The 115,343-nt window shown below is 54.4% G+C and carries 88 protein-coding genes and 2 pseudogenes (2 of these 90 cut by a window edge); 48 read left to right on the forward strand and 42 right to left on the reverse strand.

From position 1 onward, the window contains the following. Positions 1-818 carry the 3' portion of an IS1595 family transposase gene (locus tag NH461_RS24505; RefSeq protein ID WP_261603567.1) on the forward strand. It extends 127 nt beyond the left edge of the window, so 818 of the gene's 945 nt are visible here — the last part of the coding sequence; the start codon falls outside the window, past its left edge; it ends in the stop codon at positions 816-818. A gap of 336 nt (positions 819-1,154) precedes the next feature. Here NH461_RS24505 and NH461_RS24510 read toward each other — a convergent pair whose 3' ends face one another. Beyond that, a complete protein-coding gene (locus tag NH461_RS24510; RefSeq protein ID WP_261603568.1) occupies positions 1,155-1,961 on the reverse strand; it encodes a substrate-binding periplasmic protein in 807 nt (268 codons plus the stop codon). 250 nt (positions 1,962-2,211) lie between these two features. Between NH461_RS24510 and NH461_RS24515 the strand changes: the two genes are divergently transcribed. The 6 genes from NH461_RS24515 to NH461_RS24540 all read left to right on the forward strand — a co-directional run bounded on the left by NH461_RS24515 (position 2,212) and on the right by NH461_RS24540 (position 12,688). Further along, complete coding sequence (locus NH461_RS24515; protein ID WP_261603569.1) at positions 2,212-3,879, forward strand: DUF1566 domain-containing protein; 1,668 nt, start codon at positions 2,212-2,214, stop codon at positions 3,877-3,879. Further along, positions 3,876-6,494 (forward strand): cytochrome c peroxidase, encoded by a 2,619-nt coding sequence (locus NH461_RS24520; RefSeq protein ID WP_261603570.1) that lies wholly within the window; start codon positions 3,876-3,878, stop codon positions 6,492-6,494. The genes NH461_RS24515 and NH461_RS24520 overlap by 4 nt, the downstream gene beginning before the upstream one ends. A 296-nt stretch (positions 6,495-6,790) precedes the next feature. Then, positions 6,791-8,380 (forward strand): BCCT family transporter, encoded by a 1,590-nt coding sequence (locus tag NH461_RS24525; RefSeq protein ID WP_261603571.1) that lies wholly within the window; start codon positions 6,791-6,793, stop codon positions 8,378-8,380. A 12-nt stretch (positions 8,381-8,392) separates the two neighbouring features. Continuing rightward, positions 8,393-9,409 (forward strand): aldo/keto reductase, encoded by a 1,017-nt coding sequence (locus NH461_RS24530; RefSeq protein WP_261603572.1) that lies wholly within the window; start codon positions 8,393-8,395, stop codon positions 9,407-9,409. 375 nt (positions 9,410-9,784) lie between these two features. Continuing rightward, the gene (gene dddP / locus NH461_RS24535) at positions 9,785-11,122 is read left to right on the forward strand and encodes a dimethylsulfonioproprionate lyase DddP (protein ID WP_261603573.1); all 1,338 of its coding nucleotides are present in this window, start codon (positions 9,785-9,787) and stop codon (positions 11,120-11,122) included. A gap of 12 nt (positions 11,123-11,134) precedes the next feature. After that, a complete protein-coding gene (locus tag NH461_RS24540; protein ID WP_261603574.1) occupies positions 11,135-12,688 on the forward strand; it encodes a BCCT family transporter in 1,554 nt (517 codons plus the stop codon). 52 nt (positions 12,689-12,740) lie between these two features. Here NH461_RS24540 and NH461_RS24545 read toward each other — a convergent pair whose 3' ends face one another. Continuing rightward, a complete protein-coding gene (locus NH461_RS24545; RefSeq protein WP_261603575.1) occupies positions 12,741-13,619 on the reverse strand; it encodes a LysR family transcriptional regulator in 879 nt (292 codons plus the stop codon). 238 nt (positions 13,620-13,857) lie between these two features. Between NH461_RS24545 and NH461_RS24550 the strand changes: the two genes are divergently transcribed. Beyond that, entirely contained in the window at positions 13,858-15,363 is a 1,506-nt protein-coding gene (locus tag NH461_RS24550; RefSeq protein ID WP_261603576.1) for an aldehyde dehydrogenase family protein, read from the forward strand. A gap of 78 nt (positions 15,364-15,441) precedes the next feature. Next, entirely contained in the window at positions 15,442-16,788 is a 1,347-nt protein-coding gene (locus NH461_RS24555) for a lyase family protein (protein WP_261603577.1), read from the forward strand. A gap of 240 nt (positions 16,789-17,028) precedes the next feature. On the opposite strand, the gene NH461_RS24560 is transcribed toward NH461_RS24555, so the two are convergent. Genes NH461_RS24560 through NH461_RS24575 form a run of 4 tightly spaced genes read right to left on the reverse strand, consistent with a single transcriptional unit; the run spans position 17,029 to position 23,397 of the window. Beyond that, positions 17,029-18,009: a helix-turn-helix transcriptional regulator gene (locus tag NH461_RS24560; RefSeq protein ID WP_261603578.1), complete on the reverse strand. Its 981-nt coding sequence runs from the start codon at positions 18,007-18,009 to the stop codon at positions 17,029-17,031. Next, positions 18,009-21,233: an efflux RND transporter permease subunit gene (locus NH461_RS24565; protein WP_261603579.1), complete on the reverse strand. Its 3,225-nt coding sequence runs from the start codon at positions 21,231-21,233 to the stop codon at positions 18,009-18,011. The genes NH461_RS24560 and NH461_RS24565 overlap by 1 nt, the downstream gene beginning before the upstream one ends. Next, on the reverse strand, positions 21,230-22,531 hold the full coding sequence (locus NH461_RS24570; RefSeq protein ID WP_261603580.1) for an efflux RND transporter periplasmic adaptor subunit: 1,302 nt from the start codon (positions 22,529-22,531) through the stop codon (positions 21,230-21,232). The genes NH461_RS24565 and NH461_RS24570 overlap by 4 nt, the downstream gene beginning before the upstream one ends. Beyond that, positions 22,528-23,397 carry an ABC transporter six-transmembrane domain-containing protein gene (locus NH461_RS24575; protein WP_261603581.1) on the reverse strand — a complete coding sequence of 290 codons (870 nt, stop codon included), beginning with the start codon at positions 23,395-23,397 and terminating at the stop codon, positions 22,528-22,530. Before NH461_RS24575 ends, NH461_RS24570 begins: the two co-directional genes overlap by 4 nt. A 262-nt stretch (positions 23,398-23,659) precedes the next feature. Here NH461_RS24575 and NH461_RS24580 point away from each other — a divergent pair, with 262 nt between their 5' ends. Both NH461_RS24580 and NH461_RS24585 read left to right on the forward strand, forming a co-directional pair. Then, positions 23,660-24,616 (forward strand): DUF2860 domain-containing protein, encoded by a 957-nt coding sequence (locus NH461_RS24580; protein ID WP_261603582.1) that lies wholly within the window; start codon positions 23,660-23,662, stop codon positions 24,614-24,616. Positions 24,617-24,690: 74 nt separating this feature from the next. Then, positions 24,691-25,746, forward strand: coding sequence for an alpha/beta hydrolase family protein (locus tag NH461_RS24585; RefSeq protein WP_261603583.1), 1,056 nt, complete (start codon positions 24,691-24,693; stop codon positions 25,744-25,746). A 62-nt stretch (positions 25,747-25,808) separates the two neighbouring features. Here the strand turns inward: NH461_RS24585 and NH461_RS24590 are convergent, their stop codons facing one another. After that, complete coding sequence (locus tag NH461_RS24590; RefSeq protein WP_261603584.1) at positions 25,809-26,441, reverse strand: TetR/AcrR family transcriptional regulator; 633 nt, start codon at positions 26,439-26,441, stop codon at positions 25,809-25,811. Between the two features lie 124 nt (positions 26,442-26,565). On the opposite strand from NH461_RS24590, the gene NH461_RS24595 reads away from it, so the two are divergent. The 3 genes and pseudogenes from NH461_RS24595 to NH461_RS24605 all read left to right on the forward strand — a co-directional run bounded on the left by NH461_RS24595 (position 26,566) and on the right by NH461_RS24605 (position 29,638). Next, a complete protein-coding gene (locus tag NH461_RS24595; RefSeq protein ID WP_261603585.1) occupies positions 26,566-28,110 on the forward strand; it encodes an MFS transporter in 1,545 nt (514 codons plus the stop codon). Between the two features lie 79 nt (positions 28,111-28,189). Continuing rightward, a pseudogene (locus NH461_RS24600) lies at positions 28,190-28,375 on the forward strand (IS256 family transposase); the annotation flags it as partial. Positions 28,376-28,429: 54 nt separating this feature from the next. Beyond that, a complete protein-coding gene (locus NH461_RS24605) occupies positions 28,430-29,638 on the forward strand; it encodes an IS256 family transposase (RefSeq protein ID WP_261600374.1) in 1,209 nt (402 codons plus the stop codon). A gap of 153 nt (positions 29,639-29,791) precedes the next feature. On the opposite strand, the gene NH461_RS24610 is transcribed toward NH461_RS24605, so the two are convergent. Genes NH461_RS24610 through NH461_RS24620 form a run of 3 tightly spaced genes read right to left on the reverse strand, consistent with a single transcriptional unit; the run spans position 29,792 to position 32,285 of the window. Further along, the gene (locus tag NH461_RS24610; protein WP_261603586.1) at positions 29,792-30,508 is read right to left on the reverse strand and encodes an RNA ligase family protein; all 717 of its coding nucleotides are present in this window, start codon (positions 30,506-30,508) and stop codon (positions 29,792-29,794) included. Continuing rightward, on the reverse strand, positions 30,469-31,011 hold the full coding sequence (locus NH461_RS24615) for a hypothetical protein (RefSeq protein ID WP_261603587.1): 543 nt from the start codon (positions 31,009-31,011) through the stop codon (positions 30,469-30,471). The genes NH461_RS24610 and NH461_RS24615 overlap by 40 nt, the downstream gene beginning before the upstream one ends. Further along, positions 31,008-32,285 (reverse strand): DUF3696 domain-containing protein, encoded by a 1,278-nt coding sequence (locus NH461_RS24620; RefSeq protein WP_261603588.1) that lies wholly within the window; start codon positions 32,283-32,285, stop codon positions 31,008-31,010. The genes NH461_RS24615 and NH461_RS24620 overlap by 4 nt, the downstream gene beginning before the upstream one ends. 437 nt (positions 32,286-32,722) lie before the next feature. On the opposite strand from NH461_RS24620, the gene NH461_RS24625 reads away from it, so the two are divergent. Then, positions 32,723-33,667 carry an IS1595 family transposase gene (locus NH461_RS24625; protein WP_261603567.1) on the forward strand — a complete coding sequence of 315 codons (945 nt, stop codon included), beginning with the start codon at positions 32,723-32,725 and terminating at the stop codon, positions 33,665-33,667. A gap of 101 nt (positions 33,668-33,768) precedes the next feature. Here the strand turns inward: NH461_RS24625 and NH461_RS24630 are convergent, their stop codons facing one another. From NH461_RS24630 to NH461_RS24640, 3 genes are all read right to left on the reverse strand, one after another. Next, positions 33,769-34,092, reverse strand: coding sequence for a hypothetical protein (locus NH461_RS24630; RefSeq protein ID WP_261603589.1), 324 nt, complete (start codon positions 34,090-34,092; stop codon positions 33,769-33,771). A 235-nt stretch (positions 34,093-34,327) separates the two neighbouring features. Then, positions 34,328-35,371: a ribosome small subunit-dependent GTPase A gene (rsgA, locus tag NH461_RS24635; RefSeq protein WP_261603590.1), complete on the reverse strand. Its 1,044-nt coding sequence runs from the start codon at positions 35,369-35,371 to the stop codon at positions 34,328-34,330. A gap of 581 nt (positions 35,372-35,952) precedes the next feature. Next, complete coding sequence (locus NH461_RS24640) at positions 35,953-36,936, reverse strand: DUF2860 domain-containing protein (RefSeq protein WP_261603591.1); 984 nt, start codon at positions 36,934-36,936, stop codon at positions 35,953-35,955. Between the two features lie 354 nt (positions 36,937-37,290). Here NH461_RS24640 and NH461_RS24645 point away from each other — a divergent pair, with 354 nt between their 5' ends. Next, the gene (locus NH461_RS24645) at positions 37,291-38,760 is read left to right on the forward strand and encodes a BCCT family transporter (RefSeq protein WP_261603592.1); all 1,470 of its coding nucleotides are present in this window, start codon (positions 37,291-37,293) and stop codon (positions 38,758-38,760) included. Between the two features lie 161 nt (positions 38,761-38,921). Here the strand turns inward: NH461_RS24645 and NH461_RS24650 are convergent, their stop codons facing one another. Further along, positions 38,922-39,653, reverse strand: a complete 732-nt coding sequence (locus NH461_RS24650) for a glutamine amidotransferase-related protein (RefSeq protein ID WP_261603593.1) — start codon at positions 39,651-39,653, stop codon at positions 38,922-38,924. Positions 39,654-39,755: 102 nt separating this feature from the next. On the opposite strand from NH461_RS24650, the gene NH461_RS24655 reads away from it, so the two are divergent. Beyond that, positions 39,756-40,649: an AraC family transcriptional regulator gene (locus NH461_RS24655; protein WP_261603594.1), complete on the forward strand. Its 894-nt coding sequence runs from the start codon at positions 39,756-39,758 to the stop codon at positions 40,647-40,649. A gap of 118 nt (positions 40,650-40,767) precedes the next feature. Here NH461_RS24655 and katG read toward each other — a convergent pair whose 3' ends face one another. Both katG and NH461_RS24665 read right to left on the reverse strand, forming a co-directional pair. Beyond that, positions 40,768-42,960: a catalase/peroxidase HPI gene (gene katG, locus NH461_RS24660; protein ID WP_261603595.1), complete on the reverse strand. Its 2,193-nt coding sequence runs from the start codon at positions 42,958-42,960 to the stop codon at positions 40,768-40,770. A gap of 149 nt (positions 42,961-43,109) precedes the next feature. Continuing rightward, a complete protein-coding gene (locus NH461_RS24665) occupies positions 43,110-44,870 on the reverse strand; it encodes an ABC transporter substrate-binding protein (protein WP_261603596.1) in 1,761 nt (586 codons plus the stop codon). Between the two features lie 61 nt (positions 44,871-44,931). On the opposite strand from NH461_RS24665, the gene NH461_RS24670 reads away from it, so the two are divergent. Further along, on the forward strand, positions 44,932-46,143 hold the full coding sequence (locus NH461_RS24670; RefSeq protein WP_261603597.1) for an MFS transporter: 1,212 nt from the start codon (positions 44,932-44,934) through the stop codon (positions 46,141-46,143). A 76-nt stretch (positions 46,144-46,219) separates the two neighbouring features. On the opposite strand, the gene NH461_RS24675 is transcribed toward NH461_RS24670, so the two are convergent. After that, the gene (locus NH461_RS24675) at positions 46,220-47,611 is read right to left on the reverse strand and encodes a PLP-dependent aminotransferase family protein (protein WP_261603598.1); all 1,392 of its coding nucleotides are present in this window, start codon (positions 47,609-47,611) and stop codon (positions 46,220-46,222) included. A gap of 102 nt (positions 47,612-47,713) precedes the next feature. Between NH461_RS24675 and NH461_RS24680 the strand changes: the two genes are divergently transcribed. The 4 genes from NH461_RS24680 (at position 47,714) to NH461_RS24695 (ending at position 53,388) form a co-directional block, all read left to right on the forward strand. Further along, positions 47,714-48,625, forward strand: coding sequence for an EamA family transporter (locus NH461_RS24680; RefSeq protein WP_315903254.1), 912 nt, complete (start codon positions 47,714-47,716; stop codon positions 48,623-48,625). 117 nt (positions 48,626-48,742) lie between these two features. Further along, a complete protein-coding gene (locus NH461_RS24685; protein WP_261603599.1) occupies positions 48,743-49,681 on the forward strand; it encodes a DMT family transporter in 939 nt (312 codons plus the stop codon). Between the two features lie 373 nt (positions 49,682-50,054). Continuing rightward, the gene (locus NH461_RS24690) at positions 50,055-51,707 is read left to right on the forward strand and encodes an ATP-binding cassette domain-containing protein (RefSeq protein WP_261603600.1); all 1,653 of its coding nucleotides are present in this window, start codon (positions 50,055-50,057) and stop codon (positions 51,705-51,707) included. Next, positions 51,700-53,388 carry an ABC transporter ATP-binding protein gene (locus NH461_RS24695; RefSeq protein ID WP_261603601.1) on the forward strand — a complete coding sequence of 563 codons (1,689 nt, stop codon included), beginning with the start codon at positions 51,700-51,702 and terminating at the stop codon, positions 53,386-53,388. Before NH461_RS24690 ends, NH461_RS24695 begins: the two co-directional genes overlap by 8 nt. A 48-nt stretch (positions 53,389-53,436) precedes the next feature. On the opposite strand, the gene NH461_RS24700 is transcribed toward NH461_RS24695, so the two are convergent. The 15 genes and pseudogenes from NH461_RS24700 to NH461_RS24770 form a co-directional block, all read right to left on the reverse strand. Next, positions 53,437-54,774 carry an IS4 family transposase gene (locus NH461_RS24700; protein WP_261603602.1) on the reverse strand — a complete coding sequence of 446 codons (1,338 nt, stop codon included), beginning with the start codon at positions 54,772-54,774 and terminating at the stop codon, positions 53,437-53,439. Between the two features lie 109 nt (positions 54,775-54,883). Beyond that, positions 54,884-56,020: pseudogene (locus NH461_RS24705) on the reverse strand (ISL3 family transposase); the annotation flags it as partial. A 12-nt stretch (positions 56,021-56,032) separates the two neighbouring features. Then, positions 56,033-57,183, reverse strand: a protein-coding gene (locus NH461_RS24710; protein WP_261603603.1) for an IS3 family transposase whose coding sequence is annotated in 2 segments (ribosomal slippage) — positions 56,033-56,946 and positions 56,946-57,183 — 1,152 coding nt in all. Because the reading frame shifts where the segments join, the coding sequence is not laid out codon by codon here. A gap of 198 nt (positions 57,184-57,381) precedes the next feature. After that, entirely contained in the window at positions 57,382-58,623 is a 1,242-nt protein-coding gene (locus NH461_RS24715) for an MFS transporter (RefSeq protein WP_261603604.1), read from the reverse strand. 4 nt (positions 58,624-58,627) lie between these two features. Next, positions 58,628-60,595, reverse strand: coding sequence for a TonB-dependent receptor (locus NH461_RS24720; protein WP_261603605.1), 1,968 nt, complete (start codon positions 60,593-60,595; stop codon positions 58,628-58,630). 258 nt (positions 60,596-60,853) lie between these two features. Next, positions 60,854-61,822 carry a helix-turn-helix transcriptional regulator gene (locus tag NH461_RS24725; RefSeq protein WP_261603606.1) on the reverse strand — a complete coding sequence of 323 codons (969 nt, stop codon included), beginning with the start codon at positions 61,820-61,822 and terminating at the stop codon, positions 60,854-60,856. Between the two features lie 142 nt (positions 61,823-61,964). Continuing rightward, entirely contained in the window at positions 61,965-62,951 is a 987-nt protein-coding gene (locus tag NH461_RS24730; protein ID WP_261603607.1) for a helix-turn-helix transcriptional regulator, read from the reverse strand. A 418-nt stretch (positions 62,952-63,369) separates the two neighbouring features. Next, positions 63,370-64,017, reverse strand: coding sequence for a DsbA family oxidoreductase (locus NH461_RS24735; RefSeq protein WP_261603608.1), 648 nt, complete (start codon positions 64,015-64,017; stop codon positions 63,370-63,372). A 201-nt stretch (positions 64,018-64,218) separates the two neighbouring features. Then, positions 64,219-65,199, reverse strand: a complete 981-nt coding sequence (locus NH461_RS24740; RefSeq protein ID WP_261603609.1) for a nucleoside hydrolase — start codon at positions 65,197-65,199, stop codon at positions 64,219-64,221. Positions 65,200-65,482: 283 nt separating this feature from the next. Beyond that, on the reverse strand, positions 65,483-66,910 hold the full coding sequence (locus NH461_RS24745) for an aspartate kinase (RefSeq protein ID WP_261604629.1): 1,428 nt from the start codon (positions 66,908-66,910) through the stop codon (positions 65,483-65,485). 48 nt (positions 66,911-66,958) lie between these two features. Continuing rightward, positions 66,959-67,348, reverse strand: a complete 390-nt coding sequence (locus NH461_RS24750; RefSeq protein ID WP_261603610.1) for an ectoine synthase — start codon at positions 67,346-67,348, stop codon at positions 66,959-66,961. 15 nt (positions 67,349-67,363) lie between these two features. Beyond that, positions 67,364-68,629: a diaminobutyrate--2-oxoglutarate transaminase gene (gene ectB / locus NH461_RS24755; protein ID WP_261603611.1), complete on the reverse strand. Its 1,266-nt coding sequence runs from the start codon at positions 68,627-68,629 to the stop codon at positions 67,364-67,366. A gap of 19 nt (positions 68,630-68,648) precedes the next feature. Then, positions 68,649-69,197, reverse strand: coding sequence for a diaminobutyrate acetyltransferase (gene ectA, locus NH461_RS24760; protein WP_261603612.1), 549 nt, complete (start codon positions 69,195-69,197; stop codon positions 68,649-68,651). Between the two features lie 169 nt (positions 69,198-69,366). Beyond that, the gene (locus tag NH461_RS24765) at positions 69,367-69,984 is read right to left on the reverse strand and encodes a DUF502 domain-containing protein (protein ID WP_261603613.1); all 618 of its coding nucleotides are present in this window, start codon (positions 69,982-69,984) and stop codon (positions 69,367-69,369) included. 120 nt (positions 69,985-70,104) lie between these two features. Next, positions 70,105-70,869 carry a siderophore-interacting protein gene (locus NH461_RS24770; protein ID WP_261603614.1) on the reverse strand — a complete coding sequence of 255 codons (765 nt, stop codon included), beginning with the start codon at positions 70,867-70,869 and terminating at the stop codon, positions 70,105-70,107. 97 nt (positions 70,870-70,966) lie between these two features. Here NH461_RS24770 and NH461_RS24775 point away from each other — a divergent pair, with 97 nt between their 5' ends. Next, positions 70,967-71,419, forward strand: a complete 453-nt coding sequence (locus NH461_RS24775) for a MarR family winged helix-turn-helix transcriptional regulator (protein WP_261603615.1) — start codon at positions 70,967-70,969, stop codon at positions 71,417-71,419. Between the two features lie 96 nt (positions 71,420-71,515). Here the strand turns inward: NH461_RS24775 and NH461_RS24780 are convergent, their stop codons facing one another. Then, positions 71,516-73,522, reverse strand: a complete 2,007-nt coding sequence (locus NH461_RS24780; RefSeq protein ID WP_261603616.1) for a YncE family protein — start codon at positions 73,520-73,522, stop codon at positions 71,516-71,518. A 179-nt stretch (positions 73,523-73,701) separates the two neighbouring features. Between NH461_RS24780 and NH461_RS24785 the strand changes: the two genes are divergently transcribed. The 18 genes from NH461_RS24785 (at position 73,702) to dsbD (ending at position 94,116) form a co-directional block, all read left to right on the forward strand. Continuing rightward, positions 73,702-78,621: a DUF1566 domain-containing protein gene (locus tag NH461_RS24785; RefSeq protein ID WP_261603617.1), complete on the forward strand. Its 4,920-nt coding sequence runs from the start codon at positions 73,702-73,704 to the stop codon at positions 78,619-78,621. 93 nt (positions 78,622-78,714) lie between these two features. Continuing rightward, entirely contained in the window at positions 78,715-78,891 is a 177-nt protein-coding gene (locus tag NH461_RS24790; protein WP_261603618.1) for a Flp family type IVb pilin, read from the forward strand. A gap of 43 nt (positions 78,892-78,934) precedes the next feature. Further along, positions 78,935-79,804: a Flp pilus assembly protein CpaB gene (cpaB, locus tag NH461_RS24795; RefSeq protein ID WP_261603619.1), complete on the forward strand. Its 870-nt coding sequence runs from the start codon at positions 78,935-78,937 to the stop codon at positions 79,802-79,804. Positions 79,805-79,859: 55 nt separating this feature from the next. Beyond that, positions 79,860-81,224 carry a type II and III secretion system protein family protein gene (locus NH461_RS24800; RefSeq protein WP_261604630.1) on the forward strand — a complete coding sequence of 455 codons (1,365 nt, stop codon included), beginning with the start codon at positions 79,860-79,862 and terminating at the stop codon, positions 81,222-81,224. Positions 81,225-81,231: 7 nt separating this feature from the next. Next, a complete protein-coding gene (locus tag NH461_RS24805; protein WP_261603620.1) occupies positions 81,232-81,858 on the forward strand; it encodes a CpaD family pilus assembly protein in 627 nt (208 codons plus the stop codon). After that, positions 81,855-82,685 carry a CpaE family protein gene (locus NH461_RS24810; protein WP_261603621.1) on the forward strand — a complete coding sequence of 277 codons (831 nt, stop codon included), beginning with the start codon at positions 81,855-81,857 and terminating at the stop codon, positions 82,683-82,685. The genes NH461_RS24805 and NH461_RS24810 overlap by 4 nt, the downstream gene beginning before the upstream one ends. Beyond that, entirely contained in the window at positions 82,685-84,034 is a 1,350-nt protein-coding gene (locus NH461_RS24815; RefSeq protein ID WP_261603622.1) for a CpaF family protein, read from the forward strand. The genes NH461_RS24810 and NH461_RS24815 overlap by 1 nt, the downstream gene beginning before the upstream one ends. Positions 84,035-84,036: 2 nt before the next feature. Further along, positions 84,037-84,981 carry a type II secretion system F family protein gene (locus tag NH461_RS24820; protein ID WP_261603623.1) on the forward strand — a complete coding sequence of 315 codons (945 nt, stop codon included), beginning with the start codon at positions 84,037-84,039 and terminating at the stop codon, positions 84,979-84,981. Next, positions 84,981-85,859, forward strand: a complete 879-nt coding sequence (locus tag NH461_RS24825) for a type II secretion system F family protein (protein ID WP_261603624.1) — start codon at positions 84,981-84,983, stop codon at positions 85,857-85,859. Before NH461_RS24820 ends, NH461_RS24825 begins: the two co-directional genes overlap by 1 nt. Continuing rightward, on the forward strand, positions 85,856-86,665 hold the full coding sequence (locus NH461_RS24830; RefSeq protein ID WP_261603625.1) for a tetratricopeptide repeat protein: 810 nt from the start codon (positions 85,856-85,858) through the stop codon (positions 86,663-86,665). Before NH461_RS24825 ends, NH461_RS24830 begins: the two co-directional genes overlap by 4 nt. Further along, on the forward strand, positions 86,662-87,108 hold the full coding sequence (locus tag NH461_RS24835; RefSeq protein WP_261603626.1) for a TadE/TadG family type IV pilus assembly protein: 447 nt from the start codon (positions 86,662-86,664) through the stop codon (positions 87,106-87,108). Before NH461_RS24830 ends, NH461_RS24835 begins: the two co-directional genes overlap by 4 nt. Next, entirely contained in the window at positions 87,105-87,725 is a 621-nt protein-coding gene (gene tadF / locus NH461_RS24840; RefSeq protein WP_261603627.1) for a tight adherence pilus pseudopilin TadF, read from the forward strand. The genes NH461_RS24835 and tadF overlap by 4 nt, the downstream gene beginning before the upstream one ends. Beyond that, positions 87,715-88,929, forward strand: coding sequence for a hypothetical protein (locus NH461_RS24845; RefSeq protein WP_261603628.1), 1,215 nt, complete (start codon positions 87,715-87,717; stop codon positions 88,927-88,929). The genes tadF and NH461_RS24845 overlap by 11 nt, the downstream gene beginning before the upstream one ends. 106 nt (positions 88,930-89,035) lie before the next feature. After that, positions 89,036-89,500, forward strand: a complete 465-nt coding sequence (locus tag NH461_RS24850) for a TlpA family protein disulfide reductase (RefSeq protein ID WP_261603629.1) — start codon at positions 89,036-89,038, stop codon at positions 89,498-89,500. Then, on the forward strand, positions 89,497-90,105 hold the full coding sequence (locus NH461_RS24855) for a DUF4266 domain-containing protein (RefSeq protein WP_261603630.1): 609 nt from the start codon (positions 89,497-89,499) through the stop codon (positions 90,103-90,105). Before NH461_RS24850 ends, NH461_RS24855 begins: the two co-directional genes overlap by 4 nt. A 21-nt stretch (positions 90,106-90,126) precedes the next feature. After that, positions 90,127-91,353, forward strand: coding sequence for a DUF3570 domain-containing protein (locus NH461_RS24860; protein ID WP_261603631.1), 1,227 nt, complete (start codon positions 90,127-90,129; stop codon positions 91,351-91,353). Further along, positions 91,343-92,224: an FAD:protein FMN transferase gene (locus NH461_RS24865; RefSeq protein WP_261603632.1), complete on the forward strand. Its 882-nt coding sequence runs from the start codon at positions 91,343-91,345 to the stop codon at positions 92,222-92,224. The genes NH461_RS24860 and NH461_RS24865 overlap by 11 nt, the downstream gene beginning before the upstream one ends. A gap of 14 nt (positions 92,225-92,238) precedes the next feature. Continuing rightward, the gene (gene dsbD, locus NH461_RS24870; protein WP_261603633.1) at positions 92,239-94,116 is read left to right on the forward strand and encodes a protein-disulfide reductase DsbD; all 1,878 of its coding nucleotides are present in this window, start codon (positions 92,239-92,241) and stop codon (positions 94,114-94,116) included. Between the two features lie 94 nt (positions 94,117-94,210). On the opposite strand, the gene NH461_RS24875 is transcribed toward dsbD, so the two are convergent. Next, positions 94,211-95,584 carry an alanine/glycine:cation symporter family protein gene (locus NH461_RS24875; RefSeq protein ID WP_261603634.1) on the reverse strand — a complete coding sequence of 458 codons (1,374 nt, stop codon included), beginning with the start codon at positions 95,582-95,584 and terminating at the stop codon, positions 94,211-94,213. 642 nt (positions 95,585-96,226) lie between these two features. Here NH461_RS24875 and NH461_RS24880 point away from each other — a divergent pair. Both NH461_RS24880 and cqsA read left to right on the forward strand, forming a co-directional pair. Next, positions 96,227-96,358, forward strand: coding sequence for a hypothetical protein (locus NH461_RS24880; RefSeq protein WP_261603635.1), 132 nt, complete (start codon positions 96,227-96,229; stop codon positions 96,356-96,358). 212 nt (positions 96,359-96,570) lie between these two features. Beyond that, on the forward strand, positions 96,571-97,740 hold the full coding sequence (gene cqsA / locus NH461_RS24885) for an alpha-hydroxyketone-type quorum-sensing autoinducer synthase (RefSeq protein ID WP_261604631.1): 1,170 nt from the start codon (positions 96,571-96,573) through the stop codon (positions 97,738-97,740). Between the two features lie 112 nt (positions 97,741-97,852). Here the strand turns inward: cqsA and NH461_RS24890 are convergent, their stop codons facing one another. The 3 genes from NH461_RS24890 to NH461_RS24900 form a co-directional block, all read right to left on the reverse strand. After that, positions 97,853-99,883: a hybrid sensor histidine kinase/response regulator gene (locus tag NH461_RS24890; protein WP_261603636.1), complete on the reverse strand. Its 2,031-nt coding sequence runs from the start codon at positions 99,881-99,883 to the stop codon at positions 97,853-97,855. Positions 99,884-100,052: 169 nt separating this feature from the next. Further along, on the reverse strand, positions 100,053-101,390 hold the full coding sequence (gene nhaA, locus NH461_RS24895) for a Na+/H+ antiporter NhaA (RefSeq protein WP_261603637.1): 1,338 nt from the start codon (positions 101,388-101,390) through the stop codon (positions 100,053-100,055). 97 nt (positions 101,391-101,487) lie between these two features. Further along, positions 101,488-102,702 (reverse strand): MFS transporter, encoded by a 1,215-nt coding sequence (locus NH461_RS24900; protein ID WP_261603638.1) that lies wholly within the window; start codon positions 102,700-102,702, stop codon positions 101,488-101,490. A 123-nt stretch (positions 102,703-102,825) separates the two neighbouring features. Between NH461_RS24900 and soxR the strand changes: the two genes are divergently transcribed. Together soxR and NH461_RS24910 are read left to right on the forward strand one after the other, a co-directional pair. Beyond that, the gene (gene soxR / locus NH461_RS24905; RefSeq protein WP_315903256.1) at positions 102,826-103,278 is read left to right on the forward strand and encodes a redox-sensitive transcriptional activator SoxR; all 453 of its coding nucleotides are present in this window, start codon (positions 102,826-102,828) and stop codon (positions 103,276-103,278) included. 104 nt (positions 103,279-103,382) lie between these two features. Beyond that, entirely contained in the window at positions 103,383-105,068 is a 1,686-nt protein-coding gene (locus NH461_RS24910; RefSeq protein WP_261603640.1) for an alkaline phosphatase D family protein, read from the forward strand. A gap of 83 nt (positions 105,069-105,151) precedes the next feature. Here the strand turns inward: NH461_RS24910 and NH461_RS24915 are convergent, their stop codons facing one another. From NH461_RS24915 to dsrO, 5 genes are all read right to left on the reverse strand, one after another. Next, positions 105,152-106,216 carry a c-type cytochrome gene (locus NH461_RS24915; protein ID WP_261603641.1) on the reverse strand — a complete coding sequence of 355 codons (1,065 nt, stop codon included), beginning with the start codon at positions 106,214-106,216 and terminating at the stop codon, positions 105,152-105,154. Between the two features lie 9 nt (positions 106,217-106,225). Then, a complete protein-coding gene (locus NH461_RS24920; RefSeq protein ID WP_261603642.1) occupies positions 106,226-106,837 on the reverse strand; it encodes a c-type cytochrome in 612 nt (203 codons plus the stop codon). A 224-nt stretch (positions 106,838-107,061) separates the two neighbouring features. Then, positions 107,062-110,154 carry a tetrathionate reductase subunit A gene (locus tag NH461_RS24925; RefSeq protein ID WP_261603643.1) on the reverse strand — a complete coding sequence of 1,031 codons (3,093 nt, stop codon included), beginning with the start codon at positions 110,152-110,154 and terminating at the stop codon, positions 107,062-107,064. Between the two features lie 12 nt (positions 110,155-110,166). Further along, a complete protein-coding gene (gene nrfD, locus NH461_RS24930; protein ID WP_261603644.1) occupies positions 110,167-111,306 on the reverse strand; it encodes an NrfD/PsrC family molybdoenzyme membrane anchor subunit in 1,140 nt (379 codons plus the stop codon). Beyond that, positions 111,303-112,073: a sulfate reduction electron transfer complex DsrMKJOP subunit DsrO gene (gene dsrO / locus NH461_RS24935; protein WP_261603645.1), complete on the reverse strand. Its 771-nt coding sequence runs from the start codon at positions 112,071-112,073 to the stop codon at positions 111,303-111,305. The genes nrfD and dsrO overlap by 4 nt, the downstream gene beginning before the upstream one ends. Positions 112,074-112,352: 279 nt before the next feature. On the opposite strand from dsrO, the gene NH461_RS24940 reads away from it, so the two are divergent. From NH461_RS24940 to NH461_RS24950, 3 genes are all read left to right on the forward strand, one after another. Then, on the forward strand, positions 112,353-114,287 hold the full coding sequence (locus NH461_RS24940; protein ID WP_410000124.1) for a PhnD/SsuA/transferrin family substrate-binding protein: 1,935 nt from the start codon (positions 112,353-112,355) through the stop codon (positions 114,285-114,287). Position 114,288: 1 nt separating this feature from the next. Next, on the forward strand, positions 114,289-114,948 hold the full coding sequence (locus NH461_RS24945; protein ID WP_261603646.1) for a response regulator transcription factor: 660 nt from the start codon (positions 114,289-114,291) through the stop codon (positions 114,946-114,948). 387 nt (positions 114,949-115,335) lie between these two features. Then, a protein-coding gene (locus NH461_RS24950) for a metallophosphoesterase (RefSeq protein ID WP_261603647.1) crosses the window boundary here: on the forward strand, positions 115,336-115,343 show its beginning. It continues 2,425 nt past the right edge of the window; 8 of the gene's 2,433 nt are visible here — the first part of the coding sequence; its start codon is at positions 115,336-115,338; the stop codon falls past the right edge of the window.

Consider the following 115,343-nt stretch of genomic DNA (forward strand, 5'->3'; position numbering starts at 1 on the left):
CTAACTGCCGCCATGATAAATATTGTCAGTTGAAATCACGCGCCTTATTTCAGTGTAATCAGTGCCATCATCAAGCTTCGTTGATATCAGGGACGCTATTTGCCCACTCTAAACTGTCTTTAACGGTCTGGTTTCTGGCCATTTACCTGATAACACAAGAAAAGAACGGTATCTCTGCTCTTGAGTTGTCCAGACAACTCGGTGTTTCATACAACACGGCATGGCGAGTAAAACAGAAACTCATGCAGGCCATGAAAGAGCGAGATGATGAAACGCCTTTAGATGGTTACGTCCAAATTGACGATGCCTACTGGGGCGGTGTGAAGCGTGGTGTCCGTGGCCGTGGCGCTAAAGGGAAGCGTCCATTTGTTGCAGCCGTATCCATGAACGAAGAGGGTCACCCAATACGAATGCGCTTTACCGCTGTTGATGGGTTTAAGAAAGCAGAGCTGACGCGTTGGGCTAAGGCTCATTTAAGGCCGAAATCGCTGGTCATTTCTGATGGGTTGGCTTGTTTCCGTGGTATCGAAGATGCAAAAATCTTTCACCATGCCATTGTAACTGGCGGTGGTGCGGATTGCGTAGAATTGCCCTATTTCAAGTGGGTTAACACCATGATAAGTAATGTGAAAAATGCAATGCATGGCACTTATCACTCAATCAAAAACAAACATTTACCGCGCTATCTTGCCGAGTTTTGCTTCAAGTTTAATCGACGGTTTGATTTAGAAAAGATGCTTGAGCAGTTAGTTTATTCCAGTATTCAAACAGCGCCGATGCCTCAGCGTCTTCTTAAGCTAGCTGAGGTTCGATGGTAATCAAGAATTTTTATGACAGTCATCCGGTGGAACAGTGCTTTGATTATTTTTTTCCAAGTAATCGCGTCTATTTTTGATTGGCGTCAATCATCAGTGAGGTCAATAAAAAAACCAATAAATAAAAAGTGATGGTGCTCACGAACGGCTCGAAAAATAATGATGGAATAAAATGAAACTTCTGAAGTTAATCAAATGAACACGACCGTCATTTGAATAGACGGTGCACAATGGATTGATGTTGAAAATAGATGCCCGTGAAAAAATATGCGCTCGTTGAATCATAAAAAGGGGCAATGCGGAGCACACACCGCCGGGATGGCGGTGTGTGCTGGCGGATTACTGATCATCACATACCGTTCGTGCCAAAGTGACGTGATGTTGTTCCAGAAGCTTCGCATATGTCCCGCTTTGGCACATGTCACTGAGCTTCGCATTAAAGGCTTTCATCACGGCTTCATCTTTGAAACCGGCCCTGAAGTGGGTCACGGCCGGGAACAGGTTGTGATAGGTCACCTCATTCAGCGGATGTCCGAGTGCTTTGGTGAAGTAGGCAAAGATATTTCGGTCGATCACCGCCACCTGTCCGTTCTCTTTCCAGAATTGGCTAACCTGATCGGCCTGGTTGGAAAATTCACGGTAATTGGAACGGTATTCAGAAACTGGGGAGAACAGAGATTCGAATGCACCGCCCAGCTCCGTATAAGCGTTTTGCCAGGTCAGAACCGGATGTTTTTTCAGATCGTCGATGGTGTGAATCGTCAGCTGATCGGCCTTCTTACTGATGGCAAAATTGGCGAATGTGATGAGGTTGTCGGAGTAAAATACGCCACTGTCATCTGCCATCACGCCAATCGCAGCATCAACGCCTTGTTGCTGCACGGCGCTTTGCAAATCACGGTATGACACTTGGACGAACTGGATGTCATAGTCTGCCAGCGCCTGTTTGACGACATCGACTTCTAATCCGTTGTTGGCATTGTCCATCACATAGGGCGGCATATCGTTGGCAATGGCAATTTTGAGTGTGTCTTGCGCAGCTTGGGAATCCGGGACAGAGAGTGCCGAGACGATCACCATCGCGCAGCATAAGCGTGCGCTAGCCGGGAAAAACGGTTTCAGCGACGTTGCAGTTTGGGTGCTCATGTTTGAATGACCTCTAAACGGACAAGGTACGATTAAGTGTAATGGTTCTTGGTCATCTGTCCGGTGAAATGTGCGCCCTGGCAGGCAGGCGCATTTGTGGTGCATGAGTGGCGCATTGGCCGCGGCATCCGGGGCTCGACCCATATACCGGCTAGTCAGATTGTATTGTTAATACGAATTGTTTTCACTTGCAATTGATTATGCGCGATCGTAATATCTGCGCCCACTCATAATCACATGCAATATAATAATGAATTACAATCAGTTATCAGTATTTTTCACTGTCGCTTTTTTGGCCGGCTGCAATAGCCACGCCACCAGTGAAAGCACCGGGACGCCAATATCAAAGCCAGGTCAAACGCAAGGTGAGTCTTCTGCCCAGACAGCTCGCACACTTGCGCTGACACACCAACAGATCAAACATCTTGATGTCTCCACGCTTACTTTCGAAGCGCCGGGTGTTTCCGTTCAAACCGCGGATCAAGTCAGCCAGATCAAAACCAACTTTGGCCGGGCCTCGGTCGATCCGGCGACGGGCCTGTTTGTGTTTCAGCCCTACGCAGCACAAGTCGCGCTCAAGCAAGCGGATACCCATCCGGCTTCCCTTCAGGCTTCCGCCCAGCAATATCATTTTGAAATCCGTTATCAAGTGAATGGCGTGGCGTACCAGGTGTCCGGATACGCGCTGCCTCAGCATCAGCAAGCCGATCAGACGTTCGTGCCGCGTTATCTTAAGGTCGATACCGAAGGACAGGTGCTGAGCCCGGACGAGCAGGTGATGACCCTGGCCAAAACGGATTGGTCGTGTGTGCAGGACGCGCAAACCGGCCTGACCTGGCAAACATTGCAGGCCAGTGGCGAGTTTGCGTTTGATTCCAGCTTTTACTGGGGCGATCGCAGCCAGCACCATCGGGATTTTGCCCAAGCGTCGTGTGGCCTGACCGGCACATGCAATACCGACAGTCTGGTCGCTGCGGCAAATCAGCAGCAGCTGTGCGGTCAATCGGACTGGCGACTGCCAACCCGAAATGAGTGGAAAACCATCCTGTCCCAGCAGTTCACTGATGAAGCACAGCGACTGTCGCCGATCGACAGTTTCTATTTTCCTTTTGTGGATGCCAATTATGATGAAGCGTATTGGACCGGCACCTTTGCCCAATATGCGAACGGCCATGATGCCGATGCGACACCGGGCGACTGGCAAGGCTCGAATGCGACGGTGGGCGATGCCCATGTGATGTGGATGGGCAGCGATTTTGCGGATGACCGGATGCCGCCGCGCTCAACCAATGAGCCGCGTCTGGCCATGCTGGTCAGTGGCGCGGTGATTGCTGACGATGCCCAGAACAGCATTGATGAAGTCACGGCTACCCTGAAGCCGGAAATTAACGCTGCTGGTGATGAAGATACCAAGTGGCAAAACCGCTTCGTCAAAAACGGCGTATCCGGTCAGCCGCTGGTGGATCAGTCGGCTCAAACGTGGGCGTGTACCACAGATACCTACTTTGCATCGGAAGTGCCAAATACCCAGATCCTCTGGCAGCGGGTGGACAAAGATCTGCCGGGGATGACGTTTGAGCAGGCCCGCAGCTATGTTGACACCATCAATGCCGCGACTCTGTGTGGCCGCAATGACTGGCGCCTGCCGACGGAAACTGAACTTAAATCGCTTCTGGTGGATAGTTTTGCATTTGACATGGAAGGGATGTCTTACCGTGCAGGTTACGTGAACACAATCTTTAACGACACCGTGGTTGAAGCGGACAGTTATTACTGGACGCAAACCGCAGACGAATACGATCCGGAAACCAAGCATATGGCCGTGGCGTTTCAGTCGGAATGGGCAGAAAGCAGTGGTGAAATGAACAGCTCGCTGTATCGGGTGCGCCTGATCTCAACCTCGGTGAAGCAGCAATGAATGGCTCGAACCTGAAATTCAGTGCGGTCGCGCTGGGTGTATCCCTGATGCTCAGTGCCTGTAACGGCTCTGAGAGCCAGCCGTCGCCGGCGGTTGGCAGTGAAACGAGTGGGACGCCGCCGACGACAGAAGGCACCCAAACGGTCGCCTTAACGCCGAAAGCGCAGGTGACGCAAGGAGCGCAGTTCTCTTATCAGTATGCGCTGAAGCCGGGTCAATCCCTGCGGTTGATTGAGCCGCCTAAGCTGGGCGAGGTGACTCTCGCGGGCGATACGCTCACCTATCAGGCGCCTTCAACCGCCAGCGGGGCAGATGCCTTCCGGCTTGAGTTGGTGGATGCTGATCGGGTCACGGAAATCCGTTGGTTGATGCGGGTGGATCAGAATCCGCCGCGCTTTACTCAAATCGATCTGCAGGACCCGGCAGCCGCGCCGCACTGGCAGTGCGTCTCGGACGCGGAGACGCATCAGGGGATCACCTGGGCAGTACCGACAGCGCCGTCGCAGGAAACCTACGCCTGGCAGGATTGGGTAGCGACGCTGCCGAATTTAGCCGCGCAGTGCTTTCTGAGTGACAGTGGTTTTTTGGGTGACAGCGCGTGTAATACCGCGGCGTTGATCGACTATGCCAACGCGCAGCAGTGGTGCGGCAAGGACGACTGGCGGCTACCGTTCGGCTATGAAATGAAAAACCTGGTGAGCGAGCAGGACTATGCGCTGGATCGCAACCAGGCCGCGATTGATCCGTATTTCTTCCCGCAGGTTGGCTTTGAATCGTACTGGCTGGCAGAAGATGCCAGTGAGCAGCAAGTCGATAACCTGGCGTATCGCCAAAGTTTCGGGGCGAACCGACACGCGGTGGCGGCCCAGAATAAGCGCAAACCGGCCTCGGTGATGCTGGTCAGCGGCGAGTACCGTGATCCGACGCTGCCGAGTCAGCAAGTTGAGCCGCAGCCGGAAGCGGAGAGCTTTATCCGCCTCAATGCACACGGGCAGCCGTTGGCACGGGAGGCGCAGCAGGACAACTACGCGCAGACGCCGTGGCGCTGTCTGGACGATATGCGCGGACTGGTGCGGGATAACCTGTTTCTGCGCGACGGCCGTTTCTCATATGTTTACTGGCTGACGCCGAACCCTGACGACGTGACGCACACTGCCAACACCTTCGTCGCGGATACTGACGTTGCTCAGTGTGATCAGGACACCTGTACCCTGGACGGGTTGTTACAGCAACTCAATGATGCCAACACCTGCGGCCGTACCGACTGGCGGGTGCCGACCGCGGAAGAGCTGGCGATGTTGCTGCATCAGGAGGTTGCCGGTGGTGATTACTCGCTGCTTTATCAGGCGTCTCTGAATCACCCTAAGGCCGGGAATTACTGGGTCCGGACATCATCCGGGTTCGGGACGCTGGCATTGCCGTCCGTTTCCGGCTTGACGCCGGCTCCGGCTCAACCGGGCCAGCAGGCGCGGGTGCTGCTGATGGCGACGGAGTTTGAGCCACGGGCCACCGAAGATCCGCGCTCGCTCAACAATCATGGTCAGCCGAACATGACCCGGCTGCGTCAGGACTATGCGACGTCCCCGGCGAACTGGCCAGCGCCGTTTGTTGATGATATCGCACAGCATCAAACCATGGGGTTGATGCCCAAACCTGAGTTTCCGCATACCAACCCGTATCAGGCCGACAAGGTCGAGCTGGGTCGGCAACTGTTCTTCGACACGTTTTTGTCACGGGCCGGAGATGTGTCCTGCGCCAGCTGTCATGATCCGCAAAAAGGCTGGACCGATCAGCGCGAAGTTTCTATCGGTCATGATCTCCAGCGGGGCAAACGGAATGCGCCGACCATCGTCAACAGCGCCTTTTTGCCGGTCCTGTTCTGGGATGGCCGTGCGCTGGATCTGGAGCAGCAAGCGCTGATGCCGATCCAGGATCCGCTGGAAATGGCTGAGTCGCTGCCGCATTTGGTCGAGCGGTTGAATGCGCACCCGACGTATCCGGCATCATTTGAAGCGGTGTTTCGTCAGGGGCCGATCACGGCCGAGCAGCTCGGCATGGCCCTGGCGACCTTCCAGCGCACCATTGTGAGTCAGGAAAGCCGGTTTGACCGATTCCTGGCCCAGGCCCCGACGGGAGAAACCAGCGCGCTGACCGATCAGGAATTGTGGGGGCTGGATGTTTACCGCCGCAACGGGCGCTGCGTGAACTGTCACATGGGACCGGAGCTGACCAACCATGCCTTTGAAAATGTCGGCCTGACGTATTATCAGGCGTTCTTTGAAGATCTCGGCCAGTTCAACGTTGATGGCAACAGTGACAGTGTCGGGAAGTTCAAAACGCCGTCACTACGTGATGTGATGAATACCGGGCCGTGGTTCCATAACGGGTTGGTGCATACCATGGACGGGGTGATCTCCATGTACTCGGAAGGCATGGCCAGTAATGCACCGTTTGGCTGGAGCAAGTACGATCCGAACTATCCGAAGCTGTCTGAGAAAATCCGGCCGCTCAATCTGACCCAGCAGGAAGCGCAGGCCCTGAAAGCCTTCATGCAGGCAATCACCGCCGACAGTCCGCAGCACTCTGCCACGGCCGAGCAGCTCGGACAGCACTAAAGCGCTACGCATTCCATGACGGAATCACCCAAGCCAAAAGCAGCTCAACAGGAGCTGCTTTTTTTCGTTTTGGCTCCGGTATGAGGGAGTGTGGCTTCCGGCACAATTGCGCAGCCAACTTTGCCGGCATGCCCGGTAGGATTTCGGACTTTTTACTTATCTTTCAATGCACTATTTTCTGTTCGACCGCTTATTGTCGCTTTAGTCATTATGCCATGAGTTAAACTCATTCGCTTCAGGATCGAAATGTTACAAAAATGTTCCCCATGGTGAACAACAGGTAACAAGGAATGTCTATGAAGAATCTCAGAACACTGACGTTTTACCCTGCATTTGTCTGCATGCTGATTACGGTGTATTTCACGGTGCAGGATAAAGCGTTTTTTATTGAAACAACATCGGCGATCAATAACCTGATCATCGACGATCTGTCGTGGCTTTTTTCGCTCTCGGCGGTATTGGCGGTGATGCTGGTGGTGTATGTGTTTTTTGCACCGATCAGCCGGGTCAAAATCGGCGGTGAAGAAGCCACGCCAATCCTCTCGCCGTTTAAGTGGTTTGCTGTGTCGCTGACCACCGTCATTGCGATGGGGATCCTGTTCTGGTCGGTGGCTGAGCCGATTGTGCACTACTACAATCCGCCGGAGTTTTTAAATATCGAACCCCACTCTGCGGCCGCAGTGCGGTTCTCCATGTCGACCATTTTCGTACACTGGACGATCACCCCTTACTGTATCTATACCGTTTCCAGTCTGGTGTTTGCGTTGGCGCTGTACAACCTCAAGATGAAGTTTTCCATCGGCTCTATGCTGCGCCCGTTTGTCGGCAAACTGATCGACGGACCGGTCGGTGATGCCATTGACGGCCTGGCACTGTTCGCCGTGGTGATGGGGATGTCTGCGACGCTCACATCCGGGATCCTGGTGATCGGCGACGGTCTGACCGGTACCCTGGGGCTGGCCACGTCTCCGGTGATGTACGGGATGATCGCGCTGGTGATCATCGGTACGGCGCTGTTCTCAGCCTCGACCGGCCTGCATCGCGGGATCCAGATCCTCTCGCGCATTAATACCTGGTTTTACTTTGGGGCGATTGCATTCATCTTCCTGCTCGGCCCGACCAGCTACATTCTGTCACTGGGCGTGGAAACCTTCGGGATTTACCTGTCAGAGTTCTTCCAGCGCAACATGGTGACCGGGGCTTCCGGTCACTCCCAATGGCCGGGCTGGTGGACGGTAGCGTTCTTTGCTAGCTGGTTTGCCTGGGCACCGCTGACCTCATTGTTCCTGGGCAAAATTGCCCGCGGCTACACGGTGCGTCAGTTCATCATCGTCAATGTCATCCTGCCGTGTCTGTTCGGGTTCTTCTGGTTCAGTACCTTCAGCGGCACCTCGATTTACCTCGATGATTTATTGGGTGGCGAGCTGTACCGCGCGTACCAGGAAACCGGATTTGCTTCCGTCATTTACGTGCTGTTTGACCAGTTCCCGCTGTCCTCGGTTGTCAGCACCCTGTTTGTCCTGGTCTGTTTCATTACCTTCATTACGGCGGCGGACTCCAACACCGATGCCATTGGCGGCCTGTGCACGGAAGGCACCGATGCCGAGCACCTGACATCGCCGCTGTGGATCAAAGCGTTCTGGGGCCTGTCGATTGCGTTCGTTGCCTGGATCAGTGCCAGTTACATCGGCGTCGATGCCGTGAAAATGCTGTTCAACCTGGCCGGCCTGCCCGGGATGCTGATTGTGATTGGCGCCGGACTGTCACTCATCAAATTGATTTCTATGGTTAAGGTTGTCGACGGGAAAGCGATCCTCGAGCCCGCAACAGAGCCCGACACGGCGACCAACGTCACGCGAAACATCGCTTCATTATTTGGTAAATAACAAGGATTTCACATGGAATACGTACAACTTGGACAATCAGGGCTTCGCGTCTCCCGCCTGTGCCTGGGCACCATGAACATGGGATCGAAAGCGTGGAAACCTTGGATCTTCGATGAAAAAGAAAGTGAGCCGATTATCCGTCATGCGCTGGATCACGGGGTGAACTTCATCGACCTGGCGGATTTCTACTCCACAGGGGCGGGGGAAGAGGTGGTGTGTAATGTGCTGAACCGGATTGGCCAGCGTGACCGCATGATCATTACCACCAAAGTCGGTTATGCTATGAATGATGATGTGAATGGCTACGGTCACTCACGTAAGCACATCATGGACTCGATTGACGCGTCGCTCAAGCGGATGAACATGGATTATGTCGATATCTACATGCTGCACTACTTTGATACATCGACGCCGATTGAAGAGACCATGGGCGCACTGAACGATATTGTTCGCAGCGGAAAAGCGCGCTATATCGGGGTATCAACCATGTACACCTGGCAGCTGGCGAAAATCCTCCAGGTGTGTGAGCGCAATGGCTGGGCGAAGCCGATTAACATGCAGTTGCAGCTCAACTGTGCTTACCGGGAAGAAGAGCGGGAAATGATCCCATTCTGTATGGATCAGGGAATCGGGGTGTCCGTGTTTAGCCCGTTGGCGCGCGGTATTCTGACCAATGATTTGCAATCGACCCGCAATCAGACCGACTTCTTTACCACTGAAATGTACAACGACAAAGTCTCGTTTGAGATTGCCCAGTCAGTGGCCCGAGTGGCAGAGCACCGGGGCTGCACGCCGGCGCAGATTGCGCAGGCCTGGGTGCTGTCCAAACCTCAGGTCTCTTCCATGCTGGTGGGGGCGGATACCCAAGCCCAGTTCGACAGTGCGCTGGCCGCGCTGGAAACCAGACTGACTGAGGAAGAGCTGTATGAGCTGGATCGCAACTACACTCCGTGTGATCTGATTAATGATTACACGGCCGGGAAACGGATCCCACGCGACCCGCGTCCGGCAAAAGGTCTGTTTGCTTAAGCCCCGCTTGGATAGTGATTACAGAGTTACCCTCTCTTTTGCCCCGGTTTCGCCGGGGCTTTTTTCGTTTCAGGATCCGCTCTGCGAGCCCGTTTCATCCACCGCCCTGGTGAGCTGCCGATAATTTACGAAATTGTTGGTTTTTTGTTTTGATTTGGCTTGTTAAAACGCTCAGCCCGAAAGTGACGGCCATCACCTTTTGTTCAAGTTTCCTGTCAGTACCTCCCCATATTGCCTGCGTTTTTACGTGAGTTCATGCGAACGATGACTTTAGCTGATTAGCCCATGAGAATTTATGAGTGTCTGGTTTGTTACATATCAATAACAATTGATGTCACTAACAAACAGCAAACATAACAAGGACAAGTGATGACAATGTTAGAGACAAAATTCAGCAGTTCGAACCGTAAAATTGACCCGTCCAGACGACGCGCGACGCAGTTTAAGCCGGACGGTTCAGCCAATGATAATGACCGCGTCGAAATTGGTCCGACGGATTTGGCTTTTGCCGAATGGGAGGCGTTAGGCCTGACCCCGCCGAACCTGGCGACCATGCGTGAATACCGTCTCGGACGCATTGTTCAGCAACTGCAGCAAAGGGATTTAGCCGGTATTTTGCTGTTTGATCCGCTCAATATTCGCTATGCGACCGACTCCACTAACATGCAGCTGTGGATCACCCATAACCATGCACGTGCCTGCTTTGTTTCTGCCAGTGGCTATATCGTGCTGTGGGATTTCCATAACTGTGAGCACCTGTCCGCGCACCTGCCGCTGGTGAAAGAAATTCGCGGTGGGGCTTCGTTCTTTTATTTTGAAACGGGTGATCGCACCCATGAGCATGCCGCGCACTTTGCCAAAGAAATTCAATCTCTGGTGAAAACCCATGGCGGCGACAACCAACGCATTGCGGTCGATAAAATCGAAATTGCCGGTCTGCGTGAACTGGACAAGCTGGGACTGTCCATTTTCGACGGTCAGGAAGTAATGGAGCTTGCCCGGGCGGTGAAGAATGAAGATGAGATTAACGCCATGCGTTGCTCCATTGCTTCAACCGAAATTGCGATGCGAGAAATGCAGAAAGCCACGGTGCCGGGTGTGACCGAGAATGACATCTGGTCAGTTTTGCACGCCGAGAACATCAAGCGGGGCGGGGAATGGATTGAATGCCGGATCCTGTCATCCGGTCCGAGAACCAACCCGTGGTTCCAGGAATGCGGCCCACGGGTGGTGAAAGCAGGGGAGCTGCTGGCGTTTGATACCGATCTGATCGGGCCTTATGGCTTCTGCGCTGATATCTCCCGCACCTGGCTGATTGGGAATGTGGAAGCAACACAAGAGCAGCGGCACCTGTACCGCACTGCTTACGAGCATATCCAGCACAACATGGAGATCCTCAAACCTGGTATGACGTTCAGTGAAGTCACTGAATCGGGCTTACTGCTGCCGCCGGAATTCCGCGCGCAGCGGTATGGCGTGATGATGCACGGGGTCGGCTTGTGCGACGAATACCCGTCGATCCGTTACCCCGAAGATCTGGCTGAGCACGGCTACAGCGGTGTCCTGGAGCCGGGGATGGCGTTGTGCGTCGAAGCTTATGTGGGTGAAGTCGGGGGGCTGGAAGGGGTCAAGCTGGAAGATCAGGTGATTATTACCGAAGACGGCTTCGAAAACCTGACCAACTATCCGTTTGAAGCTGAGCTGCTGAAATAAGGGGAAGGGAAGATGAAAGTTTCACCATGGAAGTTGCATCATAAGTCGCTGGTTTGTCTGGGGTCGCTAAGTGTGCTGGCGGTCTTTTTTGTGGCGGTCATTATTGCCCCGCAAGCCAGTACCCAATTGTTTAACGAAATTAAAGACACCATCAGTGTTCATTTTTCCTGGTTCTATATGGGCAGTGTGGCGCTGTTTATGGCGATTCTGGCCTACTGCGCGTTCAGTTCTGCCGGGAACATCAAGCTTGGCCAGCCCGGCGATCGGCCGGAGTTTAGTTATTTTTCCTGGGGGGCGATGCTGTTCAGCACCGGGATGGGGATTGGGTTGGTGTTCTTCGGCGTCGCTGAGCCGGTGATGCATTATATGAGCCCGCCTGTCGTGGATGCACAGTCTGACGTCGCGGTCCGCGATGCCATCAATATTACCTTTTTCCACTGGGGCGTGAATGCCTGGGCAATCTATACCATTGTAGCTTTGGTGATCTCATATTCGGCCTATCGCAAAGGGCTGCCGATTGAAATGAGAAGCGCGTTGTATCCGGTTCTTGGAAATAAGATTCACGGGCCGATTGGTCAATTTGTCGATATCTTTGCGGTGCTGGCAACTGTGGTGGGCATTGTGACCCCGCTTGGGTTCGGGGTGCAGCAGATCAACGCCGGGCTGGAATATGTCTTTGGCTTTGAGCAGAGCATCGACCATCAGATCTTACTGATTGCGATCATCGGGTTTGTCACCTGCATCTCTTTGATCCTGGGCCTCAAGCGCGGCATCAAACTGCTGTCAGTGGTCAATATTGCCGTGGCGGTTGCCTTGATGCTGTACGTGTTCCTGGTTTCTGAGAGCACCTATATTCTGAACTCAACCATAGAGAATGTCGGGAACTACCTGACCAGCTTTATTCCGCTCACCTTTGAAACTTACAGTTACAGCAACCCGGACTGGTTTTATGGCTGGACGTTATTCTACTGGGCTTGGTGGATTGCCTTTGCGGCCCCGACCGGTTTGTTCATTGCCCGTATTTCCAAAGGCCGTACAATTCGCGAGTTTGTGGTCGGTGTGCTGGTGATCCCGGTCGGCTTTTCTATCGCCTGGATCACGGTGTTTGGCAACAGTGCGATTGATCTGATCCATAACCAGGGCGTTACCGAGCTGGGAACGGCAGTGATGGAGAACTCCTCGACAGCTTTGTTTAAGTTCTTTGAGGTGCTGTCTGAGTGGAATATTGCCAGCTACCTGGCCCTGTTCAGTATCTTTGTCTTTTTCATTACCACCTCGGATTCCGGCACCCTGGTGATTAACACGCTGACTTCTGAGCAGCAGGAAAATGCGCCGATTTACCAGCGTGTGTTTTGGGTTGTGGCTATTTCGGTGATCACCATCATGCTGCTCCAGTCCGGTGGGATGGGGGCCATTCAGTCGGTGCTGGTGATTCTGGGATGCCCGTTCGCGGTGATTGTTACTGTGATGTGTATCGGTTTTATGAAAGATATCTTCCGGCAAGCCAAAGCGTCAGAGGCGCTGAAGTTGAGCCACGAACGGTACGCTTCAGATAAAATTTCCTAACTCCCGTGACGGTTGACGTCACTCCGATCGGCCCGGTTGGGCCGATCTTCTTTCAAAACAAATCCAGTGCCCGGTCTTTGAGCCACTCGCAGAAGTTATCGACTTTGCCGATCCCCAGTTTGGCGGGAGACACTTTCAGGGTGTAGCCGTAGCGGCTGCGCGCCTGCAGCGGACTGAACTGGATCAACGCCCCGCTTTTCAGTGAAAAATCAACCATATTCTGATCGACAATCGCATAGCCACTGCCGGCAATAGCCGCGTTGATCACCTGCTCCTGGGTACTCATGGTGATCCCGGGCGGGTGCCCGGCGGGCAGGGGAATATCGGCTGCCGCCAGCCAGTCGGCCCAACTGGGCAGGTGATCGCCTTTATGGCGGATATGCAGCATCCGGTGCGCATTCTGCTCCAGCTTCATGCAATCAGACAGCAGGTCCTGATTACACACCGCAATATACTTTTCGACGAACAGGATGCGATCTTTTTCGAGATGGCGGTTAATTTCCTCGAAACAGATCTCCAGATCAAAACTGACCCCTTCTTCTTTATCGGTATACAGGTGCAACTCGTACTGGGGAAAGAGCTGGGCAAAACTGCCGATCCGCGGGCTGAGCCAGCGCGAGCAGAAGGTCGGCGGGGCCAGAATCGTCAGTCGCTGGCGCAAGTTCGGATCGCGAATGGACGCGATCTCTTTCTCGATTTCAGAAAAGGACCCCTGAATGACCTGGAGCAGTTCGAGTCCGGCGGCAGTCAGTCCCAGTTTGCCGGGCGTGCGGGTAAACAGGCTGACGCCCAGGTACTCTTCCAGCTGGCGGATCTGTCGGCTGACGGCACCTTGGGTGACATTCAGGTTTCTGGCGGCCAGGGTAAAGTTCAGGCACTCGCCTGCGGCTTCAAAGACTTTCAGTGAATTGAGCGGGGGAAGTGTTCTCACGCGAATTATCCTTCATCACAAAATGAGTACGTACAGGGTCGGCCATCGCTGTGCAGTGGGAGACACGCCTTTGAGAAGTTCAAAGAGATCAGTGTGTTAAACATAGCCCCTTTGAAGGTGCCGGGGGCATGATTATATGTCATTCCGGTATGACTTAGACTCGTTTGTTGCGGATATGTGAACTCACTATATTGAACCTGTTTATTACACAGGCAATGCCGGATGAGGAGAAAGCAAGATGGAACAGACCCTGGCACAGGCAAAACAATGGGCGCAGGAATGGCTCGGAAAAGAAAAGCAGCAATATGTCGGTGGCCAATGGGTGTCCGGCAGCGCTGAGCTGGCGTGGGAGATCATTGACCCGAGTAACCAGCAAACCTTGTGTTCAATTGCGCTGGCTTCGGAGCAACTGGTCGAAGAAACCGCGCAGATCGCTAACGCATGTCATCAATCCGGTGTCTGGCAGGAAACCAGCCGTACAGCGCGGGCACAGATCTTACGCCAGATTGCCCAGCTCATTCGCGACCATACCGAGCAGCTGGCGGTGCTGGAGACACTGGCCAACGGCAAGCTCATTGGGGAGTCACTGGTTGATGATATCCCGACCTGCGCCGATATTTTCGATTACTACGCTGGTTGGACCGACAAATACTACGGGGAAACGTCGCCGGTCGATAAAGACTACCTCAACTTTACCAGCCAGGAGCCGGTGGGGGCCTGTGCGCTGATCGCGCCATGGAACTTCCCGCTGTACCAGGCGGCATTGAAACTAGCCCCGGCGCTGGCGATGGGCAATACCGTGATCCTCAAGCCGTCGGAGTTCACCCCGCTGACTGCCATTTATCTGTTTGAACTGATCGACGCGCATCTGGAGCTGCCGGCCGGGGTGCTGAACCTGTTGGTGGCCGATGGCAAGGCCTCGAACCATCTGACCCTGAGCGAGCATATCCACAAAGTTTCGTTCACCGGCAGTACCCCGGTGGGCCGCAAAATCATCCAGAACAGCGGGGCGTCGAACCTTAAGGCCACCACGCTGGAGCTGGGCGGCAAGTCGCCGTGTATCTTCTTTGCCGATACGCCGGATCTGGACAAAGCCGTTGATCGCGCGTTTACCGTGATGTTCTCGCACAAAGGCGAAAAATGCTCGGAGCCGACCCGCTTCCTGATCCAGGAATCAATCTACGATCAGGTGGTTGAGAAGCTCATTGCCAAAGCGGAAGCCGTTCAGTGCGGTAACCCGTTTGATCCGGCGAGCCAGCAAGGGCCGCAGTGTAACCAGGCTCAGTTCGACAAAATCATGCAGTACATCGAGATTGGCAAGCAGGAAGCCGAGCTGGTTGCCGGTGGTTATCGCGATACCACGGGCGATAACGCTGAGGGGTTCTATATCCGTCCGACGATATTCTCGCGGGTTTCGCCGACTGCGCGGATTGCCCAGGAAGAGATTTTCGGCCCGGTGCTGTGCTGTATTGCCTTTGAATCTGAGCAGGAAGCGATCGAGATTGCCAACGCGACCCCTTACGGTCTGGCAGCCGGTGTCTACACCGCGGATGTCAAACGGGCCCACCGCATGGCCAATAAGATTGATGCCGGGATGTTCTTTATCAATCGCTATGGCTGTTACGGCCTGAGCAGCCCGTTCGGCGGCTTCCGCCAGAGCGGCTGGGGCAAGGAAATGGCGATTCATTCCCTGTCGTCTTACACCAAAACCAAATGTATCTGGGTGTATCACGGCGACGATTGATCCGCCGGTCTGAAACCGTCACCAAAAAACCAAAGGCGCGGCAAATCCCTGTCGCGCCTGACTGTTAGGGGGAAAGAGATGACATTTCGAACGGAAACGGACGGGATCGGCCCGATCCCGGTGCCGGAAAATGCGCTTTACGGCGCCCAGACCCAGCGCGCCCTGAACTTGTACCCGGTCGCGGGGCAGAAGACCCTGGGTGATTATCCGGCGCTCGTTAAAGGGCTGCTGGCGGTCAAAGCGACCGCGGCCCGGGTGAACCGGAATCATGGTGAGCTGGATGCGGTGTTGGGGATGAACATTGAGATTGTGTGCCAGTCCCTGATGGAGGATTTTTCCCCCGCGCTTTTCCCGGTCCATGCCTTTCACGGCGGTGGCGGGATTTCCACCAACATGAACCTCAATGAAGTGGTTGCCAATCTGGTCAACAGCAAGTTCTACAACCAGCCGCCGGGCAGCTATACACCGGCGCACCCCAATGATCACATCAATCTCAACCACTCGACCAGCGATGCCCTGCAAACCGCCTGTCATCTTGCCGCGCGCGCCGAAGGTCTGGCACTGATTGAAGCGATGCACCGGCTTGAACATGCCCTGAAGTGCCTGCAACGGCAGCACCGGGGGCAGCAAAAGATTGCCCGGACCTGCCTGCAGGACGCGGTGGCGATTGATTTTGCCGATTTTTGGGGCGGGATGCTGGCCTCTGTCGAATCGTATCGCGACAAACTGGCCCGGGCCTGCGATGGGTTGCTGGCAGTGAATCTCGGCGCCAACATCATCGGCCGGGCTGGGGATTGCTCCCCGGCGTTTGCGGCCGAGTGTATCGAGGCGCTGAACCAGACCACCAGCGGGCATTACACCCGGCACTGTAATTTCTATCAGTGCAGCCAGTCGCTTGATGCGCAGGTGGCCTTAGCGGCAGAAGTGGAAAACCTGGCGGGCTTTTTGATCAAAATGGCCAAGGATATCCGCTTGATGGCGTCCGGGCCGGAAACCGGTCTGGCCGAAATTGTACTACCGGCTGTGCAGCCGGGCTCCAGTGCGATGCCCGGCAAAGTGAATCCGACCATTCCGGAGTTCATGGTCCAGTGCGCGATGCAGGCGATTGGGCATTGTACGACGGTGAAGCTGAGTCATGGCCACGGTGAGTTGGACTACACACCCTGGGGCATGTTGGTGATCACCAACCTGCTTGATGCTGTTGATCACCTGACCAAAGGTGTGGCGGTGTTTGCCGATCAGTGTGTGATTGGGATCCGGCTTCATCCCGAGACCAATCAGCAGAATGTTGATTCGCTGATCCCGACCGTGATTGAACTGAAAAAGCGAATGGGTTACCAGCAAACATCGGCACTGGTGAAGCAGCTCAACGGCGACAAAGTTGCCTTGAAAGCACATCTGGCGTCGCTGATGATTTGTGAATAACCAACAAACAGCGTACCCAGTCCGCCAGGTGTATTTGCCATCCGGCGGAAGGCGGGTGGGACGTTGTCGTGTGTGTGGTTCTGGCTTGGTGCGAAGCCCCTTGTTGGTATGAAGGCATGCCTTGGTGCGAAGCCCCTTGTTGGTATGAAGGCATGCCTTGGTGCGAAGCCTCTTGTTGGTATGAAGGCATGCCTTGGTGCGAAGCCTCTTGTTGGTATGAAGCCATGCCTCGGTGAAAAGCTATGCCTTTGTGAGGATCGGAATCTGCATCGCAAACGTGGCACTGCCGGTGGCGGTGAGTTCGACCTCGCGGATCATTTCAATGTGATAGCCTTCGAGGTCGATCGGCAGGTTATGCTTCTCGGCATAATCAAACAGCCCTGCTTGCGCGGTGAGATAGCCGATATCCGAGGCGATCGAGACCTCACAGCACAAATAGTTACCCGCTTTGACCGTGCAGTTGCCCCGGGCCGCTTGGCTGACCCATTCTCCGACATGATAGGGGATGGCGTGCCAGGGTTGGTCCAGCTCGGCCACCGGGGCCAGACACACCAGCCGGGTCACCTTATGGCCCAGCTTTTCGCACATTCTCTCCCATTCAAAATCCGGGATCGGGCGGGGTTTGACATATCGCTCCGGGAAACGGATCAGCGCGCAGGGGAGGTTGTCGGCGAGCTGAAATTCAATGGCTTGCTCAGTGCTCGGATGGGCCAGCCGGGCCAGTAGCTCTGTGGTCTGAGCCGGTGTTCCGGCATGGGCGAGGTGGCGAACGACTTTCGCGGTGGTCCCCAACTGTCGGCGCAGCGCCTTGGCCAGCGCTTGGGATGACGAAAAGCCAGCTTCGAGCGCAATCTCGGTGATCGTTTTCGATGGGGCATCCAGCAACAGGGAGACTGCAACTTGCAGCCGGATCCGGCTGAGATACTGTCCCGGCGTTTCGTGAAACAGTTGGGAAAACTGGCGGTGGAAATGAAAGGGGGAGATCGCACTTTGCTCGGCCACGGCCTCCCAGGTCAGCCCTTCACTGTAATCGTGATGCATGATTTCCAGCGCCCGTGCAAACCGCTGTTGCAGGTGCTCAGGCAGTGAGCTGAGTAAAGCGACTTCCGGCACCAGGTTATACGGAGAACTGGGTTGATCCGACATCATATGCAATACAGTTGGTTGAGTTGATTTACTATGCCGGGTGTCGGACATAAACGCAACTTGGGGGCTTAGCATCAGGGCTCACTCCGTACGCTTGAATCTGGTGTTCGGGCCTGGGAAGCGGTTGGTTCAGGCGCTTCTGCTTCTGTTTCTGGTGCAGCAACTTCAGCTGCAGCGATTGGGTACGGCGTTGACTCTTGGGCTATTGGGGATGACGCCGCTTTCTGTGGCGCTTTCTGTGGCGCTTGCGACCGGCTAAAGCAGGCCAGCAATACCGGCGTGAGGATCAGGGTGATCGCCGTTGCCAGCAGTTCGCCGAACACTAACGAGACAGCAGCTGGTTTGAGGTATTGCGCTTGCTCAGCACTTTCTGACAATAACGGCAGCAGGCCGCACACTGTGGTGATGGTGGTCAGGAAAATCGCCCTGAATCGCCCGGTGCATGCCTCAGACAGTGCCGCGTGCAGCGTCATGCCGGATCGAACGTTGGCATTGAACTGTGTCAGCAGGACCAGCGAGTCATTCACCACGATCCCCGTCATGGCCATCATGCCGAGCATGGAGAGCAGGCTGATCGGCAGCCCCATCAGGCCATGCCCAAGAATTGCCCCGGCAACACCAAAAGGAATCACCGCCATGATCAACAGCGGCTGCCAGTAAGATTGCAGCGGGATCGCCAGTAAAATGTAGATCAGCAAGATTGTCAGGATGAAGGCCGACGTCAGCCCTTGCTGAATGTCGCTGATTTCTTCGAACTCACCTGCGGCGTGAATGCGAACACCGGGAAAGCGCGACTCGATGGCCTGAATCTCGGCGTCGAGTTGTTGCAAGGTCTGCTCCGGTGACTGGATGGTTCGGTCCTGCCGCCAGTACAGGTTGATCACCTGCTCCCGATTGCGCCGATACAGTACTTCCGGCTCGCGCTCGACCGTGAAGGTCGCGACATCTTCAAGTAAGACGGCCTGCCCGTTGTCCAGTATCACCGGCGTCTGGCGCAATTGTGCCAGGCTGCGTTTGCTTTCGATCGGATAGCGCAGAATGATCTGGGTCTCCCGGCCGTGATCCAGGATCCGGTGTAGCTCTCTTTGGCCAAATGCTTCGCCGGTCAGCTTGGCGATGTGATGCTGGGTTAACCCCAACTGGCGACCAAACGCATTGAGCCGGATCCGCAGTTGATCTTGTCCGCCGTTGCCATCGTCATACACATCGTCAACGCCCGCAAGTCGGGTAAGTTGCTCAGCTAATGCGGTCGCTGCTTGCTGTGCCAGCGCTCTATCTGGTGCGGAGACCGACAGCAGCGTGCCGCCAGCCGGGGCATCTGCGGCGGAGAAGCGCAGAGAATCGGCGCCTTCGATCGGACCGGTGAATGTGCACCAGTCATGGAGGAGCTGATTGCCAGGCAACTGGCGCAGCGCCTCGGCAGACAGCTCTGCGGTGACCTCAATGTCGCCATAGCCGTCGGACCAGGCCAAGAGGTTGGTGAGCGGTGGGCTCGCCAGTGAAAATTCTTGTGTCAGCTGCTGGCTGAGTTGCAGCGCCGTGCGTTCAAGTTGTGCCAGCGCCTTTTCCTGCAGCGGGATCGGCGCTCCCTGTTGCAGCGTGACTTTGGCGGTGATGTAGCGGCCGGGGATTTCCGGAAAGAGGGCACTGCGGATGGTGCCGTTGGCCCACAGGCCGTAGGCCAGCACAACGACCGCGCTGAAGCTGAGCAATGTCGCCAGCTTGTGATGCAGGGCGCGTTGCAGCAACGGACGGTAGATCGCCTGAATGAACCGCTCCAACAGCTGCTGTGCCGACTGTTGCGTCCGGGTGACGAATGACGGCAAGCGAAGCTGTACGGACGCCCCGGCCAGATGCGCCGGTAAGATCCACTTGCTTTCGATCAAGGAGAACAGCAGGGCAATGATCACGATGGCGGAAAAACTCGCGAACAGCCGGCCAAAATCGTTGTTCAGCCACAACATGGGCGAAAAGGCGACGATCGTTGTCAGTACCCCGAAGACCGTCGCGACGGAAACCGCGTGGACGCCTTGCCAGGCTGCTTCCTTCGGGGGGCGGTGCGGGTGTTGCCGGGCATGGATACTTTCGCCCACCACCACCGCATCGTCGACCAGAATGCCCAGCACCAGAATGAACCCGAACAGGGTAATGTCATTGATGCTGTAATCGAGCCCGTTCATCGCGCCGAGGGTGCCGCACAGCGCAACCGGGATCCCGAGCGCCACCCAGAAGGCCAGCTTGAGATCCAGAAACAGCCCGAGCAGGAGCAGCACGATCAACAGCCCCTGCCAGGCGTTGGTGGTCAGGCGGTCGAGTTGATCTTCGATGTAGGGCGCCATGTCGGCCATGGTGGAGAGGGTGATATCGGCCGGTAAGCGCTGGCGCTGGCGCTGGCGGGCTAAGGTGTTCTCAATGGCCTGACTGATTCGCAGTAGGTTGTCCTGCTGGCTGGTACTGATGAGCAGGGCGATCGCATTGTCGCCGTTGTTGCGGACAATTGCCCCGGTGGTTTCATAACCCCGGCGCAATGTTGCCAGTTCCCCCAACGTTAGCGTCCCCGCAGCCGTGGAGAGCACTTCAAGGCCGCTCAGGCGCGATAAATCGTCGGCGTAACCGTCTCCCCGCAGCACCAAGCGGCCGCTGCTGCGTTTTAGCTCGCCGCTGCGGGTCTCCAGCGACATCTGTTCAAGGATCCCGGCCAGGCTTTCCAGGTTGAGTCCGTAGTGACGTAGTTTGTCGATATCCGGCTCAATGATGAGTTGCGGCGCTCTCGCCCCCCAGTTCGAAACATTAGAGATGTCCGGGTGTTGTTTTAATGCCAGTTCAACCTGCCGGGCGATGGGTTGCAGCTCGCGGTCCGGACGGGCACCGGAGATCACAACGAACGCCGCAAGGTTGGTGAACGCATCACGGCGGATGATCGGTTTTTCGGCGAGTGCCGGCCAGCTCTCGATACTGTTGATCTGATCGCGGACGTCTTCGAGCAGGTGATCCAAATCGGTGGCCGCAGTCTTGCGTACCCGGATCGTCGCTAGGCCTGCCGATGACTGACTGGTGATCTGTTTGATCCCGGCCAGCCCGCTGACGGCTTCTTCTACACGTTGAGTAATGCTTTGGTCAATCTGTCGGGCGGTGCCTCCCGGATAAGCCACTTCAATCACCAGGCTGGACGGGGCCATCTGCGGAAAAGACTCGACCCTGAGCTGTCCGGCGGTCAGTAATCCGGCGGCCAGAATTGCCACCATCAGCAGGTTGGCGGCGATGGGATGATCGATAAACCAGCGGGTCAGTCCGTTCATGGTCGGCGCTCCATATCCGTATTCGCTAAATCAGTATTGTTCAAACCAGTCTCCGTCAAATCAGGACTTTCTATATCAGGACTATCTACATCAGGGGTCTTTGCATCAGGGCTTTTCAAATTAGTCCTGCCTGACAACACCGGCATTACGGCTTGTCCGGGGAGCATGCTGTCCAGCGGATAGACCACGATACGACGGGGCTCAGCAGGGCGCTGCGCGAACGCAACCCAAACGCCCTGGCTTTCTCCGTGCAACGGATTCTGAAAACCTGCCTGCAATCGCGTGACCGGCTCACGCCGTAGCTGATTGTCTGTGGTGATTGACCAGACTTCGTTATCCCGGGTCAGCGCACTGGACGGGAGCAAAAAAGCGGCGGGATGCTCGTTTAACCGGATGTCGACGTTGACCTGCTGCCGGGGCAGCAAACGCGGTTGGGCGCGGTACGGATCCGAAACAGAAAACACGACCTGGCGCTGGCGTGAGGTGGCATCGGCTTGCGGCACGAGGTAGCGAAAAGTGCCCGGCCAGCGGTATTGCTGTCGGTCCCGGACCATCACTTCAGCATCAGGCTGGTCCGGGAACTGGGCTTGGGGCAAGGTTTGAGACAAGGCTTGAGACAGGGCCTGCCACTGGCGTTCGGAAACCGGTACCTGAATATCGATGGCGTCGCTGGCGATCAGTTCAAACAGGGCCTGACCCTGTTCGACAAACTGTCCCGGACTGACGGCGCGGCTGAGGATCAGGGCATCAAAGGGCGCAATGAGTTTCGCGTCCGCAAGTTGTTGCCGGGCAAACTGATCGGTGGCCCGAGCCTGTGTGAGCGCGGCGCTGGCGGCTGCAAGCTGAGGCTCCCGCCGGGCGTAGGCGGAACTGTGTTTACCAGCCAGCATTTTTAACGCCACAGTTTGTTCATGCTGCGCTTGCTGGAGTTCTAACTCGGCGGTTTTGAGCTGGTGGGTGGCCTGCGCGAGCTGGCTTTCCAGTTGCGAGGTGTCCAGTTGCACCAGCGGTTCGCCACGGGCGACCAGCGTGCCGGGTTCGAGCTGCGGGCTGATCGAGGTTACCTTGGCGCCAAGCGGCGCTCGAACTTCGCTGAACCAGCGCGGTGTGGTGGTGCCGATCAGCGTCATCACCGGCCGGAACGCCGTGGGTGTCGCCGTGATATAGGTGACCGGTTGTGCCGTGAATCGGGGCGGCTCCGGGGGAATGTTGTCCGGTTGCACCAGCGTCACTGCGGCAATAGCGGCAAGCAAGAGCAAGGTAGCCCAGAACAGGGGCAGGCGTTTTACTCGCTTCATGATTCGACTCCTGGCAAGGGGTGGGTGGATAAACGCTGGCTGATCTCACTGAGCCGGGACAGGGTTTGCAGTGTCGTGGGCAACAGAATGGCGGCTTCCACGAATTCCAGGGAATAGGAAACAATCGCAAACAACTCCCCGGCACTCGGCCCGGCGGTGTGGGTGATTTGCCACAGGTTGGCGAGGACAAAGCCAAACAGGATCAGAAAGATCAGTCCGTAAGTCAGTGCTTCGGTATCAGAGAGATAGATCTCGCGTGTTCTGAGTTTTTGCAGGTGCGAGCGGATGCTGATGCCGGGTGCCAGGGACAGCAGTTTGACCTGACGCTCCAGCTGGTTATTGAGCATGGTGTTCAACCGCATGAAGTGGCGGTGAAAGCAGGCATAAGTCAGCAGCATGGCAAGCGCAGCGCCGCCGGCATGCAGGGCCAGCACCGGATGAAATCCGGCGAGGATCACGATGGATGCGATCAACTGGATCAACGCCGTCAGCAGCGGCGGGAGATCATGCTCCAGAAAGTCGACCAGCTCGCGGGACATCGTCAGGCGCGCATTGCGACGGGTGATCGGACAGTGCTGAAGGTCGCGGGCTACCTGCTTGCCGACGTTAACACGCATCGTCCCGTAGGCCCGGGTATCGTAAAAGCGGCGTACCACCGACACGATGACCAGCAGCAACAGGGTGATCGCCAGGACTTTGAAATCGTGCAGGTCATGGTTGAGCAAGCCGTCGATGGAAAACCCGATCAACAGCGGTAAGAGCACCATCAGGATATTTTCAACCGCCACCATGAACCAGGTGACGGCCACCACATACGGATGGGCGCGGATAATCGACCGGACGGTCATTGCAGGGTGTGTTGCCATCGGTTGTCTCCTGAATGAAATCAGGAGAAGTATGTTGGCAGCCGGGATGGAAAAACGTGTCCCAGACTGCTGAGCGTGCGCTGAACGCCTGCATGAGGGGCAATGTTTGCTTCGATAGTCAGAACAGCAAGTTGAGACACTTTTTCTTTTTGCCTCAGGGGAATAATCACTCCACCAAAACGCATGGCGACGGCATTGTGGCTCAATACCAAACAGCACAACCAGCGCATGGGTCGATAACCAGTGGAATTTGAGGTGAATTGTGAAACACACATTATCCGCAATCGCGACGGGATTGCTGGCGTTCAATATGGCTTGCGCCGCGCAGGCATCTCAGGGGCTGAGCGGGGAGATCGGGTTCTTGCTGGGAGAGAGTGAGGTCCGGAGTAATTTTAATACCGATCACGCGGTGAAAACCGGCGATTTAAACAGCGAAGGGAAGTCAGAGACGGAGGAGATCACCACAATCTTCGGCCAGCTGCGCTATGACTTTGGCGATCATCAGCTGTTTGCCGGGACCAGTGATGAAGATATTGTCCGGGGTGTGTTCGCACTGGAGTTGGGGTATCGCTACACCCTGGCACCGGAGAGTCACCTCTCCCTGGCGTTCTTGCCGTCTGTTGTTGACGGTAAAACCTGGGTCGATCCTTATCTTGTCAATGTTGCCCGGCAGGAAACGGACGTTTCCGGCAATGCGCTGCGCTTACAGTACGATGTCAGTATTTTCTCAGCGGACCTGATTGTCTATGAAAGGGAGCTGGATCGCGAGCGGTCGGGACAGCAACTGAACGTGCCACGTCAGTCGTTGGTGCGAGACGGGGACGGGGTTCTTGCCCGCTTAGCGCTGGGGCTGCCGTTGGGGAGCACTTCTTATCTCGAGCCGGCCTTGATCTATCGCGACGACAACGCGGAAGGAAAAGCGTTGGCCTATCAGCGCCTTGGGATTGAGCTGACTTATCATTTTTCTGTGGGGCCCCATCAGTTTGCACTGGACGGCCGGTATGCCCGATCAGAATATGACGCCGTCCATCCGGTGTTTGGCAAAACGCGGGATGAAGATCATCTCAGCACCGTGTTGACCTATGAATATCAGGACATTGCCGGCTGGCAAGGGGTCAGCTTACTGGCGATGGCGATGTATCAGCAAACCGATGCCAATATCGCTTTTTATGATCAGGACACCGTCAGCATGATGGTTGGGGCCACCTATACGTTTTAAGTGCGCGGCGCGTTATCAGGGCGCTCAGTGCTTTTGGCCTGTGAAGTGAGTCAGAACAATCAGGGAGAGTGAAGATGAAAACTGTGATGTTGATGTTGTGTTGGTTCGGGATGATTTTGTCGAGCGCCCATGCTGCGCCTTTTCAATTACCGCATGACGGCAAGCAGCTGTCGGGACAGTATTTACCGCCACTTGGTGATGCGGTGCCAAGTGCCGTGGTGCTGTTTGTCCATGGTGATGGCGCGATGCCTGCGGATGCCCATGGTTATTATCCGCTCATTTGGCAAACCCTGCGGCGACATGGGATCGCGGTGGTGAGTTGGGCGAAACCGGGTGTCGATGAGTCGGAAGGCAACTGGCTGGCGCAGACCATGGCTCAGCGGCAACAGGAAGTGCTGGCGGTGGCGAAGTGGGTCCAGGAGACCCATGGGATTTCGCCGCAGCGCACCGGGCTGATCGGCTTTAGTCAGGCGGGCTGGGTGGTCCCGGCGCTGGCGGCCCGTGAAGATCGGTTCGGATTCGCAATCGGGATCGGATATGCAGTGAGCTGGATCGATCAGGGTCGCTATTACACCCGGCAAAAATATACACAACAAAGACTGAGTCCGGCGCAGATCGCTGCAAAGTTACGTGAGTATGATGAGGAAATTGCATTTTTCCAAACCGAGCCGACTTACGCTGAGTATGCCGCCCTAGTTGGTGAGGCTGCAATGACGCCGGAGCGGTTCACCTTTGTGATGAAGAACTTTCTCACGGATGCGCGGCAGGATTATCCGCGCATCCGCATCCCGACGTTACTCCTGTGGGGAGAAGACGATCTGAACGTCGATGCTCGTCACGAATATCAATTCTGGCAGCGCCAGCCACATCCGAAGGTCACCACGGCATTGCTCACGCAAGCCAATCATGGCCTGTTCGATTCAGAAATGTTTCCGCGGCAAGCCTTTAGCTGGTGGGAATGGCTGAAAATGACCTGGTTGCAGGAAGAAGCACTCGCGGAAGCGTTTTTGCCCACCCTGATGGGCTGGCTTGAGGGGCAGGGGATGCTCAACGGCCCTGACACAGCAGCGAATAAAAACGGCTGGGCGGTCGGTGTATGGGTGGGGGAGCGAAACAACACCACGCTTTAGCCATCAGCCCCGCTCGTTATGAAGCGGTCATATTCTAAGCCGTTTATTCTAGGTAGCTTGTCCTAAGCGGGATTTTCCTCGACGCCGACCAAGCGTAAGCAATCGGCAATCACCCCACGGATAAAGGCCTGATGGTCCGCTTCCTGCGAGGCGATAAGGTCGTCAGTTGCGCCGTGAACGCCCGCATAAATCAATAATGCGGTAATTCGCGGTTGCGCCACAGTCCATGCGCCTGAGCGGGTCCCGTCTTCAAGCATGGCCTGGAGCTGATCGAGCATCGCGTTCTTATCCGGGTTGCTGCGGTTGTGGTGATGATGGTTGGTATACACAATGTCATGCAGGCGGTATGTCTCTGCATAGGCCTCAATCGTTTCCCGGATCCACGCCGCGAGTTTGCCAAGCCAGTCATCAGCTTCACAGTGGCTCATGCTGGTTTCAAGCCGGTTCAGAAACTGAGCGGTATAGCGCGCTCGCATCGCGGCCAGCAGCTCATTTTTGGACGCAAAGTAGTGATAGAAGGTGCCTTTGGCGACCCCTGCCAGCGCCACAATGTCATTGATCGGTGTTGAATCCACCCCTTTGGCAAGAAACAGCTGCTCAGCAGCGGACATCAACTCATCCAGACGGACTTCAGCAGGCTTGATACGCCGGGTTTTCGGGGCTTCCGGCTCCGGCCGGTTCGTTCTGTCTTCCATGGGCTTTGGCCTTGTTGTATCCGGTGATGCCTTGAATGCAATAAGTTGAATAATATTGATTGACCGACGGTCGGTCAATGATTATTGTTGATATCTATTCTCATTTGAGAGGGGGGGAGATCAAATGCAACGCTATCAACTTCATGCACTGGTCATTGCGGCCTATCTCGGCACATTCTTAGCGACGTTGGACATCAGCATTGTCAACGTTGCCTTGCCGACGTTGCAGACCGCGCTTCATGCAGAGATGGCAGGGCTCCAGTGGATTGTGAACATTTACGCGATTGCCCTGTCGGCAGTGATGCTGTCGGCCGGCCCGCTGGGAGATAAATATGGTCATAAGCGGGTATGGTTGGGGAGTGTCGCCCTGTTTGTATTTGGCTCGGTGATTTGCGCCGGTGCGGCTGAGCTGTCCACGCTGTTATGGGGCCGCGCCGTGCAGGGCATTGCGGGGGCGCTGTTGATCCCGGGGGCCATGCCGATTCTGACCCACGCCTTTCCGGATCCCCGTCAGCGAGCCCGGGTGATTGGCGGATGGTCGGCATGCAGTGCGCTGGCGCTGATTTCCGGTCCGCTGCTTGGCGGGTTGCTGCTGGAACGCAGTGGTTGGTCGAGTATCTTTCTGGTTAACGTCCCGATTGGTCTGATTGCCCTTGTGCTGGGCGCCTGGGGGATCGCGGAGCGTCAACATCCCGATCAGGCGGCCTTTGATCCTGCCGGACAGGTCTTGAGTATGATCTGGCTTGGGCTGCTCAGCTATGGCTTGATTGAAATTGGCGAGCACGGCGCATCCACAACGCAAGTGCTGATGCCGCTCCTCGGCGCTGCGGTGGCTTTTGCTGCCTTTGTCTGGGTTGAATCAAGTGTCAAACGACCACTGTTTCCGATCGATCTGTTTCGTCATCGTTCGCTGGCCGTGGCCAACCTGGCTTCCTTTGCTTTGGGCTTTTCGGCATATGCCAGTCTGTTCTTCCTGTCCCTGTATTTGCAGCAGGCGCAGGGGGACACCCCATCGATGGCCGGGTGGCATCTGATGCCACAATTTGCGGTGATGGGGATTTCATCGTTGCTGTTCGGCCGGATGGCGCATCGCTTTACGCTGAAAACACTGATGGTCGGCGGGTACGCTTTGGTTGGCATTTCCCTGTGCGCGATGGCCCTGTTTACGGCGAATACCCCTTATGTTGTGGTCGGCAGTGCCCTGGCTGTGTTGGGGCTGGGCATGGGGCTGTCTGTTCCCGCAACCGGGTTGATGGTCATGGGGCTGGCACCGGCAGAGCGCGCCGGGATTGCATCGGCCACCATGAATGCGCTGCGGCAAATTGGCATGACGCTGGGCATCGCCGTGTTAGGCAGCCTCATGAGCCTTTACGCGATCCAGCAAATGGCAGAGGCAGCCAGCTCCGGCAATTTGCAGGATGCGGTTGCGCTTGCCCGGCGCGCCATTGTCCATTCCGAACTGCCTTCCGGGAACGAAGGGCTGTTGTCTGCTTATCGCACCGCCATGGCGAGCGGGTTCGGCATCGCCATGTTCTGCGCGGGCTTACTGAGCCTGCTGGCGGCTGGCCTGTTGGTGCTGTTTACCGAGGAGCGCCAAACCGTGCCGGTTGGCACTGAGGTTGAAAGCCAAACTACAGTTCATGAGAAACAGGAACATGCCCAGAGTTAGGGGGGTTAGTATAGAAAGGTTTAAAGTTTGGCTTGAGGGGCAGGGATTGCTCAGCTCCTGTTGGCACAGCGGTGCACCTCAGTTCCGAAAATTGACTAAAACCAAGGGTGGCTTCGCCAACTTAACCAGCTTGCTGAAGCTGCTCTATGCGGGGATGTTGAAGGCCCCCGAGAAGTGGACGCATCCTGTGCAAAACTGGAACCTGACGCTATCCCAGTTGAGCATCCACTTCCCGGACAGGGTGGATCAATATGTGGATCGGTAGTGTTCAAAGTTTTGTGTCTTTTCCTACACTTACTGAAAAAGGGAGAGACACATCATGGCTGATAAATACGAAATCGATATCCAGGCCTTTGCTAAGGCACTCCAATCCGGTCAAAATCTCAATGGCAAGGATGGCCTGCTCACGCCGCTGATCAAGCAGATCACTGAAGCTGCTCTGGGGGCAGAGCTGGACGAACACCTGACTAAAGAGACCTCGACCAACCGCAGAAATGGCTCATCTAAAAAGACCGTCAAGACATCTTCTGGTGAGTTTGAGTTGGAAACACCGAGAGACCGAAACGGCTCATTCGAGCCGCAGACGGTCAGGAAATACCAGACCCGCCTGACAGACGAAATGGAAGGTAAGATCCTCTCCCTGTTCGCTCTGGGTAACAGCTATCAGAACATCCGAGAGCATCTCTTAGATCTATACGGCATGCGCATCTCAAATGGCACGATCAACGCCATCACCGACCGCCTAGTGCCTGAACTCAGAGCATGGCAGGAAAGGGATCTGGAGCCGCTTTATCCCTTCGTCTGGTTAGATGCAATTCACTATAAAATCAAGGAGAACGGTCGCTTCATCTCCAAAGCTGTATACACCATTTTGGGCCTGACCGTTGAGGGCAAGAAGGAGCTTCTGGGACTGTATCTGTCTGAAAATGAAGGTGCACATTACTGGCTCAGTGTATTGACCGACTTGCAGAACCGCGGCGTTAAAGACATTCTGATCGCCTCAGTTGATGGCCTGAAAGGCTTCCCTGAAGCAATCGAAACCATTTATCCCGAGACAGAGGTGCAGGTCTGTGTCATTCACCAGATCCGCAACTCCATGAAGTACGTCGCTAGCAAAAACCAGAAGGCCTTTATGGCCGATCTCAAGTGTGTCTACAAGGCTGCAACACAGAATGCTGCGGAGCAGGCGCTGGACGAGCTGGAAGCAAAATGGGGCAAGCAGTACCCGTTAGTCATCAAATCCTGGCGCAGCAAGTGGGACAATCTGTCGGTATACTTCAAGTATCCCGAGCAGATCCGGCGGGCCATCTACACTACCAATGCGGTTGAGGCGGTGCACCGGCAGTTCCGCAAGCTGACTAAAACCAAGGGCGGATTCGCCAACGAAACCAGCTTGCTGAAGCTGCTCTATGCGGGGATGTTGAAGGCCTCCGAAAAGTGGACGCATCCGGTTCAGAACTGGAACCTGACACTATCCCAGTTGAGCATCCACTTCCCGGACAGGGTCGATCAATATGTGGATCTGTGACTTACACTGACACAGAACTATGAACACCCTCTGTGGATCTGTGACTTACGCAGACACAGAACTATGAACACCCTCTTAGTGTCTAGTATTGATAGTGCAGATTATTTACAGAGTCAAAAGTTTTGCCATTGCCTCTCCCGATTTACTTTAAAATTAATACTGAATTTTGTTTGGGGTTAAAGGCTTTCGAGACCAGTGTTCGTCAATAGTTTGAGTAAAATCAGCCCTTACTAATTTGGCTCTTTTCTCAAGCCAGTTCCCTTTATCCTTCCTCAAATAAATACCTTCAATTTTATTAGCACCATAATATGACGGTTGGTCTAACATCAATTTCAAGCCTTTGAGACTAAATCTACCTTGATTCAACGGTGAAATAATGGGAATACCTACAGTCGCTAGAACCTCATTCCTTCTTTTAACAGAATAAAATTTGCCTGCTGAACGACTATAAAGATCAAAGCAAATAAACCAATTTGGTAGCTTTTCATAACCAATTGAGTGCTCGGCATAACACCATTCACCAAACAGTATTAGATCTTTATCAAGCACTAGTTTAAGTTGATACTCATATTGTTTTATCCATTTCCACAAATGCTTAAACTGACCACCTACATCTTTATCTATCCAAGCCCCTCGATTTTGTGCTCTTAATTCCCCACGCTGATCAATTGAGAAGCCCACATTAGCCCCATCGACCTTCTCTTCAATAACTAGCTCTGAAGATAAGAAAGATTCCACATCGAATGGTGGCAATATTTTATCATCCCTAGGTTCCCTATCACCTAACCAATCTATATGAGGAGTATGAGGAAATCTGAAAAAATCTGGCATCATTTTGCCTTCTTCTTTTCCCAGTTTTGTTTGTTCCACTCATCAATAATTTGGTGAACATGAACGTTAGCTGCAACTAACTCGGTCTCCCAATCATACCAATCGGTATCGCAAGCATTGATTATCTTGCATTCAGGATCGTCTTCATTTGCCTTAATACAAGCGGCGACCATTTTTGTATCTGCCAGGTCATGAACCACTGTTTTCAAAGGCTCATTCAAGACGGCAACTTTGTCAGTGTATGCGGGATTGGCATCCCATTCAATATCGATATAGTCAATCTGTTGTCTATCTATCTTATCGAATAGAACGCGCCTACCGTAATCTTGGGCGGTTAGCTTATTTTCGTATTCGCCTATTATTTCATAATCGAAATCCACGACCATACGATGACTGCTCATATCAAACTCTACGAGCCAATCAAGTACTTTCTTGGCCTCATCCGGGTCTTCAACTGGATGATTTTCTGAGCGGAAAGGAGATTCAGGATGCTCTCCACTTGCAACAATGAGCACGTTAGTATCAATCACCTGGCTACTCATGGGCGAGCTCTCTCTGCTTTCATTCGTTGCATTGTCTCTTGGACTTGCTTTCTCACTTCACCGGTAGCATCGCCGAAGAAATTTTTTGGCCATTCATCAATTCGCCCAAACTTATCCATCTTCAGAGTTTTCAATACAGCATCAGATTCTTCACGCTCAACAAAATACAATGCACATTGATCTGGCTTGGCTTTTTGGGTAGCAACTAAAGTCTGCATACGTCTGAATAAGTGTTCGGAATGTGTCTCAACGATAAATTGAACATCACGTTCTAAGCTGACTTCCAAGAACAACTCAGCAAGTAATGACTGAGCCAGAGGATGCAAATGGATTTCAGGTTCTTCTAAGATAATCGTTGACTTTTCTGGTGCGAAATATGCCAATACAAGCACAGGAAGCACTTGCGACACCCCTGTACCAACATCAATTAGATTTGCCGCTACACCATCTCGATGAACAAGTATGTTGTAGTTACCAGCACCAATATGTTTGACCTCAAGCTTATCGGCGATGCGCATTTTTTTTAGCCACTTTGATACTGCTTCAACTAGGCCATCGCTCTTTTTGCCTGATGTATTATTACTAGTTAACAATGCAAAAACGGCCTCGTTACCATCAACGCCGATGATTCCTGGTCGAGTTCTATTCCATATATACGTTCTTCTAGGCTTGCTTCTGAGAGGGCCTAAGTAAGAGATAGCTTCAAGTTCTCTTATGATCGACAAGCTGATATCTTCTACGTCACTTCCACTTGGCCCCATATTATAAAGTGCGTCTTTAGAAAACGATACACCACGTTCAGGTGAATACTCCCTACTCTTCAGACTAGTTCGAGTTTCATTAGGCAAATAAATATTAAAAGCCCCCTTATCCGAACGTTGGGCTCTATACCAATTTTTGCCATCATTACTGAGTTGAAGTAGATCAATTACTGGGCTTTGCTTCGAGTCCTGTTTATAGTCAACTTTCAGAAAACTTCTACCTTGTCTTCCGTCAACATCCATTTCAATAGAAATTTTCCTGTTTTCAGGATCTTTCGTTAATAGATCGTCAAATGATCCCATGTCCACATAGTCATTTGCCTCGTCTCCACCCAGATTTAAATGAATCGTTCTATCTGGGGATGTCGCAGTCTGCTTCATTAGCAACAGGCTTTGTAAGAGGCTCGACTTCCCTGTTGAGTTTTCACCAAGCAACAGTGTTACCGGAGAAAAGTAAACATCATCAGAACTTCGCCATGCCTTGAAATTCTCTAATTTGATTCTTTTAAACATTAAATTTCCTTTGTTCTCTATAGTGTCGCTCGTTCAACGATGACGCTAGTAAGACTTTGCTGTGTGAAACCCACTCTACCGCTTAACACTGAGCACTTCAAAGTAACTATTCTCTTAATATACAAATAGTTTGCTGCTATTCAGTATATCGTAAAGCCAATATAAATCCGAGTGCGCATTATTCACTGTACAACTAGTTGAATTCAGGGGGAGTAAAAGCTCCAAGGCGAGAGCGTGAGTTAATTAATTGTAAAATCACTACTCAAAAGGCATATTTGAATCTACAAGAAGAGTGATTTTGAACCATCTGCCACTGGTGCCAGGTGTACAGCCTGGTCAATAATTGAACAGTTGATGCGTAAATATTTACTTGATTACCCCTAATACTCAGCCCCCTGAACTATACTAAATGTAGGTGAGTTCATGAGGGTAAAGTCATGGCTAAAAATCAAGTTCAGTTTCAAAAAGGCATTTCTATTCATCAGTTTATGACTATGTATGGTACTGAGGAACAATGCCAGAAACGATTGTTCGAGATGCGTTGGCCGACGGGCTACCGTTGCCCTAACTGCCGCCATGATAAATATTGTCAGTTGAAATCACGCGCCTTATTTCAGTGTAATCAGTGCCATCATCAAGCTTCGTTGATATCAGGGACGCTATTTGCCCACTCTAAACTGTCTTTAACGGTCTGGTTTCTGGCCATTTACCTGATAACACAAGAAAAGAACGGTATCTCTGCTCTTGAGTTGTCCAGACAACTCGGTGTTTCATACAACACGGCATGGCGAGTAAAACAGAAACTCATGCAGGCCATGAAAGAGCGAGATGATGAAACGCCTTTAGATGGTTACGTCCAAATTGACGATGCCTACTGGGGCGGTGTGAAGCGTGGTGTCCGTGGCCGTGGCGCTAAAGGGAAGCGTCCATTTGTTGCAGCCGTATCCATGAACGAAGAGGGTCACCCAATACGAATGCGCTTTACCGCTGTTGATGGGTTTAAGAAAGCAGAGCTGACGCGTTGGGCTAAGGCTCATTTAAGGCCGAAATCGCTGGTCATTTCTGATGGGTTGGCTTGTTTCCGTGGTATCGAAGATGCAAAAATCTTTCACCATGCCATTGTAACTGGCGGTGGTGCGGATTGCGTAGAATTGCCCTATTTCAAGTGGGTTAACACCATGATAAGTAATGTGAAAAATGCAATGCATGGCACTTATCACTCAATCAAAAACAAACATTTACCGCGCTATCTTGCCGAGTTTTGCTTCAAGTTTAATCGACGGTTTGATTTAGAAAAGATGCTTGAGCAGTTAGTTTATTCCAGTATTCAAACAGCGCCGATGCCTCAGCGTCTTCTTAAGCTAGCTGAGGTTCGATGGTAATCAAGAATATTTATTGGTGAGCAAAAAGTGAACATACGTGCTATCACCCTGGTGTAAGATCTAAGCAGGAATGGGGCATTTTCAAGTTAGAGCGTTATGCTTTACTTAGCGACTCGCTCAATCGTGAAGCCAGACTCATCACTACAGTGAATAAAAATGGTGCCATCTCCTTTGAGTGGATGGTCAAACTCGATTTTGCCTCGGCCGCACAGTTCATCCCCTTCACATATGCCCTGCCAGCTAAACTCTAACACTGGAAATCGAGTTGAAACTCGGACGTCCATCCATCCTTTAACAGCCCCAAAAACGAATTGTCCTAATCCATCGTTACTGAATTCAAAGTAGCCCGGTTCAACCAAGTCGACATATTCCTGGCTCCAATTCGACATCGACGTTATTTTCCATCTACCAATGAAATCATGCATGACGTTATCCCCAAATAAATGCTCCGTTCTAGGCACTTTATATTCATTAGAGACGCTTGTGCAAATCAATGGCGGCTGAAGTGTGACTTCGAATTGTGGTTGCAAGTAACAGGGGATTTTCATGAGGGAAATACCTGCCTCCGCTCCAATAAAACGAAGACAGGCATATGAGTTAACGGCGAGGCCGAGCGACCTCGCCAAGGACTGAATCGTCCTGATTGGTTTTGCTTGTCGTTTAGTATCCCTTCTTCATCAGGCGTTTCTCCGACACGATGATGCGGTTCGATTTGTGGATCTGCTTAAATCGGGCGCGTTGTTCATGCAAAGCACTGCTATTTCTCGCTTGCTCGCGGAGCAGTTTGAAATAGTTGTTCAGTCGGCGCTGGTCAAGGGCGCCGGTTTCCAGTGCATCTTGAATGGCGCAGCCCGGCTCGCTTTGATGCTGACAGTCACTGAATCGGCACGCTTTGCTGAGTGCTTCGACATCGGCGAAGGTTTCACTCACCCCGGTTTCGCAGTCGGCGAGCTGCAATTCGCGCATTCCGGGGGTATCGATCAGTACCGCGCCTGATGGCATGAAATGCAGCGACCGCGACGTCGTGGTGTGGCGTCCCTTGCTGTCGTCTTCGCGGATTGAGCCGGTTTGCTGAATTGACTCGCCCATCAGGGTATTGACCAGCGTGGATTTCCCCACGCCGGATGAGCCCATGAAGGCGACGGTTTTGCCGCTTTTACACCAGAGGTTTAAGCCATCGCAGCTGGTGGGCTCTAGCGCATTGACGGCTTCTACCATCAGCATCGGGTCGATGGCCTGGACGGCAGCGCGTTTGTCATCAGCGTCCTCACACAAGTCGGCTTTGGTCAGTACCACCACGGGCTCGACGTTGTATTCGCGCGCCAGGGCCAGGTAGCGTTCAATCCGGCTGAGGTTAAAGTCGTCATTGAGCGAGCAGACGATAAACAGGGTATCGACGTTGGCGGCGATATACTGCTCGGCCACTTTGCTGCCGGGCGCCCGGCGGCTGAACAGCGAGGTTCGTTCCAGTTGCCGGACAAACTGGTGGTCGTGATCGAGCAAGATCCAGTCGCCGACGGTCATCGCGGGCAGGCGATGGTGGATCGGCAGTTGGTGCTCACCTTGCTCGGTCTGAACCACGTAGCCGCTGCGGTGATGGGCCAGGATCCGACCGGTGATGCTGGTTTCCAGATCGTCGAGTGTCAGTTGTTGTTGAAACACAGGTTGCCAGCCAAGTTGGCTGAGTGTCATGGTTGAATTCATTGCTTTTCCCTACGCATGCAGAATCGCATTGCAAAGCGCTCTGCGCGCAATCAACAGAAAGTATGAGGGTCAAATGAATAGGCATAGACCCCGGTCAGAAAACACCGGGCAAGAGGGAAGGAGAGAGGGGAAGAAGTTGCTGTTATACCAATCAAAGTCAGTCAGTGATCAGAAATAGCGCAGGAAAAATGTTTGAGAACAAGGCAGAATTTTTCGATAAGTAGTTATTCTACAATCAAAAATTCTAACGCAGTTATCGAGCATTTTAACAAGCTAGGATGACCAGTGATTTACTGCGATTGGTATTAGTTCAGCGTTGAGTGTCCGCTCTGCTTCTCAATATTTGCCGGGTGGGTTTTGAATACAATCATCAGAATCTCCTTACAGGTATGAATGGGTGTGTGCAGATAGTAGCACATTTGTTACAAGATGCCAGCCATTGGCTTAAGGTGTCAGCTTTTGACCCAAGGTATCGGCCATTGACTCAAGGTGTTCGCTTTTGACTCAAGGCTTCAACCGTTGGCTCAAGGTGCGTGTGTTGGGCAACACTGGCACCTTAAGCGCATGTGGATCAGAGCGGATTAAAACTTATAGCTCAGACCGACACCCAAAAACAGCTGGGTTTCATTGTAGAAATCGATATTGGAGTCGACCACACTGTAGCCGGCCAGGGCGTTCAGGCCCCAGTTTTCCCAGTCCATGAACTGGTCGTATTCGTAGGCGAAGTTGAGCCCGACTTCATGGTCTTCCTGCGTTTTGCCGAACACCGGATTGGCTTCATCAAAATCGGCCAATGCATATTCCCCGGAAATCGCGTAGCCGTGGCGTCCCTGCTTGGTCAGATAGGTTAAACCGACGCCGTAGCGGGTCATCGACATCGCATCGCCATCGGCGGAAAAGCGATTGATGGTCAGCTCTGGTTGGAGGGTGGAAGTCTCCCCGGTGCTTACTGCCCAGGCGAGCCGGGAATAAATACCGTCGCCGTCGCGCTGAAGCTGGTTGAGATCGCTTGGCGTCAGTCCGGGAATACTGGTGCCGGATTGCTCGCTGTCTATATCCCGGTCATAGATGGCCAGATCGAGCGAAATCCCCTGGTCCAGAATATTGTTGTACTGGAATCGCAGCGCATTCCCGGAAACATCCGTTTCTTTTCTGGCCTGATTGACGACAAAGGGATCCTGCCAGGTTTCATCATCCACAATGGTCGGCAAGACAGAAAAGGCCATGGTTGAGTTGTGGGCGGTTTCGAACTGATAGCCAATTTCGAAGGCAATTAAGCCGGTGGCAATATCTTCCCGCGACGTCCCGAGGTAGACCAGCTGGTTGTTCTCGGCCCCGAAGGTGTAGCGAAACTGGCCCAGCGGGAACAGGGTGACGCCGGATTCAGTGTCAGCTTCGCTGTTGAGCGGCGCTTCTTTCACGGCATTATCGGTATCAAAATTGGTTTCTTGCTGGGCATATCCAAGCAGTAGCGAGACTTCGCCACTGAGCCCGGGTGGCCCGAGTGCGGCCGTCGCCTGTGCGCTGACCATGGCGGTGAGCCCTGCTAGCCAATAATATTTCATATGGTCTCCTGTTCACGGTTCACAAATGCAATACGTTTATTCAACAAAGTGCCTAGATATACGTGATCCAGGGCAAATTGAAAAGTGTTTGCGCCGCGCGAGAATATAAAATTTAACCCGGTATACGTTTTGAGCCTTCTTTTTGTTTTATTGAAGGAATTCCAATCCGTTCAGTGAATCTATCGCCTGAAAAACATACGAAAACTCGACTTGATTCACTAAACGGCGAAATATTCTTTTTGACATCAAACCTTCACGCCGTTTCGACCGTTTTCACCTTGCATTGCAAAAACGCATCGTTTTTCATGAACTATCTCAACAGATAGGCAACAAATTGCGAACTAAGAGTATTCTATGCAGATTCTAACGCACCAATCCCAGCGCTTGATGCTGGTCTCGGCACTGGTCGCCGTGCTGTTTACTGTGTTTCCCGCCGTGAGTGTGTATCAGTTAGCTGAATTTACCCAGTGGGTGATTGAACGGTTTGATGATCAGGTGATTCAGCTCTCGACCCTGGCGCTGCTGGCTTGTCTGGCGATTGCCTTGAGCCCGCTTGGCGAGAAGCGACTGGGGCAGACGACACCGGAGTTTGGTTTTTTGCCTTGGATAATCATGCTGTTTACTACCGGCATGGGCTCCGGGCTGATTTTCTGGGGCGTGGCCGAGCCGGTGTTTCACCTTGCCAATATGCCGCCGGTGACCCAGTACGGCGACAGCAAAGATACGGCGCTGGCGCTGACCTATTTTCATTGGGGTGTGCATGCCTGGAGTCTGTATGCGCTGGCGGGGCTGGTGATGGCCTGGCTGGCCTATGAAAAACAGCGCCCGATGCGGGTCAGTGCGTCCTTTATCGGTGAGCATCGGCCGAAATGGCTCTCCGTGGTCGACTTGATTGCGGTGTTGGCGATTTTGTTCGGCATTGCCGGGGTACTGGCCAACACCATGGCGCTGGTGGAGCAGGGTGTACGCCATGTGTTTGGCCTGGAAGGGGATTTAACCGCTTTTCGGATTGTGATGACCGGTTTGATTGGCGTGCTGTTTACCACCTCAAGTGCGCTGGGGCTGAAAAAGGGGATCAAGCGCCTGAGCAGCTTCAACCTCTGGCTGATGGTGCTGCTGTTTGTGGTGGTGTTTCTCAATGTCGATGGCGGCGCGGTGTTGTCGCGGATGGGCAGCTCACTGCTGGCGTACGTGCAGATGATGCCGGAGGTGTCGGTCGGGGTGATTGACGGCGGCCGGCAGTGGAGCCAGGGCTGGACGGTGATTTACCTGGTGTGGTGGATTGCCTGGACGCCGTTCGTCGGACCGTTTATTGCCCGGATCAGCCGCGGCCGTACCATCCGTCAGTTTCTGCTCTGCACGGTGATCATTCCGACCCTGGCCTCTGTGGTGTGGTTCTCCGGCTTTGCCGGGGCAGTGTTTGAAAGCGCGTATCTGACCGAGGTGGTCAACGCGGTGAATCAGGATTACACCAAAGGCCTGTTTACCTTCTTCTCGTATCTGCCCTGGAGCGATGTGCTGTCGGTCGGCGCGTTGCTGCTGTTGCTGACCTTCGTGATTTCCAGCGCCGATTCGGCGATTTATGCTGCCGGGATGCTGACCGACGATACCCGGACCAGCAGCAAAGTGAGCTGGTCGGTGATTGTCGTGACCATGGGTATGGCGTTGGCGGTGTTTAACGATGTGGATTTGAACAAACAGGTGGCCATTGCCGGGGCAATCCCGTTTACGCTGGTGTTGCTGGGTCAGGCGGTTGCAGCCCTGGCAGAGCACTGGGTGCCGTCTTACCGGCGCTATATTCTCAGCGCTCCGGACAAGGCGTAGCGCCCGTCTGACGGTGTAATCCATTGAGTCATACCGCTGCAAAACGGCTGATACCGGATGTTTCCGTATCAGCCGTTTTTGATGGTGAGCTGACTGCTTGGCTGTTGAACTGACGAATTTGTTAGTCCATTCACTGATGAAACTGCTGAACGTCCAAGCGGTTACGCCATGACACGCGCATGGTGGCTTTGATAGGCCTGCACCAGCTGGTCAAGAAAGTCGCCCAGTAACAGGTTCATTCGCTCAGGCGCATGGGCCAGAATGGCGTCGGGCGCCTGGACATAGGGTTTTGGCGTAGCAAACGTTGCTGCGTCATGTTCAATCAGCGGCGGCAGGTCGGCGCGCTGAAATTCCAGGTGGCACTGAAAACCGTACACCAGATCGGCATAGCGGACGATCTGCCGCGGGCACCCGGCACTGCTGGCCAGCACGGTGCTGTGCGGGGTCAGGCCGGGCATGTCGTTGTGCCAGTGGCCAACGATTTCCTCATGTGCCCATGCCGCCAGCTTGGGATCGGCCTGACCGGCGGAGGTGAGCTGAATGGGAAAGTAACCGACTTCAGGTTCGGGGCTGACGGTATAGCGTGCGCCGAGTGCTTCGCCAATGAGCTGCGCCCCCAGACACACGCCGACCACGGCTTTTTGCCGGGCAATGGCTGCCCGGATCACCGCTTGCTCTGCCTGGCTGTCAAAGTGTGGGCATTCCGCAACCGATGTGCTTGGGTTTTGCGGGCCGCCGAGGATCACCAGTAGATCGAATGGGGCGTCCTCAGCAGGTAACGCCTCACCCAGATACAGCCGGGTAGCGCTGAGTGTATAGCCGTGATGGGTGGCCCAGGTGGCAAAATAGCCCGGCCCTTCAAAGGATTCATGGATCAAAAAATGAATATGCATGGTTTTTCTCCCGGATTGTGATGCGTGGTGGCAGGGTTGCCGATGCGCACTATGGTACGATGGACGCCGAATGACCGAATAAGGCCATATGGACGATAAATAATGCCAAACAGTCAACACTTGCCGGCCAACGAATTCATGGCGCGTTACCCGAATGTGCCGGTGTGGGTAAAGACCATCGCCATGCCGAGAGGCTGGGTGGATGAAATGCACAGCCATGACTGGCACCAGCTGATCTTTCCGGTACGCGGGATAGTTCAGACTCAGGCCAATCAACGCCAGTTTCTGGTGCCCCATACTTCTGCGCTGTTCGTTCCGGCGGGCGTGCCGCATGAGTCGGTGGCGATCACCGAGACGAAGTTTATCGGGCTGTATCTGAATCCGGCCTATGGGCGTCGGTATGCTTCGCAGTTAAGAGCCGTGGAGATGACACCTTTCTTTAAAGCCCTGGTGCTGGAGTTGCGACAAACGTGTCAGGCTATGCCAGACGAAATGTCGGACGAGATGCCAGATGGGAGACCAGAGCGGAGCACGATCGAACGGGTACTGGCGGAGCACGAAGAAAGTAAGTACAAACCAACACTGCGGTTGCTGGATGTGCTGCATGATCAAATTCACACCGACACGTCCTGCTCTTTCCAGTTGCTGCTGCCTGAAGATCGGCGGGTGAAGCTGATGTTTGAGCGGTTGACGGCGGATCCGGCTATGAACTGGTCGCTGGCGCAATGGGGGGAAGTGGTCGGCGCGTCGGAGCGAACTTTGTCCCGGCTGTTCCTGAAAGAGTTCAACACCACGTTTGCCTTGTGGCGTCAGCACCTGCGTCTGGTCTATTCGCTGTCGTTGCTGGATTCCTCACTGCCGGTGCAGGCGATTGCTCATCAGGTGGGCTATCAGAATGACTCTTCTTACATTAAAGCGTTTAAAGCCCGGTTCGGGATGACACCGCAGCAGTTCCGGCAACAAGGTCAGCAGGCGGCGGCGATCCTACCTGGCTGAAAAAACGGGCGTCTGATCCAGACGCCCGGTTTGGTTAGCAAAAAGCTCGATTAGCCAATAGCTAGCTTGGTTCGCAAAAGCTCAGTTTGCAAAAGCCTGGCTAGCAACATGCACTAGGTTACAACAGGTCGAACCGATCGGCATTCATCACTTTGGTCCAGGCACTGACGAAGTCATGCACGAACTTCGCTTTGGCATCGTCACCGCCGTAGACTTCAGAAATGGCTCGTAGCTGCGAGTTGGAGCCGAACACCAGATCCACCCGGGTTGCTGTCCACTGAACGGAGCCGGATTTGGCGTTGCGCCCTTCAAAGAGCGCCTCTTCTTTGGAGGTTGCTACCCAGTTGATGTTCATATCGAGCAGATTGACAAAGAAGTCATTGCTCAGTACGCCTGGCTTGTTGGTGAAGACACCGTGCGGTGACTGGTCGTAATTGGCATTCAGCACCCGCATCCCGCCGATCAACACTGTCATTTCCGGTGCAGTCAGGGTCAGCAACTGGGCCTTATCCAGCAGCATCTCTTCTGCGGTGACGGTGAAGGCTTTTTGCATGTAATTGCGGAAGCCATCCGCCAGCGGTTCGAGCACGGCAAATGATTCGACATCGGTTTGCTCGTCGGTGGCATCGGTCCGGCCGGGCGAGAACGGCACATCGACCTGAACGCCGCCGTCTTTGGCTGCTTTCTCGATGGCCGCACAGCCGCCGAGGACGATTAAATCGGCCAGCGACACGGCTTTGTTGCCTGATTGCGCCGAGTTGAAGTCTTTCTGAATGCCGTCATAGGTGCTCAGGACTTTGCGCAGCTGGGTCGGTTGGTTCACTTCCCAGTTGAGTTGCGGTGCCAGACGGATGCGGGCCCCGTTGGCGCCGCCCCGGCAATCGGAGCCACGGAAGGTGGCGGCAGACGACCAGGCGGTATAGACCAACTCTGACACACTCAGGCCGGACTCCAGGATCACTTTTTTCAGCGCGGCAATGTCGCTGGCATTGATCAGCTCGTGATCGACGGCCGGAACCGGATCCTGCCAGATCAGATCTTCCGCCGGGACTTCCGGACCAAGGTAACGGGATTTTGGCCCCATGTCGCGGTGGGTCAGTTTGAACCAGGCGCGGGCGAACGCATCGGCAAACTCATCTGGATTGTCGCGGAAATGCTCGGAAATCTTGCGATAGTCCGGATCCTCGCGCATCGACATATCGGCGGTGGTCATCATGATATTGACCCGTTTGGACGCATCTTCCGGATCGGGCGCCTGATTACTCTCGGTGATGACTTTCGGCTTCCATTGTTGCGCCCCGGCCGGACTTTTGGTCAGCTCCCACTCGTTGCCGAACAGCATATTGAAGTAGCCGTGGTCCCAGGTGGTCGGGTTCGGGGTCCAGGCCCCTTCCAGGCCACTGGTGATGGCATCGCGACCATGACCGCTGCCGTGGGCGCTCTTCCAGCCCAGCCCCATTTGTTCAATCGGTGCGGCTTCCGGCTCCGGCCCGACCAGCGCGGCATCCCCGGCCCCATGACATTTCCCGAAGGTGTGGCCCCCGGCCGTCAGGGCAACGGTTTCATAATCGTCCATCGCCATCCGGGCGAAGGTTTCGCGGACATCTTTCCCGGAGGCGACCGGATCCGGATTGCCGTCCGGCCCTTCCGGGTTGACGTAGATCAGACCCATCTGGACCGCAGCCAGCGGATCTTCCAGGTCGCGCTCACCGGAGTAACGTTTGTTGCCCAGCCATTCGTCTTCGGCGCCCCAGTAAATATCTTCTTCCGGCTCCCAGATATCGGCCCGGCCGCCGCCAAAGCCAAAGGTTTTAAAGCCCATGGATTCCAGCGCCACGTTCCCGGTGAGGATAAACAGGTCGGCCCAGGACAGGTTGTTGCCGTATTTCTGTTTGATTGGCCACAGCAAGCGGCGGGCTTTATCGAGGTTGCCGTTATCCGGCCAGCTGTTTAAAGGCGCAAAGCGCTGGTTCCCGGTCGCGGCACCGCCCCGGCCATCCCCAGTCCGGTAGGTCCCGGCAGCGTGCCAGGCCATGCGGATCATCAGCGGACCGTAATGACCATAGTCTGCCGGCCACCAGTCCTGAGAGGTGGTCAGTACATCTTCAATATCTTTTTTGACCGCAGGCAGGTCGAGTTTTTTGAACGCTTCCCGGTAATTGAAGTCCGCTCCGAGCGGATTGGTTTTGGTATCGTTTTGATGAAGGATCTTCAGGTTCAGTTGGTTGGGCCACCAATCGGTATTTTTGGTGCCTGCGCCGCCTAAATTCGTGTTACTACCATGCATGACAGGGCATTTGCCGTTACTCATAGAACACTCCTATTTGCTGCCAGTCCACAAATTCCACAAGAAAAGTGTGTCAGTTCGATAACTCAGTAATGACTATAGACGCAGCTTCTCTGAGCCACTGATGTTTTTATCAATGGCTCTCATCGGATTTTTCTATTCAGGCGCATGGGTTATGTCGATGGCTGTGGCGTGATCGTCACGGTATTAAAATCGATCCAGCCGTTGGCCAGCAGGTCGGTGGCGCTGACGGTTTCAGAAAAGTTCAGGTTCTGCCGGGCATGAAATACCGGGAGATACAGGTGCTTGGCGATGAGCTGTTTTTCCAGCTTCTCAAAGCCTTTCAGCCGGCTGGCGATGTTGTCGCGTTGCATCAGGGAGAGGATGCTGTCTTTCAACCCTTGGCGCTGTGCTTCATTCAGACAGATTTCCAGCGGCAGGTTGGCGCAAAACCAGTCCAGCCAGCTCATTTCCCAATCATCGCCGAACACTTCGCCGGAGAGGATAATGTCGGCTGTTTTCAGGGTGTCCCGTTGGTTAAAGACCGGGAATTCGACCACCCGGTATTCGCAGGCGATACCGAGCTGGGTCAGTTCTGAAGCCAGATGTTGGGCCAGCTCAAGATGATGATCCAACTGATAGGTGAGCAGCTGGAGCGGCTGCTCCGGTTTGGGCACTGAGTGCAGGGCGTGCGCAGCGGCTGCCGGATCACAGTCGGGGGCCGGGCCCGGAACGGAGAGCATGCCGGTGGCTTGTCCGATCCCGTCTTCGCGAAGCGCGTCTGAAACGCCTAGTGCTTTGAGCGCGGTCATCAGCGCCTTGCGGTGGGCCGGTTTTTTCAGCCAGCGGTGCGGGCGGTTGGGGTTGAGCAGCAGATACTCGGCGCCCCGCTCCCACTGGGTTTTGGCATCAAACCGTTCGGTACTTCGGTGTTTGAGGTGGCTACTGTGCACCACATCGCTGTTGAGTTCAAAATCCGTCGCCTGATCGCCGACGTTCCAGATGGCGACCCCGTCGACCCAAGGCCGGTAGCCGTGATAGTAAGGCGAGGCTTTGAGCAGGGTGCGCCATTCTGTCTGCTCAGTCAGCATGAAAGAGCCGGAGCCGACCAGGGTACTGTTGCCGGGTTGGCCGGAGCATTTGGCGATCCCCATCGGGCCATTGGCGAGCAGCTTTTCAAGCTGGGCCGGGAGCACCTGGCTGGTAAAGGCGATGCGGTAAGGATCCAACACCTCAACCCGGTCAATCAACTGGTACAGGGCGGCGTTCTGGTGGCCGGAGTGGATCAATCGTTCAAAGTGAGCCCGGATGTCTTTGGCGGTGATCGGGCTGGCGTCATGAAACTTGAGTCCTTTGCGCAGGGTGACGGTGAGTGTATTGCCGTCGCGCTGCCAGTGCTGGGCCAGATCGCCCCGAAAGCGCCCGTTTACCGGGTCAAACTGCAACAGTTTGGCATACAGATAACCGGCAATATGTTGCTCGGTGCGGCGATTGATCGAGATGGGATCCAGATTGTGGGTGCCGCGATAAAACGGGATCTTAAGGATATCCTCCTGAGCGTTGGCGGTCTGGTATTGGGCGACATAGTTGGCGATAAACGTATCGCGCTGCGTTGCCTCGATGAGGGACAACGCCTGCTCGATCTTGTCTTCTGCCAGCAGCAACCGGGCCTGTTGCACCAGTGTTTCCGCGACCGGTTGCCGCAGGGTGATCACCGGTAAATTGCCCCGGCCGATCCCGGGTTGCCAGTCGATGATTTCTTCCAGGCACAACCGCTTGATCACCAGCTGGGTGTTGCGTTTGGTGCAGGCGAGGGCGGCGGTGAACGCATCCAGCGATAGCGGTTGCGGCGTGTGGAGCTTGAGGTGATCACGTAAGAATACCAAGGCCATCCAATAGCGCATAAAGGTGAAATCCTTATTAAATTTTTCCATTTTTATTCATCTTTTAATTTCGATAATAGCGGTATCTGAGATGAGATAAAAGGAATTACAGATGAATACGTTAGCGCAACCACACCGATCGATCTGGCGCAGTGAGCGCTTCATGATTTTATTCTCCAGCGCATTTTTTGTAGCCTTCGGCTCGAAGATTTATGACCTGGCGTTGCCGTTGTTGGTGTACGAACTGACCCAGTCGTCGGAAATGATGGGCTGGATGCGGGCGGTAGAATTCTTGCCGAATTTGTTGCTGGCATTGTTCATCGGCGTGTGGGTTGATCGGTTCGACAAGAAGCACTGGTCGCAGGCCATGTTGCTGGGGCAAATGCTGGTGGTGCTGTGCTCTTACAGTGCGGTTCAGAGGCTGGCGGACCCGCTGGTGGTGCTGTTTCCTTGCGCCTTTTTGATGATGGCGTTTAACTATGGCTATCACAATGCGCGCATGAGCATGATGAAAAGTGCGCTGCCGCAAGATCAGCAGAATACCGCCACCGCCCGGATGAGTTCACTCTACAGCTTTATGGAAACCGTGGGGCCGGTGCTTTCGGGGGCTCTGCTGTTGCTTTCGGCGATCCACAATGTCTTCCTGGGCGTTGCGCTGCTTCTGCTGCTGGCCTACTGGCAACTGAGCCGACTCGAGCTGCAACCGGCTGCGCAACAAACGCACGCGCCGGTTTTCCAGGCGTTGAAAGAAGGCTGGCACATTCTCTACGCCAACCGGAATATGTGGTACATCACGCTGGCGGTGATGGTGATCAATACCACCGGGTCGGTGTTCTGGATCCAAGCGATTTATTATGCCAAGGCATCGCTGGCGATGACGGCGCTGGAAGTCAGCTGGCTGGTGGCAGCATCCGGGATCGGCGGTTTGCTGGGCTCTTTTACTGCCGATAAAGTGCGCCGACATATGGGCCTCGGCCAGTTGCTGATTCTCTCGATTGCGCTGGAATCGGTCGGCTTCGTGATGCCGGTCCTCTTCGACGGCCAGTGGGCGCTGGTGCTGGCCTTCTTCTGGGTCTCTGCGGTGGGTCTGTACAGCAATATCTGCATCTGGAGTTACCGCCAGGAAGCGTTTGATGCCCAGCACCTGGGGCGCGTCACCGGGATCACCGGCTCGCTGTTCAAGCTGTTGATGCCGGTTGGGCTGGCGTCTTCAGGATATCTGGTCTCCGGGCTGGGCATTGAAGCGATTTTCGGGCTCTGCTTCGGGGTGCAGCTGATGGTGGCGCTGGTACTGGCCATGGGCCGGGTCCGGCGCATCGCTTAGGTGTCCACGATTCGTCGGGCTGGTGAGGTTGCCCGGCGAATCCCAATCCATCATCGCATCACATCATTACAGGTCATCAGTGATAGCCTGTTTCCGTAAATCGGTTCAGCAGAGCGATCAACTTATCCAGCTCGGGTTTGACCATTTCATCCAGCGGATAGCCGATATTGATCCGCAGGCAGTCCTGATAGTGGCCGAGCGAGGTGAACAACGGGCCGAGACGGATATCGACCTGCGCTTCCGCAATTGCCTGCGCCAGCCCTGCTGAATCCAGCCCGGGAAATTGCAGCCACAACACCAACCCGCCTTGCGGCACACTGATCCGGGTTTGCGCCGGGAGGTGCTGACGCAAATAGTCGAGATAGGCCTGTTTTTGTCCCAGCAATTGCATGCGCTTTTTTCTCAGAAACCGGGCGTAATGGCCGGTGTCGATGAAGTCGGCAATCGCCAGCTGGATCTGTGTCGCCACGCCGTAAGACCCGGCCGCGAACTTCGCCAGATAGGCCTCTTTGAACCGTCCCGGCAGGCACCAGCCCAGACGGTAGCTGGGGGAGAGGGTTTTCGACACTGAGCCGCACCACAACAGATAGCCGTCTGCATCGTAATACTTGGCCGGCAGCACAAAATCCCCCTGATGAGAGAGCTCCAGGTAGACATCATCTTCGATGATCGGCGTCTGGTAACGCCGGGCCAGCTCGGCCAGTTGCTGCTTCTGGGCCACCGACAGGGTGATGCCCTGCGGGTTCATGAACGAGGTGCTGAACAGTCCGGCCTGAATGGTGCCGGCTTGCAGGTGGTGTTCGAGCTGGACCAGATCCAGCCCGTCCTCCAGCGTTGGGATTTCGACGATGTTCAGCGACATTTGCGCCAACAGCTCCAGTAATCCGTTAAAACAGGGCGAGTTGACCGCTACGGCATCGCCCGGCCGAGTGCAGGTTTCGAGCGCGGTTTTGACCGCCGACAAACAGCCGTGGGTGATCACCAGCTCGTCGGCCAGTACCGGGAAGCCCTGGCCGGTCAGGTGTGTGGCCAGGCTTTGGCGCAGCGGGACTTCGCCCTGATAGTCCGGATAGCGAGACAGGCGGTTGCCGATGCGTTTCAGGGCGCGGCGGAAACAGACATCCAAATCCTGCACATCCTGCTCACTGAGCGGCGAATGAGAAACCCCTAACGGCCCCCGCTCGACGGTGGTCTGTGTGCGGGCCGGGGTGGAGACCCGGCTGGCAAAGGAGCGCCACTCCGGGAGTGGGTGCGACGTATCCAGGGCGGTGATATAGAACCCGGACTGCGGGCGGGCACAGAGCCAGCCCAGAGCCGTCAATTCCTGATAGCAGCTGACGGCGGTGGAGACGCTGATCTGCTGTTGCCGGGCAAATTGCCGCAGGGATGGCATCCGGGTGCCCGGTTTGAGTCGTCCGGCCTGAATATCGGCGACGCATTTGTCCGCAAGCTGTTTATATCGAGACACGTCTGATCCTTAACTGTATTGGTTCCTTTGTTAAAAATTGTATCTGTACTGGATTTGATGCTCAAGCCACACTGTATCAAAAGGTTCAGGAGACAAGAAAATATGACTCGGCGAGATTTGGGATGGATTTCACTGGTGATGATGATCTGGGGGTTTAACTTCTCGATGATCAAAATGGGTGTGACTGACGTCGATCCCTTGCTGATGGTCGCGGCACGGTTTGGGCTGGCGGTGTTCCCGATCATTTTCTTTATCCCGAAGCCGGACGTGCCTTGGAAGTATCTGGTGGGTTACGGGCTGGCGTTCGGGGTCGGGGTGTGGGGGATGGCTTCGTGGTCAATTAGCGCCGGGGTGTCATCGGGCATGGCGTCGGTGTTGTTGCAGTCGAAGGTGCTGCTCAGCATTGTCATCGGGGTGTTGGTTTACCGCGAAACCGTCGGCAGGGCTAAGGCGTTCGGCAGCATGCTGGCGCTGGCCGGGCTGGTGGTGGCTGTGACCGGCACCGAGGGGAATGTGACCCTGTCAGGCCTGGTGCTGATCCTGATTGCCACTTGCTCCTGGCTGGCCGCGAACATGATTGTAAAACAAGCCAAGGTGACGCGGGTGTTTGCTTTTAATGTTTGGGGCATGCTGTTTGCGCCGTTGCCGCTGGTAGGGCTGAGCATCGGGCTGAATGGCACCGAGGTGCTGTCTCAGGCATATCAGGCGTGGGATATGAAAACGTCTGTTGCCGTGTTGTTTCAGGCGTACCCGACCACTTTGTTCGGGTACTGGCTGTGGAACCGGATGATGCTCAAGTACCCGATGAGCACGGTCGCGCCGCTCAGTTTGCTGGTGCCGGTGTTTGGCCTGCTCAGCGGATGGCTGATTTATGACGAGGCGCTGTCGGGGATCCAGATTGCGGCTTCCGCCATCTTCCTGGCCGGCACCCTGTTGATCACGGCCCCGGCAGGATGGACGGTTCGGATCCGCAAAGTGCGTCCGTGTGAAGGCGACGCGGTGACTTCCGGCTGAAGGCGATAAGTAAACTGATCTGCCCCTGCCCGATTTGACTGTTTCATTTAACTTTTTGAATCAAATCAGTGAAACGGCGGGGGCACAGGATGGAAACGGATAACAGAAAAGGATGATATGAAAATTTACGGTGGATTACTGGCAGTGCTGGCTGCCTTGTTTAACGGCACGGTGGGGCTATTTAGTGTGAATTTGTTTCAACTGGGACTCTCCTCCGAAGCGGTGGCATTTTACAAATGCCTCATTGCGTTAATGACGCTGGGCGTTTGGGCGGTGATGACCGGGCAACTGGGCGTGCTGGGTCGTTATCTTCGGCAGTTCTGGCCACGTATCGCAGTCTGTGCATTCTTTGGTTTTTTCGTGCTCTATTATTTCGAAACGGCAGCTTACCAGCACATCAATGTGGCGGTGGTGGTGTTTTGCCTGTTTGGCGCCTCGACCATTGCTACTTTCCTGTTGAATGCAGCGCTTGCCCGTCGTTGGATCAACAAGCATGAGCTGGTGGCGATGCTGCTTTCGCTGGGCGGTTTGTATCTGGTCTTCGTCGAAACCCAGCAGCTCTCTGGACAGGAAAGCACGGGATTGCTGCTGGCGGTGGTGGCCGGGCTGGGTTATGCCTGTTTCCTGGTGCTGACCAAGAAACTTGGTCTGGGGGGCGGGCTGATCCCGGTGGCAGCACTGTTGCTGTTCGGGGTGATTTATCTGTCGATCCCGCTGGCACTGTCCGGCTGGTCGGTGCCGTCAAGCGATAGCTTGTTTGCTTTATTGATGCTGGCGATCTTACCCACCATTGGCGGGTTCTGGTGTACCACTAAGTCTTTGACGCTGATCGAAAGCCAGTCGGTGCAGTTGATTGAACTGACCGAACCCATCTTCGCCCTGATCATCGGCTTTGTCTTTTTGGGACAACTGGTGACCGGTCCCCAGATGCTGGGCGGCGGGCTGATTATGGCGGCTATCGTGATCCATGAGTTTGCTGTATTAGATCGGTTGGTGCTGTTCCGCTCAAGTGTCGGCGGGAAACGGTTTCGTTGGAAATGGCACGAACACCAGTAGCCTCAGCTAGGCAAAAGCGCGTGATGGGATTTGACGTTGCAATATTGAATCCCCAAAATGCGTCGTTTTACATGATCTTAATGAGTGTCATTTTAGGTCCAGAAATGACACTTACCCAGCAGTAGAAGAGAACAATTCATGATTGTTCTCTGTTGTTTGAATAGGGTTGTTGAGGATTTAACGGTTGGTTTTTTATTCGAAGAAGCGTTTACAACATTATTCAGGAGTATCGTCGCGATAACAGAAATGTCCCTCGATTTACTACTATGGAAGTGAATCAGCAAGAAAGCCTAATAGGATGAAAATTAAGTCTTATTTCGCTAGAAAGCCAGCGCAAAGTAACTGAAGCTATAGAAATTTAATAGGCTGTTATATGTTACTTTCAAAGGATATGAGCCGTACGGGCGCGTTTAGAACCATGTTGCAAAGCGAACGTCGTCAAGTCGCCCTCTCTTTGGGCTGCGCAGTCGCGTGTAGTCTGGTAGAAGTCGTGCCTTGGCTATGTCTGTTTTTCTCTCTCGAAACCGTGGCTTCTGGAGAATCTCCAATTCCTTATCTGATTGTTTTCGTTGTTGCGTTGTTGGGGCGCTACGGGCTGTACGCCTTTGCGGTTTGGCTGGCGCATTTAGCGGCGTATCAGATTATCCAGAAGACACGTCAACACATTGTTCGTGCTTTGGCATCCATGAAGATCGAACAGCTCCGAAGCATGAAACGAGGTGATATAGAAAAACGACTCTCCGATGACTGTCAGAGTCTTGAACCGCTCATTGCCCATCATGGTACGGATGTGATTAACGGTCTTATGATGCCAGTGCTGCTCACCATACTGATGGGTTACATAGACTGGCGTCTAGCGCTGATCGCACTGCTGCCTTTGCCTGTTGCACTGATTGTTCAGATTATGTTGATGAGTGGCTTCCGTCATCGGCAAGAAAAGTACATGCAGATCGTTGCCGATATGCACCAAGCGCAGATGGAGTTTTTGCGTAGCATTGGTGCCATGAAATTGTTCTCAGTCGATGCAGATTCCTATTTGGCGCTTAGCCGCACGATTCGTTCCCACAATAAAATCGTAACTGGCTACACCCGCATCATGGTTGGGGCTTGGGTGACTTTTGTCACACTGGCTCAGGCGTCACTCATGTTGGTTGTGCCTGCTGCCATCGCATTGGTTCAAATGGGACAGTTGTCGCATGCTGAGCTGGTTATGGTGGTTTGTATCAGTGCGGGTATTTTAAAACCTTGGCTCGATCTGACTCAGGTCTTTTCTCAGATTCAGCAATCTTTCGTCGCAGTTGACCGCCTCATACCCTTCTTCCATTCATCCCTACCAGTAGCATCAAATTATGGTAAGCCTTTAGTTAGCTTATCTTGCAACCAGTTGAGCCTTTCTCGCGCCGGAAACCAGTTGCTAAGCAATGTAAATACTGAGTTTCACCCCGGTGAGCGCATCACTATCGAGGGGGAATCTGGGGCAGGCAAGAGTTCCTGGTTGATGACATTGAGTGGGTCTCTGACAGCGGACAGCGGTGATTGGCATATCAATGGTGTACCAATTAAGGATTGGGATGACGAATCACGCAGTCACTACATTGCATCTGTTGATCAACAAACAGTGTTCTTCTCTGGTTCATTGCGTGACAATCTTTCGTTGGTTAATAGGGCGTTAAAAGATGAAGAGCTGTGGTCATTGCTATCGCTGATGGGACTGAAAAGCTTAGTCATGGATTTGCCTTACGGCTTAGATTCGTCTATCGGAGAAGCTCAGCGTTTATTCAGTGGTGGAGAGATGCAGCGATTAGCGATCGTTAGGGCCGCATTAGCTAAAACGCCGGTTCTTATCTTGGATGAAGCAACCGCTCATCTTGATCAAATCTCTGAAAAAAACGTGTTGGAAGGCCTTCGCGATTATTACCCCGAGCAGATTCAGTTGATTATCAGCCACAGAGCAACACGTGTTCAGCAGGTTGATCGTCGTTTATGTGTTAAAGCTGGACAAGTGCAGGAGTATAGCCATGACTAATATTCAGATTCTGATTCATCATAGTGGTATCAGTGCGCGGCAATTCTGGGTTGGGCTCGCTGGAAAGCTCGTAGTTGAGGCATTGCCTCTGTTGATGTTTGGGGCATTATTTTTTTGGCTTTTGGTTCCTGAGTCAATCTCTTGGGTGACGATAGGGGCAATATCACTGGTGGTGGTGGCGGGCCAGTGGTGGGTTGGTCAGAGTGCCAAGCAGACGTTTCTCGGTGCTTATGGCATCACTCAGGGGCTGAGAAGCCAGCTGTTGACGGATATTCGAAGACAACCTCTTGCTGCACTGAAAGGAAAGCGTTTAGGAGAAAAAATGAAACTTCTGACTGCAGATTTGAAGCAGTTTGAAGATATATTCAGTCATCTGTTAGCGGATTTCATTTCAGCGTGGGTTGTGCCATTTGCGATGCTATTGGTGATTGGCTTGATTCACCCTGTTTTAGGTGCTGTTACTTTGGGGATATTTATTCTGGCGCTGGGGGTGTTAATGCTCGCGGAAAGCACATTCAGTCAGCGAGCACAGCACCATCACAGTATGAATGGTGAGGTCTCCAGTCGACTTCTAGAATATGTCGATTGTCTGCCTATGCTACGTGGTTTTGCCCAAAGTGAACGTCTGGCGGAACCATTGTGTGACAAAATAGAGCAACAACGAGCAGCTGGCCTTGGTCTGGAATGGGCTGGTGGAATGGGGGTTCTTATCGCTACATTGATCACTGAGCTTGCATTGGTTTTAAATCTTGGTCTCGCAAGTCTGTTTTTGCAATCTGATCAGCTGACATGGCCAGAATGTTTAGTGGTGATTGTGGCTAGCGTGGTTTGTATTCGCCCTTTAACCCGAATGACGGTCTATGCTGCGTTATTGCGATATATGCTCAATGCCGCCGACCGTTTGCTGGCGCTCGCTCAATTGCCTCAACAAGCAGCGAAAGGGGAGGCTCCGGCTGGGCACGATATCGTCATTGATGACCTGCATCTTACCATTGATGAGCAAAAGATACTGAGTGGCGTTAACCTTACCATCCCCAAAGGGCATCGTATCGCTTTTGTGGGACCAAGTGGTGCGGGAAAATCCAGTCTTCTGGATGCCATTGCTGCTTTCCATATTCCCTCTTCGGGTTCGGTAAATATTGGCGGACGCAGCATCGATGAGATCGGAACTCAACACTGGTATAAACTGATTTCCTATGTCACACAAGATGTTCAACTGCTCGGCGGCAGTTTACGAGACAACTTGTTGCTTGCGAAACCAGAAGCAAGCAGTGAAGAGTTGCAACAAGCGATTGAGGCCGTCGGTTTGTCTGCCTTAGTGGCGGGTTTACCAAAAGGTCTGGATAGTCATATTGGTGAAAACGGCAACCAATTATCCGGAGGTGAGCGCCAGAGAGTATCCATTGCTCGTGCCTTGCTGCATGATGCGCCGATTCTCCTATTGGATGAGATTACTTCGGCGCTGGATGAGGCCACGCAAAATGAAGTATTGGCGTCGATTGCCAGATTGTCTGAAGGGAAGACCGTGATTACTATCGCCCATCGCTTAGACACCGTTCAACATGCCGATACTATTTACTATTTAGAGGATGGCAAAATTGTTGATTCAGGAGCCCATGATACCTTGATGGCTGAAGGAGGGGGCTATCAGCAATTGTGGCTTGCTGGCCAAGTCGCCTAGAAATCCCGGACAGCAAAGTAAAAGCCTCGCTGTAAAGCGCAATGCAGTTCACTTAAGCGGAGCGGCATGGCGATTAACCGGATAGCGGGTCTTTGATATCTTAACTGCCCTGGGCCTAGATGGCCTGGGGCGATTTTCCTTGAAGAGCACGGACAGGTCCCCCCGTAGTGCCTTTAGCCTCTTGGGCGTGTTTCCCGGTGACAGTGCCTTACTCATTACCCTGAGCTGACTTGCAATAAACTGGCAGGCGTACTTGAAGCTTATTTCTGTGGGGGCTCTGTCATGCGCCACAGCCGCCTGGCTTGCCTCTCTCCTGACCAGGTTGTAGCCGAGAAGCAACCCCCATAACTCTTGATAAACCAGCTCGACCGTTTTGCTCCGCAAGGTAAGAGAATTGTGCTGCATGGAGCTCTTTATATCGCGGTAGCCCAGTTCAATCTCCCAGCGTTCGTGGTATAGGGTGGCAACCTGCTCGGCGCTGTACATCTCTCTTGGCAGGGAGGTGAAAACCGTTTTCTCTTTCCCGTCTACCTCATAGGTGACTGCCCGTACCTGCCATTTCTCAGGAAGGGTCGGATTCTTCTTTCTCGCTTGGGGCGAGACCTTCATCTCGATAAGGTTGTCATTGGTTTCCTCCTCGTCGAGAAGTGTGTATACCACGCCTTTTTTAGCAGGAATAAGCCAATGTCGGTTTGCCCCGCTGGCAGAGATGCCCAGCAACAGGCTTGCTCCGTAAAATCCCTTATCCAGCAAAGTCACCGAGTTATCCGGCAGCGAGTTGATAAAGGGTTGGGCCAGCGGTATTTCACCTCGGCGATAAGGGCTGATATCGGCATCAATGATGATATGGGAACGCACGTTCATCATGGTGACAAGACGGAGTACAGGGTAAGGTGTCTGGCGCTTTCCGGATGTGTTTCCCGAACCGAAGTGTTCGCGAAGCCCGGGGGTATCCGGGGTCCTGAACAGAGCCCCATCAACAGCAAAAACCTGAAGTTTATTCCAGCTGTCTTCCGGGTACCTTTCTTTACCCCATACCTGAGCACACTGTTTGAACAGCCATTTAGGCGCTTCCTTTCCCAGTCGCTGACGGGCTTGTGTCAGAGCACTCTTGGCCAGGAGTTCCTCGTTTGCCAACCCTTCGGCACAGACATTCATACGGCGGGCCACTTCAGCTATAGGCTCATTGCGGAAAAAGGCCATACCGACAATAAGCCAGAGCACCATATCACTGGGGAGCCGTCTTCGTCTGATGGTTGCCTGAGTCGATAAAGATGTAGCTCTGGCAACCCACTCGTCGGGAACGTGTTCAGAGAAAGTGGTCAGCTGGGAGATATCGACAGGAGACTCTTCAAGAAAATCTGTGAGTGCGGAAGCTACGGGCATAAAAAACCGGAAACCAGTAAATGATTTCCGATTCTGACGCATCAGAAGGATCAGTCAACCGATCCTTAACTGATCAGCATTGCGCTGTAAAGCGAGGCTTTTTTATGGTTCATCTCGGATCTCCGGAGAAGACGGATCGAATTTTCAGAAAGAAATAATCAGTATCTCGATAGCTATAAGCTATTCGTTTCATTACTTTGATCCTGTTGTTCATTCCTTCCAGGCGACAAGTATGAAGCGCATGTACCGCAGAGGAAGTGATTCCCGCCCGGTACTTTTTAAGCTTTTAGGCAAACTGGATGAGCGGTTGAACACCGCTCTCCATGACCTGTCGCCACCAGACTTCCCACAGTCTCTGGCTTTCCTCTTCAGTGCGGCAATACCAAAGTTCCTTCAGTTGCTCTTTCATTAAGTAGGCCACCATTAAGTCTTTGTTCGCGGCGAGCAATTCTTCCAGATATCCGACTTGCTTATCATTCAGGTTGTTTCGGTTTTTCAGCAACACCCACCGCCCCCGCTTGACCCGACGACGAGCAGGTTTGTCGTGCTTAAGTTGGTTAGCGCAGTCAACCCGCACACGGTCAATCACCTCCCGGCCATACTTGGCAACAACATGGAATAAGTCATAAACAACCATGGCTTTAGGACAATGCGCTTGTACTTCTAAATCAAACGCTGTGTTCATATCCATTGCAACGGCTTCAATCTGCTTGCAATGGTCACCCAGCTGTTCAAAAAACGGGCGGATGGATTCTCGACTGCACCCTTCGTTAATCCAGAGAACTTGGTGTGTATCGGCATCAGCGATGACCGTGGCATAGCGGTGCCCTTTGAATAGGGCAAATTCATCCATAACCAAGCGCTTTACTTTGCTCCAGTCTGGCTCTTTGACCTCTCGTGCCAAACGCCTCTTATCGATGTTTTTGATGGTCGTCCAGTGGAGCTTCACCAGTTCAGAAATGTGTTTGATGGGAAGCCTGGTGAGCAGCTTTTCGACAAAGCGGACTAAACGGGTTGTTTGCCTGGAATAAGGTTCAAGCCAAGTGATTTGTTCAGTCAGGATGCCACACTGAGGACATCGTAATCTCCTCGCTGGAACCTTCAGGGTTACCGCATAGTCCATAATGTTTCTGTCCGAGATTGTCCGGATGGAAGTATCATGCACTTCAGCAGAAATTGAGCCGCACTGGCATCTTGGGTGGCTGGTTGGAGACAAGTGAATGGTCAGGGAGTTGCTATGCTGTGAATAGCCACCGACTCAGTAGACACTAATTAACCTTTCTTCATACCGCTTTTCATACTCTACTGGTGACAACTGATTATTGGAACCGTGTCTGCGTTTGACGTTGTAGAATATCTCGACATATTCGAAGATATCCATCCGCGCTTCTTCCCGAGTGGAATAGATCTTTCGCTTCACTCTTTCTCTTTTCAGTAACTGGAAAAAACTTTCAGCTACCGCATTGTCATGGCAGTTACCCCGACGGCTCATGCTTGATTCCAGACCGTGCTGCTTTAAAAATTTATCCCAGTCATGACTTGTATACTGGCTTCCTTGATCGGAATGCACGAGTACCTTCTCTGACGGTGAGCGTCGCCATATCGCCATCAGAAGCGCGTCCAATACCAGCTCTTTCGTTATTCTGCTTTTCATCGACCAACCAATCACTCTCCGAGAGAACAGGTCAACGACGACTGCGAGGTATAGCCAACCTTCGTGAGTTTTTATATACGTGATATCGGTCACCCAAGACTGATTTGGAGCAGTCGGGTTGAACTCCCTGGCCAACTTATTCGCAACAACGACATTCTCTGTGCCCACTTTGGGCCTGGGTTTTCGATATCCTCTTTGCGACTGTAAGCCTTCTCGTTTCATCAAGCGGTGAACTTGGTTGATACCGCAACATTCACCTTCATCACGTAAATCACTGTATATTTTTCGATAGCCATAAACGCCGCCAGATTCCAGCCAGAACTGCTTGATGAGTCCGAGAAGGTATTTACGCCGTTTCTCCTGTCTGCTGTCGGGTTGCTTAAGCCAAGCATAATAACCACTTGGGTGGATGCTAAGGACTTTACACATACGTCGAACAGGCCAAACAGCCTGATTGGCTTTGATAAAGGCGTACCTCAGTCGGACTGGCTTGCGAAGTACACCGCGGCTTTTTTTAATATGTCCCTTTCTTCGGTGACTCTTTGCAGCTCCTTTTTGAGTCGACGAATTTCGGCACTTTCATCGGACTTGGCTTGATATTGGGAGGAATCTGGGCCGTAGCGTTTAATCCAAGCATAAAGGCTATGCGTGGTAGTCCCTAAACGATTTGCCACATCGGCTACACTATGGCCTTTTTCAGTAACCTGTTTGACGGCTTCAACTTTGAATTCTTCTGGGTATCGCTTGTTGCTCATAAGCACCTCTCTGCTAGTCATTTTGTCTAACTAAAAGGTGTCTATCAAGTCGGTGGCTATTCAGTAATTAGATCAGTGTTATTGGACATGTTGGCATCTTACTTTTATCAAATTTAGGTTGAGCCTCCCTAAGCCACATGCGTTCATGTGGCTGATGGGAGAGGGTAAGTTTGCCCACCATCGGTGGGCGTTATGGGATTAGGTAGCTTGAGGTTGAGGTGATGACCTTGGTATAGAGAGGCGAAGAAAACCAAGCCCAAAAGCAATGACAGTTGCAATAACCGCAATGCCATAGTGGGCACCATAACCTAAGTTGGCGATGACAATGCCACTTGCCAGTGCCATCAGAATGGCAACCGCCATGTCTGTGGACTGGAAGAGGGTGAAGTCAACACCAGCTTGCTTGCCGTATGCCCATTCCATCATCAGGGTATAAAGGGCAACAAACTTCGCGGCGGCTACTGCTGAACTGAGCACGTAGAGGATCGGTAAATGGAATGCGCTTATGATGAGCTCTAGCGTATCGAGGAAGAAGCAGGCAAAGACCAAGGCTTCTAAACTTAAACAGGTCAGCAGCATGGTACGAGCAGAAAAGTGTTTCATTAATATGGCACTGACTAGCACCCCGATCAGTCCAGTGATGGCGCCACCTCCTGCGGCAAGTATACCTAGATCGGTCAATTGAAGACCTTGATCAAACAGGTAAGGTATCATCATTGATTGCACGCCTCGTGTCCCTATTTGGCATACTACTACCATGAGTAACCCCAAACGAACGCTGGAACTGTTCCAGGCTCTGCGCAATGAAGGGTGGCACGTTTCGATTTGAAGTTGTGGTGAAGGCACCTCTTTACGAAACAATGCAATTGTTGGTAGTGACATCGCAACAATGAGTGTCATCAGAACATACAGCGCCGTTTGCCATTGGTAGACCCCCATCATATAGATGAAAAGTCCACCACCAAATAGAGCACCGATGTAAGCGCCTCCGACTTGCATTGAGTTGCCTAAATGACGACTTCTTTGCGGCAATCGATCGACCGCTAAGCCATCCGTACTGATATCTGCAACAGTAGAGAATAAAGCCAGAGCAAACACGCTGATAAACAACAGGGCAGGGAGCTGTATCGCTGAAGTTAAAGCCATTCCAGTGAGGATGACAACAACGCCTAATTGGGCAAAACCAATCAGTTTCCCATGGCTCAACAGTCCGCGGCGCTTTCGCATTGCTTCCACATAGGGTGCCCATAAGAATTTCAACGCCCATGGTAGCATCGCTAAATAAAACAAGCCGATTTGAGAGGTTGAGATACCCTCAGAGCGCAACACGGCAGGTAGCCCTTGCAGTGTAAACATCCCAACGAGGCTTTGTATGGTGTATACGCCAGCAAGAACCGCCAATAGTGGTTTGAGGCCCAGCGTCGTTTGAGCGGTGTTCATGGTATTACCACTCCAGCTTCATGTTCAAGCCAACCTCTCGCGCTGTACCGTAGTTGCTGTAGCGCGTGTTGCTTCGAGTGTACGCATAGGTGACGTACTCTTTGTCGGTCAAGTTATGACTGAACAAGCGCAGAGAGAGGTTGTCATTGATGGCATACTGAATAGCTAAGTCGACCAGAGTATATCCGTCTTGTGCCACCGTGTTGTTTTCATCAAAGTAGATTTTTGAGGTGTATCGTGCGTTGGTAATGATTGAAATGTCGCCGTCTACCCACGTTTGAGGCAAGTAATACTCAAGCCCAGCTACAGCGGTTGTATCCGGTGCATAAGGCAGAGTGTTGCCTTGAATACCATTGTTGCCCGATTCGAATGTCGACTGACCGAAGGTGGCACCTAGTGTCAGAGTCAGATCATCTGTTGGGTAGTAAGCAAGGTCGAGTTCAATTCCTTTACTTTGAGCATCGCCCATATTGGTTAGGACCTGACTGTTGGGGTTGCCCGTGTACAATTGAATATCTTTTGTGTCGATCCAGTATAGAGCGCCACTAAAGTGTAGGGTATGATCGAGCAAGATGGTTCGCCACCCCAATTCACCATTTAGAGATTTCTCTGCATCATAGCCATTGGTATCGCCTGAGCTGCGTGGAACTGGACTAAAGCTACCAGGTCTGTAACCGCTGGTTATTGAGGCAAATATTCTTGAATCTTCATCCACTTGCCAGCCAAGCGCCGCTTTTGGTGAAACCACACTTTCCGACTTGTCCGATTGGTAACTGTCAATCATCCAAGCGGAGTTACCGCCAAAGTCGGACTCAGAAGCGAATCTTGATGCGCGTAATCCGCCAGTGAGGTCGACACTTTGTGTTAGCGCATAAGTCGCTTGGCCAAATAGAGCATAGGTATCGGTCTTGATGTCATTCTGAGCACCCGTGTTAACATCAAAGCGCCGATTTTCGTAGTAGCCACCAACTAATGTTGAAAGGTCATCGTTGAATTGGGTGTTAGCGCGTACCTCTTGGCTGAAGGTGTTTTGGTCTTCCACCCATTTTCCACCGACAAACTGACGGTCAACGTTGCGATTCTGGTACGCCGTGATACTGGTTAACTGGGTAGCCCCAAGATCGTAACCCACATTTAAAGCATAGCTATTGACGACACGTTTAAGTTCAGGGATGTCTTGGCTGGTCGCCTTGTTGTTATATTCTTCTTGAGTTAAATACCACTCTTCATGGCTGTCTAAGTGCGCAGAAGATACTGAAAAGGTGAGGGAGAGTGGTGATTGCTCAGGCAGATAGTGGAATCGGGCAGTACCGCTAAAGTCTTCGGTTTCATTGGCATCATCCGTATTGCTTGGAATATGACGAATGTTTCCTTCGTCTTTTAATGAGCGGATTGCAACATCAGCATAGGTTGTTTCGCTAATCGCGACGGCGGCTGAGCCATCAAGCTGTTGACTTCGATTGCTGTAGGTAACACCTGCTGAAGCTACGGTCTCATCGGTAGCCTTTTTTGTCGTAATGTTGATGACACCACCTTGAGCATTGCCTCCGTATAGCGTGCCTTGAGGACCTCTGAGTAATTCGACTTGTTCTACGTTCAATAACTGCTGGGTGAGGAATGCACTGTCTTGCAGTACACCATCAACGTAGATACTGATTGTGGGTGAATAATAGTCGGGTGAGCTAACGCCTCGTACGGTTGTATTGGCATACGTGCGGTTACCTCGTGTCTGAATCATCAGCCCCGGAAATGCTTTCTCTAAATCTTTCACTTCGTGGATCCCCGCTTTCTCAAGCTCTTCACCAGTTTTAATCAACACTGAATTATCGACGCGCTCCAGAGGAATATCCTGCTTAGTGGACTCGATGATCATGATTTCCTGATACGTACTTTGAGCCGTTGCAATCGGGCTGATGGTGGCGGCAATAATGGCTAATGTGATGGGAGAAAGTAAGAAACTGTGCCTGTACATCTTGCGGGATCCTTCAAATGACAATTTTATCGTCTATGGTGCAAATTTTGGCTTTTTTCCGCTAACTCAATGAGGGGAAAAAAAAGCGCGAACCGACGTTTTCTGTTTTTCGTGGGGTTTAAACAAATCACCCTTAGTATTTTTACACGAGCAAAGACTCGATTTCGTAATTAACCCATTGTTTAAAAATGATAAATCATGCATCTATTTAGGTGCTGTGCGGTTGAAATTAAAACGGACATTAGGTTTGTGGGTTGGCTATTGGTTCGGTAAAGTCATGCGATTAGGCGACTCTTTGCGTAATGAAAGATAGGCTGACGGCGGGCAGCCAAATTCACGCTTAAATGCAGCGGAAAAGTGACCATGATTTGCGTAGCCTACTTCTTGCGCGATATGGGAAATGTTCAATGTACTGAAATTGAGTAGTTCTGCTGCTTTTGCCATTCGTTGTTGAACGATATATTGATGGATTGTGGTGTTGAGTTCTTTCCTAAACCATTGTTTTAATGAGTTTTCATTGGTGCCAATACGATGTGCTAGTTGAGTGATAGTCGGGGGGGTAATAAACTCTTTATCTAGAATGTCAATTGCTTTTCCCAGACTATTACTGTTATCAACTTGCTGAGGATAGGCATTGTCTTCAATTAAATAGCGAGTGGCATCACTCATAAAGCTGTAAGACAAGTGGCGATGGATGCTGTCACACTGGTCGATGGCCATAGATAACCGGACTGAAAAACGAAGGAATTGAGCCGTGGCAGGTTTTATGATGATAAAGGGTTCGCGGTTTTTTAGCTGTCGTTGTGTCTTCTGGCCAATTTGCATAACATCGAGGTATTCGAGTATAACTTGTCTCGGGATTTGCAGTGCAAACATTTGAGTCGCTTGTGGCTGATATCGACACAGCCCGGTCCGAGCATCTGAATAGCACAATGCGATCGTGTTGCTTGGTAAAATTCGCGGTTCTGACAAGCTGTGAATGTGATAGTAAACCGCGTTGCCGAGGTTGAGCATGATTGTCACAGAATCGTATTCGGCTGTGTCTGGGGTGTCCAACTGAGTCGGGGCGCAAAAATGTCCATGGAACTGGCTCAGTACGATTTCGTCGTTCAATTTGTTGCATCGCAGTGAAAATTTACATCGTGGATGTTTGAAGACAATGTTACCGTTCGTTTGGATGGACTCTTCTATGAGATCTAAATGAAAGGGAAGTCGATAGTAAGCCATAGTAATTACACCAATAAAACGATAATGAGAAACATTATCACCATTGAGTTGTTATGTCTATGGTTGCATTATTCGAGACTCTTCTGGTAAATAAACCCCAGTTGACTGGGGCGTTTAAATGATGGGGCGTGGAAGGGAATACTTAGGCGCTTTGATGGGATTTCCGATACTGAAGTGGGTTCTGGCCAAAGTGTTGTTTAAACAACTTCGTAAAGTGCGAAGGGCTGGAGTATCCGACTTTGTATACGATATCAATGATCGGGCGATCAGTAGATTTGAGCTCGCTGGCTGCAATGTCCATACGGGCTTGCTGTAGCAATTTAGAGAACGTTGTATTAAATAGCAGTTTAAAACCGCGTTTGAAGCTGGTTTCATTGGTACCGACTTCCTGGCACAACGCACCGATACTCCAGTTTCGGCCAGGGTCTGACTCGATCAATGTGTGCGCTTTCCGGATTTTGTTTAAGGTTCGGCTCGAAAGGCAAGGGCATTCTTCGGCTTTCTTGTGTGATTTGAATGCCTCGAGTTGACCGAGTAGTTTGGATAAGCACAGATAGGCCTGTGATGCGTTGTAAAGGCGATCTGTGACATCTGACATCTTTCGTTCTGCTTCTGTGCTTAACTGTCGGATAAAATGCTGAATTTCAAAGCTTGTATCAAAAATTATGGGTTGGTTTTCAGTAAAAGGATAGTTTTCTCCCATTTCTGCCTGTTCTTTCATTTGCTGATAGATAGGACTCAAATATTGACAGTCAAATCGAATATCGGCTATCTCGATGAAGCTTTCTTCCTCGCTGATGAACACGTCATTGAAAGTGTTGGCTGAGAAAATAAGGACACTTTTTCCTTTTCCTATATGCGTTGGGTGCTCGGAGCCATTGTGCCAGAGAAGGCGTTCGCCTCGAAGTACTGTGAGGAGTCTCAGGCAATGGTGCTGTTCATCTTTATGAGGTTCATTTGAAATACATCCACCGTACCCTGAAAGAGTGTGTATTTGGCAACCTAGGCAGCCACTCATGGATTGGCTGAGTGAAGTGGGGCGAAGCGCTGAATTCGTCGTTTTGCCTTTCGTACAATACGTCCTTATTTGGAAGTGAGTGGATCGAGATTTTGAGTAAACGCTGTTCATATTTGGTCCCATTTAAAACGGCTTGGTCAGCTTACTGCTCACAATTTCCACTAAGATTTTGAGATGTGGGCCACACGATGAGGTTTCGTGTTATATGCGTCGTCTCATGTTTTTGTTTTATTCTCGTCGTATGATTAGTCGTAGGGACGATAGGACTATTTTGTTGAGCGCCTATGTTCTTGTCTACTCACATCGGGACTGATTTACTTCCATCTTGAGCCAGAATTGAGTAGCGATGTTGTGGTCGTTACATCTCATTTCTTGTTTCGTTGGTAGGTGGCATTGAGCGAAACAGTTTTGAAACCTTTCGATAGTCGATGTTGGAGTGATGGGGCCCAAGATACAATCAATTAAGTGGCACTGATTTTATTCAATTGTATGGGATGGCCGGGCAGAATGCCCGGCGGTATGAGCATCGTTAATCTGCTGACAGAAACTCTTGCAGCAGCTGCTTATACATTGCTACTGGCTGGGCACCTGTCAGGGCGTCGGTCTGGTTGAACACCACGGTCGGCACTGCCGTCACGCCGTAGCGCGGCCAGTCGTGCAGGGTGGCTTCGATGTCGGCGATGGTTGCTTTGTCGTCAAGCTGCGCCATGGCAGGTTGCGGATCCAGGCCGACGGCTTCGAGTTCTTTGGCCAGCACGGTGCGGTCGGAAATGTCTTTGCGTTCGCCGAAGAAAGCGGTGAACAGGCGCATGGCCAGCTCGGTCTGTTTGTCGAAGGCCTTGGCATAGTCGAGCAGGATATGGGCATCGCGGGTATTGACGGTTTTCATCTCGTCAAAATAATCAAAAGCAAAGCCGAGCTCGGCACCCAACTGGGTCAGCTGGTCCCGGGCGTGCACACTGTCGGCCACGCTGGTGCCGTATTTCTTCGCCAGGTGTTCACGCAGGTTTTCGCCTTCCGGCGGAATGTCCGGATTGAGCTGGAAAGGTTGCCAGGTGATGGTCACTTTATCCTGAGCACCCAACTCGGTAATGGCTTGCTCCAGGCGTTTAAAGCCAATGATGCACCAGGGACACACCACATCCGAAATGATATCTAACCGTAATTGTTCCGCCATTGTGTTCCTCTTCCTGTTGTGAACCAGTTTTTCATGTGCCGCAGCCTTTATAACAGCTTAGTTGTTAAAATGCTTGTGTCGGTTTCTTACCACCGGCGGGACGGAAAGGGTTGATTTTCAGCTCGGAAAAGTAAAGCAGGGAGCCGAGACGTGGCTCCCTGAGCAGGAATAACGGGGAATAAAAACGGCTGTCAGCCAGTCTTACCTGCCGGACGTTCCCTGACCATAGTTGATGATGGCCTCGCGATACAGCGCCAGCAGCGCGTCGCTGTTGACCTGAACGCCGACGCGTTGGCTGCGGTTGTCCTGCCAGTCGTCTGTTTGATAGCGGCGGCCATCATATTTTTGCAGCGTCATGCCTTCGGCAGGGCCGTCGGTGACGACCCGGACCGGTCCTTTGCGCAGGGTAAACAGCGCCGGGTCGATGACATAGGCAATGGCGGATGGATCGTGAACATGACAGCCGTCCATTCCGAGTTTCTGGGCATAAAACCGCAGGTAGTAGCGGCTGACATCCCAGATAAATTCGCCAACATGACCCGCTTCGGCTTTCAGCGCATCCAGGTATGCCGAGGAGAACATGCTCTCTTGAGTGACATCCAGACCAATCACCACCACCGGCCAGTCGGCGGTCAGCACTTTGTCTGCCGCATGGGGATCGTCATGGATATTGGCTTCAGCGTATGGGGTGACGTTGCCGCGATGGCCGTTTTCGCCGAATGCACCGCCCATAATCACCACTTCTTTCACTAGCGAGGTAATTTCAGGGGCGGCTTCCAGTGCCAGTGCCAGATTGGTGAGCGGGCCGACGGCAACCAGGGTGATTTCACCCGGGTTGGCTTTGAGGGTGTCAATGATGTACTGATACGCCGGGCGGGGATCGGCTGTGGCGTGCTGTGGCTCGCTGGCATGGCAATCGCCGAATCCGGTTTCGCCGTGAACCACGACGGTTGCGCCGACAGGTGGACGAATCAAGGGTTTGTCAGTGCCTTTGGCGACGTCGGCGTTGAGCTGAAATTGCTCTTTCAGATACAGGGCATTGCGCATGCCGTTGTCGATGGTTGCGTTGCCGTAGACGGTGGTGATGCCGATCAGGTCAATGGCCGGGTGTGCTTCGGCAAACAGGATCGCCATTGCATCATCGATGCCCGGATCGGTATCCAGAATAATTTTTTGTGGCATAGGGTGAAGTGTTCTGTTTACGGTTATTGGTATGACAATTGTAACCGGTTTCGGATGAGCCTCCTGTGAGTCAATTCACGGGAATGTGAAAAAATATGATGGGTTTTGTTTTGTGTTCGTGACATAAACCGGAACTTTGTGACGGGCAGCCCGGACGAAGAAGTGTTGTGTGTGTGCTGTCTGTTCTCCGAACTTCGGGGAGTTCAGATGAGAAAGCGCCCGGGGAAACCCGGGCGCTGAGGACGTTTGATGCTGACCGGGCGAACCGGTGTTGACTGTTGGGCTATGCGGCCAGTGATTTCTTTTGTTTTCGGCCCGACTGGTTGGCGATCAGGGTTTCGTGCAGGGTCCGGATCGTCACCGCATAATCCTCATCGGCCACCACAAACTGGACATCGACATTTCGCAGCGATGAGTGCGCTGCTTTCGGGGTGATATTTTGTGCCATCAGCCCGCTCATGCCGCTGCGTAACACTTCGTTGGTGTCGATACAGGCACCGATGGCCGAGATCAAGGCGACCATATTGCCGGTGATTTGGGCGTCCGGTAGCATTTGCTCGGCTTGCGTCAGTACCCGGTTATGGGACGTCGATGAACCGGCCAGATAATAGGTGATTGAGTTGGCGTTCATCTCTTTGCCGATGAGCTGGACCCGCTCGTTGCGGATGATCTGCATCAGGTCATAACCGATGTTATCTGCTTTCCCGACCATGGACTGATCGAAAATATTCAGTGCAAACACCTTGTCGCGACCGGCAATGATTTCAACTTTCTGAGTCTCCGGCTGGTGATCCGGGGTGATCCAAGTGCCTTTGTGTTCCGGCTCGAAGGTGTTTTTTACCACCAGTTGGATCTCTGCCCGGCGCAGGCCGGAAGCGGCATTGGGGTGAATCGCTTCCATCCCCAGGTTGGCGAGTTGATCGGCAACATCGTAGTTGGAGATCCCCATCGGCATCACTACATCCGGGCCGACAATGCGTGGGTCAGCAGTACTGAGGTGATACTCTTTATGGATCACCGCTTGTTTGGCCTGGGTCAGCACCGCCAGGCGGCTGAAGGTCATCTCGCTGTAGCCGCGATCATAGGTCTTCATCAGCCCTTCATCGCAGTAGACATAGCCGGTGACAATCGGCAGTTCTTTGGACAGGTCGATGTCACTCATTGCCTGAGTGATCACGTCATCGAGTGAGCCTGCGGGTTTGTCGTCCCAACCCGACAAGTCGACAAACCGGGCGTTGACGCCGTGTTTTTTCAATTTCAGGACAGTATTAAATGCGCTGTGCGCTTCCCCGATCGAAGACAGGAACTCCCGGATTTGCGGCAGGTAGGCCGACAGGGAAAACTGCTTGAACTGGCAGGTCTCCAGAATATTGTCGATACAATCCCGGGCCTGGCTCAACCGATCGGTGACGAATTTATCAGCCCGCTTGCGGCACAGGGGATCGGCAAAAATATTGTCGTTGATCAGCAGCATCCGCTGCTTCAGATCGTCGAGTTTTTCTTTCCAGATCGCATTGCGGTCGGCAATGTGCTGGTAGATGCCCGGCTCGCCGGAGCGCTTACACTCCAGCAGGGCATCGGTGATCCCGCCGTAGGCCGACACTACGAAGATGCGTTGGTAGGGGGATTGCGGGTAAAACATAATATTATCAAGCACTGCGTCGAACGCAGACATGGATGTACCACCGATCTTTTCGACGGTATGCATTATAGGCTCCTTAGTGGCTTTGGCCGTTGCCAAAGCCAGATTGATGAGAATTTATTCGCTCAGCGGATAAACGCCGTTTTTGTCATGCACTTCCTGGCCGGTCAGCGGCGGGTTGAAGACACATGCCATGACCATATCTTCGTCTTTATAGGCACGCAGCTGGTGCTCATCGTTCTGATCCAGGATGTACAGGGTGCCCGGCTCAATCGGATAGACTTTACCATCGGCCAGGGTTTCAATTTCCCCGCGGCCCGACACGCAGTAAACCGACTCCAGATGGTTTTTGTAATGAATGTGGGTGTCGGTATTTTTGAAAATGGTGGTGATATGGAAGGAAAAACCCATGTTGTCATCCTTGAGCAACATCCGGGTACTTTCCCAGTTCTCCGCAACCACGCGACGTTCACTTTGGCGACATTCTTCTAATGTTCTGACAATCATTGTGATCCCTTTTCTTTATGATGCTTTTTTCAGTCGTGATGAAATGGTTTTCTCAACCGCGTCGGTGAAGATGGCGATCCCCTGAGCCATCTCTTCTTCCGTAATGGTCAGCGGACAGAAGAACTTGAGCACTTCGTCATCCGGTCCGGCTGTTTCGATGATCATGCCGGCGTCAAAACAGGCACGGGCAACCAAATGGGCAAACTGACCGTCGTGGCAGGCGATGCCTTGCATCAGGCCACGACCTTTGATCTGATCGAAGTGAGCCGGGTAGCGTGCCAGCAAGGGGTCGAGTGCTGCTGTTAGCTGCTCGGCGCGGGCCTGGATATGTTGCTGGAACTGGTTATCCTGCCAGTAGGTTTCAATCGCCTTGGCGGCGGTGACAAAGGCGTGGTTGTTGCCTCGGAAGGTGCCGTTATGCTCGCCCGGCAGCCACTGATCCAACTCGGGTTTGAGTAGCACGATAGCCATCGGCAAGCCGTAACCGCCGATCGATTTCGACAGGGTGACCATATCTGGTTGGATGCCGGCAGGCTCGAAGCTGAAGAAGTGGCCGGTGCGGCCGCAACCCGCCTGGATGTCATCGACAATCAGCAAAATGTCATGCTGCTTACAGAGAGTGTCCAGTTTTTGCAGCCAAGGGGTTGAGGCGACGTTCAGTCCCCCTTCGCCCTGGACCACTTCCAGGATCACGGCGGCGGGTTTATCCATCCCGCTGGAGTTGTCGTTGAGCATGGTTTCGAACAGCGCCAGGCCATCGACACCGGCGTAGCCGTCATACGGCAGGCGGGTCACGCCTTGCAGCGGCATCCCGGCACCACCACGGTGGTGCTGGTTACCGGTGGCAGCCAGTGCGCCGTACGACACGCCGTGGAAGCCGTTGGTAAAGGCGACGATTGAGTGACGGCCGGTCACTTTGCGCGCCAGTTTCAGCGCGGCTTCAACGGCATTGGTACCGGTCGGGCCGGTGAACTGCACTTTGTAGTCCAGACCGCGTGGTTTGAGGATCGTCTGCTCCAACTGGGTTAAAAACTCGCCCTTGGCTTCAGAGTACATGTCGAGGCCGTGGGTCAGGCCGTCGGCATCAATGTAATCCATCAGGGCTTTTTTCAGGACAGAGTTGTTGTGGCCGTAATTGAGCGCACCCGCACCGGCGAGAAAGTCGAGATATGCTTCACCGTCCGCGGTATACAGCCAGCTTCCTTTTGCCTTTTGAAAGACGACGGGGAAGTTTCGGGCGTAACATTGTACGTTTGACTCTTGGTCTTTGAAGATATTCATTTGAATTCCTATTCAGGTCTCATTTTCTTAATTGGATGCGGTACAGGTATTCGCTGTCGTGCGCACTGGAAAAGTGTCGGTGTTTATCTAAAAACGTCGTCACTTCCCCGCGCAGGTTCGACTGTGAGTTCAGCTTGTCGAACAGGGCCCAGGAACCTTTGTTGTCGTCTGTGATGGTGGTCTCCAGGAACCGGATGTCGCGAGTACACTCCCGGCTCAGGATCTTGTTCAGCATTTGCAGCCCAAGGCCCTTGCCGCGCTCGGAAGCGCTGACGGCAACTTGCCAGACAAACAGGGTGTCGGTGGTGTCCGGGCGTATATACGCTGAGGTGAATGCTACGACTGTGCCTTCTCGTTCCACGACTACACAGGTGTCGCGAAAGTGCGTGGTTTGTAAAAAGTTGCAATAAGAGGAGTTCGTATCCAGAGGCGGGCATGAATCGATGAGTTCATGAACACGTAAACCGTCCTCCTTATTGGGTTTGCGAAAGCAGTAGTCTTCCTGACTATCAGTTGATGGATTAGAGGTCATCACCCATGGTGCCATGGTAATCATTGGTCGCCACATTGTTTAGTGCTCTAATTAATTCCATTAATATACTAGCGATTGATTTAAGTATTTCAACCTTGAATTGATGTTAAACAGATGGGTGATTAGTTATCTTGTTGATTTTAAAGCGTATAAAAGTGTGAATTTTTTGCTGTGCTGGTTTTGTGCTGGGTTTTTATTTATAGCTCTAATGATTGTGGTGCGATGGATGATCCGGCCCTGTGCCGGTCATGCCTGCGGTCAGGGTAAACCGCATGGCTTCTTCAACGCTCATGTCGAGGGGGCGAATGGCGTTGCGGGGAATGAGGACGGCGTAGCCGCCAATCATGTAGCTGAGCGGCAGATAGACCAGAACGCTTTTGTCATCACGAAAGGATGCGGGCAGGCGTTCGGGGATCGGCTGGGTGACAAAGCCGATCACCTGCATGCCGGTGTCACCCAGGGTGACGGCGACCACTTGCTTGAATTCTTTACGGGTGGTGGGGGAGAAATAATCGAAAAAGTCGCGGATGGCCGGGTACACCGAGCGGACAATCGGCATGTGATACAACACTTGCTCCCCTTTGGCGAACAGGCGTTGGACTAGGTAGGCGTTCATCATCAGGCCGGTCATGAAAATCACGAACAAGCCGGTGATCAACCCCATTCCCGGCCAGTACCAATCGTGTGGCAAAATGGCTTGGATCAGGCTGCCCAACAGGGCTTCGGCGGACATCGCCAGCCAATACAGCAGATATAGCGTTAAAACCACAGGAAGCAGGGTAATGAGTCCGGTGATGATGTTTCTGCTGATAAATCCAAACATGGTAAAGCTCCCTTGGCCTGAGCGGAAAACCGAGGAAGAGTCGGGCCACCTCGATACCGTGGCGCTTTCTCTTCAGCTCTCTGGTTTAATCATAGGCCTGCCCGGTCGGGATTACCTTGCTCACAATGGGTTGCGTTGTTTCTCCTGGCCGAACTTATCGGCGTCCACCCCTTTTTTCCAGTAGCCGGTGACGTGAATTTGCTGACGTGGGATCCCGGCGTCACCCTGTAACACATTGCGCAGGGTACGGATTTGCCGCGCTTCCAGTCCGAGGAAGATGTGAGTGTCAGCCGGCAGTTGGCTGAGGTGGCTCAGGATGGCATCGGCCAGTCGATCCGGGCTGTCGCTGTCATCAACCAACCACTGGACTTCGGCGCGCTCATCAATATCGAGGTCAATCAAGTCTTCAGCGGTCGGTGTTTGGATCAGGGCCCGGATCTCCGCTTGCGGGTGGATCCATTTGCCGTAGCCGTTTACAGCATTAACCGAGGTCAGATCGCCGACCAGCAAATAGGCCGGGGCGTTAAAATCTGTCAGCTTCATTGGCCCGGGACCGGCAATCCCCACCGGATCCCCGGGTTGCGCTGTGGCGGCCCAGTCAGTCGCCGGGCCTTGATGGCGATGAACCACGAAGTCCAACACCAGACGGTTGGTCTGGGGATCGAACTCGCGGATGGTGTAAGAGCGCATCAATGGGCGTTGCTCACCGTGAAGGTCAAGGTTCGGCTGCTTGGTCGCGGCTTCGGGCAGGATCACTTTGACATACGCCCCGTCCTGATCGGCGGGAAAGCCATTCAGGTCGTCGCCGGTGACAATAATTCGCCGCAGGTGCGGGGTCAGATCGATGATCTCGGCGACGTGCGCCAGTCTTGCTTTGGGTTTCATGAATTGGTTTGCCTGATTGGAATATGGTTGATAAAATCAACTATAATTTAAAGGTTGATAAAGTCAACTATATTTATGCTCATCATATGAGGTGCAGATGTCGCGTCAAACCCCGATCACCGAGTCGATTTGGACACTTTCCCATCATTACCGAGTCGCGATCCGCAAGGCGATCCAGGCCAAAGAGCTCGGACTCAACGGCATGGTTGTCCGCTGCTTGCACATCATTGATGGGCACCCGCAGTGCACGGCCAATGTCATTGTGCAAACCATGGCGCGAGACAAAGCGCAAATTGCCCGTTTGGTAAAAGAGATGATGGCCTTGAACCTGATCGAGAAGCAGCCGAACCCGGATGATAAGCGCAGCCACTTGCTGGCGCTGACCGGGCAGGGCGCACAGCTCGTTGCCCGGATCCGCGCGGCTGAACTGGCACTGGATCAGCAGATGCGGCGTGGCATCAGTGAGGATGATTTGTCGGCTTTTCGTCGTGTTTCCCGTGCAATGGCCGATAATATCCGGAATATCGCAGAAGATAGCGGCAAAGGGTGAACGGGTCACCGTATGCCCGGAGAGTTGTCATTCATGAACAGAGCGCCGGTGAAACGACCGGCGCTTTTGGGTTGGTGGATACGACCACCGCGGACATCAGAGGTGCTTGTACATGCGGATCCGTTCGCCGCGGAAGTAGCCGGACAGGACCACGGTTTTGACGTCGCTGGCAGCGGTCGCATTGGCAGGGAGCCACTCGACATCGAGATTACTGAAGTGGCCACTGATAGAGGCTTCAGCCCCAGTTGTTTCGAGCAGATAGCTCAGTGTGGTCGGGCTGAACGGATGGCTGGCTTTTGCAGCCCAGGTGTGAATCAAGTCCCGGGTGATCAACTGGTAGCCGACTTTTGCCGGGCTGCCGATCAGATTGCCGAATTGAATATAGTCCAGCGCGCCGTAGCGAGAGATGATGACTTTATCGTTCAGCATGCTCATGCCGTATGGGTATGCATGTTGGTAAGCTTGCGACAGGATCACCTGGCGGCTTTGGTTGTCGATGATGTACAGGCGTTTCCCGGCCAATGCGGCGCTCAGCTGGCCGTCAGGAGATACGGCAAGGCCGATCACGGGGGCGCCGAGATCCAGCGTGGTACTGACACTGCCAGGGGCAGAAATCTCATACCAGTGAAGGCGCTCTGTGCCGTCGCTGACAATCAGGCTGCTGTCATTGTTGGTAAAGACAGCGGCAGAAATATCGCTGGTGCCCAGTGTCGCTTTAGGCTTCAAGGTTTGGCTATCCAGGATCGTCGCTTGATTGGATGTACCGTCAACCACCAACAGCTGCTGCTGGCTGTGATCGGCCACCAGCAGCGGCTGCGTTGTTGAAAGGGGATAGCGTACCCCTTGCGGCGCTAAGGTTTTGCTGGAAAGAAGTTGTAATTCGCTGTGTTGATATGAGCCGTTGGTAAAGACGGCAACAAGTTGATCTTGCTTATACAGCGGTGTAAAGGCGTTGATGTGATTATTCCGACACTGCGCAGAAGAAACCGGTACGGACGGTTGTGCTGTGACCGGCGGGATCAGGCTGGAAGCGCCGCCGAAGCTGTCGATCTTCATCTCGGCCGGGAGCGGCTGCGATTGACTGTTACCGCCGATCTCGGTGAAGAAGATCCCGTTTTCACCGGTTGAGGTACAGGTGTTACTGACCGAGGTATTGCCGTTCAGTGAGGGCCGGTACAGCAGGTAAGCCTGTTGGTTATCCTTGCCTTGTGCCGCAAAGCTCAAGACGGATGGTTTCTGAACAGGATACCAGTCATCATCATCATCATCGTCGTCATCATCATGATCAAACCCCTGATAGCCCCCCATTTCGGTTTGTGGCAAAGCCGCAGCACTTTCCACCGCCGGTGAGAATGAAGCATAGGCACCGGTCGCTGTATCCATTTGCATCAGCTGCTCATTCGCCAGCAAGGCCAGCAGCATCCCGTTTCCTGGATTTACCGTTATCGACTGCGGCATGGCTAACGCGCTGGTGGTGTAAGAGCCGGCCAGAAGATAGCGCTTGTCCAGGTTGAGGAAATGGGTATCCAGGTCGGTTTGCGTCAAGTGACTGGTAATGTCAAAGCTTTGCTCGCGGATCATCTTATCGACGGCGGCAGCAATTTTGAGATAGCTGGAATCCCCTTGCAGCGTGAGTGCATGGCGGAATGAAGCCAGGAGTTGATCGGTCAGTGCTTGCGGGCCGTGAATGCTTGAAAGCTCGCTGAAATTTATCCCGTACTTTTCACCAAAAATAGCCTGTAAGTGTTGTTCGGCCTGAACCTGACTGCCGGACACACTTGGGTTAAACATCATTTCGCTTTGGATGAGGGTGGTAAACGGGCTGATGATCTTGGCGGCCGCCGGTGCGGTCAGAAAATTGTCGCCGTGGTTGATCAGGTACGGGGCAGATTGGCCCTGAATTTTTTGCTCCAGGTTGGTTACCGTCGTTTCCAGCGCATCACAGGTCCCGCTGAGATCGGCGTCCACACAAATCGGATATTGTTTGTAATCATAGGCCGCAGTTTTTGTCTGTGTACTGTCGTCATCACTGCCACAGCCGACCAGTAAAGTACAACTGGCCACAAATACAGCGAGCCCCGAACGCTTAAATTTCTTTTCCATATTACTCTTTCTTGTTGATTTTAGGCCTCTTTTGGCCCGTTTTACGAACTGATTGTTAGCTTACTAAATCAAAATACAAATATAATTGATAATAGATATCATTTCTATTATCATTTCGCGGTTTTTTGCTTTTGTGCAAATTGTCACTTAATAAAATCAATGGATTAAGGGTTAGTTGTATGATGCTGGAAGGGAAGAAAACCTCTTTTGCGCTGACGATGATCGCAAGTGCGCTACTGGCGGGGTGTAATAGTTCAGACTCAGATCCAAAGCTATCGCCAGTCACGGAGAAGGAAGCCGCGACTGCTGAAATCTCGGGTGTCGCACTGGATGGCTATCTCAAAAACGCTCAGGTTTGTATCGATATGAACCACAACCTGAGCTGCGATAGCGGAGACAGTCAGATTGTGACAACCGATGCGCAAGGTCGGTACACACTAACCTACGATGGCATTGACTTGTCGAAGTATCATCTCCTGGTGGAAGCCCTGGCGAGCCAGACGGTAGATATGGACTCACCGAATGCGCCGATCCTGGATGGTTTTTCCCTGAGTGCTCCGGCGGATACTGCTGCTGTGATCAGCCCCCTCACGACCCTGACCCTGACCGTTGCCCGGCAGCTGGGGGTCGATTTTCAAACGGCTGCCACAATGCTGGCGCAAACGCTTGATGTTGATCGAACGCGGCTGACCTCCGATTTTCTGGCCGGCTCGCATACCAAAGATAAACAGCTCCATGCCCTGGCTCAAGGCCTGACAGCGCTGATGCAGGAAGCTGAAAAAGCCTCACTGTCAAATGGCGTGATTTTGAGCGATGTTCGCTCTGGCTTGCGCATGAAACTGGGCTTGCTGGACGTGAAGGCCCTCAAATCTCAAACCGATCCATTGGTCGGTACGACCAGCCACACCACGGCTCAGATCCGCGATCTGGTTCAAGCCTATGTGCCGGATATCACCATCACCCGAGAGGAAATGGAAGGGGCGCAGCTGTTGGTTCAGCCGCGTGCCCCGAAAGCGCCGGATAGCGGAGCGCTGAATATCAATGCCCGTACTTTTGACTGGCAATGGGTGGGCCTGTTGACCTCTCAGGAGCATTATGAATTTTCGATTGATGCAGGTGAACATTGGCATGCTGTCGCGCAAAAACCGCTTCATCTTGACCTGAAGGCGTACCAGGCCGGTGATATCCAGGTGCGGGTGAAGGCGGATTCTGGCAAGGGCTTCAAAGCCGGTCAGGTCCTGAAAAGTGAACAGCCGTTGGCACAGGCGTTGGTTCCTGCGGCACCGGCAGCAGTGCGTGTGGACGACGCCAGGAATCAGTTCGACTGGGATCTGGTTCCGGGGCATGACCATGCCACGGCATACGAATACTCTGTTGATCGAGGAATGAACTGGCAGATCGTCCACGCGAAACCGCAACCGGTCGGGGATGTGATGATCGCTGCCGGGGATCTGAAAGTACGTGTCGCGGCCGACGGTTCGGGCGCCAACCCTCACGCAGCGGGACTGGCGGCATCTTCAAGCGTCGCCTTTACCCAAACACCTCAGCAGCCAGCCAAGCCGAGCGGCATTCAGGCCAGCGATGAAACAAACTTCGTGGACTGGGATTATGTCGACAGTTTTACCAATTACGCCGACTATGAAGTCAGCCTGGATAACGGTCAAAGCTGGACAGCGGTGAGCCAAAAGCCACTGTCGGTTGGGAACCTTGACATTGCCAAGGGCGCGGTCCAGCTTCGTGTCGCGGCCAACCTTGAGAATGGCATGCCGGCAGGGGAGATTGCTGTGGTGGATCAGGCATTCACCCAAGAGATTGGCAAACCTGGGGCCCCGAGCCAGGGGACGGTGAATGATGTCGCTAACCAGTTTGATTGGGTCAATGTCGCAGGTTTTGACGATGCAGCTTTCTATGAGATATCGCTGGACAGTGGGCAAACCTGGTTGAACGTCAACGGTAAACCGGCGGCTATTCCGGATGAGCAATATGCTGCGGGTCAGGTATGCGTGCGCGTGAAAGCCAACGCCAAAGGCAATCACCCGGCCGGTGAGATTCTATGCTCATTAGCCCCCTTTACCGAAACTCCGGCAACCCCGGTTGCGCCGACTGCGCCGCTGACAAATGACAGTGCCGATACGTTTGGCTGGGCCTGGACGCCGGGCTTCACCCAAGCCACGGATTATGAAATACAGATCCAAGGGCAAGACTGGCAACCGGTCAATGGGAATCCGCACGCGCTGGCCAAAGACGGCGTCTTTGCCGCGGGTGAAGTTCAAGTACGCGTCAAAGCGGAGCCGTTAACGGGGCGTGAAGCCAGTGCTGCGCTGAGTAACACCGTTGCCTTCACCGTGAAGCCCGATCAGCCGGCGGCGCCAACCCAACCGGTGGCTGATGACACGGCGAATACGTTTGACTGGACGTTTGTACCCGCGTTTACCCTGATCGGTGATTACGAATATTCTCTGAACGGCGGACAAAGCTGGCAGAGTGCGAGCGCCAAACCGATTGTTGTTGGTGATGTGAACCTGGCGGCTGGCCAGGTGCAGGTGCGCGTGAAAGCCAATGTGCAAAACGGCATGCCGGCGGGTCAGGTGCTGAAAAACACGACCGAGTTTATTTCGGGTGAACAACCGGACGCGCCGACATCCCCGGAAGTAGTGAATAAAAATTTCGGAGATCGATATAACGAAGTCAAAACCAACGGCTTGCGTTGGGTGTGGACAGATTCCACCTATGACAGCGCAACACATTATGAGTTTACCAACGACGGCGGAACCACCTGGCACCCGGTGACCAGCAACCCGCAACATATCGGTCCTCAGGCTTATGACAAAACGCGAGTCGGCGTTCGGGTGAAAGCGGATGCGATTGAAGGGGAGTCCAATGCGCCGGGCCAAGTGATGTGGGCAACTGATGCGGCAGCGGATTTTGTCGCCCTGCGCGTTGTTCCCCTGACCCGCTGGGACCAGCCAGTAGCGTTAAGTTCTTATAATGGCAATTGGTCGGGTTCTGCAAAATGTTATGCCGAATATGATGTAGCAGGGGAAGGCGAACCGCAGTTCTGGACATATAAAGGGGATGCCTATTCCGATGAAAAAAGCGACATCCCAGGACTAATCGATAGCGCTGCGTGTGGGCTTACGGGGTGGGTCTTGTTGTCGAAAGAAGACACGATTGCCAAAAATACCGGCGATTCCAGTTACATTCCTTCTTCCTGGGACGATGCCTTTATCATCAATGATAGTTATCCGCGATACTGGGCAACTTCAATGGAAAACGGCCAGCCGACTTTCGTTGCGGTGCAAAATGGTCAGGTCGTCGATCTTTCGACATATTCTACGGCTGATATCGTTACGACCTGGTTCCTGCCGGAGACGGCGACACTGCTGACTGATGCTGCAAGCCTGCGCACGGATTTGCAAAACCTGCAAACATCGACCAATGCGCAGTGGCAAACGGTATCTGCCGCCGCTGTCAGCCTGATTGACCGCATCAAAACAGTCAATCAAGTGCAGCAGGCGACGCTATTGTCGGATATTGCAACGTTCGGCCATGATACCGAGAGCGTTGCAAGCAACCTACAGCAGCAAATCGATGCCAATGCGAAACGGCTCGCGGTGTTTGCCCTGTACCAGCATATGCTGGATATTCGTGAAGGACTCGATGCAACGCACAAACGGACGATTCTGCAGGATATCGAAACGGCCACTTTGATTCAGGCTGATCTGGTCGGGAAACAGCAGGCGTTGGCTGCTGTACAGCAAATTGCGACAGCCATGGCTGCCGTAACCAATGTAAAAGTTGGACATGCGGCGCTGTTGCTTCAAGTACAAGCGCTGAATCATGCCGGCATGGGCAGTGATATTCACGCACAAAGCCTGAGCCTGTATGAGGCGATTGCTGCACTTTCGCCGCTATTGGACCCCTTAACTCAGTCAAATCAAGCCTTGCAAGCGGCATTGGTATCTTTGGCCGGCAGCGATGATCAAACCCTGCTGGATGCACTGAAAGCGCTGGAAACCCTGGTCTTGGCGCAACCCGATGTGGACAGTGTCGCCGACTATACCACCCAGGCTGAAAACGGCTTAGTACGTGCTCATCATGCAGGTTATGTTGTGACGAGCGCCGATGCACTGGTTGGACAACACTTCTCGAAACTGGATATCCACGGCCGCTTCCTGCCGACATCCACCACATATGCACAAGGCTGGCGTTGTGTGCTGGATAATCGCGATCCGGCCCGGGCACGCACCTGGACTCTGCTCAAGGATGGCTTACCGGAAGGTCAGGACGATCTGGCGTTCGATGCTTCGGCATCAGGGTTGCCGAGTGTGCTCGGTGCCGGTGGGTTGCTGGAAACGGCCAATGCGAAAGTTCACTGTGGCCGTTCGGACTGGAAACTGCCACATCCTGCTCAGCTCCAATCGCTGGAAACCGCGACGGTGAACGGCAAGAACACCATCGATACGTCAGTGTTCCCACATCACTTGGCATTGTTGCCGGAATACGACAAGCCTAGGTATGACGGGGAGACGTCATTCGATTACTGGACTTCGGAGGCTGCACGTTGGACCGGCACCCAATACATTTATCGTCACCCAACGGCCAACATGGATAGTCAGACGACTTACGATTATACGAATGGTGGCGAAAATAACCTCGTGCTTGGACGACTGCTTGCCGAACATTCTCCTTCCTATCAACTGCTGGATAAAGACGGCAACGTTGTCACCGATATTGCGCAGGCGAAGTGTGCTTATCAGCCGGACAGCAAGCTGACCTGGCAGCTGTTTGATAGCAGCGGCGATGAGCGCAGGCTGAAATACAGTGCAGTGCAGGCGGAAGTGGGGACACAAAATGCCGCACAACTGTGTAACAAGACAAACTGGCGGGTACCGGCGCTGACTGAACTACAAAACCTGTTGCCAATCAATACTTCCGTCTTTCGTCATAACGAATCGGATAACCGTTATTACCGTTGCTACTTTACCGATCAACCGTCTGGCTCCAGTGACCAGGCGTGTTACGACATGACCGAAAGTAAGGTCATTGCTGCATATGATTATTCATCATACATGTACCGACTGGTGGCATCCGACTAATTTTGCAATTCCCTAGAAAAATCGTGACTCCCCCGGAGTGGGGTGAGTCACGCCTATTGTTTGAAGAAATCCTTAGGAACCAATGAAATGAAAATGAATTTAAAAAAACAGCGCGGCGCGGCTGCGATTGAGTACGCCATTCTGGCCGCAGCAATGTCGCTGATCATGATGAACTTCTTGGGCGGTGACGGGGACCTCACCAAGGCGATTAATACCACGTATGAAGAAGTGATTAACGGATTGAACTCAATTCAGAGCGATAAATCCTGAGGCTTCTGACCGCATCTTTTATTTCGCAGAAACAGAATAAAGTATGAAAGCAAAACGAATTGTTTACCTGTCGCTGTTGATGTCTCTGGCAGGGCTGGTCTGGTTGGGCTTGCAGCTCACCGTGCCGGTGCCGAAGCCTGAAAAACAACAGGCAGAGCAAAGACAACTGGAAGTGCTGGTGGCCGCCCGGCCGGTGAAAGCCGGGCGGCAGTTCAGTACGTCCTTGTTCGAATGGAAACAAGTTGATGCCGAGGCCCTGCAGCATCGACTCGATTATATCGACAGAGCCAAATTCGATCTGGCGCGGTTACGTCAAACCGTGCTGGCCGGTGATTTTGCCGCCGGGGAAATCCTCAGCGTTGCCGATTTTATCCAGCCGGAAGCGGGCGGTTTTCTGTCCGTGATGCTGCGTCCCGGCTATCGCGCGGTGTCGGTGCCGGTTGATCAGGTGACCGCGAACTCTGGCCTGATCGGCCCTGGTGATTATGTTGATGTGTTGCTGCTGGCCTCGAAAGAGCAGGAGCTCAGAACCCGTGGTAATGAAACCCACAGTCTGTATGTCAAAACCATTGTTCAGAAAGCGCGGGTGCTGGCATTGAATGATGCAGTGCAGGCCGAACGCTATCTGGAGGTGCAAGAGAAATATCAGGGATTTATCCCAGAAAACAGCGCTGTGACGCTGGAAGTTTCTCCCGAGCAGGCCAATAAGGTGCTGCTGGCCAACCAGCTCGGCACCTTATCGATGGCGTTGCGCAGCAAACATGATCAGGCGCTGGACTGGACGGAATCGCAGCAAGTCCATATTGACGATATCTTCCCGGAAGCCAGGCTGGTGCAGCCGGATATTGGGTTGGTGGAGTTTCGCGCCAAAGACAAGCGGGTGATGAACAAAACAGGGATGCAGGATGATTAAACAAGTTCTTGGACAAGTTCTTGGGCAAGTGCTCGGCAAAGCGCTTGGTGGGGCTATGCTGCTGTTCATGAGCTTTGCTTTGCAAGCTCAGGCGTTGAATGTGGTATTGGATCAGGCGCAGTTGATCACCCTGCCGCAACAGGCGAAGTCGATTTTTATCGCCAATGACAACGTCGCGGATTACCAGGCCCTGACCAACACCAAAATCATGGTGTTTGGTAAGCAAGCCGGTTCGACGTCCCTGTACGTGCTTGATGCTGGTGAGCGGGTGATTTATACCACCACCGTCAAAGTCAATCATGATGTTGAAACGCTCAATACACTGATTGGGAAAGAATTCCCGGATGCACTGGTCTCGGCTGAATCACTTGCCGGCAAGTTGTTCCTGAAAGGTCAGGTGCCGACTGCGGTCATGGCAGAGAAAATTGTGCGTCTGGCGGAAGGCTATGTGTCACAGCCACAAGTGTCTGCTTCGAGCGGTGAGTCGGCTCCATCCGGTCAGGCTGAAGCGTCCGGGCCGTCGGCCGCCCCACCGACCGGTGGCAACAAGGATGAGCTGATGAACCAGCTGGCCGTGACCATGCCGAATCAGGTGAATTTGAGGATCCGGATCGCGGAGGTCTCCCGTAAGGTCTCGAACAAGCTGGGGATCAAATGGGGTACGCAGGGTACCGGGTTGGGGACCGGCACGTTCGGCTTCTTTGACAACTACGGCGGCGCTGCCGGTGCCATGAACCCGGCTTCCTGGGCGGATCTCTCGGTGATCGTCGATGCGCTGGCCAGCAATGGCATGATGTCGGTGCTGGCCGAGCCCAACCTGACGGCGCTCAGTGGCGAGGAAGCTTCGTTTCTGGTCGGGGGAGAAGTGGCCTTGCCGTTGGTGTTCGGCGATACCGCCAACGTCATGTTCAAATCGTTCGGGGTTCAGCTGAACTTCAAACCCACGGTGCTGAGTGAAAACCGGATCAGCCTGCAGGTTGCACCGGAGGTCAGCACGGTTGCTTCTGAAACCACAGCGGTGAACGGCACCACTTTCCCATCTTTTGTGACCCGCAAGGCATCCACCACCATTGAGTTGGCCAGCGGCCAGAGTTTTGCCCTGGGGGGACTGCTGCAGTCCAAAGATGTCGAGCAACTGCAAAAGATCCCGCTGATTGGCGATGTGCCGGTGCTGGGCAGCCTGTTCCGCTCGAATGAGTTCCAGCGGGAAGAAACCGAACTCATCATCATTGCGACGGCGTATCTGGTGCAGCCAACGCGTGGCGATACGTTGCCGCTACCGACTGACGGCCTGATCCCGCTCAGTGATGTGGAGCGTCTGCTGGCCATACCGCAGCAAAGTTCCGAAGCGCGTTTGGACGTGTTGCGTTCTGATAATCGTCAGCCTCGCTTGTTGGGCGACAACGGATTCTATTACTGAGGTGAACATGCGAATCGTATTCATGATCGTACTGAGCGGACTGCTGAGTGCCTGTGCTGCCGACCCGATCCAGCGTCAGCCGCAAGTTCAGGTGGAAGCAGTAACCCACCGGATGTCAATGCAGCTGCAAAGCCAGACGCTCAACCCGCAAGATCGCGCTGCCGTGGCTGATTTTATCTACCGTCTGGGCGCGCCGTCGGCGCTGCGTGTGGTGATTGAAACACACAATCGCCGGGGGGGCGATGCGGTTGGTGCATTGCAACAGGTATTACAGCAGCGCGCGGTGTACCCGAGCCAGGTCAGCAGCCGCTATGCGACCCCGGCTCAGGATGATTCCGCAGATTTCACCCTGGTGGTGGAGTCTTACCGTAGCCTGGCCCCGACTTGCCATGCCGGCAAAGAGCCCAGCCGTTTCGCGCAGCGGTTTGTCGGCTCAGACAATTTTGGCTGTGCCAATGCCAGCGCGCTGGCTCAGATGGTGGCCAATCCACGCGATCTGGTGATCGGCGAAGCGCTGGACCCGATGGAAGGGCGCAAAGCTGTGACCGCTATGGAGGCGTATTACCGGGCTGAAGCGCCCGAGGCACCGCGCGCACCACAGTCGGCCACCACGGCAACATCGGGGGATCAATGATGGAAAAATACATAACTCAACAGGCTGAAGTGTCGGCATCTCCGGCGCAGTCCGGGAAGCGGATTGCGGTTGCCAGCGCCAAAGGCGGCGCCGGGACCACGGCGCTGGTCGCCAATATTGCCTGGGGGCTGGCGTCCCACCCGGACACCAAAGTCGCTTGTGCGGATCTCGATTGTGTCACCGGCGATCTCGACCTGCAGCTGAGCGTGAATGCCAACGGGGCCTTGCAGGAAATGTTGCAGTACCCGGCACGCCTGGAGCCGCTGATTTATGCACGCAGTGGTGTGAAAGTGACGGAAAATCTGCACCTTTTTACTGGGTACAGCGGCCAGCTGACGCAGGCGTTCTGGCCGGAGGAAATTGAATTTGAGGCATTTTCCGCCTTTTGCCAGCGCCAGTCCGATTTTTTGCTCTGGGATATTCCGGCCTTCAGCCTGCGCGATCAGGTTGGTCTGAATGCACTGTGCGGCAGTGACATCCAAGTACTGATTGTCGAGCCGACGCTGGCTTCGATTCGTCGAACCCATTTGGTGTTGGATGCCCTGCAGGCTTCTGCAGCGACGCAGACCATTCTGGTGCTGAATCACACCAAGCCGGAGGCGTCTTCCTTGATCACGGCCGCAGATGTGGTCCAGGCGCTGGGCCGCAAGCCGGATGTCGAGATCCCGTTTGCCCCGAATCACATGATGGCCAGTGCGACCCTGGGGCAGTTGGCGATTGCAAAAAAACATCGAACCGGCAAGGCGCTGCAACAGTTGGTCAGTCTGATCCGAGGGGATCAGACAGCCACCGGGCGCGGCCTGCTGCGCTGGCTGAAGGGGGCATAATGTTCAGACGCAAAACCTCTGTTGAACGCTCGTCACAGCCGCAACTCGCATCCGAACCGACGGCGGGGTCCGGGGCTTTGAGTGCCTCCAGTGCTTCGCGGGAGCGGTTCAGCGCGATTCGCCATGAAGTGATGGCTGCCATTGAGCCTTCGGTGGTGGTTCAGCTCTCGAAATCCGAGCTGGAAAGCCGGACTTACGAAGCGGTGGGTGAAATTGCCCAGCGGATGCAATACCCGATTGGCCATGCTGAGCAGGCACGTATCACCCAGCAACTGGTGGATGAGTTGCTGGGCCTGGGGCCGCTGCAAAGCCTGATGGACGATCCAACCGTGACCGACATTATGGTGAACGGTCCCCAGGCGGTGTTCATTGAACAAAACGGCAAACTAAAACCGGTGGATGTTGCATTTCGCGATGAGGCCCACGTGCTGAATCTGGCACGCCGGATTGTCAGCCGGGTGGGGCGCCGGGTGGATGAGCTGAACCCGATGGTGGACGCCCGCCTGCCGGATGGCAGCCGGGTGAACGTGATGATCCCGCCGCTGGCCCTGGATGGCACCTGTATTTCGATCCGGAAATTCAGCGAGCACAAGCGCAGTCTGGCCCAGCTGGCAGAGCTGGGGGCAATGTCGCCGCAGATGGCGACCTTGCTCGATATTATCGCCCGCTGCCGGGTCAACGTATTGATCTCCGGTGGCACCGGGGCCGGTAAAACCACGCTGCTCAATGCGCTGTCGTTCGGGATCGCGCCGGAAGAGCGGATCATCACCATTGAGGATGCGGCGGAGCTGAAATTGCAACAGCCGCATGTGGTCCGCGCCGAAACCCGTCCGGCCAGCTCGGAAGGGACGGCGGCGGTCGATCAACGCAGTTTGCTGCGAAATGCTCTGCGGATGCGTCCCGATCGCATTATTTTGGGGGAAGTTCGCGGCGCGGAAGCGTTCGATATGATGCAGGCGATGAATACCGGCCATGATGGCTCGATGTGTACCTTGCACGCCAACACGCCGGCGGATGCGCTGATCCGCCTGGAGAATATGTTGCTGCTGGCTGAGGCTCGCTTGCCGCTGCCTGCGTTGCGGCGCCAGATCGCCAGCACGTTGGATGTGGTGATTCAGATTGAGCGGATGCGTGACGGGCGGCGCCGGGTGGTCGGGATCACTGAAGTGATCGGGCTCGAGGGCGATCAGTATGTTCTCAATGATCTGTTTCGGTTCGAATATCAGGAGCAGGACACACAAGGCAATATCCACGGTCGCTTTGTCTCCACCCGGACGCTGCCGCGCTTCAGCCCTAAGGCCCGGTATTACCAGCTCGAAGGGCAGCTCAAGCAAGTGATGGGAGTGTAGTCATGCCGGTGTTTTCATTGCTTCCTGCGATCGTGCTGATAGCGGTACTGGCATTGGTTGTTGTGGTCAGCTGTGGTCTGCTGGTCCGGTATCAGCGGCTGCGTCGCCAGGTCAAACAACGTCTGGTGCTGGTAGCTGCGGCCAAGGCCCAGTCATCGACCTCGCGCCTGTTCCAGTGGGAGCAGCAGGGCGGTTGGCTGTCGGCCGGCTGGCACCGGTTGCAGTTGAGAGCGGATGCCCTGTTCGGTCAGAAGGGCCAGCGTTTGGGGCTGCTGGGCTTGAGTGCACTGGCGGTGTTGAGCTGGCAGGCCGGGGCTATCTTTCCGCTGGGCTGGCGGGTACTGCTGGTCTCCCTGGCTGTTGGGACGGCAGCACTCAGCGCCTACTGGCTGATGCAATATCGCCAGCATCGGGCCTTTGAGGTTGCATTTCCGCAGGTGCTGGGACAGGTGTCCCGCGCCGTGGCTGCCGGGGTTTCCGTGCCGCAGGCCATCGCTCAGGTGGCGGCTTACCAGCAGGGCGTGCTCGGGCGGGAATTTGCCCTGATCCGGGATCAGCTGGAAATCGGCATCAGCCTGAAACAAGCCCTGCACGAGGCGAGCTACCGCCTGCCGTATTCCGGGTTTCATTTTTTTACGGTGGCGTTGCTGCTCAATGAGGAAAACGGTGGCCAGTTGCGGGCAGTCCTGCATAGCCTGAGCCGGACCTTGCATGCCAATGCCGCGTTGAAGATGAAAATCAAGAGTCTGACGGCAGAGCCGCGGATGACGGCGGTGATCCTGGCGTGTCTGCCGTTGCTGCTCATCGGCGTGATGTTTTTCAAAAATCCGGCCTCATTTGTCAATCTCACCGGAACGGAGATGGGGCAGTGGGTGCTGGGATATGTCAGCGGCAGCATGCTGCTGGGACTCCTGGTGATCCAGCGTCTGACGAAGGTGAGGTTGTAATGTCGGTATCAATATGGATTGGTGTGTTTCTCTTGGTGGCGGGCAGCGTGCTGGCTGTGGTGGCAGGAGGGCGTGCCCAGCGCCGGGAGCTGGTTGAGGCCCGGCTCGCCCTGGTTGCCGCGAACTTTGCGCAGCCCAACAATATGGGGTTCCATCGACTCGTGAGCTGGCTACCGGCACCGAAAGCCAGTGAAGCGGTTCAGCAACTGCTGGTGCAGGCCGGGTTTCATCACCCACAGGCAGCTCGCGTGTTTATGGGGTTGAAAGTGTTGAGCATGACCGTGTGTGGCGTGGGCTGGCTGCTGGCGAAGGACGAGGGCGTGAACTCGCTGGTGCTGGCAGAAGCGCTGGTGTCTGCTATTTGCGCCGGCCTGCTGCTCGAGCATGCCCTGAAATGGCGCGCCCGTGAGATCAACCAGCGGATTGCTCGGTCATTGCCGGATGCCCTGGATTTGATGGTGGTTTGTGTTGAATCGGGGTTGACGCTGGAAGCGGTGTTTGAACGCGTGGGCCGCGAAATGGCCCGTGTCGCACCTGAGCTGTCCCGGGAATGGCTGATCACCGAAGCGGAACTGCGCTTGCTTGATACCCGGCGGACGGCGCTGGAAAACCTGGCCCGGCGGACCGCCCTGGCGGAGATTGAAAATATGGTGGTGGCGTTGTCGCAAACCGAGCAGTACGGCAGCCCGGTTGCTCAAACCATCCGTCTGCTGGCCGCCGATACCCGGCAGTACCAGTACCTCAGGGTGGAAGAAGCGGTGGGGAAAATCCCGGCCAAGATGTCGATTCCGGTGGTCGTGCTGGTGATGATGCCGGTGGTGGTGCTGATTGTGGCACCGACCGTGATTGCTTTACTGGAAAGCCTGGGGGGGCTATGAAACACCGACTGTTCAGTCATCTGAAACACCACCTGAAATTCGGCGTCCTGGCGCTGGCGCTTAGCGGCGTGACTGGTTGCGCGACTCTACAATCGCATGTGGTTGATAATGCGGAGTGGCAGCAGGATCGCCGTCTGGCGGACGTGGCGCTGCAAAGCGGCCGGCCGGAAAGTGCGATCACCATTTACCGCCAGCAACTGACGCAAGCGCCGGAGAACACTGAGCTGATGTATCGTCTGGGCGCAGCATATAACCAGAGTGGAGATACCGAGCTGGCACTGCACTTTTTGCACCGGGCGGCAGATAAGGCCGCTGAGGCGAACGCTCCTGTGGCGGATGCGGCCTGGCACGGCCATATTCTGCGTGAGCTGGGCCGGGCTCATCTGGCTCAGGGGAATGCCGAGGCTGCGGAAGCGGCCCTGCAACAGGCTGCGGATCTGCGGCCGCAGGATGCTGAGACCCTGAATGCGCTGGGAGCCTGCCGGGCATTGCAGCAAGACTACGCCCGGGCCAGAACCGCGTTTGTGGCCGCCGTGGCCGTTGCGCCGGATCACCTGGAATACCGCAATAACCTGGCGATGAGCTGGATCCTGGATGCCCAACCGCGTAAGGGCATCGAGATCCTGCATCCGCTGTACCTGCGTGGCACCAGCACAGTGAAGATGCGCCAGAATCTGGCGCTGGCATTTGCCATGACCGGGGATTTGGTGACTGCCCGGATGATTGCCAAACAGGATCTGAGCCCGGCTGAACTGACGAACAATATGGACTTCTATCGTCAGTGGCAACAAGGAGAGGTGCTATGAGGCTTCAGCGAGGCAGCGCCAGTATCGAATATATCGTCACGCTGCTGCCGTTTATGGTGATGGTTCTGGTAGTGATTGAAGTGTGTCGCTTCATCATGACCGCCAGTGTGCTGGATGCGGCGCTCGCCAGCGCCTCACGCGACATTGTCACGGTCCGCGCACATCAAGACACCGTGACCGAACTGCAATCGGCGTTGCAGGCGCAGTCTTTGCCGCTGATTGACCGCTCGCAGCTGACGATTGAAGCCGCTTATTATGAGTCATTCAAGGCGCTGAAGCAGAACCAGTACATCACCACCTACCGTGAGCAGCCGTTTGCGGAGTATCGGGTGACTTACCCGTACCGGGTGTTGTTTATTGAAGGCTGGTCTGATGCCTTTGGGCAATTGGCCCGGTTTGAACGGACACTCCTGATCGCACATGAAAAGGAGAGTCGTCCATGACGCGTCACTTGAACGGGCTTCGGCGCCGTCACGGTTATCACCAACGCCACCGCCAGCTTGGTAGCAGTGTGATTGCCTTTCCGATCGTCGCGTTGGTGCTGACTTTGCTGCTGCTTTTCGCGGTTCAATTGGGCTATGCCCTGAGCCTGAAATCCAAACTGGACCGGGTTGCGTATGCCCTGGCCAGTGTGGTGACCAGCGAACAACTGGAGGTGCCGCTGGCAGGCGCTCATGGCGAGATCACGGCCGCGATGTCGTCAGATTTGCAACAGGTGGCCCAACGTTATTTTGCGACGAATGAATCGGCCGGGCCGCAGATCAGCCTGCTGCTGGAGCAGATCAAATTTGATGATCGGGGCGATGTCCTGCTGTATCGCGAGCAGCACGAAGGACTGGCATGTCAGGCGCAGCAAGCGTTACCGAAGCTGTCCATGCTGTCACCGGAGGGGGGCGTAACGGGAGCAAATTTAGGAGAGAAGGCGGATTTGTTTCAGGTCTCGGTGTGTCTGAGTGCGATACCCATATTGGTGTCAGATATTTTCCCCGGGCTGAAAGGGTTGGGCCAGGACTATTTTACCAGCTCCGCCGTGATGATCGGGAGGCAGTATGCACCGTAGACCGACGAAGTGTGTGTGCGTTGGTAGCTTTGTCCGCCAGCGTGGGGCGATGACGCTGACCTTTACCCTGTTGCTGCCGTCGTTGCTGGCGATGATCGCGCTGGCGCTGTTTGTGTCGATGTACAGTCAGGCGGTGATCCGGGCAGGCCAGGCATCGGACGCCGCGTCGGTGGCCTGTGCCTGGCAGCAGCGGGCAGACAGTCAGATCATGCAGAAATACCTGGATTACTATCGACCCGGATTTGTACCAGAGGCGTTGCTTGGCCCCCATCGGCTGGATGGGACTCAGCGCTGCACAATCAGTGCTCAGTATCAGTTTAAACCCGCCATGGCCGGGGTGATGCCAGTGGTGACGGACGAAACTCGGGTGGGGGCCAGCGCGCAATCGGCCGCCCGGCTGCTGACCCAAGTGGCAAGCAAGCCTACGGATATTGCCCTGGTGCTGGATATTTCCGGCTCGATGTCACCGCATCTGGCCAAGCTGAAAGGCATTATTACGGGGATCATCGAGGGGATTGACCCACGAAATCATCAGGTGCGGTTTTCCGTGGTGCCCTTTGATTCGGGGGTGAGTATCCGCAACGCGCCCTGGTATCCGGCGTCAGCCGGAGTGACGAAATGTGTGGATGGCCTGTCGTATCTCGGCGGTCGCTGGGATCCGCAACAAACCGTGGACGACTTAAATGCGCCTTCGCAAAGCCTGAAGATGAAAGATGTGACCGCCAGCCCGTGGCTTGGGGCATGTAGTGAAACGGCAACCATTTTACCGCTGACCGGCCAATTGAGCGAAGTAACTGAACATGTAAATGCGCTGGCGACGAGTAATTCGACAGCGTCATACCAGGGATTGATATGGGGCGTGCGCACCCTGACCCGGCAATGGCAGGCGGAATGGCAACTGCCGGTTAATCACTCAGCGGTAGCGGTTCAGCGTCTGGTGCTGTTTACCGACGGTGAAGATGATCGCGAGGATATTTTGAACCAGATGATTGATGACGGAATATGCCGAAAAATTCGCGATGAGTTGGGCATTGATATGCGTTTTATCAGCTTTGGGGTCTCGCAGGATCGGCTGGCACAGTTCCGACGCTGCGCCGGGGCTCAGGACGCAGTTTATGACGCACGAAACCCCGCGGATCTGGAAGCCTATTTCCAGTCTGCGCTGGATGTGGAAACCAACACTCGGATTGTATTGGGGGAGTAGAAAGCAAAGTCAAACGGTATGTATAACGGCAGGTTTACTGCATTCATAAATGCAGTTTTATCAAATTAAATGGAAATAATTATCAGTTGCTTTATCAGAGGTGTTTATGTTTAAGAAGTGGATGTTCACCATGGCGTTGTTGCTCTCGACCCAGACCCAGGCTTACGAGCAGGGGGATAGCCTGTCTCCTTTCGCGCAACAAACCCTGGGTTTGAATCCGGATGTCGTCACCGTGATCGACTTCTTTGCCGAGTGGTGTGTGTCCTGCCGGGTCGAGCTCCCGGAAGTGAATGCGCTGGCAACAAAACTGGACAGCACCAAGGTGGCAGTGCTGGGGATTGACGTTGATGAAGATGTTGCGCTTGCTCGGGCATTCCAACAGGAATTGGGCCTGACTTTCCCGGTGCTCAACGATCCGGAGCAGACCTTGATCGAAGATTTTCAGCCGGTCGGGATGCCGGCGTTGTACTACGTCTACCAGGGTAAAGTGATGAAAGTTCGCTTTGGTGCAATTGACCATATTGGTGACGTGATCCTGAAAGACCTGGCCACGATTGGAGTGACGCTATGATGCACCGAGCAGCTTACACGCTGGCGGCGTTGGGGGTTGGCTGGGCGCTGACCGGTCAGGCTCAGGCGGGCGCAGAGACACCAGCGAATTATCAGGTGTCAGAGTCGGTGTCGGGAACGGTTTACCGCAGCCAGCAGCAGATAAGTGACGCTGGGGTCTCAACCGGAAAGAATACTGCTGTTGAGAGCGTCTCTGTTCCGGCTACTGTTTCCGTCCCGGCTAAGGCCACGAGCGCGCCCGTGAAACAGCCGAACGGCACTGCTGAACTGGCTCCGGTGGTGACTTCGGTCAGCACATCAGTGAAAGCTGTCGCGCCGGTGGCGCAGACATCGGCCACCTCACCGGCATCAAAACCCATGATCCAGAGCCTGGCTCAACCCCGTTCACCCAAGGCACCTGAAGCAGAATCCTTGTTGTCGTTTATCGACAGCTGGCTGGGGATCCAACCGGTCAAGCCGTGGCAAAAAGGCACCCTGGCGAAAAAGGAAATGAAACCCGGTGGCGTGGTGCCGGAGTTCGATGTGTTCTCAGAAAAAGTCTTCTCCTATAAACAAGGCTCTGTCGGCGGCAATGGTGTCGGTGGTGGTGGCTGTGGCTGTAACTAACAAGAACAATCAGAATTATTCATGAGTAAAAAATTACCTTTAGCCTTGCTGGGGACCGTCGCGATGGCGGCATCAGCCGTAGGTGCTGATCATGTTTCGATGCACCATATGAATTTTGAAGAGTACGGGGACAAAATTAAGGCCGGCGATAATATTTGGTCGGTCGAGAAAAACTTTGGTGTGGACTGGACCATCACCGCAGAGCTGGGTTATGACTCGGTTTCCGGTGCCTCACCGGCCTGGGGGCCGACTACGCCACTGGCCGGTACCGGGGATGCCCAAGAGCGGAACCGCCGGACGCAGGCGGCGCAGGAAGCGACTTCCGAAGTGATCCGGGCTGGCTATGATCCACATCGCAGCGGTTATCAGGTTCAGCCTTTTGATCTGGACGACAAGCGCTATTCCGGGAGCATGAATGTGACTTACCGGGATGCTGCGCGTCGCGAATGGACGGTTGGTGTCAACACTTCGGTAGAAGAAGATTATGAAAGCGTCGGCACCAATGCGCAGGTCTTGTTTTATGCCGACAAACGCAAAAATCGCTCTTATACCCTGGGTGGTTCAATGCTGTTTGACAAAACCCAGGCTTTTCAGAAGTACAGTAATTTCCGTAATGAACAACAATGGGAAGATTTGTTCACCGGTAGCCTTGAGGCGGGTTTGTCGCAGGTCTTTACCCCGAATTTCTACAGCACCTTCACGCTATACGGTGGGTATCGCAGCGGGTATTTGAGCAATCACTACCTGACCGTCTTGCGGGAGATCGACATTGACGGCAATGGCACAATTGGCGGCGATGAAGTTTTTCTGGCGCAGGACACCCGGCCAGATACCCGCATCTCCGGCGGGTTGAATGTTCAGGCGTTTTACAGTGTGCATCAGCGAGTGGTGGTGCGGCCGAAGTATAAACTCTTTATGGACGACTGGGGCGTGAGTTCGCACCAGCTGGGCGGCAAGATGAATATTCATGTGACCGATTGGCTGATGCTGGCGCCGGGCTATTTCTGGTACCACCAGCAAGGGGCAAATTTCTACCGGGATCCGGGCGCGGCCGATCCGACTTTTGCGGCAACCGGATATGCAACGTCTGATCTGCGCCTGGGCGGCTTTACTGCCAATGCGTATGAGCTGGGTGCCAGCCTGAAAGTCACGGCAAAACTTCGGTTGAATGCGTTGGCGGCTTATTACGAGCAAAGCAATGGCTATGAAAGCCGTTGGTGGGTCCTGGGAGCCACCTATGAATACTAACTCGCCTTATATTCATACCTTTACGGCGATGACGGTGCCCTGCGAAGTTCAGTTGTTTTCGCCCGATGCGGCACACATTGCCCGCAGGATCGAAGCCAATACCCGGCGGTTGGAGCAGGTGTTCAATTTCTATGATCCGGCGTCGATGTTGTCCCAGCAGCTGAACCGGCGGCAGTCGAGCTGGGTGGCACTGGATGAAGAATCCCAGGCAATCTTCAGTGCGGTGCGCGCCCATAGCAGTGCCTGCAACGGAATATTTGATATCACCATTGGGACGGTGAAGCACTGGCAACGGCAATCTCCGTCGTTGGCTAAGCAAGCGATTTATCAGCAAGCCAGCCCCTATATGGGGCTGAATGCTTGGCAACTTGAGGCGGACGGGATCCGTTTTCACCACTCCCATACCCGGGTTGACCTCGGCGGCGTGATCAAGGAAGTGGCGGTGGATCAGGCGGTCGAGATCGCGCTGGCTGCACATGTGGATGGGATTTTGGTCAACTTTGGCGGCGATCTCCGGGTTGCCGGCGGGAAGCCGGACGGCAGTGATTTTGTGGTTGCGGTTCGGAATCCCCGTGATCCCTCGCAGCCGTTGTTTGCACTGCCGCTGCGTGATCAGGCCCTGACGACGTCTGCGCATTATGCCCGTCAGCATCAGTTTTCCGATCAGCAAACGTCGCATATTTTAGCGGCGCAGGGCACCCATCATCAGGTGCTGTCGGCGACCGTGGTGGCACCCACCGCACTTCAGGCCGGTATTTTCAGTACGGCGCTGACGATTGATCCGACGTTGGCGGTTTCAGACCCGGTCGGTTTTGCGCTGGTGGATCACCAGTTGAATGTTCATCAAGACACAAGATTTTTAACATCATGAAAAGGACTACCTCAATGATTGCGCCCGCTGCTCGGTGGCTGCTCGGTCTCTTCCTGACGCTGTGCATGAGCCTGACGGCCTGGGCATCGGACGAGAAAACGTTCCTGCCGGTTGAGCAGGCTTTTCCGTTTTCCTATCACCAGCAAGCCGGCCCCGAAGGCGGTGAACTGGTGGTGCAATTTGATACGGCTGCCGGATATTACCTGTATCACAAGCGTTTTTCGTTCAAAGCCGCTGACGAGAGGCTGGAGCTGGGGGAGCCGCGCTATGCCCTGACGCCGGAGCAGCAGCAGGACCCGAATTTCGGGTTGGTGAAGGTATATCATGAGCCGCTGAGCATCACGATCCCTTACCGTGGAGAGGGGACGGTTAAAGTTCGCTTCCAGGGCTGCGCCGATGCTGGCTTATGCTATCTGCCGCAAACCAAGAAGCTGACGCTTAACGGCGCATTTTCACCGGCCCAGCCACAAGGTCAGGTGAGCGCCCGGCCTGTAGCGCTGGAGAGTCATTTAGTCCAGGAGAAAAGTTTAGCTCAGGAGAAAAGTTTAGCGCAGCAGAATAGTTTAGCGCTGGAAACCGACTTGGCCCAGGATACGCAGGGCCTGTCGGCGGTCTTGCAAAATGCCAGCTTCCTGCAAGCCATGGGGCTGTTTTTCTTACTGGGACTGGGCTTGTCCCTCACGCCATGCGTACTGCCGATGATCCCGATCCTGTCGAGTATTATCGGCGGTCAGGGAGAGTCGATGAGCGGCTGGAAAGGATTCCGGATTTCACTGGCCTATGTGCTGGGCATGGCATCCAGCTATGCGCTGGCCGGGGTGGTGACCGCGACGATGGGGCAGAGCTTGAACCTGCAAACGGCGATGCAGCAAACCTGGGTTCTGAGCCTGTTTGCGGCGCTGTTTGTCGTATTGTCACTGGCCATGTTTGGGTTGTATGAGCTGCAACTGCCTTCCCGTTTGCAGGTGGCGTTGAACAGCCAGTCACAACGCCTGAGTGGCGGCAAAGCTTTGACGGTGTTCGTGATGGGCGCGGTGTCCGCGCTGGTGGTTTCACCGTGTGTGTCTGCGCCGTTGGCCGGGGCGTTGCTGTATGTTTCGACCACCCAGGATTGGGTCGTCGGCGGCACCAGCTTGTTCGTTCTGGCCCTCGGGATGGGCGTGCCACTGGTGGTGATCGGCACCTCGGGCGGGAAGTTCCTGCCACGCAGCGGTCCGTGGATGGTTGCCGTGAAGCATCTCTTCGGGGTGATGTTACTGGCGGTGGCGATCCTGCTGGTGAGCCGGTTCGCAGCGGCTTGGGTGACACTGGGCTTGTGGGCAGCACTCTTGATTGGCGGTGCCATCCATTTCGGGGCGCTGGAAGCGGCGCAAAGTGGCTGGCAACGGACCCGGAAATCGCTGGCTTTCGTGTCACTGGTGTACGGGGTGATGCTGTTCATCGGTATGATGACTGGCGCTGAAGATCCCTTTGAGCCCCTGAGCCAGGTCGGCGGGGGCGGACAGCCAGCAGCTGCCGCGCAAGCTAGTCTGTTCCAGAAGACAACGTCGGTGGAGACGCTGGTTGCCGGGATCAACGCTGCACCGGCAGGACAGATCACCATGGTGGACTTGTATGCTGATTGGTGCGCTTCTTGTAAAGTGATGGACAGAACGGTCTTCCGTGATCCACAAGTGCGCAATCTGCTGGTGCAGCTCAATGCGCACAAGCTGGATGTCACGGAAAATACGGATGCCCAGGCTGCCTGGCTGGCGGAGTATCAGTTGTTTGGTCCGCCGGCCATCCTGTTTTTTGACAGCCAGGGGCGTGAATTAGACCAGCACCGGGTGGTGGGCGAAATGGATACAGCGCGATTTCTGGCGCATGTTCAGGCCATTGTCACCCAGGGGTGATTTTACCTTTCGACTTTCAGCCGTGATGGCTGACCTGAGACAAGAACAGCATCCCCGGGATGCTGTTCTTGTTTTGAACGATGTGCAACTGAAATTACTCCGATTTCTTTGTGCTCTCCGCTTGGGCGGCAAAGTATTCCCGGGTCAGTTTGAAGACCACCGGGCTAAGGAGCAACAGGGCAATCAGGTTCGGGATGGCCATCATAGCGTTGAGAGTGTCGGCCAGCAGCCAGATAAACTCCAACGATCCGGTGGCGCCGATCGGCACCGCGATGATCCACAGAATGCGGAAGGGAATAATCGCCTTCACCCCGAACAGATACTGAACACATTTCTCACTGTAAAAACTCCAGCCGAGAATGGTGGTAAAGGCAAAGATCGACAGCGAGATCGCGACCAGGTAATCGCCGACGCCGGGTAGGGTTGAGGCAAATGCAGATGAGGTCAGGGCAGCGCCGGTTTCGCCGCTTTGCCAGACTCCGGTCACCACAATCACCAGCCCGGTAATGCTGCATATGATAATTGTATCGATAAAGGTGCCGAGCATTGCTACCAGCCCCTGATTGACCGGGTTTCGGGTCTGGGCGGCGGCATGGGCAATCGGAGCACTGCCTAAACCGGCCTCGTTGGAGAAGATGCCCCGGGCAACCCCAAATCGGATGGCGGCCCAGACGGCAGCCCCGGCGAAACCACCTTGCGCGGCGACCGGGCTGAATGCGCTGGTCACAATGAGGCCGATCGCGTCCGGAATATCGGTAATGTGCATCCCGAGGATCAGCAGGCCGGAGCCGACGTAAAACACAGCCATCAACGGCACCAGTTTCCCGGCGACATCTGCAATCCGTTTGATCCCGCCGACCAGGACCAGGCCGACCAGAATCATCATGACCAAGCCGGAGAGCATGGCCGGCACACTGAAGCTACTTTGCATGGCGGCAGCCACGGAGTTGGACTGAACCGTATTGCCAATCCCGAATCCGGCAATGGCCCCGAAAATGGCAAAGGCGGTTCCCATCCAGGCCCATTTGTGACTCAAGCCATTTTTGATGTAATACATCGGCCCGCCGACATGGTTGCCGTCTTCATCGGTTTCCCGGTACTTCACGGCGCAGACCGCTTCCGCATATTTGGTCGCCATGCCGACCAACGCGGTACACCACATCCAGAACAGGGCTCCGGGCCCACCCAGAAAAATAGCCGTGGCCACCCCGGCAATATTCCCGGTGCCGACCGTTGCAGAGAGTGCGGTCATCAGAGCATTAAACGGGCTGATTTCGCCTTGCTGTGCTTCTTCAGTTTTCGAAGCCCGGCCGGCCCACAGTAATTTGAATCCGGTACCGATTTTCAAAATGGTCATCAGCCTGAGACCAAAGGTCAGGAAAATACCCACGCCGAGGATCATCACCAGCATCGGCACGCCCCACACCTGAGCGTTGATGGCGGTAATTAAATTTGTGATTGCATCCATACGTTGTACTCACTTTTTATTTTTCTAATCTATGCAAAAACATAGGTGTCGTTAGCCATAAATACAAACTTGTCGGGGGATGAAAATGACGTCCGTCGTCATAAAAATGTCACATCGCAGGCATAACCTCCGCAACCGAGCGCTGCATCGCGGCAGAGATATTGGATGTGCATCAAGTGCAGTATAATCTGCTGTTCGAAACATGCAGATTTTGTGTGTTTTGCTTGGGTTTGGAGAAATAACAACGCGGGCAGATTAGATCTTGTGAAGCGGATCATGTGTTTTATGTTGCAGTGTCTGGCTGGTTGATCTGCTATCAAAAAATGTAACGAACACGGTGTGACAATTTCATAATTTATGACTGCAAATCAAATATTTAAAGTTACAGCGCGCGATTTGTACTACATTGGCAACATATTTTTGTGCAACTTTCTGAAATATTAGTAAAAGTTGAGCAGAACTATAGCCCTACATCAGATAGTGATTATGATGGGTGGGCGGTATCAACAATAATTACAACACAATGTTTAAATTTTTATCAGTGACTGAGCAGGAACCATGATTAAACAGTATGCTATTTTTTCAAATCACTTTCCGAACCTTCATCGGTTGTTCATTGTATTGATTGTCAGCATTTCACTCATGAGTAGCTATCTGGTGTTGGAACACAACCATTTGCAGTTCGCCTGGGGCATTGTTCTGCCGGTGCTGCCGTTTGCGTTGTTTGCTAAGTCTTCGGATTATAAGAAAAAGTATATGCATACGGAAAAATAGCGTTTTGCTCCGGTGTTTCGTACAGTTTCCACGCGACCCGGAAAAAAATTGACACTGTAATCAATTGCATTGCGCTCTGATGCGTACATATGCGCCTTGTTGTTTTATATTGGTCAATAGGCATAATGACAGCCTTGTCAGAAGATAAGACTGGAATATGCCTGTTATCCATATGAATAATTAACGAGGTATATTATGAACACGCTAAACCAATCCCCGAAAACCCTGCCTTCGTTCGTAAAAAAAAGATTGAATCTCATCTGAACGAGCTCATCTACCCCCGCAAAAACCAGCAGCATCTGGTGCTGGGCCAACAGCCGAGTGAAGGCGCAATTGTTTTACAAAGTAACGACTACCTGGCTATCTCGAATCATGACAAGATTCGTGATGCCTATTTTGCCGCTCTCGAACAGGGACGCAAAGACGTGGTGATGTCCGCGATTTTTTTGCACAAAGACCTGGAAGTCGACAGTTTCGAACAGCAATTGGCCCAGTACACGGGCTATGAGCATTGTATCCTGTCGCAATCGGGCTGGGCTGCCAACATCGGGCTGATCCAAACGGTACTGCCGCCGAACACGCCGGTGTATATCGACTTTTTTGCCCATATGTCATTGTGGGATGGTGCCCGCCATGCGCAGGGGGAGATCCATCCGTTTTTGCACAACAATGTCCGTCAGCTGGGCAAATTGATCCGCCGTCATGGTCCCGGGTTGATTCTGGTAGACTCGGTGTACAGCACTTTGGGTACCGTCGCGCCGCTCACCGAGATTGTGGCGTTGGCGAAACAGACCGGATGCGCCATTTTGGTTGATGAGTCGCACTCGTTGGGTACCCATGGGCCGCAAGGGGCTGGCTTGGTTGCTGAGTTGGGCCTGACCGACGATGTGGATTTTCTGACGGTCAGTCTGGCAAAAAGTTTTGCCTACCGGGCGGGCGCGATTTTATGTAGTCAGAAAATTGGACAGTGTCTGCCGTTTGTTGCCCATCCGGCAATTTTCAGCTCAGCATTGCTCAATCATGAAATCGAAGTCCTCAAGGCCACCCTGGCGGTCATCAAAGCGGGCGATGTACGCCGTGAGCGGCTGTTTGTGCAGTCAGAGAAGTTGCGTCAGGGATTAAGATCCCTGGGGTTACATATTCAGAGCGAGTCCCAGATCATTGCCCTGGAAACCGGCCCGGAAGATCAGACGGAAATCGTTCGCGATCATTTGGAAGCCTGCCAGGTGTTTGGCTCGGTGTTCTGCCAGCCGGCGACGCCGAAAAACAAAAACCTGGTGCGGTTCTCAGTCAACAGCGATGTTACCGATGCCGAGATCGATCATATCCTTTCGGCGTGCAGTCTGATTGAGCCGAAAATCATGACGGGCAAACGTTGTTAAGCTTTTCTAGTTGCTAGTCGCTTGAAGGGCTGGTTGCGATAGAACTCATTCCTTCAGCGGTTCTTAAACAGGCCCGGTATCTTTGATACCGGGTTTTTTTCACAGGTCGATATCAAACCCAATCCGCGACTTTGGACAGGAGTTGCTCTTTGGGGGAGGGCTTGTTTAAAAAATCATTGATACCCTGCCGCTTTAATTCATTTTGCTCATCGGTGTTGAGTCCACCGGAATAACAAATAATCGGGACGTCTTGGGTGTGTCTGAATCGCTTGTCTTGTCGGATATGCTGGGCTGTTTCCACCCCGCCCATCTGCGGCATATCCAGGTCCATCAAAATCACATCGATGGGATTATGCTCCAGATAATTCAGGGCCATCTGACCATTTTCAGCATAGACAATCTGGTAACCGCTTCTTTCCAGTAGGATCCCCGAATACGTCCGCAGCGACGCATTGTCATCCACGATCATTACGGTGTTGCTGATGGCTTTCTCCGGGGTGTCGGGCATCGGCGTCGATGATGGTTCAAAAAAGCAGTTCGTAATCTCCTGAACCAGATGATCAATGTTGTTGTGATTCGGACTAAAGCGGCTGTTGGGCGGCGGATTGAACGTCCCGTAGTGCGACAGCGCCTGCTGGTGAAGATAGAGCGCGGGTTTGTCGGCGTCATTCAGGAGATAGCTCAGAGACACCAGGGCGCCTTGGCCCTGCATCACGGTGTCCAGATCGACGATGATTAAATCCTGGCTGAGGGTTGTTGCGTCCAGTGCAGTCACGCCGGATGGGAACACCAGGCTGACTTTAAACCCGTTATAGAATGCCAGCCGCTGTAATGTCAGGTAAGTTTCATTATTCTGCCCCACATAGAGCAAGGTTTTGTTGGCCAGTAATTTGCGCTTGAAGCTTGAGATGGTGCTGGAGTGGGATTTTGGCAGCGTGATGGTAAATTCGGTCCAGTGCCCCTGGCTGGAGCGGCAGCCGATGTGGCCTTTAAATGCCGTGATGACTTTCTTACAAAACGGCAGTCCGAGGCCGGTGTTGCTTTTTTTACCGTGGGTGAAAAACTCATCGAAAATATAGGGAAGGTGGTTTTTGGAGATACCGATCCCGGTATCTTTCACCGTGATGACATTCTGGACGCCGCTGGTTTTCAGGCTAATGGTGATTGCGAAGTTCTTTTTCTTCTCGTAATGCAGCGCGTTTTTAATCAGGTTAAAGATGACGTAGCGAAGCAAGTGATCGCTGCCGAAAAAGATCGCATCTTTATCGTAGTGAAAAGTGATGAGCTGTTTCTCGGCGGCACTTTTATATCCGTAATTGCGAATGGCGTGCTCGATCACCCGGACCAAGGAATAATTCTGGAATGAGTCGTTAGAAATTTTCTGGTTATTGATTGAGCTCAGCATCAGGTTAATGGTTTCATTGCCGCCGTCAATGATTGCGAGATCATTGTTGATGATGGCATGGATATGCGCCAGCTGTGTTTGTGTCAGGGTACAAGGCTGCTGTGTGTCAGGCTCGGGCAGCAGCTCGCGCAGAACCTCCAGAGAACTATACAAGGCACTGAGCGGATTACGCATTTCATGCGCAATACCGGCGCTGAAGGAGCGGGCGAACAGCATTCGGTTTTTGTTTTCCGCTTGATTGCGATAATTAAAAATCACCCCGGCAAAATAGGCGAAACTGAACACGACCACATAGGACCACTGAAACCCGCCGAGCATTATGTCACCATCCAGCAGATAGGCGGCACCGAATGCTGCCAGCAGGCCGAGGGATGAAATAATCATGATCAGCAGCCAGTCATAGATCAAGAGAATGGACAGGAAGATACTGGCCAGAAATGACATCATCCAGATGATGGACCAGTCATTTTGGATCATCATAAAACAGAAGAAGAACGGCAGTCCGACGCCAACGGAAAAGGCAAAATGGAGATATTTAAATCGGGTAAAAAAAGCCGGTAGGTGATTCTTAATCACAAACGGAATAAATAACACGGAGCAAATTAAACGGAGCGTTAAATTCTCGTAACCTTGCGGGAACAGCTGATGCCAGATGACGTAATAGGCCGGGAATCCGATCATTCCAAAGGTGCCAACGATAACTAAATTGGGTTCGACATACCGATAGTTATCTCTCAATCGACTCTTTAAATTCATGTATCCCGTCTGCCGTGCGCCCCGTAGGCGCTGGTTTTTGATAATCTACGCATTATTATATTAAACCAATTGCATCTCGGGCAGGGAGAAATTTTCGCACCTTGGGACTTACATCAAAGATGTACTGCCCTTGATTCAGTTCTGCCCGGGCTCAGGTCCGGAAACGGAACCACAGGTAACCGCCGACACCGGCGATGAGTGAGGCGATGATAATGGCCGTTTTGGCCAACACCAGTGCTTCGTGCTGGTCGCTGAATCCCAGCTCGCTGATAAAAATAGACATGGTAAAACCAATCCCGCCGAGAAAACTCAAACCGACAACATGGCGAAAGGTCATTGTCCCCGGAAGCTGTCCCAGTTGGAGTCGTAGCGCCAGCCAGCAAAACAGCGATATCCCTAAGGTTTTGCCGAGCACCAGCCCGGCGATGATCCCCAATGCCAAGGGGTGAGAAAAAATGCCGACCAGGAGGTCCGTCTGGATGGGGATCCCGGCGTTGGTCAGGGCAAACACCGGCAGAATGAACAAGGCCACCGGTTGTTGGAGGACTTGCTCCCAGCGGCGCAGCGGTGTGGTGGCTTGTTCGGCCGCCTGATGGATATGCAGCGCGACTGTGTGCTGCGAGGGCTCCCCCAGGATCGGCGTATCATCGGCGCGTTCTTTTTCCATGTGCTCAAAGCGAAACAGCAAATTGCGCAGCCGATGAATAAACCAGATCGGTTCCTGTTTGGGGCGTGCCGGGACGGTGACTGCAACCAGCACCCCGGCAACAGTCGCGTGGATCCCAGAGCCCAGCATCGCAGCCCAGAGCCCGGCGCCGACGGTCAGGTAAAGGCCGGGCTTTCGAATGCCGAGCAGGTTGAACAACAGCAGCGTCAGCAGCAAGACGGCGCAGGCGGCCAGATACGGCAGGCTGATGGCGTCAGAATAGAACAGAGCGATCACCAATATCGCGCCGATATCGTCGATGATGGCCAACGCGGTCAGAAAGATAAAGGCCGCCGCCGGAATATGGCGTCCCAGAAGGGCCAGAATGCCCACCGCCAGCGCAGTGTCGGTGGCCATGGGGATCCCCCAGCCCATGCTGACTTCAGTGCCGAAGGTCAGCGACAGATAAAGCAGCGCCGGGATCAGCATGCCGCCCAGTGCGGCGGCGGCAATCGGCAGAAAGGTGTTCAGGCTGTTGATATCGCCGACCAGGATCTCGCGTTTGATTTCCAGCCCGAGCAGGAAAAAGAAATAGGTCATCAGGCCGTCGTTGACCCAGTGTTTGAGGCTCATGGCAAAGATCTGTTCACCAAGGACAAAGCCGATCGGGGTGTCGATGAGGGCCAGATAAGCGGTGGTCCAGGGAGAGTTCGCGATCACAAGGGCGATGAGAACGCAGATCAGCAGGAGCAGGCTGGCGGTGGTTTGGCTCTGGATAAAGGCCTGGAACGGGCGGTAGAGTTTTTCAAAGCCTTTCTCTAACGGCGTTTTTGTCAGTGCCATGGTCAGCCGCTTCCCGGTTAATACTGGCAAATTCAAAGTATAGCTGTCTCTGATGTCAGGCAGGGGGGCACTCGGCTCCCCTGCGTATCATGTCCCGTCAGGCCGCTTGCGGGGTAGCACTGTTGAGATTGGCCTGATGGGCGCCGCGGCGATAGAGCTGGATCATCACCAGAGTGCTCAGCAGCATGACGAGGGCAATGCTGAGAAAGCCGTAGACCGTCAGGTTGTAGTGCGACAGCAGGGCAATCAGCACGTAGCTGGCGCTTTGAGCCAATGTCGAAAACAGTTTCAGTCCGCCATCGGTTCTGCCGCGCTGAGCAATGGCTACTTCATGGTTCATTTTGGTGATCCGGGCGATGCGGTTGAATGAATTGAAGAACCCGATGATCACCACCAGGACCACCATGACCTGTGGCGACAGATAGAGCGACATGGCGATCAGCAGCAGGCTCATCGCCATCATGGAAACCAGCATCGCGCGCTCAAACACCACGGTGCGGAGCAGTTTTGCGACGATCAGCCCGCAGATCAGCGCCCCGATGCCGTAACTGACTTTCCAGCTGGCAAACCACATGCCGCTGATCCCTTGCTCGGCATAGTAAATCGGCACCAGTTTGGTCAGATAGGTCAGCATCGGATAAGAAAGGCAGGACAGGGCCAGGAACAGGTAAAAACGGGGTTGCAGCTTGAATAGGTGGCCGGTTTCCTTGAGTTGCTGGCTGAAGGGGACGCTCGCTGAAGCCCGGGAAAGTTTGCGATGATATGGAGTAAGCCCGTAGCACAGCGCGGATAACCCCGAGGCAAACACGGCAAACAGGGCAAACTCGCTCATCGACCACAGCTCAAGCAAGACAATCCCGGCCCCACCGGCGCCCAGCATGGTCAACTGCATTACCACTTCCTGCTGTCCGGTGATCCGGGCGTATTCTTCCCGGGTGTAATTTTCCTGGGTAAAGGCATTATTCGCTGACCAGGCAATGTCATTGCTGTTCCAGAAGATCCACTGCGCAGCGGCCAGCAACCAGGGGGAGGCGAGCTGGTTGAGTGCGGCAATCATCACCAACAGCGCGGTGGTGGTTTGGATCACCTGCACCCAGACCAGTATGGCTTTGCGAGAGTGGCGATCAATGAGGGTCGAGAGCACCGGGGTCAGCAGGAAAGAAGACAGGGTACAGATCAGCGTGATGATGGCGACAAAGCTGCCAGAGCCGGATTCGGTGATCAGGATCCAGGGCAGCGCCATCATGAACATCCCGGAAGAGATGCCGTCAAAGAAGCGTCCGCCGAGATAAAGGAAGGTTTTGTGGTTCATTGGGAGGCCTTGTTGGTTTGAATTTGCTTTAGCCTAATATCTCAGGTTAACTTGAGGTCAAGCGCAAATGGTTTAATATCTACGACAACCGAAATCGGAATGGATGAAGAGAGGGAGCAGACGGTGGAATTGTCAGTCGGACAAGTGGCTAAACGGGGGGAGGTCAGCGTCTCGACGCTGCATTTTTACGAGGAGAAAGGCTTGATCCTGAGCCGTCGCAATGCCGGTAATCAACGCCGTTATGATCGCAGCGTGCTGAGGCGGATCGCGGTGATCAAAACGGCGCAGCAACTGGGGATGTCCCTGGAAGAGATCAAGCTGGCGCTGGCGGCGTTGCCGCTTGATCATGCCCCAACCCAGGAAGAATGGGAGCATCTGGCACGGCAATGGCAGCACCGGCTGGATGACAAGATCCGCCAGCTTCAGCGCTTGCGTGACGAGCTGGGGGAATGTATCGGTTGCGGGTGCCTGTCGATGAAAAAATGTTACCTGAGAAACCCGCAAGATACGCTGGCGCAGCAGGGAAATGGCGCCGTCTTGTGGCAAACGTCGGCCAATGCGCAGGAAAAATCGTAAGATTCAAAATTCTATCAAATAACTGTCACCCAATTGTCATCAAATCATGTGAGTCTCGTCGCACTGGTTAGACCAGGTAACTTCATAATAACAAAGGAAAGATTATGTCTTTGTCGCGTCGAGACTTCATGCGGACCCTGTCATCCGGAGCAGTGGCTGCCACCTTGCTGGGATGTGAGAATGAAAATACCACTGCTCTGAGTAAGAGCACTGCTGCGGTTGCATTTGAACATGGGGTGGCCAGTGGCGATCCAACGCAACAGGCGGTGATTATCTGGAGCCGGGTGACAACCACCGCGCGTCAGGCGACGGTGAGTTGGGAAGTCGCCACGGATCGCGATTTTCATCAGCTGGTTCGCAGTGGTGAGGAAAATACGGACATTTCGCGGGATTTCACCGTCAAAGTCGATGTCGATCAGCTGAACCCTGCAACCCAATATTTCTACCGCTTTCGCTGCAACGGCGTTGACAGCCTAATTGGCACCACTAAAACCCTGGCAGAGGGGGCGCTCGACCGGGCGTCTCTGGCTGTGATTTCCTGCGCCAACTACCCGGCGGGTTACTTCCATGCCTATCGAGAAATTCTCAACCAGCACCAGCAAGCGCCGTTGGATGCGGTGCTGCACCTGGGAGATTACATCTACGAATACGGCCTGGGTGAATATGCCACCGAAGATGCCGAGCAGTTGGAGCGGGTGCCGAATGGTGGAACTGAATGTCTGACGCTGGAAGATTACCGCGCTCGTTATGCCCAGTATCGTCAGGATGCCGATTTGCTGGCGATGCATGCGGCTTTGCCGATGATCGCGGTGTGGGATGACCATGAAATTGCCAACGATACCTGGCGCGAAGGGGCGGAAAATCATCAGGCGGACGAAGGCGTGTTCCTGGAGCGTCGTGCCGCTGCGGCTGCTGCCTGGGTCGAGTGGATGCCGGTGCGGGAAAACCCGGCTTCCAGTGTATTGATCTATCGGGATTTCTCGTTCGGCAATTTGCTGGATCTGTATATGCTGGACACCCGGGTGGTGGCCCGTGATCAGGCGCTGGATTATTTCGCTCTGGACAATCCGACCCCGGCAGCAATCGGCGCGCTGGTGACCGAGGCCAAGACGACGCCGCGCCAACTGTTGGGGGCGGATCAGAAAAACTGGCTGCAAGGGAAAATGGCGGCCAACTCAGCCACCTGGAGCCTGATGGGGCAGCAGATCCTGATGGCGAAAATGGAGCTACCGAGCACCGTGATGCAGGCCATGCTGGGGTTATACCAAGCCACTGACGCACAACGTCCGGCAGCGATGCAGGCGGTCCAGCAGGCAATTGCGGCTTACCTGAACGATCCGTCCAGCGATCCGCTGTCATTGCCGTATAACTTAGATGCCTGGGATGGTTACTATCAGGAGCGGGAATGGCTGTACGGGGTGGCTTCCGGCCTCGGTAAAAAGCTGATCTCGCTGGCGGGAGATACTCATAACGCCTGGTGCAGTGAACTGAAAACCCACGGCGGCGATCCGGTCGGGGTAGAGTTTGCGACCAGCTCGGTGTCATCGCCGGGGATGGAAAAGTATCTGGGGCTGGAAACGGCGATGATCACTCAGGTGGAGACATTCATGCCGAACCTGGTCGGCGAGCTGTTCTGGACCAACCTGCAGCAGCGTGGCTTTATGCGCCTGGATGTGACGCAGGCTCAAATCACCGCCACCTGGCACTTGCTCTCGACCGTTAAAGAGAAAACCTACACCACCACCACCCAGTCGGTGTCGACGACCGACGGACTGACGCTGAGCAGTTAACCTCCTGACGTCTGCCCTAGTGTCTGCTCTGTTCGTCCTGCATTCCGCAGGACGAACAGATCCCCTTCAGTTCCTTTCACGGCTCAGGTGCCGGGCTGCGGATCGACCGTTGCGGTCGGATAAGCGCGGCTGCCGAGCTTGTGACCGTCTATCGCATCGCCGTAGTAGCCCTGATGCTTGTGATAGCGCTGGTCGTTGGCGTCCAGATCGCCCCGGTAGCGCGGGTCCTGCGGTCGTTCATGACTGTTCATATACGCGGCGACATCCCAGGCCTGTTGCTCGGTCAGCTGAACACTTTTTCCCAATGGCATGTTTTCATAGATGAAGAAGGCTGCGGTATTGATCCGGTGCATCCCGGCGCCCCAGTTAAACGCATCTTTGCCCCACAGCGGCGGAAAATACTGGGTGCCGTCCGCGCCTTTGATCCCCTGGCCATCGCTCGCATGGCAAACGGCACATGTTGATTGGTACACCAGCTGGCCGCGTGCAATGGAGGGGGCCTGAGCGGGGTTCGGCAGCTTCGGATAGCCGCGACCGGCAAGATTACCACGCTCGCTGACCGGAAAATCAGCTGCAATTTCAGCCGGCAGAATGAAGTCTTCGCGCTTGCCGCCGATGATCAGTTCAGCATCGCTCAGTTCAGGAACCGGCGTCTCGTGCAGGCCGTATTTATCGAGCAAACCACTCATGGTGAGCCAGTAGGCGTAGGCGCTGAGCGCGACCAGCTCCGGCGAGCGATTGTCCGGCGGAACGCCGTTCATCGAATAATCGAAGCAGCCCTGGATCCGATCGCCGTAGGTGTTGACCTTATCGTTTTTCTTACGGTATGCCGGATAGGCAGTATAGGCGGCCCACAGCGGCGCGGCATTGGCTTTCATCCCGGCCTGCATGTGGCAGTTGACGCAGTTTTGCTCGTTGCCGACATACCGGCCGCGCATTTGCTGCGAGTCGACAAACAGCGAATAGCCGTATTTGACTTTACGGCCGAACTCGGTGTCGGGGATCGCCGTCAGCGGACGTGGTTTGAGGTAATCGGTATTGGCCTTTTTGGCGACGGCCGGCAGTTCAGTTTGGCGATCTGGCAAGGTGTCGGCAGCAAGCGGGGCGCTGGCCAGCAGGGCAGCCAGCAGCGTGATACGGTAAGTCATCCTGGCTCCTTAGTAGCGTAATGAGGCGAAGTAGAAGGCTAAGTTGCTGATTTCATCATCGGTCAGCTGACGGGCGATGCTGGCCATCATGGCGTCGTGATCGCCGCTGCGGGTACCTTGCTTCCAGGCGCTGAGCTGCTTTTTCAGGTAATCCGCATGCTGACCGGCCAGACGCGGAAATTGGGCGACACCGGTGCCGCTGGCGCCGTGACAGGTGGCACAGGCCGGAATGTTACGCTCCCAGTCCCCTTGATAAACCAGCTTGCGTGGTTGGCTGTAAATCGCGGCTTCCGCGCCACGTTTCTCCGGATGCGTTAGCGACTGGCTTGGAAGCGTGGCGAAGTAATCAATCACTTGTGTTCGGGCTGCCGGATCGGTCAAACCATCGGCCATGCTTTTCATCATTGGATCCTGGCGCTTGCCGGACGAAAAGTGATCCAGCTGGTCAGCAATATAATTCGGATGCAGTCCGGCAATCATTGGGGCCATGTTCGGCGCGCCCTGGCCGTCGTTGCCGTGGCAACTGACGCAGACTGCCGCAGCGGGCGGTGGGGCGGCGACGGCGCCGCTGCTCATCAGCGCGATACCGAGCAGCGTGAAATGTAGGGTTCGTGTCGACATATCTCACTCATTTTATGTGGTTTTAGATTGAGCCACCGATTATCGTGATGGCGGTCGGCGCGGCTATTGTGGGTTTCCACATCAACGGGGAAACTGTGAGCTGCCCCTGCCTGCGGGACGCCAGCAGGGACAGCCAGATCACGCCGATGGGTGGTTTACTCTTTGCGACTCACACTCTGTGGCTTACATTTTTCGGCTCATAATTTTCGGCCACAGTTTGCGGCTTACACTTTGCGGATCCGGGCCGGCAGGGCGAGGCGGGCAGCAGCCCCAACCACCCAGTCGAGCAGGACGCCTTTGCCTTCCCGGGTCGGGTCAATCAGGCCGATATCATTGATGTTGATCCCGTCACTGGATTTCATCTTCACCGGTTGTTGCTGATCGCCAATCCAGTGGGCCCGCTCGCCCAGCTCCTGATGGCCGAAACCATGCTCGATGCCTAAGGTGCCGGGTTTGACGCCGTGAATAACCATCGCCAGCGCCCGGGTACTGGCACTTGGAGTTTCGATCTCAAAGGTGTCCCCGGTGCGGATCCCCAGTCGGGCGGCATCGTCCGGATGGATATAGACCGGGTTGACCCCTTTGATCGAATTCAGGCGCGGCGAGAGGTTGGAAACCGCACTGTGGATATTGGATTTAAAGTTGGTTAGGGTGAACGGCCATTCCGACGCCGGATAGCGCTCCGCCAAAGGCGTTCCGTCCGCCAGTTGTTGCGGGTACCAGGTCGGGCAGCCGCTGTACAGCTTGCCGGATAAGGTGTTGCGCGAGGTGCCGACCTTTTCGTTCCAAATCGACAGAGGCCGGGTCCATTGATGGCGCATTTGCGTGTCGCGGTACGCCTGATCGGCATTCTCGAACCGGCCACCACGGGCGAAGATAAAGGCGACCCGCTGGACTTCTTCCGGGGTCAGCACGTGTTGCATCGCCGGGAGCAGGCGGTCGAGCCCGGACCAGACGATATCTTCTGCACTCGCGGCCGGGACCCCGCCTTTGACATACGCCAGGTTGGCTGCCGCCCGCAGGTAGTAGTCGTCAGCGCTGTGGATCGGGTGCCAGTTGCCGTGGCTGTCCTGAATTGCCCGCTCGCCGAAGCCGCCCAGCTCAAGCTTTTTCGCCACATCAATAAAGAAGTTCTCCAGGTTGATGGCCCGGCCGTCGGCGGTTTTGTCCGTCAGCGGTTTCACGATCGGCCAGCGGGCGGTGACGCTTTTGGTCGGCACCCCGTGCCAGGGCACGGCCATCCCCCAGCTTTCATAGGTCACGGTGTCGGGCACCAGATAATCCGACAGCGCCGTGGTTTCATTGATAAAGGCATCGACTGAAACAATCAGGCCGAGCTGCTTGGGATCGGCCAGATTGTCTCGCAGCAAATTGCTCAGTCCCGGCACCCCGTACAGCGGGTTAGCCATGTGGTTGATCCAGGCTTTGAGGCGATAGGGATATCCGTCAATCGCGGCGGACAAATGCTCGGTCAGCAGCGGTGCCGAGATCGGATACCAAGGGGCCCGTGTCGGGTAGGGTGACTGCCCGGCCGCGATGCGGCGTTTGTACTCGCTGGTTTTGTGATACGGGAATTTGCTGCGCGACAGGAACACCCCTTTGGGTTTGACCTTGCCCTGAAATTTGGTGAAGTCATAGCGCGGCCCGGCCGCTGCGGTCGGGTAGCCCCCGGCTTTGGCCATCGCGCCGCCTTTGCAGTTGATATTCCCGACTAGGGCATTGAGCATCAGAATGGTAAACGAATTATAAAAGCCGTTGGTGTGCATGTTGCCGCCATGGGTATCAACCACCGCTTTGGTGCCGTGGTTGGTAAAGCGGCGGGCCAGATCGACGATGGTTTCTTCGGCAATGCCGCACTGGGCGCTGTAAAAGGCGAGATCGTACTTGAATGCTTCCTCTTTCAGTCGTTGTAGGGACGATTTTACCCGCACCGGGCCGTTGCCGAGCGCGATTTCACGATCGACAAACAGTGCCGCTTCGCCGGTTTGGGTGTGGACGCCCAGTGCGCCGGATGTTGCGTCGACAATCACAAACGGGTCGGTGTCCGATAAGGGCTGGCCGGTATAGCTCAGATTGACATCCGACGCGCGCAGGAAACTGCCGTTGCGCGGATGGTGGTCATCGCTGATCACCAGGTGGGTGGCATTACACCAGTGGGCGGTGCCGGCCTGCTTCATTGCCGGAACGCCCGGCTGGGCGAGGAAGCGGCGATTGTAGCGCTCGTGGGTGAGGATCCACTGGATCATCCCCAGCACCAGTGCCGAGTCGGTGCCTGAGTTGATCGGCAACCAGTGGTTGTTATCTCCCGCTGCCAGACTGGACGATCCGGCCGGCAGGCTCGGGGTCACAATGGTGTAGTCGAACTGGCGCTCGCTGCGGGCCTCGGCCAGCTGGCGCGCCTGACGCTTGAACGGGTTGCCTGCCTGAGCGGGAGACATGCCGATAAACAGCACGTATTCGGCATGGTCAAGGTCCGGTTTTAAGTGGGCGAATTTGTCCAGATCGCTCATCAGGGCACCGGAACCGGCGCGGAACGCATAGCCGCAGTAAGAGCCGTGGTGGCCGAAATTGCGGGTGCCGAAGCTGTTGAAGGCAAAGCGCTTGAGAATGTCATCCCGCCCTTCGTTCCCGGCATTGGTGACCAGCAACTGGTTGGCTTTCGGGCCGTATTCCGGGTTGGCCGGGTCGAGTGGGGTGTCGAGATCGCGGATCGCCCGCAGGCCGTCGACATGCCCCTCGCCGAACAAATCGCCGCCTTCAACGATTTCTTCGATGAGCTGCTCGTAGCTGATCGGGATCCACTTGCCTTCGCCCCGTTTGCCGACACGTTTGAGCGGCTGGGTGATCCGGTACGGGCTGTTGCGGATCTCCATCATCCCGTTGCCCCGGGCACAGGCGGTCGAGCGTCCGGCCAGACCGGCCTCACCGGCGAGTCCCAGATAGGCTTGCTTGACCGGGGTCTCAAATGGAATTTGCTCGTGATGGGACAGCGGATGATACGGGTTGCCCGAAATGCGCAGGATGTCGTCGCTGTGATTGTCGATCCGTACCCGCAGCCCGCACAGGGTCCAGCAGCCGAAGCACATGGATGGGGCCACTCGCTGGTCCGGGTTGGGGATCACCCGGCCGCTGTCGGTGACGGTCATTTCCGGCGCCAGCGAGTTGCCGTGGTGCGGATGGCGGGTGGCTTGCCCGGCGGTGCCGTCCAGGACGCCGTCGGCCATGTGTTTGGCGGTGGTGCTGTAGCCTGCGGCAAAAGCGCCGACGCCGCCCACCGCCAGACCGGATTTTAGTAGCTGTCGTCTTGTCTTATCCATGGTGTTGTCCTCTTACTGGCTGATGTGCGGGTGGTTCATGCGATGGTGCGGCTCAGGCGGTGCGGTCCCGGTTTTGGCGTTGCCCTGGAGCAGTTCCGAACCCACCAATGCCAACGCCAGCCACAGGCCGAACATTCCGGCAATGCCGAGCAGGCCGTTGGTGCCGAGCGGCAGCTGATAAGGGTAGGGACCGACATCAAAGCGGGCGAGGGTCTGGACTTCGATCATGCTGATCCAGCGGGTCAGCCAGGCAGCGGCCAGGGTGGTGAGCGTGAGCAGGCTCAGACTGAGTCGGCTCACCTGGCGCTCGCGCCCGAGGACCAGCCAGCTGGATACCGCGGCCAGCAGCATGCTCAGCGATAACACGGACAGGTTGATGATCCAGTCCGAGCGCTCATACAAGGTAAAACCGGGATTGTTGGCAGCCCAGATCGGGATCAGCAGGAACGCCAGTACCGCGGCGGAAGTGGTGGTTTGTCGTAGTAATCTGTGGTCAAACGGCGTCAGTTGCGCCGAGTGGGTGCGATCAGACGGCAACAGGCTGTAGATCAGCGCCGTGAAACCCACGGCGGCCAAAAACGCGGTGACGAACCAGAGCAGTGGCGATGCCGGTTGGTGCCACAGGGGGCGGCTGGCGACGACGGCGATCTCGGCACCGGTATACAGGGCGATCGTCAGCCCGGACAGCGCTGTCACGATGGCTGAAGCCAGCAGGGTGTGGTTCGGGGTTGGCCACGACCCCAGCGTCAGCCACGCGAGTTTGCGGATCAGTGGGCGCTCACTCTGACTGAGGGCTGCGAGATCGGTACGCAGGTAGAGCCAGGCCGTGAGCACGGCCAGTGCGGTAAAGATCGGCAGAAACAGCGATCCCAGTGACATCCAGGACCAGGGGGTGAAATGGGCGTAGAAGTGCCAGGCGCGCCCGGGCTGGTGAAGATCGCCGGTCAGGGCGAGCGGGCCGACCATGGCGCCAATCGCCATCACCAGCACTAGCGCGGCCCGTAACCGGTGGCTGGTCTGGCGGCGAAACAACAGGCTGAGTACAAATAGCAGGGCGGCGGCATAGGCCGAACCGATGTAGAAAAAGTACTGCACTACCCAGGGAAGCCAGGCGACATCCTGCGCCGGGACAAGAACTTCGGTGATCATCATGCGTGGGCTCCTTGGGGATCATAGATCGCCGGTTGACCGTCGATTTGGGAAGTAAAACGTTCATCCATGCCGATATAGAACACATGGGGGTTGGTGCCGGCTTCGGGCTTAAGCACCTTCAGGTCGTCCTGGTTTTCCGCCATGATGCGGCTGATCTCGCTGTTTGGATTGTTGAGATCGCCGATAATCCGGGCGCCGCCGACACAGGTCTCAACGCAGGCCGGGAGCAGCCCGGCTTCCAGCCGGTGGGCGCAGAAGGTGCATTTGTCGGCCGTTAACGTGTCCTCGTTGATAAAGCGGGCATCATAAGGACAGGCCTGGACGCAGTAGGCGCAAGCCACACAGCGTTGGTTGTCGACCATCACCACGCCGTCTTCCCGCTGGAATGTTGCCTGTACCGGGCAGACTTTGACGCAGGGCGGATTGTCGCAGTGGTTGCACAGCCGCGGCAGGGTGAACGCCTTGACGGTCTGGGTGGCGGTCGAACCGTCCTCCAGGGTGACTTCGTACTGCTTGACCGTGGTGCGGAACTGGCCGATTGGGGCCTGGTTTTCGATGCTGCACCCGACGGTACAGGCCTGGCAGCCGACGCATTTGCGCAGGTCGATCACCATGGCGTAGCGCTTGCCGGACTGGCCTTTGCGCTCGGGCAGCTGGTTGTTGCGAATGATGGGACCGGCGGCAACCGTCCCGGCGACCGGAATTAAGGCGGCACCGGCGGTAATGGCACCGATGCTGTTGAGGAATCGTCGTTTGGTGGTATCCATAGCGAACCTTTGTTGTGACCAGTGAAATGGGCCTGGGGAAATTGTCAGCAATTCGCCAAGTGCTTGATATTGTGGTTTTCCACATATCCGGCTTGGGTTTGATCTGGGACAAATGCCGTTGCCGGGGGAGAACTGATATGCTGAGGCGGCATTTTCGGAGAACACGGCCGTGGATGCGGCGCGGCTAGCGAATGAGTGCGAATCGGCGCGAGTCATTGGCGCGCGTTGTTTGAATCTGTTATCGGAGCGGGGAATTGTGGTCAGAACCAGGGAAAAGAGATGAGGCGGAGCAACGCCGGGCAAACAAACAAGCGGCCACCTTTGTGGGCGTGGATGGCAGTGGGGCTGAGCCTGTTGATGGTGTCGGCCGCCTGCCGCAGCGCGGCGGCCGGTGATTTACCGGGCAATTTACCGGGCGTGACCGAAGCTGCAACGACTCAGTTGGATCAGCGCGCACCGCTGACGGTGGAGGTCGGGGTACTGGCGACCCGCGGCGCACAGGCGGCCCGACAGCGTTGGCAGCCGACGATGGCCTGGTTGTCATCGCAGATCCCGCACACCCGGTTTGTGATCCATCCGTTTGATTTAGAGGCAATGGAGCAGGCGGTCAAACTGGGCACGATTGATTTTGTGATCACCAATCCCGGTCAGGCGGTTCAGCTCGGGCGTCAGTATGCGCTGTCCTGGCTGGCGACCATGACCAGCCGTTCGCCGGTCAGCCCGACCCATGGCATTGGCTCGGCGCTGGTGGTGCGCCGGGATTCCCCATATACCCGGCTGGCGCAATTGAGCGGGATGCCGATTGCCGCCGTGGCGGAAAGGGCATTCGGCGGCTATTTAACCCTGCGCTATGAAGTCGCCGGACAGGGGCTCAATCCCAATCATTATTTTTCAGACGTCTCCTTTGTCGGATTTCCGCTGGATGCCGGTGTATATCAGTTGCGGGATGGGGCCGTGGACGCTGCCATCGTGCCGGTATGCCTGCTGGAGAACATGCACCAGGAAGGGCTGATCGATGCCGGTCAGTACCGGGTGCTGAATGCGATGTCGCCGCCCGGGTATGGTTGCCAGGTGTCGACGCCACTCTATCCGAACTGGTCGTTTGCTCGCACTGAGCGGGCCGGGACGACGATGGCAAAAGCGATCGCCCGTGCGCTGTTAGCGATGCCGGGCGATCATCCGGCAGCGATGGCAGCTGGTGCCGCAGGCTGGACTTCGCCGATCCCCCAGCTGGTGGTCGACAAATTGTATCAGGCGCTGGATCTGCATCCGCTGCAAAAGCCCTGGTGGCAGGCGGCGATGATTTGGGTCAAGCAGAACCAGCACTGGGCCTGGAGTGCGTTCTTTCTGGTGGTGATTTTAAATGTGTACCACTTCTGGCTGGAATATCGGTTCAGTCGCAGCCAGAAAGCCCTCGAAGCGACGTCCCACCGGCTGAAAGAGAAAAGTGCGCAACTGGCGCACGCCCAGCGAGTGGCGATCGTGGGTGAGCTCGGCAGCAGCCTGGCCCATGAAATCAACCAGCCGCTGGCTGCGATCCGCAATTACAGCGAAGGGGGGCAAATCCGGCTGAGCAAATTGAACCAGACGCAGGGAACTCAGGGCATTCAGGACACTTGGCCGCAGGACCTGCTGCCGGTGTTTGAAAAAATCCACACCCAGGTCGAGCGGGCAGATGCGATCGTGCAGCGGTTGCGGAACCTGATCAACAAGCGGGCGGTGAAAACTGAGCGGTGTAATATCGAGCAGTTGTTGAGCGAGACACTTGAGCTGCTCGAACATGATTTGCAGCAGAAACAGTTGCGGCTGCACCGTCTCAGTCATGGGGTGCCGACTTCGATTGTGGTCGATCCGGTGGGCGTCCAGCAGGTGCTGGTGAACGTGATCACCAATGCTGCCGATGCCTGTCTGGCCTGGCAGCACCAGGGCGCGGCACCGGACTGGCAGGGCACTATCACCATTGCCACCGTGTATCAGCCGGATGCCCTGCACATTACCGTAGCAGACAACGGCGTGGGCTTAACCGTGCATGATGCGCCGCTGACCCAAGCCTTTGTCAGCACCAAAGCCGATGGGTTGGGGCTGGGTTTGGCGATCTGCCGGGATGTGGCCGAAGCCCATGGCGGTCAGTTCAGTCTGGCCGCCGCTGAGCCGCGCGGGTGCTGCGCGACCCTTGTATTGCCGATCATAAAATCTCAAGCAGAAGGAGTGTGAGATGGAGCGTGTTTATTCCGGTCAGGAGCCTTTTCATAACCAGCCACAGCTGCAACGCCAGCAGCGGAAGGCGTTGTCGGTTTATGTGGTGGATGACGATGCATCGGTTCGCGATTCGCTGGCGTTTATGCTGGAAGGATATGGCTTTACGGTCCGCACCTATGCCGATGGACCGCTGTTTCTGGCGCAGGTTGATCTTCAGCAACCGGGCTGCGTGATCCTCGACAGCCGGATGCCGATCATGTGTGGGCAGCAGGTCCACCAGTATTTGTCCGAACATCACAGCCCGCTGGCGGTGATCTACCTGACCGGTCATGGCGATGTGCCGATGGCGGTTGATGCCCTGCAAGCCGGGGCGGTTCACTTTTTTCAGAAACCGGTCAAAGCGCAAGCCTTAGCTGACGCGATTGAACAGGGCTTCCAGGCTTCCGCTGCCACAATGGCCCAACTGCAATCGCGGGCCGCGTTTCAGTCGCTGACCCAACGGGAGAAGGAGATCCTGAGGTTGATCATTGCCGGAAAGCGCAATCAGCAGGTGGCCGATACCCTGTGTATTGCAGTGCGGACCGTTGAAGTACACCGGGCCAGCCTGATGAAAAAATTCGCCGCCAAAACCGTTGCCGAGTTGGCCTACTTTTACGGCCGGGTTGCTGAAGCTTGACTCAAGCTCGGCATCGGTGACGAGCCCTCGACGCACTTTCGATGGTTTTGACATCGCCTAGGCTAAATTGTTGTCTTTATGGTCTAGTCCATGCTGTTAATGTGTCATCGGGTGCAAATCAATCGAGTGAATATATATTTAATTCATTGATAAATAACATTTTAATCTCACCCGATTGAGCATGCCGCTTGTCCCCTTTTAGGCCCAAGACGTGAGTTTTTCTGCCAAAGTGACTGTTTATATTCATTTTTTTGTTATTGAACTGTAATCCATTTCATCCGTGTTTGTCATAAATGCGCCCTAGTATGGCCTGCGTTCCGATGTGGACTAGTCCATGAAAAGAGGCAGGACGCTCCACGGCCATGACTCACACGAAAAGGGAAAACCATGTTCAT

The organism is Photobacterium sp. TY1-4, from assembly GCF_025398175.1.
Classification (GTDB): domain Bacteria; phylum Pseudomonadota; class Gammaproteobacteria; order Enterobacterales; family Vibrionaceae; genus Photobacterium.

Coding starts and splice junctions, on each gene's coding strand:
- NH461_RS24690 (WP_261603600.1), top strand. CDS start 50,055: ATGTTACTTTCAAAGGATATGAGCCGTACGGGCGCGTTTAGAACCATG.
- dddP (WP_261603573.1), top strand. CDS start 9,785: ATGTTAGAGACAAAATTCAGCAGTTCGAACCGTAAAATTGACCCGTCC.
- NH461_RS24590 (WP_261603584.1), bottom strand. CDS start 26,441: ATGGAAGACAGAACGAACCGGCCGGAGCCGGAAGCCCCGAAAACCCGG.
- NH461_RS24525 (WP_261603571.1), top strand. CDS start 6,791: ATGAAGAATCTCAGAACACTGACGTTTTACCCTGCATTTGTCTGCATG.
- NH461_RS24820 (WP_261603623.1), top strand. CDS start 84,037: ATGCCGGTGTTTTCATTGCTTCCTGCGATCGTGCTGATAGCGGTACTG.
- NH461_RS24945 (WP_261603646.1), top strand. CDS start 114,289: ATGGAGCGTGTTTATTCCGGTCAGGAGCCTTTTCATAACCAGCCACAG.
- NH461_RS24835 (WP_261603626.1), top strand. CDS start 86,662: ATGAGGCTTCAGCGAGGCAGCGCCAGTATCGAATATATCGTCACGCTG.
- NH461_RS24810 (WP_261603621.1), top strand. CDS start 81,855: ATGATGGAAAAATACATAACTCAACAGGCTGAAGTGTCGGCATCTCCG.
- ectB (WP_261603611.1), bottom strand. CDS start 68,629: ATGAATATCTTCAAAGACCAAGAGTCAAACGTACAATGTTACGCCCGA.
- ectA (WP_261603612.1), bottom strand. CDS start 69,197: ATGTGGCGACCAATGATTACCATGGCACCATGGGTGATGACCTCTAAT.
- NH461_RS24910 (WP_261603640.1), top strand. CDS start 103,383: ATGTCTTTGTCGCGTCGAGACTTCATGCGGACCCTGTCATCCGGAGCA.
- NH461_RS24655 (WP_261603594.1), top strand. CDS start 39,756: ATGCCAAACAGTCAACACTTGCCGGCCAACGAATTCATGGCGCGTTAC.
- NH461_RS24645 (WP_261603592.1), top strand. CDS start 37,291: ATGCAGATTCTAACGCACCAATCCCAGCGCTTGATGCTGGTCTCGGCA.
- NH461_RS24830 (WP_261603625.1), top strand. CDS start 85,856: ATGAAACACCGACTGTTCAGTCATCTGAAACACCACCTGAAATTCGGC.
- NH461_RS24850 (WP_261603629.1), top strand. CDS start 89,036: ATGTTTAAGAAGTGGATGTTCACCATGGCGTTGTTGCTCTCGACCCAG.
- nrfD (WP_261603644.1), bottom strand. CDS start 111,306: ATGATGATCACCGAAGTTCTTGTCCCGGCGCAGGATGTCGCCTGGCTT.
- NH461_RS24860 (WP_261603631.1), top strand. CDS start 90,127: ATGAGTAAAAAATTACCTTTAGCCTTGCTGGGGACCGTCGCGATGGCG.
- NH461_RS24665 (WP_261603596.1), bottom strand. CDS start 44,870: ATGGAAAAATTTAATAAGGATTTCACCTTTATGCGCTATTGGATGGCC.
- NH461_RS24875 (WP_261603634.1), bottom strand. CDS start 95,584: ATGGATGCAATCACAAATTTAATTACCGCCATCAACGCTCAGGTGTGG.
- NH461_RS24815 (WP_261603622.1), top strand. CDS start 82,685: ATGTTCAGACGCAAAACCTCTGTTGAACGCTCGTCACAGCCGCAACTC.
- NH461_RS24765 (WP_261603613.1), bottom strand. CDS start 69,984: ATGTTTGGATTTATCAGCAGAAACATCATCACCGGACTCATTACCCTG.
- dsbD (WP_261603633.1), top strand. CDS start 92,239: ATGATTGCGCCCGCTGCTCGGTGGCTGCTCGGTCTCTTCCTGACGCTG.
- NH461_RS24780 (WP_261603616.1), bottom strand. CDS start 73,522: ATGGAAAAGAAATTTAAGCGTTCGGGGCTCGCTGTATTTGTGGCCAGT.
- NH461_RS24650 (WP_261603593.1), bottom strand. CDS start 39,653: ATGCATATTCATTTTTTGATCCATGAATCCTTTGAAGGGCCGGGCTAT.
- NH461_RS24720 (WP_261603605.1), bottom strand. CDS start 60,595: ATGTACAGGCACAGTTTCTTACTTTCTCCCATCACATTAGCCATTATT.
- NH461_RS24855 (WP_261603630.1), top strand. CDS start 89,497: ATGATGCACCGAGCAGCTTACACGCTGGCGGCGTTGGGGGTTGGCTGG.
- NH461_RS24735 (WP_261603608.1), bottom strand. CDS start 64,017: ATGGCGGAACAATTACGGTTAGATATCATTTCGGATGTGGTGTGTCCC.
- dsrO (WP_261603645.1), bottom strand. CDS start 112,073: ATGGATACCACCAAACGACGATTCCTCAACAGCATCGGTGCCATTACC.
- NH461_RS24585 (WP_261603583.1), top strand. CDS start 24,691: ATGAAAACTGTGATGTTGATGTTGTGTTGGTTCGGGATGATTTTGTCG.
- NH461_RS24865 (WP_261603632.1), top strand. CDS start 91,343: ATGAATACTAACTCGCCTTATATTCATACCTTTACGGCGATGACGGTG.
- NH461_RS24595 (WP_261603585.1), top strand. CDS start 26,566: ATGCAACGCTATCAACTTCATGCACTGGTCATTGCGGCCTATCTCGGC.
- nhaA (WP_261603637.1), bottom strand. CDS start 101,390: ATGGCACTGACAAAAACGCCGTTAGAGAAAGGCTTTGAAAAACTCTAC.
- NH461_RS24715 (WP_261603604.1), bottom strand. CDS start 58,623: ATGAACACCGCTCAAACGACGCTGGGCCTCAAACCACTATTGGCGGTT.
- NH461_RS24540 (WP_261603574.1), top strand. CDS start 11,135: ATGAAAGTTTCACCATGGAAGTTGCATCATAAGTCGCTGGTTTGTCTG.
- katG (WP_261603595.1), bottom strand. CDS start 42,960: ATGAGTAACGGCAAATGCCCTGTCATGCATGGTAGTAACACGAATTTA.
- NH461_RS24565 (WP_261603579.1), bottom strand. CDS start 21,233: ATGAACGGACTGACCCGCTGGTTTATCGATCATCCCATCGCCGCCAAC.
- NH461_RS24560 (WP_261603578.1), bottom strand. CDS start 18,009: ATGCTAAGCCCCCAAGTTGCGTTTATGTCCGACACCCGGCATAGTAAA.
- NH461_RS24695 (WP_261603601.1), top strand. CDS start 51,700: ATGACTAATATTCAGATTCTGATTCATCATAGTGGTATCAGTGCGCGG.
- NH461_RS24880 (WP_261603635.1), top strand. CDS start 96,227: ATGAGTAGCTATCTGGTGTTGGAACACAACCATTTGCAGTTCGCCTGG.
- NH461_RS24510 (WP_261603568.1), bottom strand. CDS start 1,961: ATGAGCACCCAAACTGCAACGTCGCTGAAACCGTTTTTCCCGGCTAGC.
- NH461_RS24920 (WP_261603642.1), bottom strand. CDS start 106,837: ATGTCGACACGAACCCTACATTTCACGCTGCTCGGTATCGCGCTGATG.
- NH461_RS24555 (WP_261603577.1), top strand. CDS start 15,442: ATGACATTTCGAACGGAAACGGACGGGATCGGCCCGATCCCGGTGCCG.
- NH461_RS24900 (WP_261603638.1), bottom strand. CDS start 102,702: ATGAACCACAAAACCTTCCTTTATCTCGGCGGACGCTTCTTTGACGGC.
- NH461_RS24685 (WP_261603599.1), top strand. CDS start 48,743: ATGAAAATTTACGGTGGATTACTGGCAGTGCTGGCTGCCTTGTTTAAC.
- NH461_RS24740 (WP_261603609.1), bottom strand. CDS start 65,199: ATGCCACAAAAAATTATTCTGGATACCGATCCGGGCATCGATGATGCA.
- NH461_RS24805 (WP_261603620.1), top strand. CDS start 81,232: ATGCGAATCGTATTCATGATCGTACTGAGCGGACTGCTGAGTGCCTGT.
- NH461_RS24770 (WP_261603614.1), bottom strand. CDS start 70,869: ATGAAACCCAAAGCAAGACTGGCGCACGTCGCCGAGATCATCGATCTG.
- NH461_RS24515 (WP_261603569.1), top strand. CDS start 2,212: ATGAATTACAATCAGTTATCAGTATTTTTCACTGTCGCTTTTTTGGCC.
- NH461_RS24845 (WP_261603628.1), top strand. CDS start 87,715: ATGCACCGTAGACCGACGAAGTGTGTGTGCGTTGGTAGCTTTGTCCGC.
- NH461_RS24520 (WP_261603570.1), top strand. CDS start 3,876: ATGAATGGCTCGAACCTGAAATTCAGTGCGGTCGCGCTGGGTGTATCC.
- tadF (WP_261603627.1), top strand. CDS start 87,105: ATGACGCGTCACTTGAACGGGCTTCGGCGCCGTCACGGTTATCACCAA.
- NH461_RS24680 (WP_315903254.1), top strand. CDS start 47,714: ATGACTCGGCGAGATTTGGGATGGATTTCACTGGTGATGATGATCTGG.
- cpaB (WP_261603619.1), top strand. CDS start 78,935: ATGAAAGCAAAACGAATTGTTTACCTGTCGCTGTTGATGTCTCTGGCA.
- NH461_RS24925 (WP_261603643.1), bottom strand. CDS start 110,154: ATGGATAAGACAAGACGACAGCTACTAAAATCCGGTCTGGCGGTGGGC.
- NH461_RS24575 (WP_261603581.1), bottom strand. CDS start 23,397: ATGGCAACACACCCTGCAATGACCGTCCGGTCGATTATCCGCGCCCAT.
- NH461_RS24800 (WP_261604630.1), top strand. CDS start 79,860: ATGCTGCTGTTCATGAGCTTTGCTTTGCAAGCTCAGGCGTTGAATGTG.
- NH461_RS24725 (WP_261603606.1), bottom strand. CDS start 61,822: ATGGCTTACTATCGACTTCCCTTTCATTTAGATCTCATAGAAGAGTCC.
- NH461_RS24700 (WP_261603602.1), bottom strand. CDS start 54,774: ATGCCCGTAGCTTCCGCACTCACAGATTTTCTTGAAGAGTCTCCTGTC.
- NH461_RS24625 (WP_261603567.1), top strand. CDS start 32,723: ATGGCTAAAAATCAAGTTCAGTTTCAAAAAGGCATTTCTATTCATCAG.
- rsgA (WP_261603590.1), bottom strand. CDS start 35,371: ATGAATTCAACCATGACACTCAGCCAACTTGGCTGGCAACCTGTGTTT.
- NH461_RS24825 (WP_261603624.1), top strand. CDS start 84,981: ATGTCGGTATCAATATGGATTGGTGTGTTTCTCTTGGTGGCGGGCAGC.
- NH461_RS24530 (WP_261603572.1), top strand. CDS start 8,393: ATGGAATACGTACAACTTGGACAATCAGGGCTTCGCGTCTCCCGCCTG.
- NH461_RS24570 (WP_261603580.1), bottom strand. CDS start 22,531: ATGAAGCGAGTAAAACGCCTGCCCCTGTTCTGGGCTACCTTGCTCTTG.
- NH461_RS24750 (WP_261603610.1), bottom strand. CDS start 67,348: ATGATTGTCAGAACATTAGAAGAATGTCGCCAAAGTGAACGTCGCGTG.
- NH461_RS24790 (WP_261603618.1), top strand. CDS start 78,715: ATGAATTTAAAAAAACAGCGCGGCGCGGCTGCGATTGAGTACGCCATT.
- NH461_RS24915 (WP_261603641.1), bottom strand. CDS start 106,216: ATGACTTACCGTATCACGCTGCTGGCTGCCCTGCTGGCCAGCGCCCCG.
- NH461_RS24620 (WP_261603588.1), bottom strand. CDS start 32,285: ATGTTTAAAAGAATCAAATTAGAGAATTTCAAGGCATGGCGAAGTTCT.
- NH461_RS24785 (WP_261603617.1), top strand. CDS start 73,702: ATGATGCTGGAAGGGAAGAAAACCTCTTTTGCGCTGACGATGATCGCA.
- NH461_RS24670 (WP_261603597.1), top strand. CDS start 44,932: ATGAATACGTTAGCGCAACCACACCGATCGATCTGGCGCAGTGAGCGC.
- NH461_RS24775 (WP_261603615.1), top strand. CDS start 70,967: ATGTCGCGTCAAACCCCGATCACCGAGTCGATTTGGACACTTTCCCAT.
- NH461_RS24615 (WP_261603587.1), bottom strand. CDS start 31,011: ATGAGTAGCCAGGTGATTGATACTAACGTGCTCATTGTTGCAAGTGGA.
- NH461_RS24730 (WP_261603607.1), bottom strand. CDS start 62,951: ATGAACAGCGTTTACTCAAAATCTCGATCCACTCACTTCCAAATAAGG.
- NH461_RS24605 (WP_261600374.1), top strand. CDS start 28,430: ATGGCTGATAAATACGAAATCGATATCCAGGCCTTTGCTAAGGCACTC.
- NH461_RS24550 (WP_261603576.1), top strand. CDS start 13,858: ATGGAACAGACCCTGGCACAGGCAAAACAATGGGCGCAGGAATGGCTC.
- NH461_RS24640 (WP_261603591.1), bottom strand. CDS start 36,936: ATGAAATATTATTGGCTAGCAGGGCTCACCGCCATGGTCAGCGCACAG.
- NH461_RS24940 (WP_410000124.1), top strand. CDS start 112,353: ATGAGGCGGAGCAACGCCGGGCAAACAAACAAGCGGCCACCTTTGTGG.
- NH461_RS24630 (WP_261603589.1), bottom strand. CDS start 34,092: ATGCATGATTTCATTGGTAGATGGAAAATAACGTCGATGTCGAATTGG.